We start from the raw sequence: 115,343 nt of genomic DNA, 5'->3' as shown, positions 1-115,343 counted from the left end.
CCGCGAGCAGGATCACCCCGCCGAGCAACCAGCGCGCGGCGTCGCCGCTCATGCGCGCGCCCCCGTCCGGAGTGCCGCGGCGTGCGCGGCGACGGTGTCGGCGTCGACGAGGCGGCCGTCGAGCACCGTCGGCGCGCCCAGGTGGAACGTGGCGACGACCCGGCCGGGCAGGGTCATGCCGAGGTACGGCGAGTTCTGCGACTGCCCGGCGAGGTCGGCGACCGCGAACTCGCGGCTGGCCGTCGGGTCGTAGAGCGTGATCTCGGCGGGCGCGCCCTCGGCGATGCGCTGACCGTGGCCCTCGACCTGGCCGATGCGTGCCGGCGCCTCGGACAGGACCCGGGCGACGTCGGCCCAGTCGAGCTGCCCCGACGCGACGACGGCGGACTGCACGACGCTCAGCGCCGACTCGAGGCCGACCATGCCGTTCGCCGCCGCCGGCCACTCGCAGCACTTCGCCTCGGCGGTGTGCGGTGCGTGGTCGGTCGCGACGATGTCGATGGTGCCGTCGGCGAGGGCTGCGCGCAGGGCGTCGACGTCCTCGCGTGCCCGGAGCGGCGGGTTCACCTTGTAGCGGGCGTCGTACCCGGGGGCGCCGTCGTGCCCGGCGATGAGGTCCTCGGTGAGCACGAGGTGGTGCGGGGTGACCTCGGCGGTGACGTCGATGCCGCGGGACTTGGCCCAGCGGATCACCTCGACACTGCCGGCGGTCGACACGTGGCAGACGTGCAGCCGCGCGCCCACGTGGTCGGCGAGCAGGACGTCGCGGGCGATGATCGCCTCTTCCGCCACGGCCGGCCAGCCCGCCAGCCCGAGCTCCGACGACAGGCAGCCCTCGTTCATCTGCGCGCCGATGGTGAGTCGGGGTTCCTGCGCGTGCTGCGCGAGCACCCCGCCGAAGCCCTTGATGTACTCGAGTGCGCGGCGCATGAGGAGCGGGTCGGACACGCACGAGCCGTCGTCCGAGAAGACCCGGACCTTCGCCCTGCTCGTCGCCATGGCACCGATCTCGGACAGGTGCGTGCCCTGCAGCCCCTGCGACACCGCGCCGATCGGGCGGACCGTGACGTAGCCGGCGTCGTCGCCGAGTGCCTGCACCTGCTCGACGACCCCGGCGGTGTCGGCGACCGGGCTCGAGTTCGCCATCGCGTTGACGGCGGTGAAGCCTCCGGCCGCGGCGGCGCGCGAGCCGGTGAGGACCGTCTCGGATTCCTCGTGACCGGGCTCGCGCAGGTGGGTGTGCAGGTCGACGAGACCCGGTAGGGCGATGAGCCCGTCGGCGTCGACGACCGTGGCACCGCTCGCGTCCACGCCGGAGCCGATCGCCGTGATGCGGCCGTCCTGCAGTCGGATGTCGGCGCGCGAGCCGTCGACCAGCTGCGCGCCGCGGATCAGGTGAGCGGTCATGCTGCGGACTCCTTCGGTTCGGTGCCGGTCAGGGCCAGGTAGAGGACCGCCATGCGGACCGAGACGCCGTTCTCGACCTGCTCGACCACGGTGGAACGGGGGTCGTCGGCAGCGACGCCGGCGATCTCCAGCCCGCGGTTCATCGGACCGGGGTGCATGATCAGTGTGCGCTCGGACAGCCGCGCGAACCGCGCAGCCGTCAGGCCCCAGTGCCGCGTGTACTCGCGCGGGTTCGGGAAGAACGCGTCGTCCATCCGCTCCTGCTGGATCCGGAGCGTCATGACGACGTCCGGGTCCTCGGCCAGGGCGGCGTCGAGGTCGTGGTGCACCGCGGCTCCGAACGGCGTCGTCGTCGCGGGCAGGAGCGTCGGCGGTGCGGCGAAGGTCACGCTCGCGCCGAGGGTCCGGAGCAGCCACGCGTTCGACCGGGCGACGCGGCTGTGCAGCACGTCGCCGACGATCAGGACCCGGACGCCGTCGAGGCCCTGTCCACGCGACCCGGCACCGTGCAGGCGACGGCGCATGGTGAAGGCGTCGAGCAGCGCCTGCGTCGGGTGCTCGTGCGTGCCGTCGCCGGCGTTCACCACGGGGACGTCGATCCAGTCGGCGTCGGCCAGCACGCGCGGCGCACCGGACGAGCCGTGCCGCATCACGATGCCGTCGATGCCCATCGCGCCGAGGGTCTGCACGGTGTCCTTGAGAGACTCGCCCTTGGAGACGCTCGAGCCCTTGGCCGCGAAGTTGATGACGTCGGCCGACAGGCGCTTCGCCGCGGCCTCGAACGAGATGCGCGTGCGGGTCGAGTCCTCGAAGAACAGGTTCACGACGGTCTTGCCGCGCAGGGCCGGGAGCTTCCGGACCTCGCGCGTGTTGACCTCGGCCATCTCCTCGGCGACGTCGAGGATGTGCACGGCCTGGTCGCGCGACAGGTCGGCGGTGGAGAGCAGGTGCCGCATCACGCCACCCCCTGCTCGATGAACACGGTGTCGTCGCCGTCGGTCTCGGACAGGTGCAGGGTGACCCGCTCGTCCGAGGCGGTCGGCAGGTTCTTGCCCACGTGGTCCGCGCGGATCGGCAGCTCGCGGTGGCCGCGGTCGACGAGCACGGCGAGCCGGACGGCGCGCGGCCGGCCGATCCCCTGCAGGGCGTCGAGCGCTGCCCGGACCGTGCGACCGGAGTACAGGACGTCGTCGACGAGCACGACGACCTTGCCGTCGATGCCGCCGGCGGGGATCACCGTGCGGTGCGGGGCACGACCGATGCCGTGCCCGAGGTCGTCCCGGTGCATGGTCACGTCGAGCGTGCCGACCCGTTCGGATCCGATGCCCGCCCGCGCGGACTGCCACTCGGGCTCGATGTCCGCCAGGACGCGGCCCAGCCGTTCGGCGAGCACGGCGCCCCTGGTCGGGATGCCCAGGAGGACGAGGTCCGAGCCGCCGTGGTTGGCCTCGAGGATCTCGTGTGCGATGCGCGTCAGAGCGCGCGTGATGTCGGGTTGCTGCAGGACCGTTCTGGTACCCACGTCGACCCCCTTCCCCGCCTCACTGGACGGCATTAAAGGATGCTGACGTGCACAAGCCTAGCGGGACTCCTGGTCCCCTGCGACCGTCCGACCGGACGGTGCACGACCGCCGGCGACGGCTCCGAGGACACCGTTCACGAAGCCCGCGGAGTCCTCGGTCGAGAGCGACTGGGCGAGCTCGACGGCCTCGGCGATCGCGACGGCGTCCGGCACCTCCGGGTTGAACCGGAGCTCCCAGACGGCCATCCGCAGGATGCAGCGGTCGAGCACCGGCATCCGGGCGATCGACCACCCCTGGGCGTGGTCGATGATGACGGAGTCGATCTCGTGGCGGGCGTCATCGACGCCCGTCACGATCTGCCGTGCGTAGTCCCAGCTCGAGGCACGCTCGGGCTGGTCCAGGTGACGGACGGTCTCGGTCGCCAGGACGTCCGTGATCGGGAGCTCACGCACCTCGGCCACGTACAGCATGTCGAGGGCGCGCTTGCGGGCCTTCGAACGAGCACTCATACGGACGTCGCCTAGGAGTTGACGCGGCCGAGGAAGCTGCCGTCGCGCGTGTCGATCTTCACCGTGGTGCCGCTCTCGAGGTACAGCGGGACCTGGATGCGGTGGCCGGTCGCGATGATGGTCGCGTCCTTGGTGCCACCGGAGGAGCGGTCGCCCTGCAGGCCCGGCTCGGTCTCGACCTCGGTCACGATCGACGTCGGGAGCTCGACGTAGAGCGGGTTGCCCTCGTTCATCGCGATGGTGACCATCGCGGACTCGAGCAGGTAGTTCTTCGCGTCGCCGACGACCGTCGCCGAGACCGGGATCTGGTCGTAGGTGTCGGTGTCCATGAACACGTACGAGTCGCCGTCCTCGTAGAGGAACTGGTAGTCGCGGCGGTCGACCACGGCGGTGTCGATCTTCGCACCGGCGTTGAAGGTGCGGTCGACGACCTTGCCGGAGACGACGTTCTTCAGCTTCGTGCGGACGAACGCGCCACCCTTGCCGGGCTTGACGTGCTGGAACTCCACGACCGACCACAGCTGGCCGTCGATGATGAGAACGGCGCCGTTCTTGATGTCAGTGGTACTGGCCATGAGTCTTCGGTGTCCCGTTCGGTCGTGTTGTGAAAGGTCTTCGGGCCGCGCTGGCCCCGGACGAGTGTAGCGGACGCCCGACCGTCGCCATCAGCGCCGTCGCCGGGCGCGCCAGGAGTCGATCGCGGCCCAGCCGAGCAACACCACGGCCGCTCCCCCGAGCAGTGCCCCGGCCACCGCGGTCGAGATCGCCGCGTCCGGTCGGGCGGGCAGTGCCAGGTAGACGATCGCCAGGATGCCGGCACCGGCGCCGAGCAGCACGAGCAGGATGCGCCGGATCATGCCGGACACGAGTTCGCGGTCGCGGCGGTCCGCGAAGAGCCGGATGTTGACGGTGAACTTGCCCGTCTCGATCGCCTCGCCGATCCGGTCGACCCGGCGCGGCAGTCGTCGGGCCGCGGAGACGACGCCGATCAGCTCCTTCGCCGCCAGGTCGCGCAGCTTGCCGGGGCGCAGCTGGTCGGTGATCTGCTCACGGGCGAGCCCGCGGGACTCCTCGAGCAGGTCGAACGAGGGCGCGAGCGTCCGGAGCGTGCCCTCGAAGATCGCCAGCGCCCGCGCGGCGGCGACGAAGTCCGGCGGCGCTTTGAGCCGGTACCGCCCGAACACCTCGACGGCGTCGTCGACGGTCTCGACGCCGATGCGCGCGCCCGGTCCGAGCTCGTCCGCGACGAAGCGCGCGATGTCCCGACGGAAGTCTGGCTCGTCGTGCGCGTCGCGCACCGGTGCCATCCGCAGGACCGCATCGGCGATCCGCGAGGTGTCGTCCTGCAGGTAGGCGACCAGCAGGTCCTGGACCGTGTCCCGGAGGGTCGGGTCGAGCCTCCCGACCGATCCGAAGTCGATCAACGCGGGCCGCCCGTCGGGCAGCACCAGGACGTTCCCGGGGTGCAGGTCGGCGTGGTACAGGCCGTCGAAGACGACCTGGCGCAGGAACGCGCGGAGGATCGCGCGCATCGGGCCGTCGAGGTCGCGGTCCGCGCGCTCGGCGCGGATCGCGCTGAGCGTGTCGCCCTCCAGGAACTCCATCACGAGCACGCGGCGCCCGGACAGGTCCGGGTACGGGTCCGGGAACCGGACCTCGTCCGGACGGGCACTGCGGGCCTGTGCGGCACGCAGGGCGGTGAGGTTCCGCAGCTCGGAGACGAAGTCGACCTGGCGGACCAGGTCGTCGGCGTACTGCGCGGCCACGTCCTGCACGCCGACCTGCCGGGCCTCGGTCGACCAGCGCGCCATGAAGCGGACGACACGGAGCGCGATGTCGACGTCGCGGCGGACGGCGGCGTCGATGCCGGGACGCTGCACCTTGACCGCGACCGCGGTGCCGTCGGGCAGGCGGGCGCGGTGGACCTGGGCGATCGAGGCCGCGGCGACGGGCACCGGGTCGAAGGACGCGAAGACCTGGTCGACCGGTGCGCCGAGTTCCTGTTCGAGCAGGGCGAGCACCTGGTCGGCGGGGGCGGCGGTGACGTTGCGCTGCAGGTGGGCGAGTCCCTCGGTCCACTCCTCGGGCAGCAGGTCGTCGCGGGTGGAGAGCAGCTGGCCCATCTTCACGAACCCGCCGCCCGCTTCCTCGAGCGCACGGCGCAGGTGCTCGGCCTGACTGCGGCGCAGGTCGGAGGTGGCCGGGTCGTGCGAGAAGTCGAGGCGACGGAACGGGACGAGGCGGTGGCGTCTCGCGATCGAAAGCAGTTCGGTGAACCGGCGGCCGCGGGACCGGAGGGTGCCGGTGTCGGCCTCCTGCGAGCCGGACAGGTCGCTCAGTCGGGGTGGGTTGGGCACGTCGTCAGTCTGCTCCCCGCTGCTGGGTCCGCCGGGTGCGCCCGTTGTCCTGCACAGGCCGGGAGGCGCGGTCCGACATCCACAGGTCGGCTCGCGTGTCGCGTCGGGTCGCGCGCACTGCCGCAGGCTTGCCCCGTGGAGACAGCACTGGTCGCGGCGTGCATCGCCGCCGGCGCGGCGATCGTGGCGGCGGTCGTCAGCTGGTTCGGGGCGTTCCAGAGCCGTCGCTCCGCGGACCGCGACCAGGCGTGGAAGCGGCTGACGTGGGCGATGCGCCCCAAGGACACGTCGGCGGAACACGACATTTCGAGGACTGTGCTCGAGCGCATGATGACCGTACGGTGGGCGTCGAAAGCCGACAAGAACCTCGCGCTGCGGGCACTCCGTCGACATCCACCGTTGCCCCCTGGCGAGAAGGAACCATGATGCACCTGTTCGCACCGCTCCCCGACCGGCCGTCGTTCAAGGTCGACGGAACGGACGACGACGACGCCGAACTCGCGGCGTGGTTGGAAGGCGCGACGGTCGCTGAGATGGCTGAGGCCGAACGGACCGGCGTGACCACCGTGTCGATGCACGTCAAGTGGTGGTGGCGACGGACGCGGCGGGTGTTGCGCTGACGCCGGGTCAGGCGCCGCTGCCGTTGTAGCGCGCGGTGGCACCGGACTCGACCAGGTCGCGGTAGCGCTCGAGCGCCGTCTCGGCACCGGTGCTGTGCTCCTGGTGCACGTCGATCCCCCGAGCAACGAGCTGCTCGCGCCAGTCACCCGGCACCGGGCCCTCGTCGAAGCCCGTGATCCGCTCGACCGTGGCTCCGTCGGCGGCGAACTCCAGCGCGGAGACCCCCGACCACAGCAGGGCCCCGAGGCACATCACGCACGGTTGGGCGTTCACGACGAGCACACGCCGGTGGCCCACGTCACGGCCGAGGTTCCAGGCCCCCGTCCGAGCCTGTGCGAGTCCGAGGGTGACGACCTCGGCGTGCATCGACGACAGGTTGGTGTGCAGCACCAGGTTCACCCCGAGGGCGACGACCGCGCCCGTGTCCTCGTCGACGACGGCCGCCGCGAACGGACCGCCGGTGCCCTCCTCGACGTTCCGTTCGGCGAGGGCGTTCACGAGCGCGAACCGCTCCGCACGGGTGCCGAGGTGTTCCGGAGCAGCGGCCTGCGCGTCGCGGAGCCAGTCGGGGACGCCGACACGGAGCTCGGTCGGGAACGGGGCGAGGGCTGCTGCAGACATGCGGCGACGCTAACGGCGCATCGTTTCGACGGTGTTTCCCGATCGAAACGATGCCGAAACACCGCGCCCGTAGCGTCGTCCACCACCGGCTCGAGCCGGTGGGAGAACGCGACACGAGCACGGGCGACAGGGGGGCGACGATGACGGCACACCACGCGACCGCCGCGTCCCGCTGCTGGCCCCGCGGCGCCATCGCGCATGGACACTGACGTCCGTCCGTCCGTCCGACCGACCGTTCGTCCGTCTGACCGCCGCGCGCCGATCCGCCGGGCGGTCCACGTGCTCTGGAGCGCGCCGTCCCACCGAGCCGCGCCGATCCGCGCACCCTGCTCCGTGCCTCCCGGCCGCCCGCCGGAGGCACCCACCCACCTGCTGCACCGTCCCACCTGCTGCACCGTCCCACCTGCTGCACCGTCCCCTCCGAGAGGACCCCCGTGACCACGATCCACCTCGCAATGTTCCTGTTCCCCGGATACCACCTCGGCGCCTGGCGCCTGCCGGACGCCGTCCCCGAGCTCGACCTCGGCATCGACCACTACGTCCGCGCCGCCGAACTCGCCGAGGCGGCGAAGCTCGATGCCCTGTTCTTCGAGGACCAGGCCGCAGTCCGGCGCAGCAACGACATCCTGGCCGGCGACACCTACGGTGCCGCGAACCCCCGCTCGATCCACTTCGACCCGACGATGCTCCTGCCCGCCCTGGCGATGCGGACCACGCACCTGGGTCTCGCGGCGACGTCGACCACGACCTTCAACGACCCCTACAACCTCGCGCGGCGGTTCTCGACCCTCGACCACATCAGCAAGGGCCGCGCGGGGTGGAACCTCGTGACGTCCTTCAACGAGGACGAAGCCCAGAACTTCGGACTCGACGCCCACGTGCAGCACGCCGCCCGGTACGAGCGGGCGAGCGAGTTCGTCGACGTCGTCACCGGGCTCTGGGACTCGTGGGACCCGGACGCGATCGTGCGCGACAAGGAGTCCGGCACCTACTTCGACATCGAGAAGATGCGGTTCCTGCAGCACGACGGCGAGCACTTCCGCGTGCGAGGACCGCTGACGACGGGTCGGAGTCCGCAGGGACGGCCCGTCGTGTTCCAGGCGGGTGCGTCGGAGCCGGGCCGCGCACTCGCGGCGCGCACCGCCGACGTCGTGTTCACCCTGCAGTCCGACCCGGACGAGAGCCGTGCGTTCCGCGACGACATCCGCGCGCGCGCCGAACGGTTCGGCCGCGACCCCGACCACGTCAAGGTGCTCGTCGGGATGACCCCGATCGTCGGCGACACCGACCAGGACGCACGCGACCTCGCCGACCGGATGATGGCGTTGATCCCGGACGACCTGGCACTGAGCAACCTGAAGCCCCTCGCCGGTGGCGTCGACTTCCGGCAGTTCGACCTCGACGCGCCCGTGCCGGAGCTGCCCGAGTCGAACGCCGGCAAGTCGCACCGTGCAGCGATCATGGCGGTGTCACGGCAACAGGGGCTGTCCGTCATCGAGACCGCCCGGTACTTCGCCGAGGGCAGCTACCGGAAGATGATCGGGTCACCGTCGACGATCGCCGACACCATGCAGGCGTGGTCCGAGGCCGGGGCGTGCGACGGGTTCCTGGCGGTGCCGACGCACTTCCCGGCCGGGGTCGAGGACTTCACCCAGAAGGTCGTGCCGGAGCTGCAGCGCCGCGGACTGCACCGCACCGAGTACACCGGACCGCACCTGCGCGACCACCTGGGCGTGCAGAAGTACTAGACGCCGACCTCTTGGTAGGCGGTGAACAGCAGGTGGTCCTCGGGGCCCTCGAGGATGACCGGCTTGCCGACACCGTCGAGGATGATGAACCGGAGCATGCCGGCACGGGCCTTCTTGTCGCGACGCATCGCGGCGAGAAGGCCCTGCCACCGTCCGAGACCGTACGACGTCGGCAGGTCCAGGGAGTCCAGGATCGCCCGGTGCCGGTCCACGGTCGCGTCGTCGAGGTGGCCCGTCAGGCGTGCGAGCTCGGCGGCGAACACCATGCCGACCGACACCGCAGCACCGTGCCGCCACTGGTACCGCTCCGCGTGCTCGATGGCGTGCCCGAGCGTGTGACCGTAGTTCAGGATCTCGCGTCGTCCCTGCTCGGTGAAATCGTCGGACACGACCTCGGCCTTCAGGGCGATGGCGAGCTCGACCACGCGGCGGAACTCCGGCGACGTCGGGTCGGTGACGCGGGCGACGTCGGCCTCGATGATGTCCAGGATCTCCGGCACGGCGATGAACCCGGCCTTCACGATCTCGGCGAAGCCGGTGAGGATCTCGTTGCGCGGCAGGGTGCGGACGAGGTCGAGGTCCGCGACCACCGCACGGGGGGCGGAGAAGGAACCGACGAGGTTCTTGCCCTCGTTCGTGTTGATGCCGGTCTTCCCGCCCACGCTGGCGTCCACCATGCCGAGCACGCTCGTCGGCACCGACACGTACGGCACGCCGCGCAGCCACGTCGCCGCGACGAAGCCCGCCAGGTCGGTGACGGCACCGCCGCCGAGGCCGATGACGGCGTCGGTGCGGGTGAAGTCGGACTGGCCCATGATCTGCCAGCAGAACGACGCGACCTCGATGCGCTTGGCGGCCTCGGCGTCGGGCACCTCGGCGATGAGGGCTTCGAGGCCGGCGTCGACGAGCAGGTCGCGCAGGTCGTTCGCCCGCGCACCGAGGGTCGGGGCGTGCACGATGAGGACCTTGGCGACGCGGGGGCCGAGGATCGCGGGCAGCGAGCCGAGCAGGCCCGAGCCGACCGCCACCACGTAGCCGTCGTCACCGCCGACGCGGATCTCGGTGGTGCCTGCGGGCAGGATCGGGTCGGTCACGGTGCTCCTTCGGTGGTGGTGCTGGTGTCGTCGCGTCGGCCGGCGCTGGTGTCGCCGCTGGCGTTGCTGTCGCTCCGCAGCCAGGTGACGACCTCGTCGACCACCCGGGACATCGGACGGCGCGAGGTGTCGACGACGACGTGCGCGAGCTCGGCGTAGGTCGCCGCACGCTCGTCCATGATCGTCTGCCAGGCGTCGATGCCGCCGTTCGCGAGCAGGGGCCGGTCCGAGCCGGCGATCCGCTCGGCGACGGCCTCGGGCGAGACGGTGAGCAGGACGATGCGGGCGCCGGACAGTGCCTCGCGGGTGGCGGCGTGCGTCACCGCTCCGCCGCCGACGGCGATGACGCCCCCGGTGCCGAGGGCGGTCCGGACGGCGTCGGCCTCGAGGGCACGGAAGGCGGGCTCACCACGGTCGGCGAAGATGCCGGGGATCGGTCCGTGCTCACGGACGATGACCCGGTCGGTGTCGGTGAACGGCACGCCCAGCGCCTTCGCGACGCGCTTGCCGACGCTGGACTTGCCGGCGCCCATCGGGCCGATCACGACGACGGGCGCAGCCAGACCTCGTGCGGCGCCGCCGGACGGGGCAGCGCCGCCGGACGGGACGTCGCCGGGCGCGGCGCCGCCGCCGTTCGCGCTCACGACGCGTCGGCCGGTGCCGCCGGCTCCGTCCGACGGGTGCGGAGCGTCTCCGGGATCGACGCGAGGTAGGCGTCGAGGTTGCGCTTGGTCTCGACGACGTTGTCGCCGCCGAACTTCTCGAGCACGGCGTCGGCGAGCACGAGCGCCACCATCGCCTCGGCCACGACGCCGGCGGCCGGGACCGCGCAGACGTCGGACCGCTGGTGGTGCGCCGAGGCGTCCTCGCCCGAGACGACGTCGACGGTGTGCAGCGCGTGCGGCACGGTCGCGATCGGCTTCATGCCGGCACGGACGCGCAGGACGGTGCCCGTGGACATGCCGCCCTCGGTGCCACCGGCACGGTCGCTCGTGCGGTAGATCTCGCCGTCCTCACGGTAGAGCTCGTCGTGGGCCGCGGAGCCGCGACGGCCAGCGGTCGCGAAGCCGTCGCCGACCTCGACGCCCTTGATCGCCTGGATGCCCATGATCGCCGCGGCCAGACGGGCGTCGAGCCGACGGTCCCACTGCACGTGCGAGCCGAGCCCCGGCGGGACGCCGTAGAACAGCACCTCGACGACGCCACCAAGGGTGTCGCCGTCCTTCTTCGCGGCCTCGACCTCGGTCACCATGCGCGCCGAGGTGTCGGCGTCGAAGCAGCGCAGCTGGTCGTCGTCGAGACGGTCGACGTCGTCGGGGAGCGGCAGGTCGGTGCCGTCCGGCACGCGGACCGTGCCGACCTGCAGGGTGTGCGCGACCGACCGCATGCCGAGTTCGGCGAGGAAGGACTTCGCGACGGCGCCGAGCGCGACGCGGGCCGCGGTCTCACGGGCGCTCGCGCGCTCGAGGATCGGGCGGGCCTCGTCGAAGCCGTACTTCTGCATGCCGACCAGGTCGGCGTGGCCCGGACGCGGGCGGGTCAACGGGGCGCTGCGGCCACGCGACATCTCGGTGGACTCGACCGGCTCGGGGTTCATGACCTCGACCCACTTCGGCCACTCGGTGTTGCCGATCCGGATCGCGATCGGGCTGCCGAGCGAGAACCCGTGCCGGACACCGCCGGACACGTGCAGCTCGTCCTGTTCGAACTTCATGCGCGAGCCGCGACCGTAGCCGAGCTTGCGGCGCGCGAGATCGGTACGGATGGACTCGAACGACACCGGGACACCCGCGGGCAGGCCCTCGAGCATCGCGATCAGTTCGGGTCCGTGGGACTCACCAGCAGTCAACCAACGAAGCATGCTGCAATCCTCCCACAGCGCACCGCTGTGCGACGTCGTCGCCCTACTGGTAGTCGGGGTGCGCCCGGAGCCACGCCTGGAACTGCTTCACGGCGACGAGGTGCTCGTCGTAGGTGTTCGAGAACACCGTCTCGCCGGTCTCCAGGTTCACCGTCACGAAGTACAGCCACTTGCCCGGGGCCTCGTTCGTCACGGCCTTGATGGCGATGTCCCCGGGGTTCGAGATCGGTGCCGGCGGCAGCCCCTCGTGCACGTACGTGTTGTACGCGTTCGACTCGTCGGCGCGTTCTGCGTCGGTCGTCGTGACGGTGTGGGTGTTGCCGGTGCCGTAGGCGACGGTGGCGTCGGACTGCAGGCGCATGCCCTGGTCGAGCCGGTTCTGGAACACCCGCGCGACCTTCGGGTAGTCGGCGGCGAGGCCGGCTTCCTTCTGCACGAGCGATGCGAACACGATGACGTGCTCCTGGTCGGCCTCCTTGACGCCGGCGGAGGCCAGGTGCTCCTTCATCGTGTCGACCATCGACCCGAAGTACTGCTCCGCGGTCCACCCCGGGTTGATCGGGTACGTCGCGGGGAACAGCCAGCCCTCGAGCGTGGTGACGCCGGACGGCAGGTCGTACGCGGACAGGTCCTTCGCGGCCTTGGCGACCTCGGCCTTGGTGAGCCCGGCCTTGGAGACCATGCCGGCCTCGATGTCCGCCAGCGCGGTGCCCTCGGGGATCACGATCGAGGCCTGCACGCGGTTCTTCTCGTCCTGCAGCGCGGCCAGGGCCGACTTCGAGCTCATCTGCTTCTTCAGCGAGTACGAACCCGGCTGGAACTGCACGTCGGGCGACGCCAGCAGCAGCTTGTAGAAGACCTTCGAGTCCTTCACGACCCCGCTGCGCTGCAGCGTCGCGGCGACGTTCTCGCCGATGTCGCCCTGCTTGATCGTGATGGTGACCTTGGCCTTGCCGGAGCCGGTGTAGTCGTCCGGTTCGGTCGAGCCGCTGACCGCGGCGACGATCTGCTGGATCTTCGGGGCGGCGAACGCGTACGCGCTCACCCCGCCGGCCACGACCACGGCGACGATCACGATGCCGGCGATGAGCGGCCCGCGACGGCGCTTCGGGCGCGGTTCGCGCGGCGGCCTGGAGGCTCCCCCGCGTCCGCCACGGCCACCACGTCCGCCGCCTCCCGCGGCTCCACCGCCACCGGTGCGCCCGGCGTCGTCGGGCCCGTCGGGCCCGTCGGACTCGGCTCCGCCGGCGGCGGGCGCCGAGGGTACCTCGCCGGTCAGCAGCGCAGCGACCTCGGGATGGAGTTCAGGGGCCGCCTGCTGCGGTCGCACGGGCTCCGGTGCCGGCTGCTCGCGGGGAGCGGTCGAGTCGGGGTCCACGCGGTCGGCGGCGGCGAGCTCCTCGGGTGCCGGCTCGGAGTCGGGCCCGGGAACGGCGTCGCGACGAGCGCGTTCCGCTTCGAGCGCCCGAGCCTCGCGGCGGGACATCGGACGGTCCGGCTGCGGGGTCACCCGCGCGGCGTCGTCACGGTCATCGGTACCTGCTGCGCGGTCGGAAGTGGTCTTCCGCCGCTCGGCTTCGTTGCCGGGCGCGATGATCGCGTTCCAGTCCAGATCGTCTGCCAACGGTTCTCGGTCTCTCGGTCGGGAACTCCGCCTGGGCACCGTCGTCCTCGGGTGACGGAAGGGCAGCCGGGTCGCGGTGGGTTGCCCTGTCAGGGAAGCGTGGTGCCCGGAGGGGCACCGGCACTGCGTTCGTGGTCGAGCGCGTGTTGCAGAATGATAACAGCGGCCGCTTGGTCGATCACGGACCGCGACTTCTTCGTGTTCTTGCCGGCCTGGTGCAGTCCGCGTTGCGCGGTCACCGTGGACAGCCGTTCGTCGACCAGCCGGACCGGGCGGCGCTCGGCGATCCGGGCCGCGAACGCCCGGGCGTCCTCGGTCGACGCGGTGTCGCCGCCGGACATCGACAGGGGCAGTCCGACGACGAGCTCGAGCACGTCGTACTCGTCCGCGATCTCGAGGATCCGACGCAGGTCGGTCGAGTCGTCGCGGCGCACGGTCTCGACCGGCGTCGCCAGCAACCCGTCGCGGTCGCACACGGCGATCCCGATCCGGGCGCGGCCGACGTCCACGCCGAGCCGCCGCCCGGACCGGATCGCCACGATCAGCCCGCGATCCGAGCGGTCACGGCGCGGAGCGCAGCCGGGAGCGCAGCCGGGTCGGTGCCGCCGCCCTGGGCCAGGTCCGGCTTGCCGCCGCCGCCACCACCGAGCACACCGGCGGCCTCCTTGGCGAGCGGACCCGCCTGGACGCCCGCGGAGCGCGCCGCGTCGTTCGTCGCGACGATCACGATCGGCTTCCCGCTCACCACGGCACCGAGCACGACGACGGCAGCGCCGTCACCGAGCTGCGCACGGACACCGGTCGCCAGCGAGCGTAGGTCGTCGCCGGACTGCAGGCCGTCGACGGTCTCGGCCACGACGGTGGTCGTGCCGACGGTCGTCGCGGTCCGTGCGATCGACGGGACCCGTTGCTGCAGGTTCGCCGACTCGAACTCGGCGATCCGCTTCTGCGCGGTGCGGAGGTCCTCCATGAGCGACTGCACACGCGTGGGCAGGTCGGCACGGGGGGCCTTCAGCGCGCTGGAGAGCTGCGAGACGATCGTCCGCTCGACCGCGAGGTCACGGAAGCCCTCGAGCCCGACGAGCGCTTCGACACGACGGTTGGTCGACCCGACGCTCGACTCCCCCACCAGGTTGACGAGTCCGACCTGGGCACTCGACGCGACGTGCGTCCCACCGCAGAGCTCGCGCGACCACGGACCACCGATGTCGACCATGCGGACCTCGGCGCCGTACTTCTCACCGAAGAGCGCCTGCGCACCGAGCGCCTTGGCCTCGTCGATGGGCATGATGCGGGTCGAGACCTCGAGGTCGGTGCGGATCGCGGTGTTGACGACCTCCTCGATCTCGGAACGGGTCGCGAGCGAGATCGGCTGCGACCACGAGAAGTCGAGGCGCATGTAGCCGGACTTGTTGTACGAACCCGCCTGCAGCGCCTCGGGGCCGAGGATGTCGCGGAGCGCGGCGTTCACCAGGTGCGTCGCGGAGTGCGCCTGCGTGGCGCCGCGACGGTACTCGGCGTCGACCACGGTGCTCGCCGCGTCGCCCACGCCGACCTCGCCCGAGCGGACCTGGACGGTGTGGCTCCAGAGGCCGGCGACGGGACGCTGGACGTCGAGGACCTCGAGGTCGAAGCCGTTGCCGACGATCGATCCCTGGTCGGCGTCCTGGCCACCCGACTCGGCGTACAGCGACGTCTCGCCGAGGACGACCTCGGCGATGTCGCCCGCCACGGCCCGGTCGACGCTGACGCCGCCGACGATGATGCCGAGCACGTTCGTCTCGGCCTCGAGCGCGTCGTAGCCGAGGAAGACCGTCTCGCCCTTCGCCCGGAACGCGCTGTACACGCTCAGGTCGGCGATCGCGGTCTTCTTGCTCTTCGCGTCGGCCTTCGCCCGGGCACGCTGCTCGGACATCAGCGTCTCGAACGCGGTCCGGTCGACGTGGACCCCGGCCTCTTCGGCCATCTCCATCGTCAGGTCGATCGGGAACCCGAAGGTGTCGTGCAGCAGGAACGCGGTGTCCCCGCCGATGGACGGCGCACCGTCCTGCTTCGCGCGCTCGACGGCGACGTCGAGGATCGTCGTGCCCTGCGCGAGCGTGCGGAGGAACGTCTCCTCTTCCGCGTAGGCGATCCGCGCGATGCGGTCGTAGTCGGAAGCGACCTCGGGGTAGGCGTCGCGCATCGCGTCGCGGGACGCCGGGAACAGCTCCGGGAACGTCGCGGTCTCGACCCCGAGCAGGCGCATCGCACGGACCGTCCGGCGCAGCAACCGACGCAGGATGTACCCGCGGCCCTCGTTCGACGGGCTCACGCCGTCGGCGATGAGCATGAGCGCGGAGCGCACGTGGTCCGCGATGACCCGCATGCGGACGTCGTCCTCGTGCACGGCGCCGTAGCGGCGGCCGGAGATCTCGGACGCGCGGTCGAGGACCGGGCGGACCTGGTCGATCTCGTACATGTTGTCGACGCCCTGCTTGATGAAGGCGACGCGCTCGAGCCCCATGCCGGTGTCGATGTTCTTGTTCGGCAGCTCGCCGGTGATCTCGAAGTCGTACTTCGAGCGGACGTCGGCGATCTGGTACTGCATGAACACGAGGTTCCAGATCTCGACGTACCGGTCGTCGTCGGTGGCCGGGCCGCCGTCGATGCCGTACTCGGGACCCCGGTCGAAGAAGATCTCGGAGCAGGGACCCGCGGGTCCGGGCTGGCCGGTGGACCAGTAGTTCGTGTCCTTGCCGAGTCGCTGGATGCGCTCCTCGGGCAGCGAGGAGTGCTGCTTCCAGAACGCGATCGCCTCGTCGTCGTCCTCGTAGACCGTCACCCAGAGGTCGTCGGGCGAGAAGCCGAGCCCGCCGTCGGACTCCGGGTTCGTCAGGAACTCCCAGGCGAACTGGATCGCCTGCTCCTTGAAGTAGTCGCCGAACGAGAAGTTGCCGTTCATCTGGAAGAACGTGCCGTGGCGAGGGGTCTTGCCGACCTCTTCGATGTCGTTCGTGCGGATGCACTTCTGCACGCTCGTGGCACGGGGGTACGGCGCGGGGACGAGCCCGGTCAGGTACGGGATGAACGGCACCATGCCGGCGACCGTGAAGAGGAGCGACGGGTCGTCGGAGACGAGGGACGCGGACGGGACGACGGTGTGGCCGCGGTCACCGAAGTACTGGAGCCAACGGCGGCGGATCTCTGCGGTCTGCATGGTGCTTCCTGGGTTCAGGTCGGGGGTGGGAGGTGGAGGCGGGACGACGGTGCGGCCGGACCGCGGTGGAGCTCGATGACTCAGACGTCGGTGCGGAGCTCGGCCCCGCGGGACCGGTACCCGTCGGCGACCGCGCCCGTGAAGGCCTTCGTGCTCGCGTCGACGACGGCGAAGAGCCGTGCGCCTCCGGGGGTCCTGGCGACCTGGTGCGCCACGGCGAACCCGATGACGACGCCGACCGCGACGAAGAACAGCTGCTTCACGGTGCCTCTCCCTCTGTGCACCCTGGCGGTGCATGCCCGGACAAGCTTAGCCGCCGGGCACTTCGGGGCCGGAACGCCGAACGGCGGGCCGTCCTCGAGAGGACGACCCGCCGTTCGGGTGTGATCAGTGGATCAGCGAGCTGCGTAGTACTCGACGACGAGCTGCACTTCACAGGTCACGGGGACCTCGGCGCGCTTCGGGCGACGCACGAGGCGGGCCTGGAGCTTGTCGATCTCGACCTCGAGGTAACCCGGGACCTTCGGCAGGACTTCCTGGTGGCCACCGGCAGCGGCGACCTGGAAGGGCTCCATCGACTCGGACTTCGGCTTGACGTGGATCAGCTGGCCCTCCTTGACGCGGAAGGAGGGGCGGTCCACGAGCTTGCCGTCGACCAGCAGGTGACGGTGCACGATCAGCTGACGGGCCTGCGCGGTGGTGCGGGCGAAGCCGGCACGGACCACGAGGGCGTCGAGGCGCTGCTCGAGGAGCTCGACCAGGTTCTCACCGGTCAGGCCCTTCGTCTTGCGGGCCTCTTCGAAGACGATGCGGAGCTGCTTCTCGCGGATGCCGTACTGGGCGCGCAGACGCTGCTTCTCACGGAGGCGGACGGCGTAGTCGCTGTCCGCACGACGGCGCGTACGGCCGTGCTCACCGGGGCCGTAGGGGCGCTTCTCGAGGTAACGGGCCGCCTTCGGCGTCAGCGGGATGCCGAGTGCGCGCGACAGGCGGGTCTTGCTGCGGGTACGTGACTTGGTAGACACAGGGTCCTTTTCTCTGTTCGAACTGAATACTCACCGGAGGCCGGGCACGCGAGTGCCCGTGGCCCCGACGACGGGATCCAGAGGGATGAGCCTGTGGGATCGGACGGCTACAGTCCGAACCTCTGCCCCCGTACCACCGGAGTGGCACTCTGTCCTCAACGCAGCCGTGCTCGAGGACCAGGACGTAGGCCCGGCAATGCTAGCAGGAACTCGACGTGCCGTCCTACTGCCCGCGGGTGATCTTCCGGAGTCGTTCGAGCCGCGGACCGACCTCGCGCTCGTAGCCGTTCGCCGTCGGGGTGTAGTACTCGGTGCCCTCGAGCGCATCGGGCAGGTACTGCTGCTCGGCGACCCCGTGCTCGGCGTCGTGCGAGTAGACGTAGCCCTTGCCGTGGCCGAGTCGCTTCGCCCCGGCGTAGTGCGCGTCGCGCAGGTGCATCGGCACGGTGCCCATCCGGCCGGCCTTGACGTCCGCCATCGCCGCGTTCACACCGTTGTAGGCGGCGTTCGACTTCGGCGCGGTCGCCAGGTACACGACGGCCTCGGCCAAGGGGATGCGGCCCTCGGGCATGCCGATGAGCTGCACGGCCTGGGCCGCCGCGACGGCGATGGGCAGCGCCTGCGGGTCCGCCATGCCGATGTCCTCGGACGCCGAGATGATGATCCGGCGCGCGATGAACCGGGAGTCCTCGCCCGCTTCGATCATCCGCGCGAGGTAGTGCAGCGCGGCGTCGACGTCGCTCCCCCGCACCGACTTGATGAACGCGCTGATGACGTCGTAGTGCTCGTCGCCCTGCCGGTCGTACCGCAGGAGTGCACGGTCGACGGCCGCGGCGACGGTGTCCGCGTCGACCACCGGCACGGTGTCGTCGTCGTCGTCCTGGGCCGCGGTGGCCGAGGCCGCAGCGGCCTCGAGCGCCGTGAGGGCGCGTCGGGCGTCACCCGAGGCCAACCGGACGATGGCCCCACGTGCCTCGTCACCGAGGACGACCGCGCCACCGAGGCCGCGGGGGTCCTCCACCGCACGGTCGACGAGCATGCCGAGGTCGGCGTCGGTGAGCGGCTTGAGCGTCAGGAGCAGGGACCGGGACAGCAGCGGGGAGATGACCGAGAACGACGGGTTCTCGGTGGTGGCCGCGATGAGGATCACCCACCCGTTCTCGACACCGGGCAGCAGGGCGTCCTGCTGGGCCTTGCTGAACCGGTGGATCTCGTCGAGGAACAGCACGGTCGTGGACCCGTAGAGGTCGCGGTGGGTGAGGGCCTTCTCCATGACCTCGCGCACGTCCTTGACGCCGGCGGTGACCGCGGAGAGCTCGACGAACTCGCGCCCGGACTGCCGCGCGATGGCCTGCGCCAACGTGGTCTTGCCGGTGCCGGGAGGACCCCAGAGGATGACCGACACACCGCCCGGGTTGTCGCGGGTGCCGGTGGCGAGCTGCACGAGCGGCGACCCGCGGCCGAGCAGGTGCTGCTGGCCGGCGACCTCGTCGAGGCTGGTCGGGCGCATCCGGACCGCGAGCGGGACGGAGCCCTGCGCGAGACCGGCGCGACCGCCCGTCGTGGGCGCACGCATGCTCGAACGGTCCGCTGCCATGCACCAATCGTAGGCCGACCCACTGACAGCCCCGCGCCTCCCAGGCCGTTGATGGTGACGACTCGGATACGCTCGTTCCACACTGCGACGAGAGGGCAGAACAGCACCGTGGCACCGAAGAACCCAGCGCGCGACAACCGCGAGGCGCGCGAGCGCCTCCGTCTGTACCAGGCCCGCCAGGGACTCCACGACCGGCAGCGCCGCCGGCGGGTGCGCGACAACCTGGTCGGCGCCGGTGTCCTCGTGCTGGTCGCCGCCCTGGCCACCGGGTCACAGCTCGCCTTCGCGGGCTCGCAGGGCAACGGGTCGGCGGACGCCAGCGCGAGCGCCAACGCCACACCGACGCCCTCGGCGAGTGCCACGGCGGCGAACACGGGCGACGTGCCGAGCAAGGAGATCGCGAAGGGCGCGACCTGGACGGGCTCGCTGACGCTCAACAAGTCGATCGACCTCGGCATCGAACTGGACGGCGCGAAGGCCCCGCAGGCCGCGAGCGTCGAGATCTCGTTGATCAAGGAGCAGTTCTACAACGGCACCACCTGCCACCGGCTGGCCGACAGCGACGGGTTGAAGTTCCTGCAGTGCGGTTCGGCGAACGGCGACGGCACGGGCGACGCCGGGTTCGAGTACGGCCCGCTCGAGAACGTCCCGAGCGACGGCGTCTACGACGAGGGCACCATCGCGATCGCGCGGTCGACGTCGCCGTACTCGCAGTCGACCCAGTTCTTCATCGTCTACGGCGACACCACGCTCGACGGCTCCACGGGCGGCTACACGGTCGTCGGGAAGGTCACGAGCGGCCTGTCCGAACTCGAGTCGAAGATCGCCGCGAAGGGCATCTCGTCGCCCGGCCAGGACGGCACCGGTGAGCCGAAGGTGGCGACGACGATCACCGCCGCGACCATCGCCCAGGAGAAGTAGTCCACAAGCCGTTGCGTCCGGCGGGCCGCGGAGCCCGTCCGTGCAATAGGCTGACGACCTGACCGTGCCGACGGTGACGTCGGCGATGCACGACCACGATCGAGGCGAGACCTGTGGGATCTGACGAAGCAACGACCTGGGGGCGGGTCGACGAGAACGGGACCGTGTACGTCCGGTACGAAGAGACCGAACGTGCTGTCGGTGAGTACCCGGACGCCACCCCCGAAGAAGCCCTCGCCTACTTCGCGCGGAAGTACGCCGACCTCGAGGGGCAGGTGAAGATCGCCGAGCAGCGCGTCCAGCGTGGTGCGTCGGCGAACGACGTCGCCCGGACGGTCGAGCACCTGACGACCCTGGTGGCCGAAGCCCGCGTGGTCGGTGACATCAAGTCGCTCGAGACCCGCGTGGGTGCGCTCACCGAGCAGCTCGGCTCGCTCACCAAGGAGCAGGCGGAGCAGGCGCAGCAGGCCCTGAACGACGCCCTGGCGCACCGTGCGGCCCTGGTCGAAGAGGCCGAGGCACTCGCGGCGGTCGACCCGGCACGCGCGCAGTGGAAGCAGATCACCGCGCAGCTCGACGACGTGTTCGCCCGCTGGCAGCAGCACCAGCACGACGGCCCGCGCATCCCCAAGAACGAGGCCAACGAGCTCTGGAAGCGGTTCCGCGCAGCGCGGTCCACCGTCGACCAGCACCGTCGCGCGTTCTACTCCGAGCTCGACGCGCAGCACCGCGACGCCCGCACCCGCAAGCAGGAACTCGTGACCCAGGCCGAGGCACTCGCCTCGCGCGGGTCCGACGCGATCCCGGACTACCGCCAGCTGCTCGACGACTGGAAGAACGCCGGGCGCGCCGGCAAGCGCCACGACGACGCCCTCTGGGCGCGGTTCAAGGCCGCCGGTGACGTGCTGTTCGAGCAGCGCCACGCCGAGAGCGCAGCCGAGGACGAGGAGTTCTCAGGCAATCTCGAGGCCAAGCAGGCACTCCTGACCGAGGCCGAGCCCCTGCTCAAGGCGACCGACCGGGTCGCGGCGCGCAAGACCCTGACCGGCATCCAGCGCCGCTGGGACGAGGTCGGTAAGGTCCCCCGCGCGGATGTCCGTCGCATCGAGGACCGCCTGCGTGCGATCGAGGACCACGTGCGTGGCCTCGAGGACGCGCACTGGAAGGAGTCCAACCCGGAGCGCAAGGCCCGGCAGACCGGACTCGCCAGCCAGCTCGAGGACGCCATCGGCAAGCTCGAGTCCGAGCTCGCCGACGCGCAGGCCTCCGGCGACGCCCGCAAGATCAAGGACGCCCAGGAAGCGCTGGACGCCCGCAAGATCTGGCTCGACGCCCTCGGCAGCTAGTCACCGCACACGACGACGCCCCCGTGACCGATCGGTCGCGGGGGCGTCGTCGTGTGGTGCCGTGTGGGCACTGTCTGCTGGCGTCCGGTGTGGCGCCGCCGTTCAGACCGGCGTGGGCAGGCCCAGCAGCAACCGGATGTCGAGGTCGTCCTGCCGCATCTGCGTGGCGAGCTCGTCCATCGAGTCGAACTTCACCATGCCGCGGACGTACGAGACGAACAGCACCGAGATGCGGTCGCCGTACAGGTCGAGGTCGACGTCGAGCAGGTGCGCCTCGATCTGCTTGGCGGGCACGCCCTCGAACGTCGGGTTGTTGCCGACCGAGACGGCCGCCGGGTACACCGTGCCGTCGTGCAGCACGCGCGCGGCGTAGACGCCGTCGGCCGGTGCGAACCCCTCGAACGCCGGGTCGAGGTTCGCCGTCGGGTACCCCATGGCGCGCCCGCGCTGGTTGCCGTGCACGACCGTGCTGCGGACCGCGTGCTCACGGCCGAGCAGCCGGGCGGCCTCGGCCACCCGCCCGTCGCCGAGCAGTTCGCGGATCCAGGTCGACGAGACGCGTCGCTCGCCGTCGGGGCGGACGTCGTCCACCAGGTCGACGTCGTCGATGAGCTCGACCGTGAAGCCGTGCTGCTCCCCCAGGGTGCGGAGCAGGGCGACGTCGCCGGCACCCTTCGCCCCGAAGCGGAAGTCGCTGCCGACGAAGACGAGCCGGGCGTGCAGGGTGTCGACGAGGATCTCGGACACGAACGCCTCGGGCGACTTCGACTGCAGTTCCTCGTCGAAGCGGAGCAGCAGGGTGGCGTCGACCCCGGCGTCGTCGAGGAGCTCGCGCCGCTGCGCCGTGCTCGTGAGTGCCGGCGGGACGTGCTGCGGGTCGATGACGTTGAGGGGGTGCCGGTCGAACGTCACCACGGTGGCGACCAGGCCCTGTTCGTGGGCGGCGCGCTCCAGGTGCGCGATCACCGCGCGGTGTCCGACGTGCACGCCGTCGAACTTGCCGATCGTGACGGCGCTCGGACCGAAGCCCTCGGCCACGTCGGCGATGTCGTCGTAGAACTGCACGGCTGCTCCTACTCGCCCACGGGGGCGGTGGTCGATGCGGGCACCGGTTCGACCGTCGCGGTGCGGTGGTGCTTGCGGAGCCACCAGAGTCCGGCGATCGGCAGCACCAGCGGCGCGAAGGCGTACCCCATGCCGTAGTACGACCAGATCGTGTCGTCGGGGAAGAGCTGCCGGTCGAACAGCGAGAGCGTGCCGATGACGAGCACACCGGTCATCTCGAACACGATCGTGACGCACGCGACGCGGTACCAGAAGCGTCCGGGAACGATCAGGGCGATCATCGCCACGATGTACACGACGGCGGCGATGGCGCTCACCGTGTACGCGAACGGCGCGAAGGAGAACTTCTCGATGATCTGCACGACGCTCCGGCCCGTCGCCGCCAGGGCGAGGATGCCGTACACGGCGATGAGGACGCGGCCGATGCCGGTCGCGAGTGAGGATCTGGTCGCCATTGCACCGATTCTACCGACGTGCGCGGACCACCATGACGCTCGGCGTCAGTTCAGGGCGAACCAGATCTGGTACATCCGGTAGATCATGACCGCGACGGTGAAGGCGCCGGCGCCGAGGACGACGGTGCTCCACTTCGTGCGGTCCACGAGCGCCCAGACGATGGCCGCCGGCGGCACCAGGAGCACCGACACGGCGTAGACCCCGAACTCGAGGGCGTTGCCGTCCGGCGGGCTGCCCGTCGCGGGCAGCACGATGGAGATGACGCCCTGCACCAGGAGCAGGACCTCGATGAGCGCGAGGGACCCCACGGTGTAGTCGTTCGGCTTCCAGCCGATGAACCCGACCACGACGGCGAACAGCCCGGCCAGGACCGCGACGACGAGCTGGACCCACATGAACCACTCGATCACGCGTGCGCCCCGTTCTGCGACGCCGGAGCAGCCGGCGCCGGGAAGTTCGTGATGACCCGGAGCAGTCCGCGCCGGACCGAGACCAGTCCGACGAGGCGGTCGTCGTCGACGGCCACGGCAGCCACCGGCTCGTCCGAGTCGGGGTGGTCGGCTGCGACGCGCTTGCCGTCGGTCAGGTCCTTCGCCGCGGCCGCGTCGAGCGACACCGACGAGAACAACCGGCGTGCCACGTCGGCCGGACGAGCGAGCGCCGCGCGGACGTCGACGGCGTCGTCCTCGAGGTCGATCGCGTCGGCCACGTCGAACGGACCGACCTGGGTGCGGCGGAGCGCGGTGAGGTGCGCGCCGGTGCCGAGGGTGGCGCCGACGTCGCGTGCGAGGGCCCGGACGTACGTGCCGGACGAGCACGTCACGACGACGTCGAGGTCGACGACCGCCACCTCGGCACCGTCGACCGTGACGGTGCGGTCGTTCCGCCCGGTGACGTCGAACCGCGAGACGGTGACCGTGCGGGACTTCAGCTCGACGGTCTCGCCCTTGCGCGCCAGGTCGTACGCGCGGCGCCCGTCGACCTTGATCGCGCTGACGGTGGACGGGACCTGGTCGATCGTGCCGCGCTGCAGGGCGACGGCGCGTTCGACGGACTCGTCCGAGACGTCCGCTGCGGCGATGCCGGTCGCGGCGGTCGGGGTGCCGTCGGCGTCGTCGGAGTCCGTGGACACGCCGAGCCGGATGGTGGCGGTGTAGGTCTTGCCGAGGCCCACCAGGTGGGTGAGCAACCGGGTGGAGTGCCCGATCCCCAGGAGCAGCAGCCCGGTCGCCATCGGGTCGAGGGTCCCCGCGTGGCCGACCTTCTTCAGACCGAGGCGGCGGCGGGCGATCGACACGACGCGGTGGCTGGAGATCCCCTGCGGTTTGTCGACGAGGAGGATGCCGTCCGGCACGGTTTCGAGCACCAGAGGAGATTACCAGCGCCGGTCAGCAGGCGTCGTTCCACTCGCGACGAGGGTGCTCGGGATCGGTGACGTCGAGGACGGCGGAGGCGGCGATCTTGACGTCCGCCCGACGTTCGAGCCGGCCGGCTTCCTGCTCGACCCACAGCGACCAGCGCCAGAGCCCGCGGACACCCGGGGCCAGCAGCCCGTGCCCGTGCACGACCAGCACGCCGTCACCGGCGCCGGTGGTGCGGAACGGGGCGACCACCTCGTCGCGCAGCGTGTCGGGATCGGTGGACGGCGCCGTCGCGGCCATCGCGGACACCCCGTGGTGCTCGAAGCCGGCCACCAGCGTGGCGGCGACGTGTTCGAGATCGGTGCCGTCCTGCCCGTCGATGCCGATCACGGTCCGGTTCGTGCCGACCTGCGCGATCACCTCAGCAACGATCGCGGCCATCGTGTCGGTCTCTTCGGGTGCCCAGCGTGCCATGCGTCCACCGTAGGCTGTCGTGGTGAACGCGAGCAGGGCCTCCCAGCCGGATGTGGAGAACGCGAGCGTCCCCGACATCGCGACCCCGTTGACCACCTGGTTCCGACAGGAGGCCCGCGACCTGCCGTGGCGTCGCCCCGGCTTCCCCGCGTGGGGCACCCTGGTCAGCGAGATCATGCTGCAGCAGACGCAGGTCGCGCGCGTGATCCCCCGACTGGAGGCGTGGCTCACCCGGTGGCCGACGCCTGCGGACCTCGCGGCGTCGCCCCCGGCGGACGCGGTGCGTGCCTGGGACCGGCTCGGCTACCCGAGACGCGCGCTCGCGCTGCACGCGGCGGCCACGGTGATCGCCACCGAGCACGGCAACGTCGTCCCCCGGGACGTCGAGGCGCTGCTCGCGCTGCCGGGGATCGGCGACTACACGGCACGGGCCGTCGCCGTGTTCGCGTACGGCGACCGGCACCCGGTCGTCGACGTCAACGTGCGGCGGGTCCTGAAGCGCGCGCTCCTCGGCCAGGGCGAGCCCGGGCCGGCGAAGGCCAAGGACGACCTGCCCCTGATGGAGTCCGTGCTGCCAGCCGACCGCGACGACGCCGCTGCGACGAACGCGGCGGTGATGGAGCTCGGAGCGCTCGTGTGCGTCGCCCGCTCCCCCGCGTGCGACGCGTGCCCGATCGCGGACCGCTGCGCCTGGCGTGCGGCCGGGTACCCCGAACACGACGGGCCACGCGCCCCGAAGCAGGCGAAGTTCGCCGGCAGCGACCGGCAGGTGCGCGGGCTGATCATGGCCGAGCTGCGCGCGAGCGACGTGCCGGTCACCCGGTCGGAGATCGAACCGGTCTGGCCGGACGCCGAGCAGCGGGACCGAGCGCTCGCGTCGCTGCTGCGCGACGGACTGGCGGTCGGCGACGACGCCATCGGGTACCGGCTGCCGGACGCCTGACGTTTCCGCCGGGCACGACGAACGAGCGCCCCGCCGCACACGGTGCAGCGGGGCGCTCGGACGCTCGTCGGGCTACGCCCGCGCCACGTCCTGCTCGTCGTCGGACTCGTCGTCCTCGTCCTCGTCGTGCTTGTACGGGTCGGCGTCGCCGGCGAACGTCGCACCGACCGACGCAGCTCGCACCTGCTCGTCACGCACCTGGGCCTGCACGAGCAGGTCCTCCATGTGCGCCGAGGTCTCCGGCAGTGCGTCGGCGATGAACTCGAGCGACGGGGTGAGCCGCGCCGTGATGTTCTTGCCGACCTCGGAGCGGAGCATGCCGGTCGCGGCCTTGAGTGCCGCGGCGGAGTCGGCGCGCTCCTCGTCGGTGCCGTACACGGTGTAGAAGACCGATGCGTGCTGCAGGTCTCCGGTCACGCGGACGTCGGTGATCGTCACGAACCCGAGACGCGGGTCGCGCAGACCCTTGTCGAGACGGCGTGCGACGACTTCCTTGATGCGGTCCGCCATCTTGCGTGCGCGCTGCGGATCGGCCATGGGTGCCTCCTGAGGCAGTGGCGGGACGTTTCCCGCCGGTGGTTCTGCGTGGAAAGGGGTCGGGCCCCGACCTCCCGCGAAGGGAGGCCGGGGCCCAGGGTAGTCACACGATCAGTCGCGCGGCTTCTCGACGAGCTCGGTGGTCTCGATCTCGTCACCGATCTGGAGATCGTTGAACTTGCCGAGACCGATACCGGCCTCGAAGTCCGTGCGGACCTCGGTGACGTCGTCCTTGAAGCGACGGAGCGACTCGATCGCCAGTCCGTCGGCCAGGACCACACCGTCACGGATGACGCGCGCCTTGGCGTTGCGCGTGATCGTGCCGGAGCGGACGATGACACCCGCGATGTTGCCGAACTTCGAGGAGCTGAAGACCTCGCGGATCTCGGCGACACCGGACTGGACCTCTTCGTACTCGGGCTTGAGCATGCCCTTGAGGGACTGCTCGATGTCGTCGAGTGCGTTGTAGATGACCGAGTAGAAGCGCACGTCGATGCCTTCGCGCGCCGCACGCTCGCGGGCCTTGACGTCCGGACGGACGTTGAAGCCGACCACGATGGCGTTGTCGATCGTGGCGAGGTCGATGTCCGACTCCGTGATCGCACCGACACCGCGGTGGAGGATGCGGAGCTGGACGCTGTCGTCGACCTCGATGTCCAGGAGCGACTGCTCGAGTGCCTCGACGGCACCGGAGACGTCACCCTTGATGATGAGGTTGAGCGAGTCGACCTTGCCCTCTTCGAGTGCACGGGTGAAGTCCTCGAGCGAGATGCGCTTGCGGGCCTTGGCCAGCTGGGCGTTGCGCTCGGCGGCTTCACGCTTCTCGGCGATCTGACGTGCCGTGCGGTCCTCTTCGGTGACGAGGAACGTGTCACCGGCGCGGGGCACCGAGGACAGACCCTGCACCTGGACCGGGCGGCTCGGCGTGGCGGCCTTGACCGCGACACCGTTCTCGTCGGTCATCGCACGGACGCGGCCGTAGGCCGTGCCCGCCACGATGGCGTCGCCGACGTGCAGCGTTCCGGACTGGATGAGGACGGTCGCCACCGCACCACGGCCCTTGTCGAGCCGCGCTTCGATCGCGACGCCGCGGGCGTCCTTGTCGGGGTTCGCACGCAGGTCGAGCCCGGCGTCAGCGGTGAGCAGCACGGCGTCCAGGAGGTCCTGGATGCCGATGTTCTGCCGAGCCGAGACGTCGACGAACATGACGTCTCCGCCGTACTCCTCCGCCACCAGGTTGTACTCGGTGAGCTGCTGGCGGACCTTGGCCGGGTTCGCGCCTTCCTTGTCAATCTTGTTCACCGCGACCACGATCGGCACGTTGGCCGACTGCGCGTGGTTCAGCGCCTCGATCGTCTGGGGCATGATGCCGTCGTCCGCCGCGACCACGAGGATCGCGATGTCGGTGACCTGCGCACCACGAGCACGCATGGCCGTGAAGGCCTCGTGACCCGGGGTGTCGATGAACGTGATCGGACGCTCGATGCCCTCGTGCTCGGTGACGATCTGGTACGCACCGATGTGCTGGGTGATGCCACCGGCTTCACCCTCGACGACCTTCGAGTTCCGGATCGCGTCGAGCAGTCGCGTCTTACCGTGGTCGACGTGACCCATGACGGTCACGACGGGGGGACGGACCTGCAGGACGGAGTCGTCCTCGTCGGCGTACTCGGCATCGATGTCGATGTCGAAGCCCTCGAGGAGCTCCTTGTCCTCGTCCTCGGGCGAGACGATCTGGATCTTGTAGCCCAGCTCGTCACCGAGGACCTCGAACGTCGCCTCGTCCAGCGACTCGGTCGCGGTCGCCATCTCACCGAGGTGGAACAGCACCGTGACCAGGTTGCCGGGCATGGCGTCGATCTTGTCCGCGAAGTCCGAGATGCTCGCACCACGACGGAGTCGGACGACCGTGTTGCCGTCGCCACGAGGGACCTGCACACCGCCGAGCGACGGGGCCTGACGCATCTCGTACTCGGCGCGCTTCGTCCGCTTCGACTTGCGGGCACGGCTCTTGCCGCCACCGCGACCGAACGCACCGGCGGTACCACCACCGGGGCCACGACCACGGCCACCGCCACCGGCGGGACGCGGGCCGCTGAAGGCCGGACGCGGGAAGCCGCCACCGGCACCGCCGCCGGCACCCGGACGGGCGCCACCGGGGCCGCCACGACCGCCACCCTGGCCCGGGCGCTGCCCGAAGCCGTTGGGACGGTTCGCCTGACCGGGTCCACCCGGACGCGGTGCACCCGGACGCGGGACGCCGGGACGCGGGGGCTGCGGACGCGGGATGCCCGCTCCACCGGCACCAGCGGCGGGGCGCTGGCCCATGCCCTGGTTCGAGGCGAAGGGGTTGTTGCCGGGGCGCGGCGGGCGCGAGCCCATGCCCTGGTTCGACGCGTAGGGGTTGTTGCCCGGACGTGCGCCGGGCTTCGGGCCACCGGGCTTCGGGCCGGCAGCGGCGGGCTTGGCACTGGAGCCGGGCTTCACCGCGTCGGTCTTCGGCTCGTCACCGGTCGAGTCGGCCGGCTGCGTGGCAGCCTGCTGCTCGGCGGCGGCCTTCTCGGCACGGGCCTTCTGTGCGGCCTCGGCCTCGGCCTGTCGCTGGGCGACGGACTTCGGTGCGGCCGGGGTCGGGACGTCCTCGGCAGCAGGTGCTGCCTGGACCTCGGGCTCCGGTGCGGGTGCCGGACGGACCGGGCCGGGGCGCGGGCCACCGGGCTTCGGCGCGCCGGACGCGGGCGTGCTGCTCTTGGCCGGCGTGCTCGGCGCGGGGGCCGAGGCTGCGGGCTTGGATGCCGGGACACCGTCCGCCTGCAGGGCGGCACGGAGCTTCCGGGCAACGGGGGGCTCGATGCTCGAGCTGGCACCCCGGACGAACTCGCCGAGCTCCTTGAGCTTCTCGAGTGCGGTCTTGCTGTCGACGCCGAGTTCGCTTGCGATCTCGTGTACGCGTGGTTTAGCCACTGTTCTCCTTCACGGGTCCCACCCCGTAAAGGGCAGGACTCAATGGATGACGGGTCTCATTTCGAGCCGCTCATCAGTTGTCCATAAGCCGTTCAGCCTGTTCTGTCATGTCCGGGCGCTCGGTCGACGCTCGTGAGAGGCCGACGATGTGGTCGAGCACCGCGGACGTGTCGGGATCGCGATCCAACCGGAGCGCACGGCGGAAAGCCCTGCGCTTGACGGCCAGATCGTAGGCATCGACGGTCGGTGTGAGCCATGCTCCCCGGCCCGGCATGACTGCCTTCGGATCCGCCACGACGCGGCCATCGCTCAGGGCGACGACTCGGAGGAGTGAGGATCGGGAAGCGCGACGACGACTGCCGATGCACGTTCTGACGGGAACCACTCTACTCCTTGCCTCGGACGTCCGCGATCCGGCGCGCCCTTCTGGGCACGCCGGCGGCGAAATCGCCTAGTCGTCGCCGTCCAGGATGGAGTCCGGCTGGATGTCGATCCGGGCCCCCGTGAGCTTGGCAGCCAGGCGGGCGTTCTGCCCTTCCTTGCCGATCGCGAGCGACAGCTGGTAGTCCGGGACGAGTGCGCGGACGGCCTTGGTCGACGCGTCGAGCACGAAGGCGCTGGTCACCTTGGCCGGCGACAGGGCGCTCGCGACGAACGCCGACAGGTCCGGGGACCAGTCCACGATGTCGACCTTCTCGGCACCGAGCTCGTTGGTGACCGCACGCACGCGCGCACCGAGCTCGCCGATGCAGGCACCCTTCGCGTTGACGCCGGGCTCGTTCGCCTTGACCGCGATCTTCGTGCGGTGACCGGCTTCGCGCGCGAGCGACGTGATCTCGACGACGCCTGAGGCGATCTCCGGCACCTCGAGGGCGAAGAGCTTCCGGACCAGGCCCGGGTGCGTGCGCGACACCGTGATCTGCGGACCCTTGTTGCCGCGGGCGACGCTCGTCACGTACACGCGGATGCGCGAACCGTGCGCGTAGGACTCGCCCGGCACCTGCTCTTCGGGCGGCAGGATCGCCTCGACCGTGCCGAGGTCGACCATCACCATGCGCGGGTTCGGGCCCTGCTGGACCACCCCGGCGACGATGTCGCCTTCCTTGCCGCGGAACTCGCCGAGGATCTTGTCGTCACCGATGTCGCGCAGGCGCTGGTTGATGACCTGCTTCGCCGCGAAGGCCGCGATGCGACCGAAGTCGCTCGGCTGGTCGACGGCTTCACCGATGACGGTGCCCTCGTCGTCGAGCTCGGGGACGTAGACACTGACCTCGCCGGACTTGCGGTCGAGCTCGACACGCGACTGCGCGTGGGCCGGCTCGCCGTTCTCTTCGGCGTGCTTCTGGTAGGCGGTCAGGATGGCAGATTCGATGATCTGGACCAGTTCGTCGAACGGGATCTCCCGCTCGCGCTCCATGAGTCGCAGGACTGCGAGATCGATCTTCACCGAGGTGCCTCCGTATTCAGATGAGTCGCTCCTGCGGATGGAACCGTCGCAGAAGTCGGCCACAAGCGTACCGCACTGCGGCTCGCGGACCCGAGCACGGATGCACGGGAGGCCCGTGGCGGCGTCGCCACGGGCCTCCCGTCCGTCGGGTGGTCGCGTCCAGGACGCGACCCGCTAGATCGCGCGGACCGCGTCGAGCAGCTCGGCGACCGGCACGTCGCGGCGTTCGCCGCTGGCACGGTTCCACAGCTCGACGACGCCGTCGGCGGCGCCGCGGCCGGCGACGACCACGATCGGCATGCCGAGCAGCTCGGCGTCGCGGAGCTTGACGCCGGGCGACACCTTCGGACGGTCGTCGTAGAGCACGTCGAACCGCTCACCCTCGAGCTCGGCGACGATCGACGTCGCCAGCTCGTAGGCGACCTGGTCACGGCCGGTGGCGACGATGTGCACGTCGAACGGTGCGACGTTCTTCGGCCAGGCCAGGCCCTTGTCGTCGTTGTGCGCCTCGGCCAGGATCGCCAGGATACGCGTCACGCCGATGCCGTACGAGCCCATCGTGACGGTCGCGAGCTTGCCGTTCTCGTCCTGCACCTTGAGGCCCAGGGCCTCGGCGTACTTGCGGCCGAGCTGGAAGACGTGCCCGATCTCCATGCCGCGGGCGGTCTCGAGCGGACCCGAGCCGTCGGGCGATGGGTCCCCCGCGCGGACGTCCGAGACCTCGGCGACACCGTCGGCCACGAAGTCACGGCCGGCGACCAGGCCGGAGACGTGCACGCCGCGCTCGTTGGCGCCGGTGACCCAGGCGGTGCCGTCGACCACGCGCGGGTCGACGAAGTACCGGATGCCCGTGGCGCTCTCTGCGCCGAGGACCTGCGGGCCGATGTAGCCCTTGACCAGGCCCTTGTGCTTCTTGAAGTCGTCGTCGCCTGCGGCTTCGACCTCGGCCGGAGCGAACGCCACCTCGGCGCGCTTCAGGTCGACGTCGCGGTCACCGGGGAGCCCGACGATCACGACCTCGCGTGTGCCGTCCAGGTGGGTGAGGGCGAGGACGACGTTCTTCAGCGTGTCCGCAGCGGTCCACGGCGCGCCGTCGCGCGGGGCGACCTCGTTCGCGTGGGCGACGAGCGTGTCGATCGTCGGGGTGTCCGACGACGGCAGGAGCACCGCGTCGGGCTGGCCCTCGATCGGCAGCGACGCGGGCACGGGCGTGACGTAGGCCTCGACGTTCGCCGCGTAGCCGTTCGCACTGCGGACGAAGGTGTCCTCGCCCACGGCGATCGGGTGCAGGAACTCCTCCGACTTGGAGCCCCCCATCGCGCCGGCATCCGCCTTGACGATGACGTACTCGAGGCCGAGGCGCGCGAAGATCTTCTCGTACGCGTCGCGCATGACCTGGTAGCTGCGCTCGAGGCCCTCGTCGGTGAGGTCGAACGAGTACGCGTCCTTCATGGTGAACTCGCGACCGCGCAGCAGACCCGCGCGCGGGCGTGCTTCGTCGCGGTACTTGTCCTGGATCTGGAACAGCGTGACGGGGAGGTCCTTGTACGACGAGTACAGGTCCTTCACCAGCAGCGCGAACATCTCTTCGTGCGTGGGGGCGAGCAGGTAGTCGGACCCCTTGCGGTCCTGCAGGCGGAACATGCCGTCGCCGTACTCGGTCCAGCGGTTCGTCGCCTCGTACGGCTCGCGCGGCAGCAGCGCCGGCAGGAGCACTTCCTGCGCACCGGCAGCGACCATCTCGTCGCGGATGATCCCCTCGATCTTGGCGCGCACCCGGAGACCGAGCGGCAGCCAGGCGAAGATCCCCGGGGACTGGCGACGGACGTACCCGGCGCGGACGAGCAGCTTGTGGCTCGTCACCTCGGCGTCGGAGGGGTCGTCGCGGAGCGTACGGAGGAACAGATGCGAAAGCCGTGTGACCACGGGCCCAGCCTAGCGGCGTGCGCGCACCGCGGGCGCTCGCACCGTGCGAGGTCCGGGCGAACGGTGCGAGGTCCCTGGCGAACGGTGCGAGGTTGCGTACTCGGTGCGGGGCAGGGAGACTCGCACCGAGTACGGAACCTCGCACGGGAGCGCAGCGCGCCGAGACCGCCTCGCACGGTGCGAGGGGTGTACTCGCGCTACGGGATGGTGATGACCTCGGGGCTGCCGAGCGCGGCCTCCGGCCCCATCTCGTCGGCGATGCGGTTCGCCTCGGCGATGAGGGTCTGCACGATCTCGTGCTCCGGCACCGTCTTGACGACCTTGCCCTTCACGAAGATCTGGCCCTTGCCGTTGCCCGACGCCACGCCGAGGTCGGCCTCGCGCGCCTCGCCCGGGCCGTTCACGACGCAGCCCATGACGGCGACGCGCAGGGGGACGGACATGCCCTCGAGCCCCTTGGTGACGTCGTTCGCCAGCTGGTAGACGTCGACCTGGGCCCGGCCGCAGCTCGGGCACGAGACGATCTCGAGCTTGCGTTCGCGCAGGTTGAGCGACTGCAGGATCTGCAGGCCGACCTTGACCTCTTGCGCGGGCGGCGCGGACAGGGACACGCGGATGGTGTCGCCGATCCCCTCGGCCAGCAGGATGCCGAACGCGGTGGCGCTCTTGATGGTGCCCTGGAACTCGGGGCCGGCCTCGGTCACACCGAGGTGCAGCGGCCAGTCACCGGCGGCGGCGAGCTGTCGGTAGGCCTTGACCATGACGATCGGGTCGTTGTGCTTGACCGAGATCTTGAAGTCGTGGAAGTCGTGCTCCTCGAACAGGCTGGCTTCCCACACGGCGGACTCGACGAGCGCCTCGGGTGTGGCCTTGCCGTACTTCTGCAGCAGGCTCGGCTCGAGCGACCCGGCGTTGACGCCGATGCGGAGCGACACGCCTGCGGCCTTCGCCGCGGCGGCGATCGCACCGACCTGGTCGTCGAACTTGCGGATGTTGCCCGGGTTCACGCGGACCGCGGCACAGCCGGCGTCGATCGCCTGGAACACGTACTTCGGCTGGAAGTGGATGTCGGCGATGACCGGGATCTGCGACTTCTTCGCGATGATCGGCAGCGCGTCGGCGTCTTCCTGCGTCGGCACGGCGACCCGGACGATGTCGCAGCCCGAGGCCGTGAGCTCGGCGATCTGCTGCAGCGTCGCGTTGATGTTCGTCGTCGGGGTCGTGGTCATCGACTGGACGGACACCGGAGCATCGCCGCCCACGAGCACCTTGCCGACCCGGATCTGGCGCGACTTGCGTCGGGGGGCGAGGGTTTCGGGCGACTTGGGCATACCGAGGTTCACAGCGGGCACGTGAGCACTCTACGCGCTCGCTCCGAGCGTCCCGGCCCGGTCACACCGGACGCTCAGAGCCGGGTGGCGCTGTCCACCACGGTGATGAGCGGCGCGTACAGCCGCATCGCGTCGAGCGCCCGCTCGTGGTCCGCGTCGCTCGCCCCGGCGCAGGCGTCCGCGACGACCGTCACGGTCGCTCCGGCGTCCGCCGCCGCCAGGGCGGTCGACAGCACGCAGCAGTCGGTCGACACCCCCGTGAGCACCAGGTGCGGGTGGTCGCCGACGACTGCCTGGAGGCCCGTCCCCCACTTGCCGAACGTCGGCTCGGTCACGACGGGGTCGTTCCGGTCCCCTGCCGCACTCGCGAAGGGCTCGGTCAGCGCGTACAGCGCGTCGGCGTCCGGCACGAGGGCGAAGGGCCACTCGCGGTAGTACGGCACCCAGGCGCCCTGCGGGCGCTGGGGCGCGACGAACCGGGTGAACACCGTGCGTCCGGTGAACCGGGGCAGCAGACGCTCGATGCCCACTCCGGCGTGGTCGTACCGCGGCGCGGCCCACGGTGACTCCCCCGTGAAGACCTGCTGCATGTCGATGACGACGAGCCAGGCGTCGTCGGGGACGCCCGTGCTCACCGCTGTGCTTCCTGGCGCCGGACGGAGCCCCGGGCGAACAACAGGGTGCCGAGGAACCCGACGACGAGCGCGACCAGCACACCGAGGTTCGCGTAGGCCCAGGCGCCGTCGCGTCCGCCGAGCCCGAACGGCCCGAGCAGGTAGCCCTGCCACGACAGCCACGCCGGTGACGCCAGCGTGACGAGGCCCCACCCGAGCGCCGTGCCGACCGCGACCAGGGCGATCGCACCCCACCGGACGTCGCCGTAGCGGCCGCGACGGTCGTCGAGCTCGCCTTCGGCGTAGGCCGTGCGCCGCAGCAGGACGTCGGCGACGAAGATGCCGGCCCAGGCAGCGATCGGGACGCCGAGGGTGATGAGGAACGCCTGGAACGGGCCGACGAAGTCCGTCGCGAAGAAGGCGATGTAGATCGCCCCCGCCACCATGAACACGCCGTCCACCCCGGCGGCGACCGGCCGTGGGATCTTCACGCCGACGCTCAGCAGCGCGAGGCCCGACGAGTAGATGTCGAGCACCGCGCCGCCGACGAGCCCGAGGATCGCGACGAGGGCGAACGGGATGAGGAACCACACCGGCAGGATCGTGGTGAGCGCGCCGATCGGGTCGGCACCGATCGCCGCGCTCAGGTCCGGCGAGGACCCGGCGAGCAGGACACCGAAGACCACGAGGATCGCCGGTGCGAGGGCACCGCCGAAGGTCGTCCACCCGACGACTCCCCCGGTGGACGACGACCGCGGCAGGTACCGCGAGTAGTCGGCAGCGGCGTTCACCCAGCCGAGGCCGAACCCGGTCATCACGAGCACGAGCGCACCGATGAACTGCTGGGCACTGCCCGTCGGCATCGCGGCGATCGCGGCGAAGTCGATGGACGGCACCGCGAGCACGACGTAGACGACCGTGAGCACAGCGGTGATGACCGTGATCCAGGTCTGCAGGCGCATGATGACGTCGAAGCCCGCGACGCCGGCCCCGACCACGAGCGCGGCGACCACGACGAGGGCGACGACCTTCGTCAGCACCCCGCCGTCCCAGCCGAGCTCGGTGAACACCGTCGAGGTCGCGAGGACCGCCAGTGCGGCGAGGGCGGTCTCCCACCCGACGGTGAGGATCCAGCTCAGGAACGAGGGCACCCGGTTGCCGCGGACCCCGAAGGCCGCGCGGCTCAGCACCATCGTCGGCGCCGACCCCCGCTTGCCGGCGATCGCGACGACGCCGCACAGCAGGAACGAGAACACCACCCCGATGACCGAGACGACGGTGGCCTGCCAGAACGAGATGCCGAAGCCGACCACGAACGACCCGTAGGCGATGCCGAGGACGGAGATGTTCGCCGCGAACCACGGCCAGAAGAGTCCCCGCGGGGTGCCCTTGCGGTCAGACTCGGCGATGACGTCGAGGCCCTGCCGTTCAACGGTGCGGACCTCGGGCGCGGCAGTGGTGAGCCCGGAGTTCGTGGGCGCTGTGCTCATCCGCTGAGCGTAGCGCCGCAGCGACTACCCGAACAGGTTCACGGGCCGCACGATGTCGGCGTAGATCAGCAGCGCGCTCATCCCCGCCAGCAGCACCACGACGACCATCGTGAGCGGCATCGTCTTCGCCAGGTCGATGGGGCCCGGGTCCGCCTTGCCGACGAGTTTGAAGGACCGTCGCTTGATCGCCTCCCACAAGGCGCCGGCGATGTGCCCGCCGTCGAGCGGCAGCAGCGGCACCATGTTCAGCACGAACAGGCCGATGTTCAGCGAGGCCAGCAGCCCGAGGATCGTGTACGCCTTGTCGACCACCGGCACGCCGCTCATCGACGAGACCTCGCCGATCGCGCGGCCGACACCGACGACCGACACGGGGCTGTCCTGCGACCGCTCCTGCGCGCCGAACGCCGCGTTCCAGACGGCGACCAGGCGCTGCGGCAGGTCGATGATGAGGTGCGCCGACGCGGCGATCTGCGCACCCGTCGCGGGCAGGACCTCGGCCGGCGACTGCCGCACGAGCGACTGCCCGATGCTGACGCCGACGACACCGACCCGCTGGGTCTTCGTCGTGCCGTCGTCGTTCGTGACGACCTTGCCCTCGGCGTCGTAGACGTCGCGGGTGGCGGTCGTCGGGGTGATCTCGAGCGTCTTCCGGGCACCGTCACGCTCGACGACGACCGTCACCTGCTCGCCGGCCGACTTCTGGAAGACCTCGGAGACGCGCGCGATGGTCGGGTCCTGCTCACCGTTCACCGAGAGCACGACGTCGCCCGACGCGATGCCGGCCTGCTTCGCCGGCGACTCCGCATCGCCCGAGGTGCACTCGGTCGTCTGGCTGGTCGGCAGGACACAGTCGACGCTCGAGGTGAACGTCGTGGTCGGCGACCCGAAGCCGCACAGCAGCACGCCGAACAGCACGATCCCGATCACCAGGTTCATCGCGGGTCCAGCGACCATCACGATGATGCGCTTCCACGGGGTGAGTCGGTAGAAGGCGCGGGAGTCGTCGCCGCCGGAGCCCGCGATCTGCTCCGCGCTGGCCTGGCGGGCGTCCTGCACGAACGCGCCGTACATGCCGGTGTTCGTGATCGCACTCGGGCGGCCGGAGGCACGCGGCTTGAGCATGCCGACCATCGAGATGTATCCGCCGAGCAGGATCGGGCGGATACCGTACTCGGTCTCACCCCGCTTGAACGACCACATGGCCTTGCCGAAGCCCAGCGAGTACTGCGTCACCTTGACGTTGAACAGCTTCGCGAAGGACAGGTGCCCCAGCTCGTGGAGTCCGATCGAGACCAGCAGGCCGATGATGAAGACGACCACGCCGAGGACGAAGAGCAGGACGGATTCGACGGTCACCGGGAAAGGGTACGGGACGCTTGCCATGACGGAGCCGAGCGCCGTCTGAGAGGTGATCTGAGCCTCTCCCCACCGGCACGGCCGTCCCGCCGCTGGCGCGTCGCGCCGGAACCGGCGGTGTGGGCCCAGTCCGTCACGTGGTGACCAGGCGACGGACGGGAGGCGCGGATCGCGTCAGCGGGTCAGCGCGCGGTCCGCCGCGGCGCGGGCCCAGTGCTCCGCAGCGAGCACGCCGTCGAGTGACGACTCCCCCGCGGTGTGCTCCTCGACGACGCGCTCGACCGTGTCGACGATGTCGAGGAAGCCGATGGCGCCCGCGTGGAACGCGGCCACGGCCTGCTCGTTCGCCGCGTTGAACACGGCCGGGAAGGTCCCGCCGAGTTCACCGACATGCTTCGCGAGGGCGACGGCGCCGAACGCGTCGGCGTCGAGCGGCTCGAAGGTCCAGGTGCTCGCCGTCGTCCAGTCGAGCGGCACACCGACCCCGGGCACGCGGTCCGGCCACGCCAGGCCGAGCGCGATCGGCAGACGCATGTCCGGCGGCGAGGCCTGCGCGATGGTGGAGCCGTCGACGAACTCGACCATCGAGTGCACGATCGACTGCGCGTGCACCGTGACCTCGATGCGGTCGTACGGCACGCCGAAGAGCAGGTGCGCCTCGATGACCTCGAGCCCCTTGTTGACGAGCGTGGCGGAGTTCGTCGTGACGACGAGTCCCATGTCCCACGTGGGGTGCGCCAGCGCCTGCGCCGGGGTGACGTCGCGGAGCTGCTCGCGGGTGCGGCCGCGGAACGGACCGCCGCTCGCCGTCAGGACGAGCCGCTGCACCTCGGTGTCGGCACCGGAGCGGAGCGCCTGCGCGATCGCCGAGTGCTCACTGTCCACGGGGACGATCTGGCCCGGCGCTGCAGCCTGCTGCACCAGGGAACCGCCCACGATGAGGCTCTCCTTGTTGGCGAGCGCCAGGGTCGCACCGGTCTCGAGCACCGCGAGCGTCGGCCCGAGGCCGACCGACCCCGTGATGCCGTTCAGGACGACGTCGGCCTCGACGCTGCGGACGAGCCGCTCGGAGTCCTCCGCCCCGAACGCCGTGTCGCGCACGCCGAACCGCTCGGCCTGCTCGGCGACCAAGGTGCGGTTGCTGCCGGCGGTCAGACCGACGACCTCGAACCGGTCGGGGTTGCGGGCGACGACGTCGAGCGCCTGCGTGCCGATCGAGCCGGTGCTGCCGAGGACGACGATGCGTCGCCTTTCAAGGGTGTCCACGGCGCCAACCCTATCTGCGGGCTCGACGCGTGCAGTATGTTGCACACCGCACTTCACGGCCACTATGGTGACGACGCAACCTCAGGAGGGGATGAACGATGTCGATGAAGAACACAGTTGCCGCTGCCGTGATCGTGGTGTTGGGGATCGGAGCGCTGCCGACGGCAGCGAACGCAACAACTCCCGCGCCGACCACACTCGCGGTACTGACCGATCTGCGGGGGGCCCAGTCGCATGCGGAGATCGATGCCGTGATGCAGGGCGCAGCTCCCGTCGAGGCCCTGGCCGATCCAGACACCGGAGACATCCTCGCGGCAATGAGCGTTCGATCACGTGCGCTCACGCCGGTGGGACCCGGATGCACCAGCACCAGCGCATGCATGCTCCGTTCGTCGGGCGGGCCGTACGGTTTGACCGGTACCGGAACGAAGACCGGCACGTGGAGAGGGGTCACCGGCGTGAAGTCCGGAGATCGACGGACGAGTTTCTGGGCATCGAACGGGATGGCCTACGAGTATCGAGCAGGTGCCTCGGTGACGTGGACGAAAGCTGTCACGGTCACCAAGGTGAGCCGCTGACTGCTGTCGTAGGACGGAAGAGGCCGACCACTGTTGTCAGTGGTCGGCCTCTTCAGGTCGTGTCGACTTCGGCGCTCAGCCCTTCGCGAGGATGTCGACGACGAAGACGAGCGTGGCGTTCTTCGGGATGCCCGAGCCTTCGCGAGGAGTCGCGCCGTAGGCGTCCTCCGGCGTGGCGACGATCAGCACCTGCGAGCCGACCTTCTGGCCGACGAGCCCCGTGACGAAGCCCTTGATGAGTGCGCTCTCGGAGACCGTGAAGGTCGTCGGGGCGCCCTTCGACCACGAGGAGTCGAACTCCTTGCCGGTGTCGTAGACGACGCCCTTGTACTGCACGAGGGCGGTGTCGCCGTCGGCGATGGACGCGCCGTCGCCCTGCTTGAGGACCTCGACGGTCGTCTTGGTCGGGGCCTTCACACCGTCGGGGATCGTGATCTCCGGCTCGCCGGACGCCTTGTCCTTGACCGTCGGCAGGCCGGGGTCCTGGTCCTGCGGGGTGCCGTTCGCCTTGGTGGGGGTCTGCGCGACGACGTCCGCGACCACGACGATCTCGCCGCCGGTGTTGAAGCCGAGTGCCGCGGACTGACCGACCGCTGCCACCCGGTCGCCGACCTTCGAGCAGGCGAGGAGGGCACCGAAGCCCGAGCCGCCGACGGACAGGACCTGCGGGTTGCCCTCGTCGAAGCCGACCGTGCCGAGCTTCTTGGCGTCCTTGGCCTCGTAGACCGTGTACGACACCTGGGCGTAGTCGCCCTCGTCCAACGACGCGCCCTTGCCCGAGACGAGCTTGGTGGCCTGCGGCGTCTTCGCCGACAGACCGGCCGCGAACTTGACCGTCGGGGCCTTCGCGCCGCCGAACGAGCCGGTCGCCCGGATCGAGTCAGAGGACTTGCCGGGGTCCGGGCAGGACGTGATCGCCGAGGCGGTCGCACTGGCGGTCGGGGTCGGCGAGGCCGTGGACCCGTCCGAACCGGAGCCGGAGCATGCGGCGAGGCCCAGCACGACGGCGGGGATGAGGGCAATCGGGAGCAGGCGCAGACGCTTCACGGGACCCTAGTCTGCCCCACCTGCTGAAGAGTCCCCTGCCAATGTCGCAGCACGGACGACGGTCTGGGCCTCGTGGTGCACCGGGAACGACACCGACCGGGCGATGAAGCAGAGCTGGTTCGCCGTGGCGTGCGCGGCTTCGGCATCGGCCACCCGGTCTGCCTCGAGGATCGTCACGACCGGGTGCAGCGTCGCACCGGTGAGCTCGCCCGAGCCGTCGCGGTTCAGGTTCAGCGACGCAGTGGCCGTGTCGCGGTAGTCGACGACGGTGAAGCCCTGGGTCACCGCGACGTGCAGGTAGCTGAGCATGTGGCACTGGGCCAACGCGGCGACGACGAGTTCCTCCGGGTTCCAGCGGTCGCGGTCACCGCGGAACGTGGGGTCGGCCGAGCCGGCCACGTCGGGCTTGCCGACCGCCGAGACGACGTGGTCGCGCCCGTAGTCGCGGTAGCCGGACGTGCCGGTGCCGCGGTCTCCCGTCCAGCTGACGGAGACCTCGTAGGTGTGGTCCTGCACGGGTGCTGCCCCTTCGTCGGCGTCACTGGCGGTCGTCCGCCCTGGCTAGCATGGCGGCATGACGGTGAGCCACGAAGTCCGCACTGATCGCCATCCTCTCACCGCCGACGGGTCGGTCGAACTCGCGGTCCTCGACCGGTCGGGGTTCGACGAGAGCCGGCACATCGGCGCCGGGGTCGTGGTCGACTCCTCGGGTGCCGTCGTCGACTCTGTCGGCGACGTCACCGCCAGCATCTACCCGCGCTCGACGATGAAGCCGTTCCAGGCCCTCGCCGTCCGCGGCGCCGGTGCCCGGTTCTCCGACGAGGAACTCGTCCTCACCACCGCGAGCCACGCCGGTACCGTCGCACACCAGGCCCTCGCGCTGCACATGCTCGAGTCGTTCGACCACGTCGAGGCCGACCTCGGGTGCCCGCCGGACATGCCCTTCGACCGAGCGACCGGCCGGACGATGGACGGCCCCCGGCGCCTGGCGATGAACTGTTCGGGCAAGCACGCTGGCATGCTCGCCGCCTGCCGCGTCAACGGGTGGGACGAGGCGACGTACCTGGACATCGAGCACCCGATGCAGCAGCGCGTCCGCTCGGTGGTCGAGGAGTACACGCACGAGACGGTCGACCTGGTCGGCACCGACGGCTGCGGCGCTCCCGTCTTCCCGCTCACGATGACCGGACTGGCACGCGGGTTCGCCGGCGTCGTCGCCCGGGCCGACGACGACTCCGCGGCGCTGACCGACGCCGTCCTGGCGCACCCGTGGGCGATCGACGGGGTCGGGCGGGCCAACACCGTCACGATCGAGCGGCTGCAGGTCCTGGCGAAGCTCGGGGCCGAGGGCGTCATGGTGATGGGGCTGCCCGGTGGTGCCGCGGTCGCGGTGAAGGTGCTGGACGGGTCACAGCGCGCGGGCACCCTCGCAGCGCTCGCCCTGCTGCAGCGGAACGGGCTGGTGGGCGCCGACGGCGTGGCCGATGTCCTGGCGGCGACGGGTGAACAGGTGCTCGGCGGTGGTGTGCCGGTCGGCGCGGTCCGGGTCGGCGCCGGCCTGCGCTGAGGCCGTCATCCGACGAGCTCCGGCAGTATCGGGAGCACCGGGAGCACCGGGAGCACCGGGAGCACCGGGAGCACCGGTTTGAGCGTCACACCGCGTCGGTCGGGTGGGCGACGGACGGTGCAGCCGTAGCGGGTGACCTCGACCGCGGCGTCCCACAGCCGTGGCATCGCGCCGAGTCCCGGGACGAGCACGACCGTGCCGCTCGGACGTCCGGAGCGGTCGAGGCGAGCGAGCACCGCCGTGCCGTCGGGCAGCGTCGTACCGTCGGGCAGGGTCGCGCCGTCGGGCAGCGCCGGACCGTCGCCAGCGGGGCTTCCGGGTCTGCCGGCTGCGCGGAGGTCGTCCCACGGATCGGCGGTGGCGCGGAGCTGTTCGGCGATCGCCCGGAACACCGCGGCGGCGAGTGCCCCGGTGCCGACGACCACGACGTGACCGGTCGTGTCGGTCTCCCACGGGTCACCGTCCGGGCCGTGGCCGAGCAGGAGCCGTCCGGGCGCGCTCGGACAGTGGGACTCGATCGCCGCGGCGGAGTCGTCGCCGGCCAGCGACTCCGGTTCGCGGGGCCCGCCTGCGCCGGACCGGTGCAGCAGGACGTCGAGCACCGCGCAGCACCCGGCGGCTGCGAACACCACCGCACGGGAAGCGCCGTCGAGGGGCGCGAACACCCCGGCGAGGACGAGCACGACGGCGGTCCCGACCAGGACGCACCGAGCAGCGAACGGGGTCATGCCTCCATCGCAGCAGGACGGCGGCGTCTCCGGGGCGCCGAGGACCGATCTGTGGAGAACTCCGAGCGCTACTGCACGAGGAAGAACTGCTCGCCGATGTCCACCCGAGCCCCGCGCTCCACGCGGTACCGACGGCCGGGCTCGCAGCGACGGATCGAACCGTCGATGTGGCGGACGACGGTGCCGTTGCCGGAGAACCGGTCGGACACCCACAGGTCGTCACCGTCGCGGCCGAGCTCGAGGTGGGTCTTCGACACCGACTTGCCCGGATCGTGGACGGTCAGCAGGTCGTCGTAGCGCTCCCCCGGCTGCGGACGAGGCAGACGACCGAGCAGGCCCGTGCCGTGCACCCCGAACCGCTCGCCCGTGCTGAAGTGCAGCAGGAACGGCGCGCGCGTCGGGGTCTTCGAGACGATGCGGGTCTCGTCGACGTCCTCGTCGAGCTCGTCGGCATCCGCACTGGCCTCGGGACGGTCCGACGGCGGGAGCGGGAGCTCGGGTGCCGTCGCCCCGGGGAGCGGAGGCAGCGGCGCGGCGAGCGGGGCCTGCGCCGGCGGGGCCCAGGACCGTTCGGAGTCCTGCGGTTCTCCGTGCGGTGCCGCGTCCCCGGGCTCGGTCGGCTCGGTCACCGGCGCCGCGTGTGCGCCGCGGGGACGGCCACCCGGGCGCGAGGCCTCGCTGTCCGGCAGGGCAGACTCGTCGTCGGCGGCGGTCTCGTCGGCCACGTCCTCGACGGACCCGTTCTCGTCGGACCTGGTCTCACCGGACCCGGTCTCGTCGCTCGAGGCCTGATCGTCCGCAGGCGCATCGACCGGGATCTCGTCGTCCGGCACGTCGGTCGACGACGACCCGCCGGCTCCGGCCGACTCCACGCCGGAGTGCTCGGTCGCCCAGTCCGGACGCGCCATCGGCAACGGTACGACCGGTCCGGTGAACGCGGCGGTCACGGCGGGGCGGACTGCTCCGCACTCGCCGCAGAAGATGTCGTCGGGCTCGAGGCGGTTGCCGCAGACGTGGCAGATGGTCGTGGCGTGCATGCCCGGCGTCACGAGCGGCGCGGGCCGCGGCGGTCGGCGGTCGATCAGGGGCTCGACGACGGCGGTGTCCCCCGGCTGCGGCGGCGAGACGACGGGGACGGCTGCGGTCGGTTGTCCGAGCGCACCGTCCTGCACGGGCTCGCCGGAGCGGGTGGACGTCGTGTCGTCAGCACCGTCGGTGTCGGCGTGCACGGCTGCGTCATCCGTCGCGTGCGGGGACGCCGCGGTGTCGTCTGGCGTGTCGTGGGACGTGTCACGGGGCGTGTCGTCAGCGACGGTCGGTGCACTCGGGACCGGCGGCACGACGGGAGCCGGATCAGCTCCGGACGCGGGCTGCGCGGCATCGGTGGTGGCGCCGCGACCGACCCACCAGGACGGGCCTGCCGGAGCCGCGGACGGGGCCGGAGCGACCGGCGGCGCCCACACGGGTGCCGGCGCCTCGTCAGCGGCCGGCGGGGTCACGGGACGGTCCTCGACGGGAGCCAACCGGGTCCGCTCGGGGTCGTCGGCGAGGGCGTCGGCGGGCTCGGAGCGGTAGGCGTCCGGGTCCAGTGGCGGTTCGTCCTGGGCGGGGACGGCGTCGGGCTGCGCGGCCGCGGTCGACCAGCCGCCGAGGCCGGAGCCCGCTCCGTGCACGTGCGACGGTGCCTCGCGCGGGGCGAGGTCGCCGGGGCGTTGTACGGGCACCGCGGTCGGGGGTTCGGTGCTGCGGCGGTCGGCACCGGTCAGCCAGGCGCGGGTGGCGGGGTCGAGGGTCGACTCGGGCAACCACGCGTCGGCCGCAGGGTCGGAGCGACGTCCGTGGGAGTCGGGCTGCTGGAGGGGCGGTGGTGGCGCCTGCTCGACGGGGGTCGGAGCGACCGGCCGGCGGCTCGCTCCGGCGGTCACCGCGCGTCCGCACTCACCGCAGAAGATCGCCCCCTCCGGGAGCATCGATCCACAGTGTTCGCATCTGATCACGGTCTGCCTCTGTCCTCACTCGGCCGTCCACGACGCTCGTCAGGCCTCCGGCCATCGTAGTCACCGCGTCTCGCCGAGCCCTGACCGGTGGTGGCGCGCGGCCGTCCGGGTCCGCGCAGGGACCGGAGCGACACGGCGGTGCGGAACCGCTCACGGCGCGTCCGACCGGCGCGCAGGGTCCCCACCGCGTCGTCCGTCGCCGACCACATCCGGTCGGCGGCGGCCTGGTCGACATCGCTCGGTCCGAACACCGCCCGGTCGGCGAGGGCGGCCAGTCCGGTCCCGCCCTCACCCGGAGCACCGGTCACGGTCTCGCGTCGTGTGGCCGATCCGGCCACGTCGTGCCCACGGTCGAGGAGCGCATCGCGGTACTCGTCCCAGGCCCCGACGATGCGACCGCGCGGCGTCGGAGCACGACGGCGCCGTCGGCGCCGGACCCGCTTCAGCAGGACGACCACCCCGAACGGCAGGAGCACGAGGGCGATCAGCCCCAGTGCGCCGAGCACCCACGGCAGCGCTGCGAGCAGGATCTGCAACCACAGCGGCTGCACGGGCGGCGTGCTCCGGTCGCTCTGCGGCGGCGCCTGCTGGTCCTGGTCCTGCTGGTCGACCGGAGGCGGCGGCACGACGGTCTCGGGACGGGTCACCGGCTGCGGCGTCTGCTGCTGCTCGTTCGGGATCTCGCGGACACTCGGGTTGGGGTTGAGCATCACCCACCCCCACTGCGCGGTGTCGACCTCGATGCGCGCGGTGACGTCCGAGCCGCGGAACGTCGTGGTGCCGCCGCTCGCCGACGCCCCGCCGGACCCCGAGTCGCCGCCTGCGGTGAAGCCCATGACCACCCGTGCCGGGAACCCGAGCTCGTCGGCCATCAGCGCTGCTGCGGCGGCGTACTGCTCCTGGTCGCCGATCATCAGCGGCGACGTCAGGAGCTCCTGGATGCGGTCGGCGCCGTGCCCCGAACGGCTCATCCGGTCGTCACCGACGCCGTGGCTGACGTACCCGTTGCGCTTGAGCGCCTGGATCACCGCGACGAGCTTCGCACCAGAAGTCGCATCGGCGTCGGTCGTCGCCTCGACCGTCTCGCGGACGGCGTCCGGCACGTCGCGCGCCGTCGGGACCGCGGCACTGCCAGGGCGGGCGGCCGCGAGCTGCTCGTCCGTCGGCTGGTCGGGGACCACGGCGGTCAGGTCGTAGGAAGTGCCTTCGCGGACACCGCCGACCACGGCGCCCGTCTGCGTCGAGCCGTTGTAGAAGAAGGAACCGCGCTCGTCGTCGGCGTCGGTCCCGGTGAAGTCGACGCGCTCCAGGTCCCCCACCGTCGGCAGCCAGACCCCGCTGTAGCCGTCGACGGTCACCCCGACGCGCACCGTGGTGCCGTCCACGCCACGGACGTCGACCGACGTCGGCACGCGCTCGAACGTGCCCGACGACGAGGAGCCGTCCGACCCGCCGACGCGGTAGACCACGCCGTCGTAGGTGTCGAGCGTCGCGATGCGCACGAACCCGTTCTCCGGCAGTCCGGTGACCCGGAGCTGTGCGGTGTCCGCCGCGCTCTGTTCCTCGTACGCGCGGAAGCCGCTCAGCGGGCTGACGTAGTCGCGGGGGTCGAACGGCTTCACGACGTCCGTGCGGGCGACGGTGCGCTCGTTGGCCGGTGGCGCGACCAGCCCGAGACCCGTGGCGACGACGGCCGCCGCGACGATCGTCCCCGTGCCGACGAGCGCGGGGCGCACGACGGACCGAGCGATCGGCACCGGCGACCCGATCGTGGTCGCCACGGCGACCGCGCGACGTGCGTGCCGCACCGTCAGCACCCACACGAGCGCGACGGCGACGAGCACGACGGCCGTCACGATCGACGTGTCCAGCCGGCTCGGTCCGACGACCACCCCGATCGCGAACAGCACCAGTGCCGGGATGCTCGCGAGTTCCTGCCTGGAGGCACGGGTCGCCACGCTCACGGCCGTCACCGTGGCGACGAGGAGCGTCACGAAGTACGGCACGAGGAGCGCCTCGTACGAGCCGACCGGCAGGCTGATGGTCACCAGCTGCTTCCACCCAAGCGCGACGCCGGCGAACAGCGCGAGCAGGCCCGGGCCCGTCGGCAGGACCCCGTTGGCCTGACCGGGCACGGCGGCGGGTACACCGGCGAGCGTGAACGCCGCCACCGTCGCGATCGCCACCACGACCAGCGGCAGCCGCAGGACCGCGCCGACGAGGGCGACGAGGGTGCCGAACGCGATCGCGGTCACCGCCGCGACGATCATCGAGTCGTCGCGGTAGACCGGCCACCACGACACACTCGCGATCGCGAGCAGGAGCCACACGACGAGGGTCCCGCCGGCAAGACGGAACGGCACGAGCCGCCGGGCATCGCGTCGATCGGAACGCCGGGTCGACCGACGGGCACGCTCCGCGGGCGGCGTCGGCGTGGCCACCGGAGGGGCGCTCACGCGGCGGCCGATCGGTGCAGGGCGTGCCGGAGGTCGTCCAGGTAGCCGATGGTCATCACGGTCAGGCCCGCGACCCGCAGGAACCGTGGCTGTGCTTCGGGCTCACAGATCACCGCGACGACCTCGACCCCGACGGGGAAGCGCGTCGCCGCGAGCCGGAGCGCCGGCAGTCCGATCGTCGAACCGACGACCAGGAACGCCACCGAGATGCCCTCGGTGTCGCTGCCGACGATCCGGGAGACCTCGGCGATGGGCAGGCAGGCATCGGCGAGTCCGACCGAGGCGAAGTCGTCGAGCAGTCGCGTCGGGGTGACCGTCGGCAGGGTCCGCACCGCGTAGACGGCACGCTTCGCGAACTCCGGGGTGCGTTCCGACACCACGACCGAGACCTCTCGGCCGTCGCGGATCGCACGGGCACCGAGCGAGGCCGCAGCGCTCACCGCGAGCTCGAACTCCTCGTCGTCCCCGAACTCCGACCGGGCGATGCCGAGTGCCACTACCAGGTGCGAGCGGCGCGTGTCCTCGAACTGGCGCACCATCAGCGCGCCCGACTTCGCCGTCGACTTCCAGTGGATGGTGCGGGGGTCGTCACCCGGCATGTACTCGCGGATGGCGTGGAACGCGATGTCGGCCGGCGACAGGTCGGTGGTCGCCTGCCCCTCGAGGTCGCGCACCAGCCCGGTGCTCGTCGACGGGATCGCGATCGTGCGCGGGTGCACGATGACCTGTTCGCGTGCGGTCCAGACGACCTCGCGGCGGACGAGACCGACGGGGTCGGCGCGGACACCGGTGACCGGCCCCACGTCGAGCACGCCGCGGCGCACGGTCGGCACGGGCACCAGCTGCTCGAACGTGCCGTGCGCGCCGATCGCCGGGATCGCGACGTCGACGAGACCCGGGCCGACCGGCACCTCGACCGTCGTCGGCACCGAGGGCAGACGTGTCGGGTTCTCCGCCGTGACCACCACACCGGCCTCGTCGCCGACCGCCACACGGTGCTGCGGCAGGCGCATCCGGATCACCAGCCGCGTGCGGCCGATGAGCGCGATGGCGGCGACGACGACGAGCACCGCTCCCGCGAACCCGACGACGACGATCTCGCGCAGGCCGAACCGGTAGCCGGCCACGAACGCGACGAGCGTGAGGGCCGCGACCGTCCACCCGAGCCCGGTGACGACGGAGGAGACCTCGCCCCAGGAACGCTTGACGAGCCTCCAGGCCGTTGCCCAGACCCGGACGATCCCGACGACCGCATCCGCTGCAACGCCGTCGCGGTCACCGACGATCCGTGAGCGGACGTTGGTCAGGCCGGCGACCGTCCCCGTGCGCTCGTACGCCGTCGTCCCGCGACGCGACCGCGTCGAGGACGGACGGCGTGAGCGCGTGGAGACGGGCCGGCGGTCCGTCACGTCGTGACTCGGTCGGCCGGCGGCGGCGTCTCCACCAGCAGCTGCGCGATGACGCTCGGCGCACTGACACCGTCGAACTCCGCCTCGGCGTCGAGCACCAGGCGGTGCGCGAGCACCGGGACGGCGAGGGCCTTGACGTCGTCCGGCGTGACGTAGTGGCGGCCGCTCAGCGCCGCGAGCACGCGTGCCGAACGGATGAGGCCCATCGCGCCGCGGACGCTGACGCCCAGGCGGACCTCGCTGGCCGAACGTGTCGCGTCGACCAACCGTGCGACGTAGTCGGCGATCACGGCGTCGACGTGCACCGTGCGGGCCAGCGCGGCCATCTCGGTGATCGTCGCCGCGGGCACGACACTCGCGAGCGGAACCGATGCCGACGGAGCCGACGAGGTCTCGAGGATCTTCACGGTGGCGGCGTGGTCGGGGTAGCCGATCGAGGTCTTCATGAGGAACCGGTCGAGCTGCGCCTCGGGCAGACGGTACGTGCCGGCCTGCTCGATGGGGTTCTGCGTCGCGATGACCATGAACGGAGCCGCCAGACGGTGGTTCACGCCGTCGACCGTGATCGCCGACTCCTCCATCGCCTCGAGCAGGGCCGACTGCGTCTTCGGGCTCGCACGGTTGATCTCGTCGGCGAGCACGATGTTCGCGAAGACCGGGCCGCGGTGGAAGTCGAACTCCTGCGTGCGCTGGTCGTAGACACTGATGCCGGTGATGTCGCCGGGCAGCAGGTCGGGGGTGAACTGGATGCGGTTCGTCGTCCCCTGCACGCTCTGCGCCATCGCCCGCGCCAGGCTCGTCTTGCCCGTGCCGGGGACGTCCTCGAGGAGCAGGTGCCCCTCACTGAGCATCGCCGTCACCGCGAGGCGGATCACGAACGTCTTCCCGAGGAGCACCTGCTCGACGTTGGTCACGATGCGGCCTGCGACGTCGGCGAACCAGGTGGCCTGCTCCGGGGTCATGCTCATGCGTGGTCGTTCCTCGTTCTCGGGGATGGCGGTGTGTGCAGCGTACGGTCAGCGGGCGGCGGAACCGGGTCAGCCGGGCGCGGGTTCCGGATCGGGCTCGCCCGGATCGGACGGCTCCGGCTCGGGGTCCGGCACCGGCGCTGCTGCGATCGGGAACGCATCGGTCGTGGCGTCGGACTTCTGCGAGCTCGAGCCGTCCGTCGCGGTGACCGTCGCTCGGACCTTGACGGAGCTCGCGCCGAGTGGCGGAGTCGGCGCGGGTTCCCCGGCGTTCCAGCTGTCGGTCCCGCGGAAGATGTTGCCGTCCTCGTCGAAGTACCAGTACGCGGTGTAGCGCACCGAGATCCCGGAGCCGCTCGGCCCCGTCACCGCGATCGGCTGTCCCTGCTGGGCGGCGGTCACCGAGAGGTTCGAGTCGAGGGCCGTGGCGTTGCCCGTCCACGATTGGTCGTCGGACGTGCAGAACGTGCTGCCCGGTCCGCCGCAGGCACGCAGGAGCATCTGCGCGGACACGTTGCGCGCTCCGGACCCCGGCACGCCTGTCCAGGTCTGGCCCGGCTGCAGCGTGATCGGCTGCCCGCCGGTCTCGAGCTGGTAGTGGTGCGCGTTCCGCGAGGGAGCCGTGACGCTGACGTTCCAGAGGTTCGTCCCGACCTGCACGACGTCGACGGAGGGTCGTCCGGTCCCCGTGGGACGTTCGTACGTCACCGCGTCCGTGTACTCGACGTTGCAGAAGTAGCCGTTCGACACGGTCACGGCGTACCGCGTCGACCCGCCGCCGACGCCGTCGTCGCGCGTCGGGCTCGACGAACCGATCGAGCCGGACGGGGTGGCAGCGCAGTCGACGTTGCCCGAGCGGAACACCCCGTACCGCAGTCCGGACCCGCCTGCCGCGTCGGGAGCACCCCAGGTCACGGTCACGGTCGACTTCCCCGAAGAGTCCGCCTGCTCACCGGCGACGGCTCGGACGTTCGTCGGCTTGCCGGGCGTCCCGACGGCCGTGCCCGTGGCCGATGCCGAGTTCCACTGCACGACCGTGCCGTTGCGGTCCGCGTCGTTCCGGGCCGAGATCGTCACCTTGTACTGCGCGGCGCTCTGGGCTCCGGTGAACGAGGTGCTCGTCGCCGTGCCGGTGTGCCGGGTACCGGACAGCCCCGGTCCCTCGATGGTGACGATGTAGTCGTCGACCGCGCTGCCGCGGTTCGGAGCGGGCACGGCCTTCCACGCGACGTCGAGCTGGTTCGGGGTCGACCCGTTCGGTGTGACGGTGATGCCCTTCGGCGGCGCCGGCACGTAGTCGGCGCTGATCGGGGCCGAGCTGCCCGACGGCTTCGAGTCGCCGATCGCGTTGGTGGCGGTGACCTGGAAGCGGTACGACGCCTTCGGGTCGAGGCCCGTCAGGGTGCAGACCGTGGCGGTGCCGCAGTTCTTCGCGACGCCGTTCGTGCCGGTGACGCGGTACCCGGTGATCGGCGAGTTGTTGCCCTGCGGGGTCGACCAGGTCAGCGTGGCCTGGCCACCGTCGTAGGACCCGGTCCGGGTGGGCGTGCCGGGGGCGTCGGGGACGTCCTGCACCGAGATCGTCACGTCGCCCCACACGTAGCGGTCCGGGTCGTTCGTGGCGTCGGCGACCTGGTACTGCAGGTGGGCGTCCACCGGCTTGGCGCTGTCGGAGACGCGGACCTGCAGACGGGTGCGGTCGCCGCTCGGGGTCACGGAGACGCCGCTCGGCAGCCCGCCGGACAGACCACGGATGTTCACGACGCGCAGCCGCTGTCCGGGGAACGGGTTCGTCGGCTGGTCGTTCGTCAGGACGTCGATGGTGGTCGTCGCACCGCGCTTGGTGATCGACCGGTCGGCGCCGGGTTGCACGAGCGGACGCGTCGAGGCCACGATGCCCACGGTCACGGTGCCGGCACGTCCGGCGTTCGCGTCGTCCTGCACACCGATGCCGATCGACGCCGTGGTGTTCTTCTTCGCGGTGTCGGCGACCGCGATGGTCAGTTGCTGCCTGGAGATCGTGGCGGTGGTGCCGGCCGCTGGACGGCCGACGACGGAGTAGCGCAGCTCCGGCAGGTCCTTCGGGTACGGGTAGTCGGTGAGCTTCGTCAGGTCGACGGTGCGCGTCTCACCAGGCTGCATCTCGACCGCCGAGCCGGTGAACGCCGGCGGCTGGTTCGACCGCGGCGTCACGGTGACCGGGAGCACGAGCGTCGCGACCCGACCCTTCCCGCCGTTGGCCGCAGAACCGTCCGTGACCTCGAACGAGATGGACGCGTTGCCGTAGTACAGCTTCGACGAGGTGAACTGCAGCGTCGACGAGTCCACGACCAGGCTCTGGCCGTTCGCGTGCGTCGCCTTCACCGTGCCGCGGTCCGTGATCGTCGCCGTCTGGCCGTTCGCGGTCACGACGTAGTCCTCGAGCGGGATCCGGACCGTCGCCTCGCTCTTCACGGTGACGGCACCGGCCGAGCGGTTGATCTGCGGCAGGGCGTCGTCGAACCCGGGGACGTTGATGAAGCCGTAGGACACGATGTCGGGGTGGTCGACCCGTGCGACCGAGAACGGGATGACCTGGGACTCGTCGGTGAGCCGGACCGTGATCCGTCCGTCGTCGGTGAGCCGTGCGGTGTCGCCGTAGCCGTCGACGATCCCGACCTGCAGGTCGGCAGCGGTGCCCTCGGCGAAGAAGACGTTCTCGAGCACGTCGACGGTCACGCTCTCGCGCCGCAGGATGTCCTGCAGGTCGAGGGTCGTGTCGTCGACCTCGGGGCGGAGGGGTTGCGCGTCCGGGTCGACCGTGACGGTGAGGAACGCGGTGCTCGATCCCCCGCTGGCGTTCGCCACCGTGTAGAGCACGGCGTAGTCGCCCGACTTCGCGGTCTTCGGGGGTGTGACCCGGATCTGCTGCTTCCGCAGGATCTTCGCCGACACGTCGTCCGCGGTGGGCTCGGCCGCCGACACGGTGAGCTGGCCGCCCTCGGGGTCGGAGTCGTTCTGCAGCACCCGCACGGTCACCGAACCGCCGGGCCGGATGGTCACGTGGTCGGCCTCGGCGACGGGGTTCGACGCCTGTTCGGCACGGGGGGCGATGCCCACGCGGACGGTGCCGGTGGCACGTGCGCCCAGGGCGTCGACCACCGTGTAGGTGAACTCGTCGGTGCCGGCCGAGTAGTCGCCGGCCTCGTAGGTCAGCGCGTCGGACGCGACGTCGGTGACGGAGCCCTTGTCCGGGTTCGACCCGACGCCGACGAGCTGCACCGAGTCGCCGTCCGGGTCGATCCCGTTCAACGGCACCGAGATCCGCACCGACGAACCGGCCACGACCCGGGCGGTCACGGTCTGCGGAACCGGCGGGTTGTTCGTCGCCGCGTCCCGTTCGCGCACCGAGATCGAGACGGCGGCGTCGGCGTACTGGCCGTCCGGACCGGCGACCCGGTAGACGGCGGTGTAGTTGCCGGGGGTCTTCGGCGCGAGGTAGCGCAGGTGGTCGCCCGAGGCGAACAGCAGACCGCCGTCGCCGGGCACGTTCTGCACGAGCTCGGGCTCGAGGATCAGGGGCTCGCCCTCGGGCTGGGTGTCGTTGTCGAGCACGTCGATGTTCGCGACGTCGCCGACCCGGACGGTCGCGCTGTCGGGCTGGGCGACGGGCGGCTGGATCCGGTCGGGCTTGGGGATCTCGACGACGGTGATCGTGCCGGTGGACGACGCCAGGCCGTTCGTCTCGGTGTACCCGAACGACACCGGCCCGTCGAGCGGTGCGGTCAGCGTGACGCGAACGGTGTGCTGGTCGAGGATGCTCGCCTGGACTCCGCTGCCCCGCACCGGTCCGTCGAGGGCGGTGACGAGCAACACCCCGCCCGCCGGGTCGATGTCGGTCGCGGTGACGTCGGTGTCCTTGCTCGACAGCGTGTTGACGAAGACCGTCTTCGGGGTCGTGATGGGCGCGGTCGAGGCGTCCGGCGGCGCGAGGATCGTGACCCGGACGATGCCGCTCGACGTCTTCACACCGTCGGTCACGGTGTACTCGAGCTGGTGGTCGCCGGCACTCGCCCCCTGCACCCGGAACGTGCCCGCGTCGTAGCTCGGGGTGACCGTCAGCCCCGCCGACGACGACACGCTCGTGAGGGTCACGGTGCCGTTGCCGCCGCGGACGTGGTCGAGCGGCTCCACCGTGAAGGCCTTGCCGGCGTAGCCCTGCACCGGGAACGGGTCGGCACGCAGCGGCACACTCCCCTGCTTCGCCACGCGCACGGTCACCGAGCCACGGCCGTCGGCGCGTCCGTCGCTCACGACGAGCTGGACGGCACGGTCGCCCGTGCGGCCGCTGTCCGCACGGAAGTCGAGCAGGCCGTCCGGGGTGGTCGACACCCGGTCGCCGTCCGAGGCGGTCGCGGACTTCAGGTACACCGGGTCGCCGTCGGGGTCGACCCAGTCGCCGAGCACGCTGCTGACGACGTGTCCGTTCTGCACCACGTCCGCCGAGGTGTCGCGCACCTGCCGCGGGGCCTCGTTCTGCGAGTCCGGCCGCACCGTGACGCGGACGGTCGCGGTGTCGGATCCGCCGTTGCCGTCGGTGATCGTGTACGGGAAGGTCACGGTGCCGGTTGCGCGCGACGACAGCGTGACCTGCAGCCGTTGGCCGTCGGCGACGATGGCGACGCGGCCGGCGGACTCCGAGATGGACCCGACCTCGCTCACGATGATCGGGTCACCGTTCGGGTCGTAGTCGTTGAGCAGGACCGGGAGGCTCGTGGTGCGTCCCGGACGAGCGCCCAGGTCGTCGTCCACCGCCACCGGCGGCTTCTGGTCCTTGTCGACCTCGGGGTCGTCGTCGGAGACCTGCTCCTGCTGCTGCTCGTCGTCCTGCTTGATGAGGTCGGCCCAGTTGTCGATGAGCTGGCCGCTGCGGTCGATCGCCCAGGAACGACCGCTCGACGGGTCGTTGGCGACGACGGTCTGCCCGTTGTGCAGGATCTGCATCGTGCTGGTCCCGCCGGTGCTCGCGAGCCGCTGGAGCGCGTTGCCGTCGCAGGTGTCGATCGCCTGGCCACCGGCCCACGCCGCGTAGGTGCAGGACCCGTCGACGTAGGGGCGCGCCGCACGTCCGGACACCTGGAGCGCGGTGGCGTCGACGGACCCCGAGGCGCTGACCCGAACGAGTCCGGCGGTACCCGCGACGGTGACGTCGGACGAGGTGTCCGACGATCGCTGGAGCGCGGGTGACGCGCCGACCCGGTCGCCGAGCTCCACGGTGCGGCTGTCGATCGACAGGGCGCCGCTGGTGCGGTCGAGCACGGCCAGGTGGCCGTCGAAGGTCGCGACCTGGAAGTCGTCGGTGCGGTCCATGTCGACCTTCCACCGCTGGTCGACGGACAACGTCGACCCGACGTCGACGAGCGATGCCGTGCCGGTCTTCGCCGAGTACACCGCGACGTGTCCGCCCGAGGCGTCGAAGACGGTGTCCGCCCCGAGCGTCAGGTCGGCCTTGGTCGAGGCGTCGAACTCGGCGAGGTCGGCAGCGGGCGTCGCCCACAGCTCGCCGGTGTCCTGGTTGCCGATCACCGCGGTGTCCCCCGCGAAGAAGACCTGGGGTGTCCCCGCGGGCAGGGTCACGGCGTCGCCGACGGTGGCGTCGGCGACGTCGACCTTGGCCACGGTCCCCTTGGTCTGGTCGACGCTGTAGACCATGGACCCGCGCTGCAGCACGGCCAGGTCGTCGCTCGCGGTCTCGACGGCGGTGTTCAGCTGGAGGACCCCGGTGTTGGCCCGGCCGACCGCTCCGTACTCGGCGGAGGGCACCCAGACGGTGCCGTCCCCGAGGTCGACTCGTTGCGTGTGGTACCCGGTCGAGACGATCGCGGTCGTCGCGACGACCGCGGCGACCAGGACGGAGACCCCGGTGGTGACGGCGGCGGATCGGTGCTTCGCGAGGAGCGCGCGGATCACCCGGCGCTCCCGACGGTCGCGCACTTCTGCGCGCTCGCTGCACCGGTCTTGCCGTCGCGGTTGACGGCGACCGCGATGCACTCCTCGTCGCCGCGCTGCCCGGAGACGACGAACGTGGTGCCGGTCTGCTGGCTGGACGCGCCGTTCGACGAGATGACGTAGGTGTCGCCGCTCTTCAGGCCCGGGTCCGCCCACGAGAACGACACCGACTGCGCCGAAGGCTGTGCGCGGACGTCCGCCACCACGGGGATCGCCCCGGCGCCGAGCCGCCCGACGACGACCACGGTCGCGATGGCGAGGGCAGCGACCACGACGACGGCGAGGGACGTCGCCCAGACGAGCGTCGACCGGGTGCGTCGACGAGCACGTGTGACCGATCCGGTGCGATGGACGGTGCCGACGCTCTGCGAACCGCCGGCGACGACGCCGCCCTGGACCGCGCGACGGGTGCGGCGGCGGGCGCCGACCCGCGACGGCGGCTGGAGCTCGCGGATCATGGTCCGGTCGCCCTCCGGGGTCGGGGTCGCGATGGCCCACGCCTCGACCGCGACGTCGGCCGCGGTCTGCGCGATCCCGAGCTCGGCCTCGACCTGCTGGAACCCGCGCACGAGTTCGAGCACGGTCGTCGGGCGCGACGGCACCTTGCGGGACAGCGCGGTGGCGAGCAGGCGCTCGAGCGACGGTGGGACGTCGGTCCGACCGGTGGGCTTGACGCCCCCCTTGTCGATCCGGCTCATCAGGTCGCTCGCACCGTTCTTGCCGCCCCGGACCTCGAACGGGCTGCGACCGGCGAGCAGGGAGTACACGGTGGCGGCGAGCGAGTACACCTCGGACTGGATCGTGCCCCGGGACTCGTCGATCAGGACCTCGGGCGCCGACCACGGGATCGACATGCCGATGGGCTCGTCCGGGTCGGTCCCGCCGATGGTGGCCGCGATGCCGAAGTCGGACAGCACGGGGTTGCCGTACGCCGTGAGCAGGATGTTCGACGGCTTGATGTCACGGTGGAGCACGCCTTCGCGGTGGGCGGTCTCGAGGGCGGACCCGATCCGCACGCCGATCGAGAGCACCTCGGACACCGGGATCGGCTCCCGCCGGTACCGCTCGCTGAGCGATGAGGAGCACAGCTCCATCACCAAGTACGGACGTCCGTCGGCCGCGACGCTCGCCTGGAACACCGTCAGGATCGACGGGTGGGTGCTGAGCCGCGCCATCAGGTTGGCCTCGGCCTGGAACATCTGCCGGACGCGGTCGTCGACGACCTCGTCGAGCAGGACCTTCACCGCGACCTGACGACGCGGCATGTCCTGCTCGTAGAGGAAGACATCGGCGAAGCCACCGGAACCGAGGACGTGCACGGGGCTGAAGCCGCCGATCACGGGCGGGTTGGACGGCAGGCGACGCGCCATCGACATCTCCTCCCCGGCCGAGCGGCCAACTCTCTCGTCGTGGCACAGTCATTGTACGAAGCGCCGGTGACCGTCGATCCGCACACCGACCACCTGTGGACGGGCGCACTCCCCCAGTTCGGGGGGTCCTGTGCCGACGGTCAGTGCCGCGGCAGGGTGTCCTCGAGGTCGCCGTCGTCCGGGGCGGCGTCGACCTGGAGCACCACGACGGTGACGTTGTCGCGGCCCCCGGCGACGACCGCGTCGCCGACGAGGCGTTCGGCGAGTCCCTGCGCACCGGCTTCCCGTGCCGCGATGCGCGCGATGCCGGCGTCGCCGAGCTCCTTCGTCAGGCCGTCGGAGCAGACGATGTACCGGTCGCCCGCGCGGAGCGGCAGGGTCCACCAGTCGGGCGCCGGCGGTTCGCCGAACCCGACCGCGCGGGTGATGACGTTGCTGTCCGGGTGCTGTTCGGCGTCCTCGGCCCGCAGCAGCCCGGCGTCGACCATCTCCTGCACCACGGAGTGGTCCACGGTGACGCGGCGAAGCACGCCGTCCTCGATCCGGTAGGTCCGCGAGTCGCCGACGTTGAACACGAGGGCCGCCGGCTGCCCGAGCGACGCGACCAGGGCGATGCCGGTCACGGTCGTGCCCGCTCCGATCGCGTTGCCGCCGGCTGCGCGCTCGATGTCGGCCGTGGCGAGGAGCAGCGCCCGCTGGATGCCCTGCCGCGTGGTGAAGGGCTCCTGCGTCACCTGCTCGAGTCGACGCACGACGGCGTCGCTCGCGCGGTCGCCGGCGAGGTGTCCGCCCATGCCGTCGGCGACGACGAAGAACGGCGCCCCGACGATGTAGCTGTCCTCGTTGTGGTCACGGCGACGACCGACGTCGGTCGCGGCTCCCCACGAGAGCGTCAGGGTGGCGCCGTCGGCACCGGGGACGTCGATGGCGTGCGCAGTCGCTGCTCGGCCGAGTTCGGTCACGTTTCAGGATCGCTCTCTGGGGGGTCGGGGCGTGCCGTGTGCTGTCTGGTCGGTGGGCCACGGGGGAACCGGTGGGAACCCGTCCGCCGTCGGTGCGACCCGGAGGTACGGCGAGAGGACCTCGATGGCGTTGCCGTCACCGACCTCGACTACCGTACCCGTCAGCGCGACGATCGACGCACCCGATGCCATGCGGTACACCGGCGCGCCGGCCGGTCGGACGACGGTTCCGTTCGTGGACCGCAGGTCCTGCACCACGACGGCTTCGCCCTCGGCGTGGATGCGGACGTGCGAGGACGACACCTGCCCGTTGGCGGACCGCACCGTCACGAGCTCCGGTTCGGGGCCACTGGTGATCCGCGGCAGCGACGGACGCCGTCCGATGACGACCGGGTGGTCCAGTCGGAAGGTGCGGTCGCCGATGCGGATCGACGGCACGCGCGCCGCGGGCGCGGCAGGGACGGACGGGAGGCCCGTGGCGGCTCCGGCGGGCACGCTCGGTCCGGCGGCGCTCCGGACACGGGCGCGGACGACCGTGTCCTCCGGGTCGGCTCCGTCGTCGGCAGGGTCGTCGGCTCCGTCGTCGGTACGGCCACCGACCGGTTCGGACGGTTCCGTGCGCGGCCGGATGACGGTGTCACCGAGCACGTCGTCGAAGCGATCGCCGTCACCGGCACCGCGGGGTCGCCGGATGACGGTGTCCTCGATGTCGTCGTCGCGCAACCGGAGCCCTTCGGATGTGGTGTCCTCCACCGTAGACGATCCGGTCGACCCGTCGCACCGTACCGACGGCCGCCCGCACCGGTCACGATCGGTGCCGGTCTCGACGGGGTCCGGCCCACGTCGGCGCGCTGCCGGCCAGGACCGACCGCAGGACCAGCCCGGCGAGCGGGTCGTCGGCACGGGTCTCGAGGGCGTAGCGCGCCCGTGTCTCGGCGCGGGCCGACGACCCGAGCGCCCACGCACACCAGGCCCCGAGTGCGAGCGCACCGGCGGCTCCGGCCGTACTGTCCGCCTGACCACCCTCGGCGCGCCAGACCCGCCAAGCCTCGGCACACCGGTCGCCGGCCGTACGCAGACGAGCACGGTCCGGTTCCGGCCCGAGGCCGTGCAACGCCGGCGGCGTCGGGTCGTCGAACGGGTCGAACCCCCGGATGGCCCGCGGATCCGGCTGGTCCCGGGCGGCCAGGAACGGGATGAGCGCCATGCGGGTCGACAGCGCACCGCAGGCGGTGACGATCGCGATCGCGCCGACGCGGGAGCCAGCGCCGACGCCGGACGTGACCAGCGCTGCGGCCGCTGCCGGGAGGGTGACCGCCGCCGCGATCTCGCGAGGGAACCGGACTGCGGTGTGGTCGGGGGTGTGTGCCGTCAAGGGGATCATGCACGCCATCGAAGCGTGATCCGGGCCTCCAGTCAGGCACGAACCGACCACCTGTGGACAGCAGCGCCCCGGCCCGACCTGTGGAGGACGGACCGGGGCGATGGTCAGACGGTGACGGGCTCCAGGCTCTCGGCGACCAGGTCCCAGCCGGAGTCGCTGCGTTCGACCACGACGCCGTTCGCGGCGGCCCAGTCGACCAGGTCGTCCATGGTCGCGACGACCGCTCCGGTGCGCGCGAGCAGCGCGACGAGTCGGCCCTTCGCCGTCTTGTTCCAGTGGTTCAACGCCCGCCGCCGACCGGAGCCGTCGATGCTCACGACGCGCGGGGCGACCGCCTCCGGGACGGGACCGAGCTGGCGGTAGCCCTCGGACCGGAGGTCGAGCACCAGGCCGTCCGCCCGATCGGCCAGGACCCGGGACGAGGCCGCAGGCCAGTGCGACGCCAATCGGACCGTCCCGAGCCGGGAGTCGTGCGACAGGCGGTACGCCGGGATCGGGTCACCAGCACCGATCGGTCCGAACATGGCCGACTGCACGACCACGTGGTCGTGCCACCACGCCCGCGTCGACGCGTCGGCGGTCTGCGCGCCGAGGGGGTCGTAGAGCACCCCCGTGTAGCGCTCGATCGCCGGCATCGTGCCCGACGTGTCGAGTTCGAGATTGCGGAACCGTTCGGCGATCGACTTCGGGCCGAGCTTCAGAGCCGTCCTGGCCGAGGACTCCCCGGAACTGACAGAGCGGGCCGCGGTGATCACCGCGGCCCGCTCTTCGGCCAGTTCCGGGAACGAGAGTGCACGCAGATCGAGCGTGCGGCTCGTGTCCCCACCCTCCCGCTTCGTCTCCGAAGGCGGGAGGAGGACGGTCAGTCCGGTCAGGACGCCAGCGCGGCCTGCCGCGCGACGATCGTCACCGTGTCGTGCTCCACCGACAGGAAGCCGTCTTCGGCATCGACCGCGACGGTCGACCCATCGGCCCGCGTGATGCGGACCTGACCCTGCGCGAGGATCGCGAGCATCGGCTCGTGTCCCGCGAGGATGCCGATCTGGCCCTCTGTCGTGCGTGCGACGACCATGGTGGTGTCGCCCGACCAGACCTCACGGTCGGCCGAGACGACGCTCACGTTGAGACCCGCCATGTCAGCGGTTCTCCTTCTGGATCTGTGCCCACTTCTCTTCCACGTCGTTGATGCCACCGACGTTGAAGAACGCCTGCGTCGCAACGTGGTCGAACTCGCCGTCGGCGATGGCGCGGAAGGACTCGATGGTGTCCTTGAGCGGCACCGTGGAGCCCTCGACGCCCGTGAACTTCTTCGCCATGTACGTGTTCTGCGAGAGGAACTGCTGGATACGACGAGCGCGCTCGACCGTGATCTTGTCCTCTTCGGAGAGCTCGTCGACACCGAGGATGGCGATGATCTCCTGCAGTTCCTTGTTCTTCTGGAGGATCTGCTTGACGCGCGTGGCCGTCTCGTAGTGGTCGGCGCCCAGGTACCGCGGGTCCATGATCCGCGACGTCGAGGTCAGCGGGTCGATCGCGGGGTACAGACCCTGCGACGCGATCTCACGCGAGAGCTCGGTGGTCGCGTCGAGGTGCGCGAACGTGGTGGCCGGAGCCGGGTCGGTGTAGTCGTCAGCCGGCACGTAGATCGCCTGCAGCGAGGTGATCGAGTGACCACGCGTCGAGGTGATGCGCTCCTGGAGCACACCCATCTCGTCGGCGAGGTTGGGCTGGTAGCCCACGGCGGACGGCATGCGACCGAGCAGCGTCGAGACCTCGGAGCCGGCCTGCGTGAAGCGGAAGATGTTGTCGATGAAGAGGAGCACGTCCTGCTTCTGGACGTCGCGGAAGTACTCCGCCATCGTCAGCGCCGACAGGGCCACGCGGAGACGCGTTCCCGGCGGCTCGTCCATCTGGCCGAACACGAGGGCCGTCTTGTCGAAGACCCCCGCCTCTTCCATCTCACCGATGAGGTCGTTGCCCTCACGGGTGCGCTCACCGACACCGGCGAACACCGACACACCGCCGTGGTCCTGCGCAACGCGCTGGATCATCTCCTGGATGAGGACCGTCTTGCCGACGCCCGCACCACCGAAGAGGCCGATCTTGCCACCCTGCACGTACGGGGTGAGGAGGTCGATGGACTTGATGCCGGTCTCGAACATCGAGGTCTTCGACTCGAGCTGGTCGAAGGCCGGGGCCTTGCGGTGGATCGGCCAGCGCTCGGTGATCTCGAGCTTCTCGTCCGTGTTGAGCACGTTCCCGAGGACGTCGAAGACCTTGCCCTTGGTGACGTCGCCGACGGGGACCGAGATCGGAGCGCCCGAGTCACGGACCTCCTGGCCACGGACCAGGCCGTCGGTCGGCTTCAGGGAGATGGCACGGACCAGGTCGTCGCCCAGGTGCTGGGCGACCTCGAGGCCGATCTCCTGCGACGAGTCACCGATGGTGATGGTCGTGAACAGGAGGTTGTACATCTCCGGGATTGCGTCGTGGGGGAACTCGATGTCGACGACGGGACCCGTGACACGGGCGATCCGGCCGACACCGGGCGCCGACGACGTCTCGACCGCGGTGGTTGCGGTGTCGGTCATGGCTGGTGCCTTCCTGAGGGTGGGTATCTGTCCGCGAACGACGCGGACTACTTCTTCTTCGACGAGAGGGCGTCGGCGCCGCCGACGATCTCGGAGATCTGCTGCGTGATCTCCGCCTGACGCGCGTTGTTCGCGAGTCGGGTGAAGTCACGGATCAGCGAGTCCGCGTTGTCGCTGGCCGCCTTCATCGCCTTCTGACGCGCGGCGTGCTCGGAAGCAGCCGACTGCAGCATGGCGTTGAAGATGCGGCTCTCGATGTAGACCGGGAGCAGCGAGTCGAGCACCGCATCGGCGTCCGGCTCGAACTCGTAGAGCGGCAGGGGCTCGTTGCCCTCGGGCTCCTCGACCCCTTCGACGACCTCGAGGGGCAGCAGGCGAACGACCTGCGGCTCCTGCGTCGCCATGCTGAGGAACCGGTTGAACACGATGTGGATCTCGTCCACGCCGCCCTCTGCGGTGTCCTGGAGGAACTTCGCCACGACGGCGTCGCCGATCTCCTTGGCCGTCGAGAACTCGGGCTGGTCGGTGTTGCCGACCCACTGCTGCTCCGACGCGCGCTCACGGAACGCGAAGTACCCGACGGACTTGCGGCCGACCAGGTAGTAGACGACGTCCTTGCCCTCGCTGCGGAGCAGGGAGGCGAGCTCCTCGCCCTGCTTGAGGACGTTCGTGCTGAACGCGCCGTTCAGGCCGCGGTCCGAGGTGAAGAGCACCACGGCCGCACGGGTCGAGGACTCCGGCTCGGTGGTCAGCACGTGGTCGACGTTCGAGAACGTCGCCACGGCCGACACCGCACGCGTCACGGCTCGCGAGTACGGGCCGGACGCAGCCATGCGGGCCTGCGCCTTCTGGATCCGCGACGCCGAGATCAGTTCCATCGCGCGAGTGACCTTCTTCGTGGTCTTCGCGGACTTGATTCGCTGTCGGTAGACCCGGACCTGCGCTGCCATCTAGCGACGACCCTTGACGATCTGCTCCTGGTCGACGTCCTCGGAGTCTGCCGCGTCGAACTGCTCGGAGCCGAGGGTCTTGCCGTCGCTCGTCTGGAAGCTCTTCGTGAACTCGTCGATCTGCTTCGACATCTCGGCGACGGTCTCGTCGCTGAGCTGGTTCGTCTCGCGCAGGGTCGTGAGGACCTCGGAGTTGCGACGCAGGTGGTCGAGCAGTTCGGACTCGAAGCGCAGCACGTCGGGCACCGGGACGGTGTCGAGCTTGCCGTTGGTGCCGGCCCAGATCGAGACGACCTGCTCCTCGACCGGGTACGGCGAGTACTGCGGCTGCTTGAGGAGCTCGGTCAGGCGGGCACCGCGGTCCAGCTGACGACGCGACGCCTGGTCGAGGTCGGACGCGAACATCGCGAACGCCTCGAGGGAGCGGTACTGCGCCAGCTCGAGCTTCAGCGTGCCGGAGACCTTCTTGATCGACTTCACCTGGGCGTCACCACCGACGCGGGACACCGAGATGCCCACGTCGACGGCCGGACGCTGGTTCGCGTTGAAGAGGTCCGACTGCAGGAAGATCTGGCCGTCGGTGATGGAGATGACGTTGGTCGGGATGTACGCCGAGACGTCGTTCGCCTTGGTCTCGATGATCGGGAGACCCGTCATCGAACCGGCGCCGAGCTCGTCGGACAGCTTCGCGCAACGCTCCAGCAGACGGGAGTGCAGGTAGAAGACGTCACCCGGGTACGCCTCGCGCCCCGGCGGACGACGCAGGAGGAGCGACACGGCACGGTAGGCCTCGGCCTGCTTCGACAGGTCGTCGAAGATGATGAGGACGTGCTTGCCGGAGTACATCCAGTGCTGGCCGATGGCCGAGCCGGTGTACGGGGCGAGGTACTTGAAGCCGGCCGGGTCGGACGCGGGGGCGGCGACGATGGTGGTGTACTCCATCGCGCCGGCGTCCTCGAGCGCTCCCTTGACGGAGGCGATCGTGGAACCCTTCTGACCGATGGCGACGTAGATGCAGCGGACCTGCTTGTCCTCGTCGCCGGACTCCCAGTTGGCCTTCTGGTTGATGATCGTGTCGATCGCGATGGCCGTCTTGCCGGTCTGGCGGTCGCCGATGATCAGCTGACGCTGACCACGGCCGACGGGGATCATCGCGTCGATGGCCTTGATGCCGGTCTGCAGCGGCTGGTGGACCGACTTGCGGGCCATGACGCCGGGAGCCTGGAGCTCGAGGGCGCGACGGCCCTCGGCAGCGATCTCGCCGAGACCGTCGATCGGGGCGCCGAGCGGGTCGACGACGCGACCGAGGAAGGCGTCGCCGACGGGGGCGGAGAGGACCTCACCCGTGCGGGTGACCTCCATGCCCTCTTCGATGCCGGCGAACTCGCCGAGCACGATGGCGCCGATCGAGTCTTCATCGAGGTTCTGCGCGAGGCCGAGCGTGCCGTCCGCGAAGCGGATGAGCTCGTTGGCCATGACGCCGGGGAGGCCCTCGACGTGCGCGATGCCGTCGCCGGCGTCGGTGACGTGCCCGACCTCGGCCGTGGAGGCCTTCGTCGGCTCGTAGTTCGAGACGAAGTCCTTCAGGGCATCACGGATCTCATCGGGGCTGATGGTGATGTCTGCCATGGGATTTTCCTTGTGGTTTTCCGGGGCCCTTCGGCTCCGAGAGGGTGACGCTGCCGGACTCGGCAGTTCCCGTTGTGGACTTGGGAGGAGCGGCTTCGACCGTACGCCTAGCCGGCGAGCTGGAGCCGGAGCTCCGAGAGCCGCGTGGACACGGTGCCGTCGATGACGTCGCCGCCGATCTGCACCCGGACCCCGCCGACGACCGTGGGGTCGACGACCTGGTTGATGCTGATGTCCTTGCCGTAACGCTCGGCCAGCCCGCGTGCAACGCGTGCCGACTGGGCGGTCGTGAGTGCCGTGGCGGTGACCACGGTCGCGACGAGCTTGCCGTCCTGTTCGGCCACGATGCGCGAGGCATCGCGGACGAGTTCACCGATGCGGCGGCCGCGAGGCTGCTGCACGAGCGCGGAGACGATCGTCACGGTCTGCTGCGACGCCTTGGGGCCGAGGAGCCGCTCGACGAGCGCGCCCTTCTGCGCCGCGCTGCCGAGCTTCGTGCCGAGTGCCAGCTCGAGGCCGGCGTCCGAACGGACAGCGGTCTCGAAGGCGAACAGCTCGGACTCGATCGGCGAGTCGGTACCCGCGGTGGCGGCGACGGCGCGGATGCCCGCGTCCTCGATGCCGGCGAGCAGGTCCTGGTGCGAGGACCAGCGCGAGCCGGCCACCGCGGTCAGGACCGCACGAGTCGCGTGCGACTGACCGGCGAAGACGCGGTCGATGAGGACCTTCTTGCCGGCCGGGTCGGCGGTCGGGTCGGACAGCAGCCCGAGCAGCTGCGGCGCACCGGCGATCGCACGCCCGGAGGCGAGGATCTCGGCACCCACGGCCAGGTCGGCGCTCGAACCGAGGTCCGAGAGCACCGCCCTGGTGGACGCGAGTGCTTCTCTGGTAGCGCTGCGCATGCTCAGTGCTCCCCCGTCTTCGTGGCCTGCGAGGCCTCGAGGTCGGCGAGGAAGCGGTCGACGACTGCCGACGACTTGGCGTCGTCCTTGAGCGATTCGCCGATCACACCGGACGCGAGGTCGAGGGCAAGGGTGCCCACCTCGGACCGGAGCGACTGGACGGCGCTCTGACGCTCGGCTTCGATCTGCGCCTGGGCGTTGGCCGTGATGCGTGCTGCATCGGCCGCTGCCTGCTCGCGGACCTCGTTGCCGATCGCCGTGGCGTCGGCGCGGGCCTGCTCACGGATGCGGGACGCCTCGGAGCGGGCGTCGGCGAGCTGCTTGTTGTACTCGTCGAGCGCAGCAGCGGCCTGCTCCTGAGCAGCCTCTGCCTTCTTGATGCCACCCTCGATGGCCTCAGTGCGCTCATCGAGCATCTTCGTGATGCGCGGCGTGACGACACGCCACATCACCACGAGGATGATGAGGAAGGCCACCGCGGACCACACGATGTCGTACACCGGCGGAATGAGGGGGTTGTGCGTCTCCTCCGCCGCGATGATGAGTGCGTTGTGCATCGAGGAACCTTAGTTGGTGAAGATGAAGTACGTGGCGATGCCGATGAAGGCCAGGGCCTCGGTGAAGGCGATACCGATGTACATGAGGGTCGTCAGGCGGCCCTGGAGCTCGGGCTGGCGGGCGACGGACTCGATCGTCTTGCCGACGACGATGCCGACACCGATGGCCGGGCCGATCGCAGCGAGGCCGTAGCCAACCGTCGCGATGTTGCCGTTGATCTCCGCGAGAACGGTCGTTGCGTCCACGTGTTTTCCTTTCGAGGTGCGGGTCCGACGGTTGCCGGTCCCGTAGGGGGTCAGTGAGGAATCAGTGCTCGTCAGCCAGCGCCAGCTGGATGTAGACGGCGGTGAGGAGCATGAAGACGTAGGCCTGCAGCAGCGCGACGAGGATCTCGAAGAAGCTGAACGCGATGCCGAACGCGAGGGTCCCGACACCGAAGGCCTTGAAGCCGAGCGAAGCGTCGAAGAAGAAGAACTGCGTCGCCGAGAAGAACAGGACGAGCAGCAGGTGCCCGACGACCATGTTCATCAGGAGTCGCAGGGTGAGCGTCACCGGACGGAGCACGAAGGTCGAGACGAGCTCGATCGGCGTCACGATGATGTAGAGGAACCACGGCACCCCGGGCGGGAAGAGCGAGTTCCGGAGGAACGTGCCCGGGTGCTTGCGGAGGCCGGCGTAGATGAACGCGACGTAGGCGACGATCGCGAGGATCATCGGCATCGCGATGCGACTGGTGCCGGCGAGGTTCATGCCCGGGATCAGACCGGTCAGGTTCATGAACAGCACGCCGAAGAAGATCGTCGCCAGGAGCGGCAGGAATCGCTTGCCGTCCTTCTCTCCGAGGTTGTCGAAGGTGTTGCGACGAACGACGTCGAACGCGTACTCGATGAACGCCTGACCGCGGTTCGGGACGAGCTTCAGCGCGCGGGTTCCCACGAAGGCGAACACCAGGAGCACGGCGACGGCGAAGAAGCGGATGAGGACGACCCGATCGATCTCGAACGGCGTCCCTGCGAAGAAGATCGCATCCGGGAAGAACTCGTTGATCGACGGACCATGGAACTCGGCGGCCTTGCTGCTCCCCGCCGCAACGGTGTCAACCGCAGCAGAGAGGGACAGGGGAAGAGCGTGGGATAGCAGCGCTGTCTCCTGTGTCGGCGCGCGCACATCATGGCACGCGATGGTGGACGTTGTGGAGGCTTGCCCGCTCCGAGCGAAAGGCTCCGGTGGCGGACTCCGAGAAGCCTATCAGGTGCGAGAGGCTTCCCGGCTTCTCAGTTGCGGGGGGTCGGGTTCTCAGCGTCCGCGGAGCCACCGGACCCGTCGCCGGGCAGCTGCACGCCGATCGGGATGCGCGCTTTCGCCACCGCGACGACGTCGATGACCAGGGACCCGACGACCCCCGCGATGATCACGATCGCGAGCACCGGGAAGTCCACCCAGGTGCGGTCCTTCAGCGCCACCAGCAGCACGATGAACACGATGAACTTGAGCAGCCAGGTGCCCATCACGATGCCGAAGAAGGCCCCGGAGATCATCTGCCCCTTGGACACGCGCAGCGCGACGAGGACACTGACCGCGGTGAGGCCGAGGAACACCACGCTGAGCACGGCTCCGAGCAGGCCGCCGACGAGCCCGGGAGTGTCGGCGACGAGCAGCCCCACGACTCCCCCGACGATCGCCAGGGCGACCGCGAGCACGGCGCCCCACGTGATGATGCGGCGGAACACCGGCCGGACGTGGTCGAGCGCGTTCGGTGCGGTCACGTGATGTCTCCTGGGATCGTGCGGTCGTTGGCGGCCCGGTCGAGCGGGTCGAGGCTGGCGTCCACCACGGCGGCGGAACGGTTGGCGGTCTGGGCGGCGATCTCGGTGCGCTTCCGGCCGAGCGGCGCGAACGTGGCGACGGCGCACACGGTGAAGCCGACCGCGACGAAGGCGACCACCCAGTACCAGTCCACGAACAGGAACAGCAGGCACCCGACCGCGACGGTGGCGGTCCACGCGTAGAAGATCAGGACGGCGTGGAAGTGCGAGTGCCCCATGTCGAGCAGACGGTGGTGCAGGTGCTTGCGGTCGGCCGAGAACGGTGACTTGCCAGCGCTGAGCCGCCGGGTGACCGCCAGGCCGAAGTCCAGGATCGGCACGATCAGGATCGCGAAGGGCAGCAGGATCGGGATGAACGCCGGCAGCAGCGCCTGGCGTGTCTGCACCGCTGCGGGGTCGATGTTGCCCGTGACCGACACGGCGCTGGTGGCCATCAGGAAGCCGACGAGCAGCGCTCCTGCGTCGCCCATGAACAGCTTCGCGGGGTGCCAGTTCAGGATGAGGAACCCGAAGCAGGAGCCGACGAGCACCGCGGTCAGCAGTGATGGCAGGTTGAAGAAGAACTCGGTCTGCACGACCACGCGGTTGATGAAGAACGTGTAGAGGAAGAACACCCCGCCGGCGATGATCGCGACCCCGGCGACCAGGCCGTCGAGTCCGTCGATGAAGTTCACCGCGTTCATCACGAGCACCACCGCCAGCACCGTGAAGATCAGGCTCATGTAGGACGAGCCGACCCCCAGCGTGTTGCCGATCGGCAGCGACACGATCGCGACGCCCTGCCAGGCGAGGATGCCCGCGGCGATGATCTGCCCCGCGAGCTTCGTCATCCAGTCGAGGTCCCAGATGTCGTCCGCGACGCCCAGGACCACGATGATCGTCGCGCCCCCGAGCACCGCCAGCACGCGCCCGGGTTCGGAGAACACGAGCCGGAAGTAGTCGGTCCCCGCGATCGACGGGAACAGGAACCACGCCGCCAACAGCGACACGATGACGCCGATGTACATCGCGATCCCGCCGAGGCGCGGAGTCGGCGTGCGGTGCACGTCGCGCTCGCGGACCTGGGGGTACCACTTGTACTTCAGCCCGAGTTTCCACACCAGCACGCTGACCAGGAAGCTCACGACCGCGGCGATCGCCCCCGCCAGCAGGTAGTACTTCATCCGACGAGGTCGGCTCCGACGACCCGGGTGATCTCGTCGTCGGAGATCACCCCGTGCCGGACGATGCGGAGCTTCCCGCCGTCCGACAGCCCCGTCGCGTCGACGATCGTCGACCCGGTGGAGGCCTCGAAGCCCTCGTGCTCCCCGATCGCGCCGCCGTCCAGGTACACGGCGACGCTGTCGCCGAGCATCCGCTCCGCGGCGTCGACGTCCATCGCGGCCGGGTCGCCGGTCGAGTTCGCGGACGAGACCGCGAGCGGACCGACCTCTTGCAGGAGCTCGAGCGCGATCCGCGAGTCCGGCATCCGCAGGGCGACCGTGCCCCGCGTCTCGCCGAGGTCCCAGTCGAGCGACGGCTGCGCGCGCAGGATCACGGTCAGGCCGCCGGGCCAGAACTCGGCGACGAGGTCGCGCACCTGCTGCGGCACGTCGCTCGCGAGCGCGTCGAGCGTCGGCGGGCCGGGGATCAACACCGGCGGCGGCGACTGCCGCGTCCGGCCCTTCGCGTCGAGCAGCCGCTGGACGGCGGCCGCGTTGAAGGCGTCCGCGGCGAGGCCGTAGACGGTGTCGGTGGGGACGACGACGAGGTCTCCGCGCCCGAGGGCGGCACGTGCGAGCCGCATCCCGGTCAGGAGCCCGTCGGAGTCGGTGCAGTCGTATCGGGATGCCATGACTCGACGATGATAGTGCGACACAATGGAGGACATCGTGAACGAGACCCCTGCGCCCCACCTCCTGTTCCTCTTCGACATGGACGACGTCCTGGTCCGGTACGACTGGCAGGTGCGGATGGCCGCACTCTCCGAGTTCACCGGACACGAGTTCGAGGAGCTCCGACGCCGCTGGTGGGACTGCGGCCACGAGATGCGTGCCGAGGCCGGCGACTTCGCAGACGGCGACGAGTACCTCGCCGCGTTCGAGCGGGCGATGGAGTGCGATGTCCCCGAGTCCGAGTGGGCGCGCATCCGCGGTTCCGCGATGACCGAGCTGCCGGAACGCATCGAGGCCGTCCGGATCGCGAGCGAGCACGGGCGTGTCGGCCTGCTCACCAACAACGGGCCGCTCGCGGGGCGGTGGATCCACCAGTGGGCGCCGTCACTGCCGGGGCTGTTCGGCGAGCACCTGGACACGTCGAGCAACTTCGGCGCCCGCAAGCCCGAGCCCGAGGTCTTCCTCCGCGCGATGGAGCACCACGGCGTGCCCGCCGAACGCACGTTCTTCGCCGACGACATGCCGGAGAACATCGCGGGTGCCCGGAGCGTCGGCATCCACGCGGTCCTGGTCGAGCGCGACACCGACCTGCGCGAGCACGTCCGCGCCTTCGTCGCGCAGCAGCGCGAGGCCTCCCCCGTCGCCTGATCCTTCCCATCACGTTCGCGATGGCAACAAGCAACAGGCGTACCTGGTCGTTCTGAACGGCCAGGTACGCCCGTTTCCGCTCGTTACGGCAACGCACGGCACGACAGACAGCTCGGTAACGCCAAGCACGCCACACGACCGGGAGGCCCGGGGTGCGTCCGCCTACCGGGTCGCGGTGGTCGTGCGGTCGCGACCCGTCAGGTCGACGTGCGTCTCCGGGGTCCGGAACCCCCGACGCGCCAGGACCTCGCGGACGCCGGCGCCCTGCGGCTCGGCGTGCTCGATGACGAGCACCCCGCCGGGCACGAGCAACCGCCACGCCGTCTCGGCCAGGGCGCGCACGGCGTCGAGGCCGTCCGGTCCGCCGTACAGCGCCATCGCGGGGTCGTGGTCGCGGACCTCGGGGTCGATCGGGATCGCGTCGTCCGGCACGTACGGCGGGTTCGACACCACGACGGACACGGTGCCGTCGAGTTCGGGCAGCGCGTCGGCGAGGTCGCCCTCGACGAGTCGCACCGTGCCGCCGTGGGCGTCGGTGTTCCGGCGGGTCCAGGGCAGGGCCTCGGGCGACCGTTCGACGGCGTACACGACGGCGTTCGGCACCTCGGTGTCCATGGCGATGGCGATCGCACCGCTGCCGGAGCCGAGGTCGACAGCGATCGGCGCCGGCACCGCGACGGCTCGGAGCGCGTCGATGCCGAACTGCACGACGCCCTCGGTCTCGGGACGGGGCACGAACACGCCGGGTCCGACCGCCAGGGTCAGCGCTCGGAAGTACGCCTGCCCGGTGATGTGCTGCAGCGGCTCGCGGGTGCTCCGTCGGGCGATCGCGTGCCGGAAGCGCTCGACGTGCTCCGGAGCGATCGCGCCGCCGGTCATCGCGCGGGCCTGTACCGCACCGCGCGAGGTGTCGGTCGCCCACGCGAGCAGCAGCTCGGCGTCGACCTGGGGCGTCGGGACGCCGGACGCGACGAGCGCCGCGGCCGCCTGCTCGAGCAGGCGATCCGCGGCGAACGTGAGGGGCGTGTCGGACACGAGCCGGGCCTCCAGGCGGGGTGAGCGGTTACGCGTCCTGGTCGCCGATGGCGGCCAGACGTGCCTCTTCGTCCGCCTGGATGGCGGATTGGACGACGGGCTCGAGCGCACCGTTCATGACGCGGTCCAGGTCGTACGCCTTGTAGCCGGTGCGGTGGTCCGCGATCCGGTTCTCCGGGAAGTTGTACGTCCGGATGCGCTCCGAACGGTCCATCCCGCGGATCTGCGACTTGCGCGCGTCCGAGGCGATCGCGTCGAGCTCCTCCTGCTGCCGCGCGAGGATGCGTGCGCGGAGCACGCGCATGCCGGCCTCACGGTTCTGCAGCTGCGACTTCTCGTTCTGCATCGCCACCGTGATGCCCGTGGGCAGGTGGGTGATGCGGACCGCGGAGTCCGTCGTGTTGACGGACTGCCCGCCGGGACCGGAGGACCGGTACACGTCGATCTTCAGGTCGTTCTGGTTGATCGCGACCTCTTCGGGCTCGTCGACCTCGGGGAACACCAGCACGCCGGTCGTCGAGGTGTGGATGCGCCCCTGCGACTCGGTCTGCGGCACGCGCTGCACACGGTGCACGCCGCCCTCGTACTTCAGGTGCGCCCAGACGCCCTGCGACGGGTCGGTCGTGTTCGACTTGATCGCGACCTGGACGTCCTTGTAGCCACCCAGGTCGGACTCGGTGCGCTCGAGGAGTTCGACCTTCCAGCCCTTGGTCTCGGCGTAGTGCGAGTACATGCGCAGGAGGTCGGCCGCGAACAGCGCCGATTCCTCGCCGCCCTCGCCGCCCTTGATCTCCATGATCACGTCGCGCCCGTCGTCGGGGTCGCGCGGGATGAGCAGCCGGCGGAGACGCTCCTGGCGCTCCGCCAACTGCTCCTCGAGCCCGGGGACCTCGTCCGCGAACGCCGAGTCCTCACGCGCGAGCTCCTGGGCGGCGGCGAGGTCGTCCCCCGCCGCCTGCCAGGACTCGTACGCGGACTTGATCTGGTTGAGCTCGGCGTAGCGCCGGTTCACCTTCTTCGCCCGGGCCGCATCGGCGTGGAGCGCGGGGTCCGACAGCTGCTGCGTCAGGTCCTCGTGTTCCGCCAGCAGCCCTGCCACCGACTCGAACACGCGTTACTCCTGGTGACCGTTGTGGTGAGCGCCGCCGGTCGTCGGGACCGACTTCTGCACCTGCACCAGGAACTCGACGTTCGACTGCGTCTCCTTGAGGTTCCGCAGCACGATCTCGAGGGCCTGCTGCGGGTCGAGCCCGGCGAGGGCTCGGCGCAGACGCCAGGTGATCTTGACCTCGTCGGCGGAGAGCAGCTGCTCCTCGCGACGGGTACCGGAGGCGTTGACATCGACGGCCGGGAAGATCCGCTTGTCCGCCAGGTGACGGTTCAGGCGGAGCTCCATGTTGCCGGTGCCCTTGAACTCCTCGAAGATGACCTCGTCCATCTTGGAACCGGTCTCGACGAGCGCGGTGGCGAGGATGGTCAGCGAGCCGCCGTCCTCGATGTTGCGCGCCGCACCGAAGAAGCGCTTCGGCGGGTAGAGCGCCGCCGAGTCGACGCCACCGGAGAGCACGCGGCCCGACGCCGGGGTCGACAGGTTGTAGGCACGGCCCAGACGGGTGATCGAGTCGAGCAGCAGCACGACGTCGTGGCCCAGCTCCACCAGGCGCTTCGCACGCTCGATGGCGAGCTCGGCGACCGTGGTGTGGTCCTCGGCCGGACGGTCGAAGGTCGAGGCGATGACCTCACCCTTCACCGTGCGCTGCATGTCGGTGACCTCTTCGGGCCGCTCGTCGACGAGGACGACCATGAGGTGCGCCTCGGGGTTGTTCTTCGCGACGGCGTTCGCGATGGCCTGCAGCACGACGGTCTTGCCGGCCTTGGGCGGCGAGACGATGAGGCCGCGCTGGCCCTTGCCGATCGGCGACACGAGGTCGATGATGCGGGTGCTCAGCTTGCCCGGCTCCGTCTCGAGACGCAGGCGCTCGTTCGGGTACAGCGGGGTGAGGTCCGAGAAGTCGACACGGGCCGCTGCTTCTTCGGCGGTCTGGCCGTTGACCGAGTCGACGGTCACGAGCGCGTTGTACTTCTGACGGCTCTGCTGCTCGTTGTCACGGGGCTGCTTGATCGAACCGACGACGGCGTCGCCCTTGCGCAGGTGGTACTTCTTCACCTGGCCGAGGGAGACGTAGACGTCGTTCGGTCCGGGCAGGTAGCCGGTGGTGCGGACGAACGCGTAGTTGTCGAGGACGTCGAGGATGCCCGCGATCGGGATCAGGACGTCGTCCTCGGTGACCTCGGGCTCGAAGTCGTCGTTCTGGCCGCCACGGCCGCGCTTGCGGTCACGCTGGCGACGGCTGCGGCCGCCCTCGGTGTCGTCGGCGTTCTGCTGGGCCTGCTGGCCCTGCTTCTGCTGACCGTTCTGCTTCTGCTGGTTCGCCGCCTGCTGCTTCTGCTCGGCGCGGTCGTCCTGCTTCTGGTCGCGCTGCTTGGCGTCGCCCTGCTTCGCGTCGGCCTGCTTGGCGTCGGCCTGCTTCTGCTGGTCGCCGCCGTTCTGCTTCTGCTGGCCGCCCTGCTGGTGCTGCTGGCCGTCCTGCTGCTCGCCGTTCTGCTCGCCGTTCTCGGCGTTCTGCCCACGGCCACGACCGCGACCACGGCTGCGACGGCCGCGACGCGAACCGCCCTCGCCGTTCTGGTCGTTCTGGTCGTGCTGCTCGCCGGAGTCGGCGGCACCGGACTGGTCCTGCGACTCGCCGTCGGTGCTCTGCTGCTCGGTCCGCGCCTGCTGCTCGGTGCGGGCCTGCTGGTCGGTCTGGGCAGGTGCCGAGGTCGGCGTCTGCTGGTCGGCCGACTCGTTCGGCTGCTGGGCCTGCTGGTCGGCACCGCGCTGGCCGCGGCCGCGACGCTGCCCACCGGTCTGCGTCTGGGCGGCTTCCTGGGCGTCCTTCTCGGCACGCACCTGGTCGAGGCCCGCGAGCAGGTCCTCGGTGCCGGTGTGGCCGGCGTTGGTGTGCTCGGCGGCCGAGGTCGGGCCGGCGTTCACGGTGCCACCGGACGACGCGCGGCGCGAACGGCGGGCACGCGACGGCGCGGCCGGCTCGGACTCGACGGCGGGTGCCTCGGGGTCGGCGACCGGAGCGGTCGGTGCCTCGGCTGCGGGCTCCGGCAGCGTCGGCTGCTCGGTCACCGGCGCCGCGGCGGGGGTCGTGGCGGGCGCTGCCGCGGCGGGGACGTCGTCCGTGACGGGGCGCTTGTCCTCGATGGAGGCGATGAGGTCGCCCTTGCGGAGCTTGGAGAGCCCGGTGATGCCGAGCGAGGAGGCGATGCGCTGGAGTTCCGGCAGGCGGAGGGCGCGCAGGTCGCTGGGGATCTCCACCGGGGTGGAGTTGTTGTCGGTCAAGGTCGGTGTTTCCTTTCGAACCGCAGAACGCGGAGAGTTTCCACCGTCCCGGATGCACGGGTATGCATCGACCGCCGTTCAGACGACGGACCGGGATTCGGTGATCAGAAAGAGATGCACACCCGCGCGCCGGACCCTGCGACGTCGCAGGCGCTGTCCTTGAGGACGGGCATACCGTGCGGTTACGCGGGTTCGGCTTCGAGCGCCGAGTGCGCCACCACTGTAGCACCACCGAGATCGACGGCCAGCATGAGCGCGCGCCAGTCGGATTCCCCGTGTCGGGCGACGAGATCCGCGGCTGTGAGCCGTTGTGCCGGGTCGCTGCCGAGCACGAGCAGGCTCGGTCCCGCCCCCGACACGACGGCCGCGAGGCCGTGCTGCCGGAGCAGTCCGATCAGCGCGTCGGTCTCCGGCATCGCGCTGGCCCGGTACGCCTGGTGCAGGCGGTCCTCGGTCGCGGCGAGCAGGAGCTCGGGGCTCTGGATGAGCGCGGCGACGAGCAGCGCGGAACGGGAGACGTTGAACGCGGCGTCGGCGTGCGGGACGTTCTCGGGCTGCAGGGAGCGGGCGAGCTTCGTCGACAGCGTGGACGTCGGCACGAACACGACCGGGGCGACGCCGCGGTGCACCAGGAGCCGCTTGTACGCGGGTCCCTCGGCCGTCATCCACGCGATGGTGAGCCCACCGAAGAGTGCGGGGGCGACGTTGTCCGGGTGCCCCTCCATCTCGGTGGCCAGGCTGAGCAGGGTCGAGGCGTCCAGGTCGACGATGCCCTCGAGCAGCCCGCGGGCCGCCATCAGGCCGGCGACGATCGCGGCCGCCGAGGAACCGAGCCCGCGGCCGTGCGGGATCGCGTTCGTGGCGTGCAGCTCGAGGCCGGGCTGGTCGACGCCGGCGTGCTCGAGGCCGCGGCGGACGGCGCGCACGACCAGGTTCGTGTCGTCGGTGGCGACCTCGCCGGCACCGACGCCCTGCACCGTGACGGTGGCGCCGGCTTCCGGGCGGATCCGGACGACGACCTCGTCGTACAGCGAGAGCGCGAGACCGAGCGAGTCGAACCCCGGGCCGAGGTTCGCGGACGTCGCCGGCACGCGGACGCGCACGGCCCGTCCGGCGGGCAACACGTGGGCCGCCCGCCCGGCGGGCACAGCGTGGACCGCCCGTCCGGCCGGTACAGCACTGCGGGCGGTGACGCCCTCCCCCGGTCCGGACGAGCGGTCGGGGCTCACTGCGCCGCGACCAGTCCGAGCACGTCCGCGATCGACTTGGTGTCGACCGGCACGCTCGTCGGGGTGACCTCGCTGCCGTCCTCGGTGCGCAGGGCCCACTGCGGGTCCTTCAGGCCGTGGCCGGTGACGGTGATGACGACCTTCGCGCCCTTCGGCACGACGCCGGCGTCGGCACGCTCGAGCAGCCCGGCGACACCGATGGCCGAAGCGGGCTCGACGAAGACGCCGACCTCGGCCGACAGGATGTGGTGCGCGGCGAGGATCGCCTCGTCCGAGATCGCGCCGAAGTAGCCGTCGGTCTCGTCGCGGGCCTCGAGGGCGAACTGCCACGAGGCCGGGTTGCCGATGCGGATCGCGGAGGCGATGGTGTCGGGGTTCTTGACGACCTCGCCACGGACGATCGGTGCGGAACCGGCGGCCTGGAACCCGAACATGCGCGGGAGCTTCGTCGTGCGACCGGCGGCCACGTCCTCGCGGTAGCCACGGGAGTACGCGGTGTAGTTGCCCGCGTTGCCGACCGGCAGGAAGTGGAAGTCCGGGGCGTCGCCGAGGACGTCGACGACCTCGAACGCAGCGGTCTTCTGGCCCTCGATGCGGTCGTTGTTGACCGAGTTGACGAGGTGCACCGGGTAGTTCGCCGCCAGGTCGCGGGCGATGTCGAGGCAGTCGTCGAAGTTGCCCTGGACCTGCAGCAGCTGGGCGTCGTGCGCGACGGCCTGGCTGAGCTTGCCCATGGCGATCTTGCCCTCCGGCACGAGCACCGCGGCGGTGATGCCGGCGTGCGTGGCGTACGCGGCGGCCGAGGCGCTGGTGTTGCCGGTCGAGGCACAGATGACGGCCTTCGCGCCGTGCTCGACGGCCTTCGAGATCGCCATCGTCATGCCGCGGTCCTTGAAGGACCCGGTCGGGTTCATGCCCTCGAACTTGACGTAGACCTCGGCGCCGGTGCGCTCGGAGAGCCGACGAGCCGGGATGAGGGGCGTGCCGCCCTCGCCGAGCGTGACGATCGGCGTCGCCTCGGTCACGTCGAGTCGGTCGGCGTACTCGCGCAGGACTCCCTGCCACTGGTGGGCCATCAGGCTTCTCTCTCTGTCCGGTGGGTCGGTCTGGTGGTGGTTCGCGGTCGGCCTGGAGGCCCGTGGTGCGTCAGGCGCCGACGAAGCGCAGGACGCTGGTCACATCCAGGACCACGTCTTCGCCGCGGAGCGTGCGGACGGTGTCCGCCAGGTCGGCTTCGCGCGCCAGGTGCGTGCCGATGACGAGCGCTGCCGTCCCCTCGGAGGCACCCGTGGTGGTCTGCTCGACGGTCTCGACGCTCACGCCGTGCTTCGCGAGCACGCCGGCGACCGTCGACAGCACGCCGGGGGCGTCCGTGACGTGCAGGGTGATCTGGTAGCGCGTGCGCACGGTGCCGATCGGGAAGACGGGCAGGTCCGACTGGGTCGACTCCGCGACACCCGGGCCGCCGATGACGTGCCGACGTGCGGCGGACACCAGGTCGCCGAGGACGGCGGACGCGGTCTCGACACCACCGGCACCGGCGCCGTAGAACATGAGGTCGCCGGCAGCCTCGGCCTCGACGAACACGGCGTTCTTCGCGCCGTGCACGCTCGCCAGGGGGTGCGACTCCGGCACGAGGGCCGGGTAGACGCGGGCGCTGACGCCCTCGCGGCCGTCCGCGTCGGTCAGTCGCTCGGCGGTCGCCAGGATCTTCACGACGTAGCCGGCCTTGCGCGCGGCGCGGACCTGCTCGATGGTGACCGAGGTGATGCCCTCGCGGTGCACGGCAGCGAGCGGCACTGAGGTGTGGAACGCCAGCGAGGCCAGGATCGCGGCCTTCTGCGCGGCGTCGTAGCCCTCGATGTCGGCGGTCGGGTCGGCCTCGGCGTACCCGAGCTCGGTCGCGGTCGCCAGGGCGTCCTCGAACGTCGCGCCCTCGCGGTCCATCAGGTCGAGGATGAAGTTCGTGGTGCCGTTGACGATGCCCATGATCCGCTCGATGCGGTCACCCGCGAGCGAGTCGTGCAGCGGTCGGATGATCGGGATCGCACCGGCGACGGCGGCCTCGTAGTACAGCTGCGCACCGACCTGCTCGGCCACCGCGAAGAGCTCCGGACCATGGGTCGCGAGGAGCGCCTTGTTGCCCGTCACGACGTCCGCGCCGGACTGCAGCGCCTGCAGCACGAGCGTGCGCGCGGGCTCGATGCCGCCGATCAGCTCGACGACGATGTCGGCACCGAGGATGAGCGACTCGGCGTCGGTGGTGTAGAGGTCCTTCGGCAGGTCGACGTCACGCGCGGCGTCGACGTCGCGCACGGCGATCCCGACGAGTTCGAGGCCGGCACCGGCGCGCGAGGCGAGTTCGTCGGCGTGCTCGAGCAGGAGCCGCGCGACCTGGGACCCGACCGAGCCGGCCCCGAGCAGCGCGACGCGGACGTTGCGGTATTCGATCATCTGGAGTTGGTTCCTGTTCGTCGGGTCAGCGACCGGTGCCGGCGTGGGGCACGGGGCGGACCCCGGTGTCGCGGGCGAGGAGGTCGTCGATCGACTCGCCCCGCACGAGGATACGGGTTGTGCCGTCCGCCACGGCGACGACCGGCGGGCGGCCCACGTGGTTGTAGTTGCTCGACAGCGCCCAGCAGTACGCCCCGGTGGCTGCGACGGCGAGCAGGTCCCCCCGCTGGACGTCACCCGGCAGGTACTCGTCGTTGACCACGATGTCCCCGCTCTCGCAGTGCTTCCCGACGACGCGGGTGAGGACGGCCGGCGCCTCGGACGTCCGGGCGAGGCGCGCGGTGTAGTCGGCGCCGTACAGGGCAGGACGGGCGTTGTCGCTCATCCCGCCGTCGACGGACACGTAGGTGCGGGTGGCGTGGCCGGTGTCCGCGTCGCCGGTCTCGAGCGTGACGGGCTTGATCGTGCCGACGCGGTAGAGCGTGATGCCCGCCGGCCCGACGATGTAGCGACCGGGCTCGACCGCGACCTCGGGCACCGGGATGTCCCGCTCGGCGCAGGCCTCGGCGATGATCGCGGCGAGGGCGTCGGCGACGTCCTCGGGTGCGAACGCGGAGTCGGCCTCGGTGTAGTCGATGCCCCAGCCGCCGCCGAGGTTCAGCTCGGGCACCGGGCCCGACTCGACGAGGGTGGCGTGCACGTCCATCAGGCGTCGAGCGGCTTCGCGGAACCCGGACTCGTCGAAGATCTGCGATCCGATGTGCGAGTGCAGCCCGACGAACACGAGCGACGACTCGGCGCGCACCGCCTCGGCCGCGGCGACGGCCTCGGTGAGCGGGATGCCGAACTTCTGGTCCTCGCGCGCGGTCGCCAGGTACTCGTGGGTGGACGCGTGGACGCCGCTGTTGATGCGGATCCGGACGCGCTGCACGACCCCGGCGTCGGCAGCGGCGCGAGCGACGCGCTGGACCTCCTCGTGGCTGTCGAGCACGATCGTGCCCACGCCGACCTCGACCGCGCGGGCGATCTCGGCGTCGGACTTGTCGTTGCCGTGGAAGCCGAGCATCGCCGGGTCGATCCCGGCGGCCAGGGCGACCGCGAGCTCCCCGCCGGTGCAGACGTCCACGCGCAGGTCGGCCTCGGCCATCCACGCCACGACCTGGGTCGTCAGGAACGCCTTGCCGGCGTAGTAGACGTGCGCCCGGGTGCCGATGCCCTCGAACGCCTCGGTGAACGCGTTCCGCACCCGGACCGCACGGGACTGCACGTCACGCTCGTCGACGACGTACAGCGGGGTGCCGTACTGCCGGACGAGGTCCGTCGCGGTGACACCGCCGACCGCCAGGTCGCCGTCGTCGGTCCGCGTCGCGGACGCGGGCCAGATCCGGTCCACCAGCTCGGAGGCGTCCGTCGGGAACCGCAGTCGCGGCGGTGCAAGGGGGTTCTCGCTCACGGGACCCGATCCTACCGACGCGGGGCGGGCCTCCCGTCCGTGTGACGCAGCCACGGGATCAGCCGCAGCTGCCGACCGTCTGCAGGCCCTGCTCGTTGAGCGGCAGCGCGTCCGCGGTGACGCGGACCGTCGCGTCGGCCTTCGAGACGTCGAGCGAGCGCACGCGGAGCGCCTCGGGCAGGAACTGCGCCGTGCACACCTGCACCGGCACGTTCGTGACGCCGGGGATCGAGTCCACCTTGAGGCCGAGGTCGGAGTTCGTGATCCGCACGCTCTTCGGGGTGATCGTGATGCCGCGGCCGTCGTCCTGCGCGACCACGTCGCCCTTCGCCGCGTAGGTGATGTCGTAGCCGAGCACCGCCGTGGAACCGGACAGCTCGACGCCGCCGTCCACCAGGGTCAGCCGGTCGAACAGCGGGCTGTACTTCGACAGGTCCTTCACGCTCGACGACGCCAGCGTGACCGTGCCGTCGACGTCGTGCACGTCGCCCTTGCCGTCCACGGGGACGTCCTTCGCGGTGACGTCGGCGGCGAGCGGGATGCCGTCGACGGTGAGCTTCTCGGACGTGATCTCGACCTGGTCGAGGGTGCCGCCGATCAGCTGCGGGATGACGATGCCGTCGGCGTGCGCCTCGACCTGGCCCGTGGTGCCGTCGGGCAGCGACTGCTCGACCTGCTGGGCGATGATGCGGTCGACGACCCCGCGGAGCACGAACTCGGCGATCACGACGAGGGCGGCGAGCACGACGACGACCACGATCAGGACGACGGGCCAGCGGCGGCGCTTGCGGGGGCGTTCGGTGGCGGCGGACATGCGTCCCACCCTGCCAGGTGGTCCCGTCAGCCTGCCTGGAGGCGCGGGGTGCGTCCGGTGGGCGGGCGCGGCGGGGCGATGGGTTTCTTCCACACCGTGGAACGGACACAGCACCGCGGGATTCCGCGGTGCTGTGTCCGGAACCTGGTTCCGGGGGGGCGCCGCTCCGCTACATCCGGGACGGAGCGCTCACGCCGAGCAGGCCGAGGCCGTTGCGGACGACCTGGCCGGTGGCGTCGTTCAGCCACAGGCGCGTGCGGTGCAGGTCGGTGACCGGCTCGTCGCCGAGCGGGGTCACGCGGCAGGCGTCGTACCAGCGGTGGTACAGGCCCGCGAGCTGCTCGATGTACCGGGCGATGCGGTGCGGCTCGCGGAGCTCTGCGGCGTGGCGCACCACGCGCGGGTACTCGGCGAGGGCGCCGAGCAGCGCACCCTCGGAGTCGTGCGTCAACAGCGAGGCGTCGAACACGGAGCGGTCGACCCCGGCGGCCTCGGCGTTGCGGGCCACCGACTGGGTGCGTGCGTGGGCGTACTGCACGTAGAAGACCGGGTTGTCGTTGGTGCGCTTGACGAGCAGGTCGAGGTCGATGTCGATCGCGGTGTCGCTGGCGAACCGGACGAGCGAGTACCGGCCGGCGTCGACGCCCACCGCGTCGACGAGGTCCTCCATCGTGACGATCGTGCCGGCGCGCTTGGACATGCGCATGGGCTCGCCGTCCTTGAGCAGGTTGACCATCTGCCCGATCAGGATCTCGAGGTTCGTGCCCGGCTCGTCGCCGAACGCGGCGCACATCGCCATCATCCGGCCGACGTAGCCGTGGTGGTCCGCGCCGAGCATGATCAGGTTGCGCTCGAAGCCGCGCTCGCGCTTGTCGAGGTAGTACGCCAGGTCGCCGGCGATGTACGCGGGCTCGCCGTCGGACTTGATGACCACGCGGTCGCGGTCGTCGCCGAAGTCGGTCGTGCGGAGCCACTCGGCGCCCTCGGCCTCGTACATCACGCCCGCCGAACGCAGCCGGGCGATGGCGCGCTCGACGGCCTTCGACTCGTGCAGGGCGTTCTCGTGGAAGTAGACGTCGAAGTCCACGCCGAAGTCGTGCAGCGACGACTTGATGTCCGCGAACATGAAGTCGACGCCCTCGCGCCGGAAGAGTTCCTGCGCCTCGTCGCGCGGCAGGTCCTTCACGTCGACCGAGGGGTCGAGTGTCGCGATGACGCGGGCCGCGATCTCGGCGATGTACGCACCGCCGTAGCCGTCCTCCGGCGTGGGCTCACCGAGCGCCGACGCGACGAGCGAGCGGGCGAAGCGGTCGATCTGCGCGCCGTGGTCGTTGAAGTAGTACTCGCGGGTGACGAGGCCGCCCTGCGCCTGGAACACGCGGGCCAGGCTGTCGCCGACCGCCGCCCAGCGCACGCCGCCCATGTGGATCGGGCCGGTCGGGTTCGCCGAGACGAACTCCAGGTTGATCCGGACGCCGTCGTACAGGTCGCCGTGCCCGAAGGCGTCACCGCCCTCGACGATCGTGCGGGCGATCTCACCGGCTGCTGCGGCCTCGAGCGTGATGTTGATGAACCCCGGGCCGGCGACGTCGACCGAGGCCACGCCGTCGAGCTCGGTCAGCTCGCCGGCGATCTCCGTGGCGAGCTCGCGCGGGTTCGTGCCGATGCGCTTCGCGAGCTGCATGGCGGCGTTCGAGGCCCAGTCGCCGTGCGCACGGTTCTTCGGACGCTCGAGCACCACGTGGGAGTCCCCGATCGTCACGGTCTCGGACGCGCCTCGTCGCTCGACGATCCCGGTCAGGATCGACAGGTACGCGGCGGAGAGTTCGGCAGGAGTCACGGCGGACGAGTCTACCGGGACACCCAGGTGCACGCCGGACGATGGGCCATCATGTCGGGATGACCACCCGAAGCCGTGCCCGGGCGTGCTCCGTCGCCGTCGTCACCGCCGCAGCAGCACTCGCCCTGTCGGCCTGCTCGGGCGGCGGGGACAGCGACCCGACGCCCAGCCCGACCCCGGTCGGCAAGACGGTGTCGCAGACCTGCGCCGAGCTCCTGCCGACCGAGGCCCTGTCCGTGTACGGGACGACCTTCGCGCTCGACGACTCCTTCACGCCGGCGAAGGGCTCCCCCGCCGCCACGATCGCGAAGCAGCGGGGCCGCGTCTGCCAGTTCGTCGCCACCGACGACGACACCGAGACGATCACCCTGGCCGTCGCCGACCTGCCTGAGAAGTCGCTCACGAACCTGAAGGACGCCCTGTACGACCGGGGCGGATCGGTCCCCACCTACCGCGTCGAGGGCTACTTCGCGCTGAACGACGGCATCGGCCGCGCGGACGCCTTCGCCGACCCGTACTGGATCACCACGCAGTCGACGCTGTTCACGGAGCCCGGCGGCGCACAGCCCGTCGTCGACGCGGTGCGCGCAGCGCTGCAGCCGTCGGCGTCGGCGTCGGCGTCGGCGACGCCCGCGGGCTGACGCACCCGCGCCGGCACGGTGCGGGGTCCGCCATCCGGTGCGAGGTTGCACGCCTGGTGCGCGCTTGCAGCGCCGCACGGAGCGCGCAACGCCGCACGGGCCCGAAACGGACGCACCGTGCGGACGGGAGGCCCGTGGCGGGCCGGCACCGCGCCTCCCGTCCAGCGGCGACCACGCACGGCGCCGGGTCCGCCGCCCGGTGCGAGGTTGCACGCCTGGTGCGCGCTTGCAGCGCCGCACGGAACACGGAACCTCGCACCGGCCCGCGACGCACGCACCGTGCAGACGGGAGGCCCGAGGCGGGCCCGCACCGCGCCTCCCGTCCAGCGGCGACCGCGCACGGTGCCGGGTCCGCCGCCCGGTGCGAGGTTGCACGCACGGTGCGGACGGGAGGCCCGTGGCGGCCCCGCACCGTGCCTCCCGTCCGACGGCCACCACGCACAGTGCCGGGCCCGCCGCGTGGTGCGAGGTTGCACGCTTGGTGCGCGCTTGCAGCGCCGCACGGAGCGCGCAAGCCCGCACGGGCCCGCGACGCGCGCACGGTGCGGACGGGAGGCCCGTGGCGGCCCCGCACCGCGCCTCCCGTCCAGCGGTGACCACGCACGGCGCCGGGCCCGCCGCCCGGTGCGAGGTTGCGCGCCTGGTGCGCGCTTGCAGCGCCGCACGGAGCGCGCAACCTCGCACGGGCCCGAAACGCACGCACGGTGCGGACGGGAGGCCCGTGGCGGGCCCGCACCGTGCCTCCCGTCCGCCCTGCGGCCGCGCCTCGTGCGCGACACGCGCTGTCCAGGAGCCCGCGCCGGACCTGCTACGGTTATTCCACCCCTTGGCCCCCATAGCTCAGGGGATAGAGCACTGCCCTCCGGAGGCAGGGGCGGAGGTTCGAATCCTCCTGGGGGCACTGGAAATTGCCGGCCAAGCTGCGGCGACCTTCCCCCGTTGAGACTTCTCCGGTCCGTCGCCAGTCTCATGGCGGATGTCGGCGTTCGCGCGGATGATGAGCAGGAATGGTCGGGTCGGGGGAAGCGACTCGACAGTTTCTGCTCACGAAGCGCCCGCGCGCACCGCGCTACCCCGTGTTTCCGAGCGCGACACCTCGGTCCCCTAGGATCACGGGCCGGTCGTCCTGCACGCGACCGGGAAGAGGGAACCGATGACCACCGGCACCGGGGACGCGCAGCTCGAACTCGCCCGCGGCGGGCACGCCCCCGCACCACGGACCCTGTTCGACGTCCTCGCGGCGACCGCGGCCACCCACCCGACCGCCACCGCGCTCGAGGACCCCGCCGGCACCGTCGACTACGCCGCCCTGCTCGACCTGGTGCGCGCGCAGGCCGACGACCTCGCCCGTCGCGGCGTCCGCCGGGGCGACCGGGTCGGGGTGCGGATCCCCTCCGGCGGGCGTGACCTGTACTTGTCGATCCTCGCGGTCCTCGCCGCCGGAGCCGCGTACGTGCCCGTCGACGCCGACGACCCCGAGGAACGCGCGACCCTCGTGTTCGGTGAGGCCGGAGTCGTCGGCGTGATCGGGGCCGGCGGCGTCCTGCGCGACCGCGACGGCGGCGAGCTGCCCGTGACCGATCCCACGGCGAGCGCCGAACTCCCCCACCTGGACGACGACGCGTGGATCATCTTCACCTCGGGGTCGACCGGGGTGCCGAAGGGCGTGGCCGTGACGCACCGTTCTGCGGCGGCGTTCGTGGACGCCGAGGCGCGGATGTTCCTGCAGGCGGCGCCGATCGGACCCGGTGACCGGGTGCTCGCGGGGCTGAGTGTCGCGTTCGATGCTTCGTGCGAGGAGATGTGGCTGGCGTGGGGGCACGGTGCCGCGTTGGTGCCGGCGCCGCGGTCGTTGGTGCGGACGGGGGTGGACCTCGGGCCGTGGTTGATCGCGCACACGATCACGGTGGTGTCGACGGTGCCGACGCTCGCGGCGCTGTGGCCGGACGATGCGTTGGAGCAGGTGCGGCTGGTCATCTTCGGTGGTGAGGCGTGCCCGCCGGAGCTGGCGGCGCGCATCGCGAGCCGGGACCGTGAGGTGTGGAACACGTACGGTCCGACGGAGGCGACGGTGGTGGCGTGCGGGTCGCTGCTCGACGGGAGCCAGCCGATCCGGATCGGGCTGCCGCTGGACGGGTGGGACCTGGCGGTCGTGGACGGTGCCGGGCAGCGGGTGGAGCCGGGCGGGGTCGGTGAGCTCGTGATCGGTGGTGTCGGGTTGGGGCGGTACCTGGACCCGGCGAAGGACGCGGAGAAGTACGCGCCGTTCCCGGAGCTCGGGTGGGAGCGGGCGTACCGGAGTGGTGACCTGGTGCGCTACGACCCCGAGGGGCTCGTGTTCCAGGGGCGTGCGGACGACCAGGTGAAGCTCGGTGGTCGGCGCATCGAGCTCGGGGAGATCGACGCGGCGCTGCAGGCGCTCGACGACGTGGCCGGTGGTGCGGCCGTGGTGCAGCGGACGCCGGCGGGCAACCAGGTGCTGGTGGGGTACGTGGCGCCGGTGGCGGGTGCCACGGTGGACGTCGCGGCTGCGAACGCCCGGTTGCGGCAGGAGCTGCCCGCGGCGCTCGTCCCGCTCGTCGCCGTGGTGGACTCGTTGCCGACGCGGACGTCGGGCAAGGTCGACCGTGCCGCGCTGCCGTGGCCGTTGCCCGGGGCGACGGACGCCGCGATGCTGCCGGACACGGTGGCGTGGATCGCGGAGCGTTGGGCGGCGATCCTCGGGGTGCCGGTGTCGAGCGTCGACGACGACTTCTTCGCGCACGGTGGCGGGTCGCTGACGGCGGCGCAGCTGGTGTCCGCGATCCGGGAGCGGTTCCCGACGACGACCGTCGCCGACGTCTACGACCACCCGCGCATCGGCGCGCTGGCGGCCGCGTTGGACGAGTCCGGTCCGGTGGCGGCCGCATCACGCGACGTGACGCCGGTCCCGCCGACGACGGGCCTCGCGATGACGCTGCTGGGCTTGCCGGTGCAGGTGCTGCGCGGGTTGCGGGTCCTGACGTGGACGGCGCTGGTCGCGGCGGTGCTGCACGCGACGACGCTGCCGTTCCTGCCGGTGCTCCCCTGGCCGGCGCTCGTGGTCGCGCTGCTGGTGTTCGTGACGCCGATCGGCAAGATGGCACTCACGGTCGTGCTGGCTCGGCTGCTGCTCGTCGGGGTCCGGCCGGGCGACCACCCCCGGGGTGGCTCGGTGCACCTGCGGGTCTGGCTGGCGGAGCGGATCGCCGAGGCGGTCGACGGTCCCTCGACCGCCGGGGCGCCGTGGATCAGCTACTACGCCCGTGCGCTCGGGGCGCGGATCGGCACGGACGTCGACCTGCACACGCTCCCGCCGGTCACCGGGATGCTCACGATCGGCAAGCGTGCGTCGATCGAGCCCGAGGTGGACCTCGCGGGGCACTGGGTGGACGGTGACGTGTTCCGGCTCGGCCGGGTCCGTGTCGACGACGACGCCGTCGTGCACAGCCGCACCACGCTGCTGCCCGGTGCGCACGTGGGCGCGGGTGCCGAGGTCGAGGCCGGCTCCGCCGTCGCCGGCCGGGTGCCCGCCGGTCAGCGCTGGGCGGGTTCGCCCGCTGAACGCGTCGGGTCGGCCAGGCACGGCCGGGAGGCCCGTCCCCCGTCGCGTCGACGCTGGCTGCTGGCGTACGGGGCCGGCTCCGTGGCCGTGGCCGGGTTGCCGGTGATCGGTGTCGCGGTCGGGCTGCTGGTCGCCGTCGCCCTGGTCGGGCGCGCGTCGACGCTCGGCGACGCGCTGCTGCGCGCCCTCGCGACCGTGCCGCTCGTGACCGTCGTCGCCGGGGCCGTGTACGCGCTGCTCGTGGTGGGGTCGGTGCGGTTGCTCGGCATCGGGCTGCACGAGGGGCGTCACCCCGTGCGTTCGCGGATCGGCTGGCAGGCGTGGTCGACGGAGCGGGTGCTGGACGCGGCGCGGACGCTGCTGTTCCCGCTGTACGCCTCGCTCGTGACGCCCGTGTGGTTGCGGCTGCTCGGGGCGAAGGTCGGCCGGAACACGGAGATCTCGACGGTCCTGCTCATCCCCGCGCTGACGCAGATCGCGTCCGGTGCCTTCCTGGCCGACGACACCATGGTCGCCACGTACGAGCTCGGTGGTGGCCGGGTGCGGATCGGCCGGTCGAAGGTCGGTCGGCGGGCGTTCCTCGGCAACAGCGGGATGACGGGCGCCGGACGCTCGGTCCCCCGCGAGGCGCTGGTGGCGGTGCTGTCCGCCGTGCCGAAGAAGGCCAAGCGCGGGTCGTCGTGGCTCGGCTCGCCCCCGGTGCGGCTGCGCCGTGCGGCGACGCAGTTCGACGAGGAGCGCACCTTCCGCCCGCCCGTCCGGCTCAAGGTCGCCCGCGGCTGCTGGGAGCTGCTGCGGCTCGTGGCCCCGATGGTGTCCGCCGCGATCGCCCTCGGGGTGGCGGGCACCCTGCTCGCCCTGTGGTCGGCGGTCGGCGTCGGGTGGACGGTGCTGCTCGCCGGACCGGTGCTCATCGTCGCCGGGGCCGTCGCCGCGGTGGTGTCGACGATCGCGAAGTGGGCGTTCGTCGGCCGGATCATCGCCCGGGAGCACCCGCTGTGGTCGTCGTTCGTGTGGCGCAACGAGGTGCAGGACACCTTCGTCGAGACGGTCGCCCGGCCCTGGTTCGCCGAGCAGGCCACCGGCACCCCGGCCCTGGCGGCGTGGCTGCGGAGCCTCGGCGCGACGATCGGCCGCGGCACCTGGCTCGAGACCTACTGGCTGCCCGAGGCCGACCTCGTCACCATCGGGGCCGGCGCCTCGGTGGCGCGCGGGACCGTCGTGCAGACCCACCTGTTCCACGACCGGGTGATGCAGCTCGACACCGTGCGCCTCGACGCCGGCGCGACCCTCGGGCCGCACAGCGTCGTCCTGCCCGCAGCCGGCATCGGCACGGGCGCCACGGTGGGTCCGGCCTCGCTCGTGATGCGCGGCGAGCAGGTGCCCACCGGGTCTCGCTGGTCCGGCAACCCCATCGCTCCGTGGACAGCCGAACCGGCCACCGTGGTGGACTGACCGGCGCCATGGGGTTGACTGGGACCGTGCCGAACACCCCCGCTGCCGACCCGTACACCCCGCACAGCGGCGACCGACGCTGGAGCGCCGAGCACTACGACCTCCGCCTCGACTACCGCGTGGCCACGAACCGTCTCGACGGCACGGCGACGATCACCGCCCGAGCCCACGAACCCCTCGACCGGATCGTCATCGACCTACACGGCCTGAGCGTCGAGCGCGCCGACGTCGACGGCACCCGCGCGAAGAAGGTGTCGAAGGCGGTGCACAAGGTCACCGTGACCCCGGCGTCGCCGATCGCGGCCGACACCACGTTCACCGTGCACCTGCGGTACCGCGGCAACCCGCGCCCCGTCCGCAGCGCCTGGGGCCAGGTCGGGTGGGAGGAACTCACCGACGGCGTCATCGTCGCGGCCCAGCCGACGGGGGCGCCCTCGTGGTTCCCCTGCAACGACCGACCGGACGACAAGGCGACCTACCGGTTCGAGATCGCCGCCGAGGCCGCGTACGACGTCCTGGCGAACGGTGAACTGCTCGGCAAGGAACGCGACCGCATCGGCACCCGCTGGACCTACGCCACCACCGAGCCGATGGCGACGTACCTGGCGACGGTGCAGATCGGGCGGTACCGCACGACGAGGCTCCGCGGCGCCGTCGTCCCCGTGACCCTGCACCACCCCGCCGACCTGGCTGCCGCCGCGAAGACCGACTTCGGGCAGGTACCGGAGATGCTCGCGCTGTTCTCGGACCGCTTCGGCCCGTACCCGTTCGCGGCGTACGGCGTCGTGGTCACCGACGACGAGCTCGAGATCCCCCTCGAGGCCCACGGGCTGGCGGTGTTCGGCCGGAACCACGTCGACGGCGAGCACGGCACCGACCGGCTCATCGCGCACGAGCTCGCGCACCAGTGGTTCGGCAACTCGGTGACGGTCACCCGGTGGCAGGACATCTGGCTGCACGAGGGGTTCGCCTGCTACGCCGAGTGGTTGTGGTCCGAGCACCACGGCGGCGACACCGCCGACACGCTCGCGGCGCAGTACCGGCAGGGGCTCCTCGACCAGCCCGAGGACCTCGTCGTCGGTGACCCCGGCGCGAAGGACATGTTCGACGACCGGGTCTACAAGCGCGGGGCCCTCGCCCTGCACGCCGTCCGCCGCACGTTCGGCGACGACGCGTTCACCGCCGGACTGCGCAGCATCACCGAACGGCACCGGCACGGTTCGGTGACGGTGCCCGACGTGCTCAGTGCGTTCGCCGACGCCGCCGACCGTTCCGTCGCGGACGTCCGGGCGGTGACCGGGCCCTGGATCGACGAGGCGTCGGTACCGGCGCTGCCCGCGCCGCGCGTCGACTAGCCAGCCAGCTCGCCGTCGGCCGGGTCGCAGCTGACCTCGGACCAGACCGCGTCGAGCGACAGCCCGACCACGCCGGCGACGGACGCGATGGTCGAGAACGCCGGGGTCGCGATCCGCCCGGTCTCGATCTTGCGGAGGGTCTCGGGCGAGATCCCGGCGGCGAGGGCGGTGTCGACGATCGACCGTGGGCCACGTGCGCGGCGGAGCAGGGCACCGAGACGGCGGCCGCGCGCGACCTCGTCGGGGCGGAGCGGGAGACGGACCATCCCCACATAGTAATACCGGTATGATCATTCGCGTGATCGAGATCCTGACGCCCGCCGAGGTCGAGAAGGCCCGTGCCACCGGAGCCCTCGTCGGCACCATCCTGCAGACCCTGCGCGAACGCACCCGCGTGGGCACCAACCTGCTCGAGATCGACCGGTGGGCGAAGCAGATGATCGAGGCCGCCGGCGCGGACTCCTGCTACGTCGACTACGCACCCTCGTTCGGTCGCGGCCCGTTCGGACACCACATCTGCACCGCCGTGAACGACGCCGTGCTGCACGGGCTGCCGCACGACCGGGTCCTGGCGGACGGCGACCTGCTCACCCTCGACCTGGCGGTGTCGCTGGACGGCATCGCCGCCGACGCCGCCGTGAGCTTCGTCGTCGGCACCCCGCGCGACGAGGACCTCGCCCTCATCGACGCGACCGAGCGCGCCCTGGCCGCCGGGATCGCCGCCGCCGGCCCCGGCGCCCGCATCGGCGACCTGTCGCACGCCATCGGGACCGTGCTCGAGGGTGCGGGCTACCCGGTCAACGTCGAGTTCGGCGGCCACGGCATCGGCTCGACCATGCACCAGGACCCGCACGTGTCGAACACGGGCCGCGCGGGCCGCGGCTACACGCTCCGGCCCGGCCTCCTGCTCGCGCTCGAGCCGTGGGTGATGGCGGACACCGACGTGCTCGTCACCGATGCCGACGGCTGGACGCTCCGCAGTGCCACGGGAGCCCGGACGGCCCACACCGAGCACACCATCGCGATCACCGAGGACGGCGTCGAGGTGCTCACACTCCCCCGCTGAGCGTCCCCTCGACCACGACGGGCAGCCCGCCGGCCGCGACGACGAGCACCAGGTCGGGTGCCGGACGGTGGACCGACACCGGGTGGTCTCGCCCCTCGAACCGCGCGGCGCCGGCAGCGAGGTCCACGTCGACCGACAGTGGATCGACGCGCAGGCCCCGACCGTCGCGCTTCAGCACGGCCTCCTTCGCCGCCCAGCAGGCCGCGAGCAAGCCGGCACCACCGGCCGAGCGCTCGCGTTCGCCGGGCGTGAAGACGTCGAGGGGCGCTGCGCCGACGCGGGACACCCGCTCGAGGTCGACGCCGATCGTGCCCGGCGCGACCGCGAGCGCGAGCACGCCGGTCGTGCGCGACAGACTGACGCCGAACGCGGTGCCGCACACCGTGGCCCAGGGACGACCGTGGTCGGTCCCGGCACAGTGTGGGCAGACGCGCCCCGCGCGCACGGCGGACGTCTCGACTGCCGCAGCCGACGCGACGGCGGCGACCAGGGCCTCCCGGTCGGCCGCGCGGTCCGGACCCGTCGCGCACAGCGTCACCACGACGGCCTGGAGGCTCGACTCACCCACGCACGCAGCCTACGGTGCGCGGATGGCCGGCCCAGGGCCGTGGTCGCTACGCGTGCGTGAGTGCGATCAGTGCGACGTTCATCGTGCTGTAGAGACCCTCGGATCGGGTCGCCTGGCGGACGCGTCCGCGCAGCACTTCGTAGCGGCCGTCGTGCTCGCGCACGAAGCCGATCACGCCGGTCGCCGGCGTCGAGACGCGGTGGTAGCCGTCCTCGAGCGGGACGACCTCGGTACTCGTGGTTCGCTCCATTGCTGTTCCCTTCCGTTCGTCGTCGAACAGTGGCGTCAGCCTACCCCGGTCCGGGGGACAAGACACCCATGGATCGGCTTGTCCACAGTGTTCGCCGAGAGTCCGTCCGTCGCCCCGCGCGCCGTGGATAGACTCCGGGCGACGGCGCTCTCAGGGTGCCGTTCGGGACGGCGTCGACGGCGCCGACCGGTGACGGACGGAGGACGGATGCGAACGGTCCAGCGCGGATCGGGCACAGGCGGGTCGAGGACGGAACGGGGGACAGCGCGGCTCTGGGGTCGCGTCACGGCAGCGGCCGTGGCGATGCTGATCGTCCTGGCTCCGGCGGCGACCGCGCAGGCCACGGCACCCGTCGACCTGGGTGGGGCGTACGTCCTCGACGAAGCCGACGCCCTCAGCTCCTCGCAGCAGGCGCAGGTCGAACAGGCGGTGCAGGACCTGTACGCCGAGACCCAGACGCAGCTGTACGTCGTGTTCGTGCCCACGTTCACCGATCCGACGGACCACACCGCGTGGGGCTCCGCGGTCATGGAGCAGAACCAGATCGACACCGACGGCATCCTGCTGTCGGTCGCCGTCGACGACCGCAACTACGACGTGCAGCAGACGAACGAGACCGCCATCTCCGAGTCCGACGTGCAGAGCGCCGTGAACGACTCGCTGCTCCCCGCGCTGAAGCAGGGCGACTGGTCCGGCGCGGCCGTGGCGTTCGCGAACGGCCTGACGGACACCCAGGCGCCGCCGAACCTGACCTGGCTCTGGATCCTGTTGCTCGTCATCGTCGTCGGCCTGATCGTCGTCGTGCTCGTCATCCGCACCCGCAACAAGCGGAAGACCGCCGCGGCCACCCAGGCACAGCAGGAGTCCCTCGCCGACCTCGAGCGCACCGCCGGCGGCGCGCTCGTGACGATCGACGACGAGCTCCGCACCGCCGAGCAAGAGGTCGGGTTCGCCACGGCCCAGTTCGGTCCCGACGCCGCGAAGCCCTTCGCCGACGCCGTCGCCGCTGCGCAGCAGGCCGTGCGCAAGGCCTTCACGTTCCGGCAGCAGCTCGACGACGAGATCCCGGACTCCCCCCAGCAGCGTGCGGACTGGGCGAACCAGATCATCGCGATCTGCCAGCAGGCGCACGCCTCGATCGAGGAACAGACCGAGTCGTTCGACAAGCTCCGGTCGCTCGAGGACGGCGTCGAGGAAGCAGCCGCCGCACTGGCCCAGGCCGTCGCGGAAGCACCGGCGTCGGTCGGCGCTGCAGCAGCCGCGCTCGACCGCGTGCGAGCCAACTACACCGGCCGTACCCTCGCGACCGTCGCCGACAACGTCGACCAGGCACATCAGGTGCTCGCCTACGCCACCGAGCGCTCGAACGCGGCCACCGCGGCGATCGCGGCCGGCGACAAGGGCGAAGCGGTGGTCGCCGTGCGCGACGCCCAGCACGCCCTGGCCCAGGTGCAGCAACTCACGAACAGCGCGGTCGCGGCCGAGGGCACCTTCACCGAGGCCACCGCACGCGCCGAGGCGATGCGCATCGACATCGAGGGCGACGTCGCCGCGGCCCGGACCCTCACCGTGGGCGGGCCCGACCTCGCCGCGGCCGTGACCCGGGCGCAGACCGTGCTGCGGCAGGGGTTCGACCCGAAGGACCCGATCACCGCGGTCGACGCCCTCACGAAGGCGAACACCGAGATCGACCAGGCCATCGCGGCCGCCCGGGGTGCCGAAGAGCAGCAGCGCCGGGCGTCCCGCGCCCTCGACGACGCCCTGCGCGACGCCCGGAACCGGATCAGCCAGGCGCGCGAGTACATCTCGCTGCACCGTGGCGGCATCGGACCGACCGCTCGCACCCGCCTGTCCGAGGCCGAACGCGCCCTCGACGACGCCGTGCAGCTCGCCACCACCGACCCCGGACAGGCACTGCAGGCAGCACGGGCGGCCGAGCAGTACGCCGCCGCGGCGATGGACTCGGCGAACGACGACATGGGCGGCTGGGGCGGCGGTGGCGGCGGCTTCGGTGGTGGCGGCGGCAACGGCGCCCAGCTCGGCGGCCTCGTCACCGGCATCGTGCTCGGCGGCCTGCTCGGCGGTCGCGGTGGCAGCTTCGGCGGCGGCTCCTTCGGGGGCGGCGGAGGCGGCGGCTTCGGCGGCGGGGGCGGCGGCTTCGGCGGCGGGGGCGGTTTCGGCGGTGGCGGAGGCGGCGGCGGAGGCGGGTTCTCCGGCGGCGGCCGCTTCTGACCCCGACCCACCCGACGACCAGACCACACACCCGACAGACCAGTACCCGACAGACCAGACACACCACGTCAGACCTTCCAGGAAAGGGAACAGCAATGGCAAAGCAGACGATCTTCGGCCGCATCTCCACCCTCGTGCGGGCGAACATCAACCAGCTCATCGACAACGCCGAGGACCCGCAGAAGATGCTGGACCAGCTCGTGCGTGACTACACGAACAACATCGCCGACGCGAAGACGGCGATCGCGCAGACGATCGGCAACGTGCGGCTGCTCGAGCAGGACCACGAAGAGGACAAGCGCGCCTCGTCCGAGTGGGGCCAGAAGGCCGCCAACGCCTCCACCGCCGCGGACAAGTACCGCGCCGAGGGCAAGACGGCCGAGGCGGACAAGTTCGACAACCTCGCCAAGATCGCGATCGGCAAGCAGATCGCGGCCGAGCAGGAGGTCAAGGACGCCGAGCCGAACCTCGCCTCGCAGAACGAAGCGGTCGAGAAGCTCAAGACCGGGCTCGCCGGCATGGAGCAGAAGCTCGAGGAGCTCCGTGCGAAGCGCGACAACCTCGTCGCCCGCTCGAAGACGGCCGAGGCGCAGTCCAAGGTCAACGACGCCCTCGGCAACATCGACGTGCTCGACCCGACGAGCGACCTCGGTCGCTTCGAGGAGAAGGTCCGTCGTGAAGAGGCCAAGGTCCTCGGGCAGCAGGAACTGCAGTCGTCGAGCCTCGACGCGCAGTTCGAGAGCCTCGAGGACGTCGGCAAGGACGCCGAGGTCGAGGCACGACTCGCCGCGCTGAAGTCCGGCGGCTCGTCGAGCCTCTGACGTTCCCGGACGACCTTCCCGGACGACGCCGGACCCCAGCTGACAGACTGAGACGATGCAGTTCCTCGTGGTCGGTCAGTGGCAGGGTTCGGCGTCGTCGCGCGCGATGCGCCTCGGGGACGGAGCGACCGCGATCGCGGCCGACCTCCCCCGTGCGTCCACCACCGTGGTCGACGTCCCCGCCGGCGCGGGCGACCGGCTCGAGACGGCCGTCGCCCGCTACACCTCCGTGCTCGCCGTCGCCGACCGCGTGGCCGAGGAGACCGGCGTCGCGAGCGAACCCGTCCTCGTCGTCGGCGGGGACGGTGCGAGCGTCCTCGGTGCGACCGTCGGCCTCGGCCCGGACACCGCGTTCGTCCGCATCGCCGGGTCCAGCGGGTACCGCGCACTCAACCGCGCCCAGCCCGTCGCCGCCGAGACCGCGGCCCTGCGGATCCTGGTCGACCGCGCCGACGAGCTGTTCCCCGCGCTGCCGGTGCTCCCCGCCTCGTCGGTCGTGGTCGCGGGCGTCCGTGGGCTCGACGACGCCGAGGACGCCGCACTCGACCGTGCCGGGATCACCCGACTCGACGTCGACGCCGCCACCCCGGACGCCCTCGCCGCCGCCGTCGACGCCACCGGAGCGACCTCGGTGTTCGTGCACGTCGACCTCGACGTCCTCGACCCGTCCGAGGTCGACGGCCTGCTCGAGCCGGTGCCGTTCGGACTCGACGGCGCGGGACTGGTCGAGCGGATCCAGGCCGCGACCCGCGGCCGCCGCCTTGCCGGCGCCGCGCTCACCGGCTTCGCTCCCGTCGACCCGGAGCGTGCAGTGGACGACCTCGGCGTGATCCTGCGCGTCGTCGGGGCGTTGACCAGCGCCTCCCGGGTGGCCTGAGAACCGACCCGGCGCGCCGGGCGCACCCCATGCCGGTCCGCGTACGCTCGGCCTCATGACGGACTACGACCTCATCGTGATCGGCGCCGGCGCAGTCGGCGAGAACGTGGCGGACTACGCCCACAAGCGCGGCCTGGCGGTCGCGATCGTGGAGTCCGAACTGGTCGGCGGCGAGTGCTCCTACTGGGCGTGCATGCCGTCGAAGGCACTGCTGCGCAGCGGCCACGCCCTGGCAGCGGCCAAGCGGCTCGACGGCGCGAAGCAGGCCGTCACCGGCGAACTCGACGCCGCCCACGTGCTCGCGCGCCGCAACTCGTTCACCTCGGACTGGAAGGACGACGGCCAGGTGTCCTGGCTCGAGTCCGCCGACATCGCCCTGATCCGCGGCCACGCCCGCATCACCGGCGAGAAGACGATCGAGGTCGGCGGCGAGACGCACACCGCCCGTGCCGCCGTCGCCGTCGTGACCGGTTCGCTGCACGCGCTGCCCGACGTGCCGGGACTCGCCGAGGCGAAGCCGTGGGGCACCCGCGAGGGCACCAGCGCCCAGCAGGTGCCGGAGAGCCTGCTCGTGATCGGCGGCGGTGTCGCCGGCTCCGAGCTCGCCACCGCCTGGGCATCGCTCGGCGCGAAGGTCACCCTCGTCGCCCGGCACGGACTACTCGGCGGCATGGAGCCGTTCGCCGGCGAACTCGTCACCGATGCCCTCCGCGAGCTCGGCGTCGACGTCCGCACCGGCGTGAACCCCGTGCGGGTCGACCGCGACGAGCACGGGCTCGTCACCACCACACTCGACGACGACACCACCGTCATCACGAGCGAGGTGCTGGCCGCCACCGGCCGCACCCCGCACACCGCCGACCTCGGCCTCGAGTCCGTCGGGCTCACCGCCGGCGACTGGCTCGAGGTCGACGACACGATGCTCGTGCACGGCACCGACTGGCTGTACGCCGTCGGCGACGCCAACCACCGCGCCCTCCTCACCCACCAGGGCAAGTACCAGGCCCGCGCGGCCGGCGAGGCGATCGCCGCCCGGCACCAGGGCACGCCGCTGCACACCGAACCGTGGGGCGCACACGTCGCGACCGCCGACCACGCCGCGGTCCCCCAGGTCACGTTCACCGACCCCGAGGTCGCGAGCGTCGGCCTGACCGAGAAGGCCGCACGAGAGCAGGGGCTGAACGTCCGTGCCGTGGAGTACGACCTCGGCGGCGTCGCGGGTTCCGCCCTGCAGGCCGACGGCTACACCGGCCGCGCCAAGATGGTCGTCGACGAGGACCGCGGGGTCGTCGTGGGCGTCACCTTCGTCGGCCAGGACGTCGCCGAGATGCTGCACGCGGCAACGATCGCCGTCGTCGGCGAGGTACCCGTCGACCGCCTCTGGCACGCGGTGCCGGCCTACCCGACGATGAACGAGATCTGGCTCCGGCTGCTCGAGACCTACGGTCGCCCGGCCTGAGCATGCGCGGACTGGCACGCCGGGCGCTGCTCGACTCCCCCGTGTCGCGGGTGGGCTGGCTGTTCGCCACGGCGGTGGGCCTGGCGATCGGCGTGCCGCTGTCGACCGGCCGCGTCCGCGTGGTCGATGGGCTCGTCGTCTGCTCGGGGCTGCCGCGGTGGGTGTTCCGTCGTGGTGGCACCTGCGTGGGTTCGGTGTACCTGACCCGGGACAACGACGGGCCCCGGGTGCTGCGGCACGAGCGGGTGCACGTCGAGCAGTGGCGGAGGTACGGCATGCTCATGCCCGTGCTGTACGCCGTCGCCGGCCGAGACCCGCTCCGCAACCGCTTCGAGGTCGAGGCGGGGCTGGAGGACGGCGGCTACCGCTGACGGGTGCCCGTGCGCGGCGCTTTTCCCCTGTGCTGCGCCGCCGTGTGCCGATCGGTCACGACACCCCGTCGGGTCGGCGCCGAGTGGTCGCAGACCGTCGGCGGCTCCGGCCGCATCCGACTGTCTGCGACCACTCGGCGCGGAACGCTCGGCGCGGCGTGACTTCGGTGGGGGCCGGCGGGCGACGAGACGTGACCGAACGGCGGACGGGAGGCACGGATCACGGCCGCCACGGGCCTCCCGTCCGCCGTGGTCCGGCCTACCTGCCCGGCTGAGGAGCGCTGATCGGTCGCGACACTCCGCCGGGGCGGCGCCGAGCGGTCGCTGACCGTCGGTCGCACCGGCCGTGGCCGACGGCACGCGCCCGCTCAGACGCCCTCCACCCCTGCCGCCGAGGTTCCACGACATGCCGCGTGCGTTGCGCCGAGGTTCCACGGACGGCCCGGATGCGGCGCGAGATGCCGAGATCTCGGAACCTCGGGGTGCGCGGGCGCGGGCGCGGGCGGGCGGGTCAGGCGGCGGGACGACGGGGGACGATGAGGGGCGTGCCGGTCTCGGGGTCGGGGACGACCACGCACGGCAGGCCGAAGACGTCCTCGACGAGGTCGGCCGTCAGCACCGCGGCCGGGGGTCCGGCAGCGACGATCGACCCGCTGCGCATCGCGATGACGTGGGTGGCGTACCGCGCCGCCTGGTTCAGGTCGTGCAGCACCGCGACGACCGTCCGACCCGCGGCGTGCAGGGCGGAGGCCAGCTCGAGCACGTCGTACTGGTGTGCGATGTCGAGGAACGTCGTCGGCTCGTCGAGCAGCACGATGTCGGTCTCCTGTGCCAGGACCATCGCGATCCACACCCGCTGCCGCTGCCCGCCGGAGAGCTCGTCGACGCTCCGGTCCGCCAGCTCCACCGTCGACGTCTGCTCGAGCGCTGCCTGCACCGCGCGCCGGTCGGACCCGGACGACGGGTGCAGCAGGTCCTGGTGCGGGAACCGCCCGCGGGAGACCAGGTCGCGCACGGTGATGCCGTCCGGTGCGATCGGCGTCTGGGGCAGCATGCCGACCCGCCGGGCCACGGCCTTCGGGCGGTAGGAGTCGATCGGCGCCCCGTCGAGGTACACCGTGCCGGCTCGGGGCTTGAGGGTGCGCGCGAAGGACTTCAGCAGCGTCGACTTGCCGCACGCGTTCGGGCCGACGATGACGGTCAGTTCACCGTCGGGGACGTCCACGTCGAGCCCGTCCACCACGATGCGGTCGTCGTAGGCGAGCGTCAGCCCACGCACGCCGAGCGCGGTCGTCGGGACCCCGACCGCGCTGGTCGGCAGTCCGGCTGCGGCGTTCAGTTCTCGGCCTTGCCGTGCCGCCAGTACCCCATGAACGCGACCTGCTTGCGGTCGATGCCGACCCCGCGCACCAGGTGCCGTCGGAGCTCCTTGACGCAGCCGGCCTCGCCCGCGATCCAGGCGTAGACGGGGCGCGACTCCTCGGTGGCCGGCACGTCCCAGAGGACCTGCTCGTCGACGTCGACGTCCGCCAGCTCGACGGCGTCGCCACAGGCGGGACCCGCGGCGACAGGTGCAGCACCGGCGACGACCGTCGACGCCCACGCGTGCACCTGGTCGGTCATGCGGACGCCGTGGGTCGCACCGTTCCGGGCGATCCAGCGGACCTCGACCCCGGCGGGCGCGCTCACGGGCAGCCGGTCGGCGTCGGTCGGCACCTCGATGAAGACGTGTCCGACGGTCGAGACGTCGAGCGCCTCGAGGATGGCGCAGATGGCCGGGGCGGCGGTCTCGTCCCCGGCGAGCAGGATGCGGTTCGCGTGCCCGGGTGCGAACTCGGCGGCACCGGTCGGCAGGTCCTCGGGCGACTCCGGCACGCGGGGTCCGACGATCCGGAGTTCGTCGCCGACACGGCAGGACGACACCCACCGGGATGCGGGTCCGGCGTCACCGTGTGCGACGAAGTCGATGTCGAGCTCACGGGCGTCTGGCCGGAACGAGCGGACGGTGTAGGTGCGCAGCGGGTTGCGTTCCGCGTCCGGCAGCGCACGCCAGGCGGCGTACCAGTCGTCGTCCTCGGGCAGTTCGGAGAACCCCACACCGTCGAGCGGCAGGACGACCTTGATCCGCTGGTCGAGCCCGACCGAGGAGAAGTCCGCCAGGGCATCGCCCGTCAGCGTCACCCGGACGAAGTGCGGGGTGAGCGACGTGACCGCTGCCACACGGACGGAGAAGACGCGGTACCGGGTTGCCACGGATCCGAGTATGGCATGCCTTACCTAACGTCTCCAGACTCCCGGACGGTGCGAAGATCGCTTCCGTGCCCGATGCCCCCGACGACGAATTCGCAGACCTGGCCGCCCTCGCCCGTGCGAGCGGCGTGACGGAGCCGCTCCGCGCCTCCAGGCAGGTGGTCCGCACCGATGACGGGCAGGAGACGTCCGCCATCCGGTGGGGCGACCGGGAGGCCCGGATCACCTACCTGCACGGGCTCGGCATCGACGCCCACAGCTTCGACCAGACCGCGCTCGCCGTCGGCGAGCCGGCGGTCGCCCTCGACCTGCCCGGCCACGGGCGGTCGTCGTGGCGGGACGACGCGGACTACGGGGCGTCCGTGACGGCGCCGACCGTGCTCGCGGCGCTCGACGCCCTGGAGGTCCCGCCGGGGATCGTCGTCGGGCACTCGCTCGGCGCGATCCTGTCGGCACGACTCGCGGCCACGGCACCGGAGCGGGTGACCGGGCTCGTGCTCGTCGACATGTCGCCGGACTTCGCGCAGCGGGCGGTCGACCGGATCGCCCGCGCGCTCGAGGCCGAGGAGCCGTTCGCCACCCTGGACCAGGTCGTCGACCGGGCGATCGAGGCACGCGTCGGCGACGACCGGCACGTGCTGCTGCGTGAGGCGCGCCACACCACGCGGCTCGGTGACGACGGAGCGCTCGTGCGGCGCCACCACTTCCCGCACCTGCCCGCCGGCCGCACGTCGTCGGTGGGGCGCTTCGCCGATGCGTGGCCCGACCTCGAGGCCCTGCGCGTACCGATCCTGCTCGTCCGGGGCGACCGCGGGTACGTGTCCCCGAAGCTGCACGCCGCGTTCGCCGAGCGGCTGCCGGACGCCGAGATCGTGACGGTCACCGCACGGCACGCGGTGCAGAACCAGGCGCCCCTCGAACTGGCTTCGGCGATCCGGGCATGGGCCGCACGTCACGGATTGTTGCACCGGATCGATGAACCGTCGCGGGACCGTACCGGCCCCCGGTAACCTCGTGCGAGCGCGAGCTGTGACCATCGCCCTCGCGTCCGGAAGGAACCCACACCCCATGAGTCCGCTCCTGTCCCGCCGTACCGCCCGGGCTGCGCGCACCACGCGCCTCGGACGAGCTGCCCTCGCCGCCACCGCGGTCGCCGTCGTCTCCGCCCTCGCGCTGACCGGCTGCTCCGGCTCGTCGAACGAGGACGGCGGCGCCGACGCCACCGTCCGCGTCGGCCTGGTGCTCGAACCGACCAGCCTCGACATCCGCACGCAGTCCGGTGCAGCGCTCGACCAGGTGCTCATCGACAACGTGTACCAGGGGCTCGTCGGCCGGACCGCCGACGGCGACATCCGCGACGTGCTGGCCTCCGAGCACGAGGTCTCCGACGACGGCCTGACGTACACGTTCACGTTGCGCGACGGCATCACCTTCCAGGACGGCAAGGACGTCACCGCGGCCGACGTCGTCTGGTCGCTCGAGCAGGTCAAGTCGAACGAGACCTACGTCGACTCCGCCAAGCTCGCGGGCGTCACCTCGATCACGTCCCCGTCGACCGGCGTGGTCGAGCTCAAGCTGGCGAAGCCCGACTCGGACCTGCTCTGGAACCTGACCGGCCGCTCCGGCCTGGTGCTCGAGAAGGCCGCGACGAACGACCTGTCGGACACCGCGAACGGCACCGGCCCGTACGAGGTCGCGAGCTGGAAGCAGGGCGACTCGCTCACCTTCGACCGCAACGACGACTACTGGGGCACGAAGGCGAAGGTCGCGAAGATCGTCTTCCGGTACATCACCGACCCGTCGACGGCAGTCAACGCCATGGCGAACGGCGACCTCGACGTCCTCAACCCGGTCGACGGAACACTCAAGAGCCAGCTCGACGGCAACTCGGACATCGCGCTGCACTCCGGCAAGACGACCGACAAGTACACGCTCGCGTTCAACGACCAGAAGGCGCCGTTCACCGACAAGAAGGTGCGCCAGGCGATCCGTCAGGCGATCGACCCGAAGGCGCTCATCAAGGCCATCGGTGGCACGGGCGTCGAGCAGGGCGGCCCGATCCCGGAGCTCGACCCCGGGTACGAGGACCTGACCGACATCGACGCGTACGACCCCGACAACGCGAAGCAGCTCCTCGCCGCCGCCGGTCAGGAGAACCTCAAGCTCACGCTGACGTACGCGAACATCTACCCGGCGACCATCGGCGACGTGCTCAAGTCGCAGCTCGCCGACGTCGGGATCACCCTGACCGTCAAGCGCGTCGACTTCGCGACCTGGCTGTCGACGGTGTTCCAGGCGCCGAAGTCGGGTGAGCGCGACTTCGACCTGTCGATGGTGGACCACGTCGAGGCCCGGGACTTCGGCAACTGGGCGAACCCCGACTACTACTTCGGGTACGACAACGCCGAGGTGCAGTCGCTGTACGCCGAGTCGATCGCGGCCACCGACGAGGACGCCAAGGTCGACGCCCTGCGGAAGGCCGCGAAGATCGTGAGCGAGGACGCCGCCGGCGAGTGGCTCTACACGGCCACCGAGATCACCGCCGTGCGCACCGGCGTGACGGGCTTCCCGGTCGACGGCGGCAACTCACGACTCGACCTGTCGAAGCTCGCCGTCAAGTGAGACGACCCGCGCCCGGAGCTCCGAGCACGTGACCCGGTTCCTGGTCGGCAGGCTGCTGCTGTTCGTCGTCGGGCTGCTCGTCGCGAGCGTCATCATCTTCGCGACCCTGCGGGTGCTGCCCGGCGACGTCGCACAGGTCGTCGCCGGCACCCAGTCGACCCCGGCGCAGGTCGAGCAGCTCCGGCAGCAGCTCGGCCTCGACCGGCCCGTCGTGGTGCAGTACCTCGACTGGATCGGCGGGGTGTTCCGCGGCGACCTCGGCCGGTCCCTGGTGACCAACGGGCAGGTCGCGCCGGAGATCGCGCAGAAGCTGGCGATCACGCTGCCGCTCGCGGGCATGTCACTCGTCACCGCGCTCGTGGTCGGCGTCCCCCTCGGGGTCGTCGCCGCGGTGCTCCGCCGTCGACCGGGCGGCGCCGTGATCGGGTTCGTGGCGCAGGCCGTCGCCGCGATCCCGGTCGTCTGGGCCGGCATGCTGCTCGTCGCGCTGTTCGCCGTCACGCTGCACTGGCTGCCGACGCAGGGCTTCCCGCTCGACGGCTGGTCCGAGCCGGGGCGTGCGTTCGCGTCGCTCGTGCTGCCCGCCCTGACCATCGGCGCGGTCGAGGGTGCCGTCATCCTGCGCTTCACCCGGTCCGCGACGCTGTCGGTGCTCGACGCCGACCACGTCCGCACCGCGGCCGCGATCGGGCTGACGCGCACGCAGGCGTTGCTCCGGCACGGGCTGCCCTCGGTCGCGCTCACCGTGCTCGCCGTGCTCGGGGTGCAGATCGCCGGGCTGCTGGTCGGGGCCGTCGTCGTCGAGCAGCTGTTCTCGCTGCCCGGGGTCGGTCGCATGCTCGTGACCGACGTCGGTCGCCGCGACGTCACCAAGGTGCAGTCCGAGCTGCTCGTGCTCACCGGGCTCGTGCTGCTGGTCGGCTTCGCCGTCGACGTCGTGCACCGCGCCCTCGACCCACGCCAACGCGAGGTGTCCGGATGATCCACCGCCTGCTCTCCCGCCCCACCGGGGTCTTCGCCGTCGTCGTGCTCGGCCTGCTCGTGGTGCTCGCCGCGGTGTCGCTCGTGTGGACGCCGCAGGACCCGTTCCGCGCCGATCCGTTCCAGCAGTGGGAGGGCCCGAGCGCCGCGCACTGGTTCGGCACCGACGCCGCCGGTCGCGACATCGCGAGCTACCTGCTCGCCGGCACCCGCACCACCGTGCTCGTCGCCGTCGGGGCCGGGGTGATCGCCAGCGTCGTCGGCATCGTCCTGACCGCGATCGGGTCGCTCACCGCCCGCTGGGTGCGCGAGGGCACGGCCGTCCTGCTCGACATCCTGGTGGCGTTCCCGACCCTGCTGACCGCGATGCTGCTGACCGCGGTGTTCGGCGGGTCGCTCGGGGTCGTCATCGTGAGCGTCGGACTGTCCTTCGGCGTCACGATCGCTCGGGTCGCCCGCGGCGAGATTCGCCGAATCGCCCGCAGCGACTACGTCACCGCGGCCCGGGCCTCCGGTGTCGGTGGTGTCGGGGTGCTGTTCCGCCACCTGGTGCCGAACGCCGCGCCGCTGTTCACCGTGCAGCTCTCGCTCGCGATGGCCACCGCGGTCCTCGCCGAGGCCGGTCTGTCGTACCTGGGCTACGGCGCCGGGTCGGACACGGCGTCGTGGGGCAACCTGCTCTCCGACCTGCAGACCTACATCGGCGTGCACCCGTGGAGCGCCACCTGGCCGGGAGCCGCGATCGCGCTGGTCGTCGCGGCGCTCTCCCTGCTCGGTGACGCGATCCGCGACGCCACCGACCCACGGCTGACGACGAACGACCGCGCAGCGGGCGGCGACCGCCGCACCGACCCGGCCCCGACCACCCCGGGGGTGACCGCATGACCGACCGCAGCCACAGCCGCAGCGACACCGACGGGCTCGCGGTGGTGGGGCTCTCCGTCCGCATCGCGGGGCGGACGATCCTCGACGACGTGACGTTCACCGTGCCTCCCGGCGAACGCGTGGGCGTGATCGGCGCATCCGGATCCGGCAAGTCCATGACCTCGCTCGCCCTGATGGGCCTGGAGCCCGCCGGCGCGACCGTCACCGGCAGCATCCGCCTGGACGGCACCGAACTCGTCGGCCTGCCCGATCGGGAGCGTGCGAAGCACCGCGGATCCGGCATCGGCATGGTGTTCCAGGAGCCCGGCACCGCCCTCGACCCGCTGCGCCGCGTCGGCGCGCAGATCGCGGAGCCGCTGCGCCTGCACCGCGGACTCGACCGGCGGGCGGCACGCGTCGCGGCGACCACCCTGGCGGCGGACGTCGGACTGCCGGACCCGGAGTCGCTGCTGCGGCAGTACCCGCACCAGCTGTCCGGCGGGCAGCGACAGCGGATCTGCATCGCGATGGCGATGGCCGGGCAGCCCGCGTACCTCGTCGCCGACGAGCCGACCACGGCGCTCGACGTCACGACCGAGGCACGGATCCTCGACCTCTTCGAAGGGCTACCGGCGGGCATGGTCTTCGTCACGCACGACCTCGCCGTGCTCGCGCGGATCGCCGACACCGCCGTCGTGCTCGACGGCGGACGGGTCGTCGAGCAGGGCTCGGTCGCGTCCCTGCTCGCCGCGCCGCAGCACCCTGCGACCGTCGCGCTCGTCGACGCCGCGCGCGCCACCGCCCGTCGTGCCCGTCCGTCCGGAGGCTCCGCATGACCGCCATCCTCGACGGGGTCGGGCTGCACCGCACCTACCGGCTCCCCCGCCGCGGGCCCTTCGAACCGGGCCCCGTCCGCACCGCCGTCGACGGCGTCGACCTGACGGTCGCCCCCGGCCAGCGACTCGGGATCGTCGGCGAATCGGGATCCGGCAAGTCCACCCTGGTGCGGCTGCTCGCCGGCCTGGAGGCACCTTCCGCCGGTTCCGTGACCGCCTCCGGTCGTCCGGTGGTGGCGTCCGGTTCCGCGGCCGCGATGCGCTGGTTCCGTCGCGAGACCGGGGTGGTGTTCCAGGACCCGTACGCGTCCCTCGACCCGCGGATGCGCGTCGGCGCGATCGTCGGTGAACCGCTGCGGGCGCTCCGGATCGACGGGGACCACCGGGTGCTGGTGCGCGACGTGCTGGATCGGGTCGACCTGCCGGCGGATGCTGTCGACCGGTACCCGCACGAGTTCTCCGGTGGGCAGCGGCAGCGCATCGCGATCGCCCGGGCCGTGGTGCACGGGCCGCGGATCCTGTTCGGCGACGAGCCGATGAGCGCCCTCGACGTGGTGGTGCGGGCACGGGTCATCGAGCTGTTCCGCTCGCTCGCCGACGACCTCGGGCTGACCATGGTCCTGGTGTCGCACGACATCGGTGTGGTCCAGCGGCTGTGCGACACCGTGGCCGTGATGTCGGCGGGACGCATCGTGGAACACGGGCCGGTGTCGCTGCTCGATGCGCCGGAGCACCCGGTGACGCGGGCGCTGGTGGAGGCTGCGCCGACGCTGCCGTAGCGGCGGGGCGGGGCGGGGCGGGCGGCTCTGACTCGGAACGACAACATCGCCGTCGTACGACATCGAGTGTGTCGTTCCAGGTCGCCCGCAACAGTTGCACGCGCGCACCGACGACAACATCGACGTCGTACGACATCGTGCGTGTCGTTCCGCGTCGCCAGGGGTGTGCGACTCCTGTTCGACTGGGCGGGACTCCTTGCCCACTGAGCGGGACGCCGGGACGATCGACCTGCACCGATCGCTTCTCGAAGGGGAGAACGCATGAGCAAGTCGCACGACATCACCAGGCGCACGGCACTCGGACTCGGCATCGTCGCCACCGCATCGGCAGCGAGCGGGGTGCTCGGCAGCACACCGGCGAGCGCCCACGGCCGCGCCCACCCCGGCACAGGCCCCGCCGGCCCCGGCCACCCCGGTCGCCCGCACCTCGCCGCAGCGGTCGAGCGGGAGTTCGCCGCCGACACCACCACGGTCCTGCGGAACCCGCTCAACGGCTGGGCGCTGTACGGCTCGTCGGCACCGCCCGCGAACTACTGGACGCAGTACGACGACGTCCCACTGCCCGACGGCACCACGGTCACGGTGTCCGACCACGCCTCGGTCATGTACATGCGGGTCTCGTGGACGATCCTCGAGCCGTCCGAGGGCGTGTACGGCTGGGACACGAACGCGGCGTTCGCGGGCATCCTCGCCGAGGCCCGTCGCCGTGGGCTGCGGCTGGCCTTCCGCGTCGTGGTGGACAGTCGCGACAAGTCGTCGGACTTCACGCCCGCGTGGGTGCGTGCCGCCGGGGCCGCCGGGTACGAGACGCAGACCGGCAGCAAGACCGTGTGGAGTCCGTACCCGGACGACCCGGTGTTCCAGGCGAAGTACGCCGCGTTCGTCGCGGCCTTCGGCAAGCAGTACGACGACCCGGCCACGACGGACTTCATCGACGGGTACGGGCTCGGCAAGTGGGGTGAGGGCCACTCGATGCTCTACCAGGACGCCGCGAACCGCGAGCCGGTGTTCGACTGGATCATCGACCTGTACCAGGAGCACTTCACCCGGGTGCCGCTGGCGTTGAACTACCACCGGATGATCGGGGGTCCGAAGGACTGGGGCACCCCGGACCCCGAGAGCGAGCGGATGCTCGACGGTGCGTACGAGAAGGGCTACGTCCTGCGCCACGACGCCTTCGGCATGACCACGTACTACGCGGACTGGGAGAAGTCGATGGCCGCGAAGTGGCGGTACCGGCGGCCGATCATCATGGAGGGCGGGTGGGTCACCGCCCAGCACGACGTCACGCAGGACCCGCGCGGGTACGTGACGACCGCCGACGTCCGTCAGGGCGAGTTCGACGACTCGGTCGAGGCGCACGTGAACATGATGGACCTGCGGAACGGCGAGGCCCTGTCGTGGTTCGCGGCGCAGACCTTCCCGTTGACGCAGCGGTTCGACGCCGAGGGCGGCTACCGCCTGCACCCGTCGCGCGTGGTCGTGCCCGGTTCGGCGTCCGCCGGCGCGACGGTCGACGTCACGCACGAGTGGACGAACACGGGTTGGGGCTACCTGCCCGACAACCTGCCGGTGTGGAACGGCAAGTACAAGGCGGCGGTCGCGTTGCTCCATGCGGACGGCAGCGTGGCCGGGACGTTCGTGGACACCGCGTCCGACCCGTCGACGTGGTTGAAGGGCTCCCCGACGTCGTACGCGTTCCGTCCGTCGCTGGCCGGCGTCGCGGCGGGTGCGTACCGGTGGGGCATCGCGATCGTCGACACCACCGCGGGCAACGCCCCCGGCATCGAGCTCGGTGCGCAGGGCACGCAGCAGGCGGGCTGGCTGGTCGTCGGCGACGTCACCATCGCCTGAGACGCGCCTGCCTGGAGGCCCGGTGCCGGTCCACGAGACCGGCACCGGGCCTCCAGGCGGTCGCCCCCACCCCGTCAGCGCAAGTGGAACGTCAGCGCAGGAGGAACGCGAGGGCGCGCGTCAGGAACGCGCGGTGCCCCGGCGACGCGAACGACGCGGCGGAGTGGCCGAGCGCGTCGTAGACGGTGGTGCCGCCGCCGGGTCGTTCGTGCACCCAGGCGAGCGGGTGCCGCTCCCCCTCGTGCTCGTGGTCGAGCAGGACCCGCACCGAGGGCGAGACCCGGAGGTGCGAGTAGCGCTCGTCTTCCAGGGTGAAGTCCGGCAGGCCGGCGGTGATCGGGTGCGCCGCGTCGACCACCCGGACGGCCGCGGGCCCGAACGGCGGGTGCATCGTCGTGCCGCGCTCCCACACCCCGCCGAGGGCACGCTCCCAGTGCGGGTCGTCGGCGAACGACGTCGCGGCGACGTGCAGCACGAGCAGCGGCACGTCGCTTGCGAGCAGGCAGTGGAAGCCGGCCCGGGCGTCGGTGAGCGGGACGGGGCGGTCGTCCCGGGGCAGCCCGACGTCGACGACGACGAGCGACGGCAGGGGTCCGGTCGCGAGGGCGGCCAGGGCGGTGTCGACGTCCTCCGGTTGCTCGAGCTCGACGCCTGCCGACGCGGCGAGCGCCGTGACCGCGGCGTTCGTCTCGGCGAAGGGGTGCCACGGGTCGGTCCAGCGTCCGGAGCCGCCGAGCAGGACCGCGCTCACGGTGTCGCCCGGGTCACGGTGAGCGCGTGCTCGCCGTCGGTGGACGCCTGCCGGGCGACGAGCCGCACACGGTGCACCGCCGGGCCCCAGACACGCTCGAGCTTCGCGTCGTCGACGTCCCGCCGCTCGACGTGCACCGCGAACCGATCGGTGTCGACGGACAGGTGGGCGGGGCCGACGCGCAGCCCGCCCTCGACGGGCACGGGTTCGTCGCGGGTCATGAGCACCAGGGTCATCGTGCCGGGCTCCGCGAACGTCCAGGTGTCGCGGACGACCACGCGCTCGGTGGCGCGGTCACGGGGCACCGCCCGGTCGAGCGTCGCGGTGCGGTGGAGCGATCGCAGTCCGCTGGACGCCGGGTACGCGGCGGTCAGGTCGGCGGACCACGACGCGACGTCGCTGTCGTCCTCGAACACGGTGCCGGTCGCGCGGAACGCGGCACCCTCGTGCTGTTCGACGCCGTTCGGCAGCGGGACGGTGTGCCAGGCACTCCGCATCGTCCAGATGCCGTAGCGGTGCTCCGGCATGAACGTCTCGCGGCGGTACACGCCCACCCCGACGTCGATGAGCACCGGTTCGCCGTCGAGCGAGACGATCACCCCGCCGGCGTCGTTGTGGTTGTGGCTGACGTCGTTGTGCCCGCCCTTGACCGCGAGGACGAACCCGTCGGTCGCGCCGTCGTGGGCACGGGCGACGGCGACCTCGGTGCCGGGCAGCCACAGCGACGCGGGCATCCCGGGCTCGGCCGGCCCGTCGGTCCACGAGGGGTCCCGCAGTTCGGCGAGCGTCCGACGGAACAGCGCGGCGAGCTGCCCGTCGAACCGCAACGCGTGCTGCCGGCCCATCCACCGGGCGTGCCGCACGACCCGGTCGTCGTCGACGCGCTCCCCGAAACGGGCGAGCAGGTTCCAGTTCGCGTTCTCGGCCAGCGCCGGGGAGCCGTCGGAGTGGTTGACCTGCGTCGCGGCACCGATCTGCATGCCCATCGGGAACCGGGCCATGGCGGCGACCGGCTCGACCGAGAAGCCGTCGAACGCGCCGCCGGTGAGGTCTTCGACCAGGTCCAGGGCCTCGAACAGGGTCGCGCCGGCCCACCACCAGTACGTGGCACCCTCGTCGCAGCTGCCGTCGGCGTCGTAGCCGGCGCGGAACCGGTCGAGGATCACGAGCGCGCGGTCGATCGTCGCGGCGAGGCGATCGCGGTCGGGCTCGACCACGGCGGCGCACACGAGCACGTTCGACACGATCCACGGCGCCCAGTTGTTCGGCGGCCCGTCGACCCCGTGCCAGAAGTACACCTCCTGCTCCCACGGGTCGAGCACGCGGCGGCGGATCTCGTGGTGGACGTGCGCGCGGATGCCGGGGCGGTCCTGCTCGAGGCGCTCCCCCGCGATCGCGTCGATCGCCGCGAGCATGCCGCCGACGTAGGCGTCCGACAGGTCGAGCACGTCCCGACCGGGCACGGGCAGGAACGGCCGGCTGCCGTCCTCGGGCAGCGCGTAGTGCGACGGCAGGCACCAGGCGCGCAGCTCCAGGATCCGCCAGACCTGGTCGCCGAGCACGTCCGCCCACTCGGCGTCGCCGGTCACACCGAGTGCCAGGGCCGCGGTCGCGGCGGACTCGAGCAGGTTCCGCTGGGCTCGCTCGTACGGCTGGCGGTTCCCGTCGCGACTGTACGTCGCCCACAGGGCGAGGGTCGGGAAGGTGACCGCCGCGGCGGCGCGACGGTCGTGCGCGACCGCGAGCAGGGCCTCCCGGTCGGCGTCCGCGACGTGCTCCCACGCCGGGCGGTCGCTGGCGGGAGGCGCGGGTCGCCACGAGCGCGGACGGAGCGCCGCGCGCGCTGCCGGGGTGAACCGGTCGGTGAAGGACGGGGCGTCGACGGTGACGGTCATGGGGTGGGTCTCCGGGTGGTGACGGTGGTGGACGGGTGGTGGCGGCTGGTCGCGGCGGCTGGTGGCGGGCCTCAGGCCTGGACGGCGAAGCCGTCGGGGACGATGGGGTCGGTGAACGCGCCGGTGGCCGCGAACGCGATGGTCTCGCGCACCGCGTTGTCGGCGAGCCGACGCAGCTCGTTGCCCAGGGACCCGGCGATGTGCGGCGTGATGAAGGTGTTCGGCGTCGACCGCAGTCGGGCGTCCGGTGGCAGGCGTTCCGGCTCGGTGACGTCGAGGACGGCGGCCAGGTCGCCGCGGTCCAGGCGGTCGGCGAGGGCGTCCTGGTCGACGATCGCCCCGCGCGCGGTGTTCACGAGCGTGGTACCCGGCCGCATCCGACCGATCACGGCACGGTCGACGAGCCCCCGCGTCGACGGCAGCAGCGGCGCGTGCAGGGTGACGACGTCGCTCGAGGCGGCGAGGGTGCCGAGGTCGACGGCGGTGACGCCGAGCAGCGCGGCCTCGGCGTCGTCCAGGTACGGGTCGCTCACGAGCACGCGGACGTCGTAGTCGCGGAGCCGTTCGATGACGGCCCGCCCGACACGCGAGGCGCCGACGACACCGACGGTCACGCCGTGCATGCCGACGACCGGCCACGAGCCCTCGACGTCGACCGGGGTCTCGTCCGAACGCAGCGCGGCGGCGCTGGCGAAGGCCCGCTTCGCGGCGAGCACGATCACCGCGACCGTGAACTCGGCGACCGGGACGGCGTTCGCGGCGGCGCTCGACGCCACGGCGATCCGTCGCGCCCACACGTCGGTGTCGACGACGGGCTTGACCGACCCGGCGGAGTGCACGACAGCGCGGAGCCGCGGCACCCGGTCCAGACGGTCCGCGGACAGCACGGGGCTGCCCCACCCGGTGACGAGCAGCTCGGCGTCGGCGAGCAGCGGGAGGTCGCACGGGTCGTCCGGGTCGAGCGGACGGTCGGCGATCAGCCGGACGGCCTCGGAGGCGTGCAGGGCGGCGAGGTCGCCGGGGTCGAACACCCGGGTGAAGGTCGCCTCGGGCATCACGAAGGCGACGGGGACGGGCGAGCGGTGCGCGTGGCCGCGTGGGGCGGGGGGCACAGGCACCGCCGGGGGCGCGGGCTGCGCTCGGGGCGCGGGCTGCGCTCGGGGCGCGGGCTGCGCTCGGGGCGTGACGGGGCGTGACGTCATCGTCGGACGGTTCCTCTCCGGGGTACGGCGTCCCCATGCCAGCGTTCGGCGGTGTGCGGAGTCAAGCCGCGGGGCGCAAACGCTCACGAAGTGAACACGACGGGCGCGCGGATCGCGCGGATCGTGCGCCGTCCGCTCATCGACCGGGGACGACCGCCGCCGTCGACGCCCGCACGCTCAACGTGGGCGCCAGGGTCATGTGCCGACGGGCGAAGCCGACCTGCGCCGTCGCCGAGATGCGCTCGAAGCACATCGTGGCCGCGAACCGGCCGACGTCGTTCTTCGGGGGCGCGACCGCGGTGAGCGGCACCCCGGCGAGCGCCGCGACCTCGTCGTCGTAGGCGACCACGGACAGGTCGTCCGGGATCGACAGGCCCATCTCGGTGACGGTCTCGACGAACTCGACGGCGTACTGGTCGGAGTGCACGAAGACTGCGGTGGTGCCGGTGGCGAGGCAGCGCTCGATGAAGGCCCTGGTCGTGGCACCCACACCCCGGTCGTCCGGGATGACCTGGACCGGGGCGTCGGGGTCGAGGCCGAGTTGCCGGACGGCGCGGTCGTACCCGGTGCGGAGCTGCGGGGTGGTCGGGGTGTCGAACACGGCCATGCCGATGCGGCGGTGCCCGAGTTCGGCGAGGTGGCGGACCGCGATGCCGGCACCGGACTCGTGGTCGCTGCGGACGGACTCGAGCGCGGAGCCGACGGGGGCCTCGACCACGGAGCGTTCGACCACGACGACGGGCATCGGTGCGTGGTCGAGGAGCTCGAGGGTGGTGAAGGCGTCGGCGACGGTGGTGGTGACGAGCAGCCCGTCGACGCCGGCGGCGATGAGGCGTTCGACCTGCTGGCGTTCGCGGGCGGGTTCGTAGCGGGAGACGCCGAGCACGACGCGGCCGCCCAGGGCCTCGGTGCGTTCGGCGACGCCGGCGACGATCTTCGGGAAGTAGTAGCCGGGGTCGGGGACGACGAGCCCCAGGGTGAAGAGCGCGCCGCTGCCGTCGGTGGTGTCCCGGTCGGGGCGGGGTGCGGGTCGGTGCGGTGCGCCGGCGGTGGGCAGGGTCTCGACGGAGACGGCGCCGCCGTGCACGCGCCGGAGCACGCCGCGGTCGGCGAGTTCGGACAGGTCGCGGCGGACCGTCATGGCCGAGATCCCCTCGCGCTCGGCGAAGTCCGAGGCGGACAGGGTCCCGTGCACGCGGAGCTCGGCGAGGATCCGTTCGTGGCGTCTGGTCGGGTGCATCGTCGCTCCCAGTGTTCGATTCGTGTGCGGGTGAATACCGCGGCTTGACCGTCATCATACGGACGCCACAGGATGACGAAACCCCCAGCCACGTGAGCAAAGGAGCCACATGAGCGCGACGCTGGTCGATCCGACCACCGAGCCACGGACCACCCGGTCCGGTGGCGCCCCGGCCCCGCGGAAGGTCCCGTTCCTCGCTCGGCTGCGGCGCGACTACCCGCTGCTGCTCATGGTGGCGCCGGCGGTGGTCCTGCTGCTGCTGTTCGTGTACGTGCCGATGATCGGCAACGTCATCGCGTTCATGGACTACCAGCCGTACATCCCGATCGCCCAGAGCCCGTGGGTCGGGTTCACGAACTTCCAGCTGATGTTCGCCGACCCGGAGTTCTGGCGGGCGACGGTGAACACGCTGGAGATCACGTTCCTGCAGCTCATCCTGTTCTTCCCGGTGCCGATCGCGTTGGCCATCCTCATCCACTCGCTGGTGTGGCAGTGGCTCCGGGCGACCGTGCAGTCGGTGCTCTACCTGCCGCACTTCCTGTCGTGGGTGATCGTCGTGGGCTTCTTCCAGCAGTCGCTGGGGTCCGGCGGTGTGGTCAACCACACGCTGCGGCAGCTCGACATGGGGACGATCGGGATCATGAGCGACCCGGAGACGTTCAAGCTGCTGCTGACGTCACAGGTGATCTGGAAGGACGCCGGCTGGGGCACGATCATCTTCCTGGCGGCGCTCGCGGCGATCGACGACAACCTGTACGAGGCGGCGGCGATCGACGGGTCGGGAGCGTGGAGCCGGTTCTGGCACGTCACGCTGCCAGGCATCCGTCCCATCATCGTGCTCCTGCTGATCCTGCGGCTCGGCGAGGCCCTGTCCGTCGGGTTCGAGCAGATCATCCTGCAACGAAACGCCGTGGGGGCCGATGCCGCCGAGGTCCTCGACACCTACGTCTACTACCACGGCGTCGTCGACGGGAACTGGTCCACGGGCATCGCGGTCGGTCTGGTCAAGGGCCTGGTCGGGTTCGTCCTCATCATGGCGGCGAACAAGGCCGCCCACATGCTCGGTGAGCAGGGAGTGTATTCACGGTCATGAGCACCATCGCCCGTCCGGTCTGGGCCGGAAAACCCACACCCGTCGTCCTCGCACTCAAGGCCGTCGCGATCGTCCTGATCCTCGCCGTCGTGCTGTTCCCGTTCCTCATCGTCTTCTCGACGAGCGTGTCGAGCCAGGCGGACGTCACCGCTGCCGGCGGCTACGTCGTGTGGCCGCGGTCGTTCGACCTGTCCGCGTACGTGCAGATCCTGTCCGGCGGGGTCGTCACCCGCGCCGTGGTGGTCACGCTGCTCGTCACGGTCGTGGGCACCGTCATCAGCCTGGCGTCGACGGTGCTCGCCGCGTGGGCGCTCAGCCGACAGGGCTCGCTGTTCCAGCGGCCGCTGCTGACCTTCGTGCTCATCACGTTCCTGTTCGCGCCGGGGATGATCCCGCTGTACCTGATGGTGAAGCAGCTCGGACTCCTCGACAACTACTGGGCGCTGATCCTGCCGAGCGCGTTCAGCGTGTTCAACATGGTGGTCGTCCGCGGCTTCATGATGAGCATCCCGCAGGAGCTCATCGACAGCGCGAAGATCGACGGCGCCGGCGAGTTCCGCATCCTGTGGCAGCTCGTCCTGCCGCTGTCCCGCGCGGTGATCGCCGTCGTCGGCCTGTTCTACGCCGTCGGCTACTGGAACGCGTTCTTCAACGCACTGCTCTACCTGTCGGACTCGACGAAGTGGACGCTGCAGCTGGTGCTGCGCACCTACGTCCTGCAGGGCTCCAGCCTGGTGTCCGGTGCCGGGTCCGACGCCTCGATGCAGCCGCCGGCGGAGTCGATCCAGATGGCCGTCGTGATGATCGCGATCATCCCGATCCTCGCCGCCTACCCCCTGGTGCAGCGCCACCTCACCAAGGGCGTCCTGACGGGCGCCGTCAAGGGCTGACACGGCCCCACCACCTCACTGCCACCCGACGCTTCAAGGGAGAAGCCATGACCGACACCACGACCGGCGGCCTCAGCCGCCGGACCCTCATCTCCGGCGCCGCCTTCGGCCTCGTCGCCCTCGGCGCTGCCGGCAGCCTGACCGGGTGCTCCACCGGCGGCAACGCCGCGACCATCTCGGACCAGGTGGCCGCGCTGCCGACCTACGTCCCCATCACCAAGGGGCCGAAGCCCGACCTGCCCGGCAACGGCGTCGTCCAGCCCGTGTACTACTCGTACCCGCAGGACAGCGAGCTCTTCACCTCGGTCACCGGCAAGGTCGGCGACGGCGAGAAGACCACCGGGTTCGTCGTGACCTACGCGGCGCCGCCGCCGGCGCAGAACTCGTTCCTCGACTACGTCGGCGGCCTGACGGACACCGAGTACGACCTGACGTTCGTGCCCGGCGACTCGTTCGCCGCGAAGTTCGCGACGATGACCGCCGGCAACGACATCCCGGGCATCGTCGAGTTCCTGACGTTCGCGATGCCACCACGGTTCCCGCAGCTGCTCGACGCGAAGTTCGCGGACCTGTCGGAGCACCTCTCCGGCGACGCCGTCACGGACTACCCGAACCTGGCGAACATCCCCACCGCGTCGTGGCGGAGCGCCCGCATCAACGGGAAGATCTACGGCGTCCCCGAGCACCGGCCGCCGTTCGGGTCGGTGATGATCTGCCGCCCCGACCTCATCGAGCAGCTGACGGGCGCAGCACCGGCCCCGAAGGACAAGGACGAGTTCACCGAGCTGTGCACGGCCGTCACCGACGCCAAGGCCGGCCGGTACGCGATCGCCGGCCAGGGCGGGGCGAGCGGCGTCGACTGGGCGTACGACTTCATCGGTGCCACCTTCGGCGTGCCGAACCAGTGGGCGATGTCGAAGGGCGGCGAACTCACCCACAAGAACGAGACCGACGCGTGGCTCGAGACCCTCGCCTACATCAAGAAGCTCTGGAACCTCGGCGTCTTCCACCCGGACACCCCGAGCCTCGAGAGCGCGAAGGCGAAGACGTACATCAACAACGGCACCGTGC

Annotated in this window: 102 protein-coding genes and 1 tRNA gene (2 of these 103 only partly in view); 29 read left to right on the top strand and 74 right to left on the bottom strand. The window is 71.5% G+C overall.

The annotated features are described in order from the left end of the window. From M4960_RS01030 to M4960_RS01000, 7 genes are all read right to left on the bottom strand, one after another. Positions 1-52, bottom strand: the 5' portion of a protein-coding gene (locus M4960_RS01030) for a hypothetical protein (RefSeq protein WP_123294318.1). The gene continues 512 nt to the left of window position 1, outside the view; 52 of the gene's 564 nt are visible here — the first part of the coding sequence; its start codon is at positions 50-52; its stop codon lies off the left edge, out of view. After that, positions 49-1,407 (bottom strand): dihydroorotase, encoded by a 1,359-nt coding sequence (locus M4960_RS01025; RefSeq protein ID WP_248703260.1) that lies wholly within the window; start codon positions 1,405-1,407, stop codon positions 49-51. Before M4960_RS01025 ends, M4960_RS01030 begins: the two co-directional genes overlap by 4 nt. Further along, entirely contained in the window at positions 1,404-2,363 is a 960-nt protein-coding gene (locus M4960_RS01020; RefSeq protein WP_123294316.1) for an aspartate carbamoyltransferase catalytic subunit, read from the bottom strand. The genes M4960_RS01025 and M4960_RS01020 overlap by 4 nt, the downstream gene beginning before the upstream one ends. Then, on the bottom strand, positions 2,363-2,962 hold the full coding sequence (gene pyrR, locus M4960_RS01015; RefSeq protein ID WP_111083911.1) for a bifunctional pyr operon transcriptional regulator/uracil phosphoribosyltransferase PyrR: 600 nt from the start codon (positions 2,960-2,962) through the stop codon (positions 2,363-2,365). Before pyrR ends, M4960_RS01020 begins: the two co-directional genes overlap by 1 nt. 24 nt (positions 2,963-2,986) lie before the next feature. After that, a complete protein-coding gene (gene nusB / locus M4960_RS01010; RefSeq protein WP_123294314.1) occupies positions 2,987-3,439 on the bottom strand; it encodes a transcription antitermination factor NusB in 453 nt (150 codons plus the stop codon). An 11-nt stretch (positions 3,440-3,450) separates the two neighbouring features. Then, entirely contained in the window at positions 3,451-4,014 is a 564-nt protein-coding gene (gene efp, locus M4960_RS01005; protein WP_111083909.1) for an elongation factor P, read from the bottom strand. Positions 4,015-4,104: 90 nt separating this feature from the next. Beyond that, positions 4,105-5,796, bottom strand: a complete 1,692-nt coding sequence (locus M4960_RS01000; RefSeq protein ID WP_131920073.1) for an AarF/ABC1/UbiB kinase family protein — start codon at positions 5,794-5,796, stop codon at positions 4,105-4,107. 135 nt (positions 5,797-5,931) lie between these two features. Here M4960_RS01000 and M4960_RS00995 point away from each other — a divergent pair, with 135 nt between their 5' ends. Next, positions 5,932-6,222, top strand: coding sequence for a hypothetical protein (locus M4960_RS00995; RefSeq protein WP_248703259.1), 291 nt, complete (start codon positions 5,932-5,934; stop codon positions 6,220-6,222). Beyond that, positions 6,219-6,416 (top strand): hypothetical protein, encoded by a 198-nt coding sequence (locus M4960_RS00990; RefSeq protein WP_248703258.1) that lies wholly within the window; start codon positions 6,219-6,221, stop codon positions 6,414-6,416. The genes M4960_RS00995 and M4960_RS00990 overlap by 4 nt, the downstream gene beginning before the upstream one ends. A gap of 7 nt (positions 6,417-6,423) precedes the next feature. Here the strand turns inward: M4960_RS00990 and M4960_RS00985 are convergent, their stop codons facing one another. Beyond that, a complete protein-coding gene (locus tag M4960_RS00985) occupies positions 6,424-7,038 on the bottom strand; it encodes a deaminase (RefSeq protein ID WP_131920070.1) in 615 nt (204 codons plus the stop codon). A 434-nt stretch (positions 7,039-7,472) separates the two neighbouring features. On the opposite strand from M4960_RS00985, the gene M4960_RS00980 reads away from it, so the two are divergent. Beyond that, positions 7,473-8,786 (top strand): LLM class flavin-dependent oxidoreductase, encoded by a 1,314-nt coding sequence (locus tag M4960_RS00980; RefSeq protein ID WP_207906699.1) that lies wholly within the window; start codon positions 7,473-7,475, stop codon positions 8,784-8,786. On the opposite strand, the gene aroB is transcribed toward M4960_RS00980, so the two are convergent. The 9 genes from aroB to M4960_RS00935 all read right to left on the bottom strand — a co-directional run bounded on the left by aroB (position 8,783) and on the right by M4960_RS00935 (position 19,165). Further along, positions 8,783-9,880, bottom strand: coding sequence for a 3-dehydroquinate synthase (aroB, locus tag M4960_RS00975; protein WP_173168631.1), 1,098 nt, complete (start codon positions 9,878-9,880; stop codon positions 8,783-8,785). The genes M4960_RS00980 and aroB overlap by 4 nt on opposite strands. Further along, the gene (locus M4960_RS00970) at positions 9,877-10,443 is read right to left on the bottom strand and encodes a shikimate kinase (protein WP_374202874.1); all 567 of its coding nucleotides are present in this window, start codon (positions 10,441-10,443) and stop codon (positions 9,877-9,879) included. Before M4960_RS00970 ends, aroB begins: the two co-directional genes overlap by 4 nt. A gap of 77 nt (positions 10,444-10,520) precedes the next feature. Continuing rightward, positions 10,521-11,741, bottom strand: a complete 1,221-nt coding sequence (gene aroC, locus M4960_RS00965) for a chorismate synthase (RefSeq protein ID WP_123294309.1) — start codon at positions 11,739-11,741, stop codon at positions 10,521-10,523. Positions 11,742-11,784: 43 nt separating this feature from the next. After that, a complete protein-coding gene (gene mltG / locus M4960_RS00960; protein WP_248703257.1) occupies positions 11,785-13,365 on the bottom strand; it encodes an endolytic transglycosylase MltG in 1,581 nt (526 codons plus the stop codon). Positions 13,366-13,454: 89 nt separating this feature from the next. After that, entirely contained in the window at positions 13,455-13,898 is a 444-nt protein-coding gene (gene ruvX, locus M4960_RS00955) for a Holliday junction resolvase RuvX (RefSeq protein WP_185021077.1), read from the bottom strand. An 8-nt stretch (positions 13,899-13,906) separates the two neighbouring features. Next, on the bottom strand, positions 13,907-16,564 hold the full coding sequence (alaS, locus tag M4960_RS00950; RefSeq protein WP_248703256.1) for an alanine--tRNA ligase: 2,658 nt from the start codon (positions 16,562-16,564) through the stop codon (positions 13,907-13,909). 80 nt (positions 16,565-16,644) lie between these two features. Beyond that, positions 16,645-16,827 (bottom strand): hypothetical protein, encoded by a 183-nt coding sequence (locus M4960_RS00945; RefSeq protein ID WP_111083901.1) that lies wholly within the window; start codon positions 16,825-16,827, stop codon positions 16,645-16,647. A 132-nt stretch (positions 16,828-16,959) separates the two neighbouring features. Then, complete coding sequence (gene rpsD, locus M4960_RS00940) at positions 16,960-17,589, bottom strand: 30S ribosomal protein S4 (RefSeq protein WP_111083900.1); 630 nt, start codon at positions 17,587-17,589, stop codon at positions 16,960-16,962. A gap of 223 nt (positions 17,590-17,812) precedes the next feature. Then, entirely contained in the window at positions 17,813-19,165 is a 1,353-nt protein-coding gene (locus tag M4960_RS00935) for a replication-associated recombination protein A (protein ID WP_111084157.1), read from the bottom strand. A 129-nt stretch (positions 19,166-19,294) separates the two neighbouring features. Here M4960_RS00935 and M4960_RS00930 point away from each other — a divergent pair, with 129 nt between their 5' ends. After that, positions 19,295-20,107: a peptidylprolyl isomerase gene (locus tag M4960_RS00930; RefSeq protein ID WP_248703255.1), complete on the top strand. Its 813-nt coding sequence runs from the start codon at positions 19,295-19,297 to the stop codon at positions 20,105-20,107. Positions 20,108-20,220: 113 nt separating this feature from the next. Next, positions 20,221-21,453, top strand: coding sequence for a DUF349 domain-containing protein (locus tag M4960_RS00925; RefSeq protein WP_173168634.1), 1,233 nt, complete (start codon positions 20,221-20,223; stop codon positions 21,451-21,453). Positions 21,454-21,555: 102 nt separating this feature from the next. Here M4960_RS00925 and M4960_RS00920 read toward each other — a convergent pair whose 3' ends face one another. The 5 genes from M4960_RS00920 to M4960_RS00900 are packed head-to-tail and all read right to left on the bottom strand — an operon-like array spanning position 21,556 to position 24,809. Further along, positions 21,556-22,518: a bifunctional riboflavin kinase/FAD synthetase gene (locus M4960_RS00920; protein ID WP_123937788.1), complete on the bottom strand. Its 963-nt coding sequence runs from the start codon at positions 22,516-22,518 to the stop codon at positions 21,556-21,558. 8 nt (positions 22,519-22,526) lie between these two features. Beyond that, a complete protein-coding gene (locus tag M4960_RS00915; RefSeq protein ID WP_123339724.1) occupies positions 22,527-22,973 on the bottom strand; it encodes a hypothetical protein in 447 nt (148 codons plus the stop codon). 45 nt (positions 22,974-23,018) lie between these two features. Next, on the bottom strand, positions 23,019-23,384 hold the full coding sequence (locus M4960_RS00910; RefSeq protein ID WP_111083896.1) for a hypothetical protein: 366 nt from the start codon (positions 23,382-23,384) through the stop codon (positions 23,019-23,021). Continuing rightward, a complete protein-coding gene (gene truB, locus M4960_RS00905) occupies positions 23,381-24,340 on the bottom strand; it encodes a tRNA pseudouridine(55) synthase TruB (protein ID WP_132100295.1) in 960 nt (319 codons plus the stop codon). The genes M4960_RS00910 and truB overlap by 4 nt, the downstream gene beginning before the upstream one ends. 22 nt (positions 24,341-24,362) lie before the next feature. Next, positions 24,363-24,809, bottom strand: coding sequence for a hypothetical protein (locus M4960_RS00900; RefSeq protein ID WP_248703254.1), 447 nt, complete (start codon positions 24,807-24,809; stop codon positions 24,363-24,365). A gap of 22 nt (positions 24,810-24,831) precedes the next feature. Here M4960_RS00900 and M4960_RS00895 point away from each other — a divergent pair, with 22 nt between their 5' ends. Continuing rightward, positions 24,832-25,752: an A/G-specific adenine glycosylase gene (locus tag M4960_RS00895; protein WP_374202840.1), complete on the top strand. Its 921-nt coding sequence runs from the start codon at positions 24,832-24,834 to the stop codon at positions 25,750-25,752. A 72-nt stretch (positions 25,753-25,824) separates the two neighbouring features. Here M4960_RS00895 and rbfA read toward each other — a convergent pair whose 3' ends face one another. The 10 genes from rbfA to dxr form a co-directional block, all read right to left on the bottom strand. Continuing rightward, complete coding sequence (gene rbfA / locus M4960_RS00890) at positions 25,825-26,289, bottom strand: 30S ribosome-binding factor RbfA (protein WP_123294301.1); 465 nt, start codon at positions 26,287-26,289, stop codon at positions 25,825-25,827. Between the two features lie 111 nt (positions 26,290-26,400). Further along, positions 26,401-29,253, bottom strand: coding sequence for a translation initiation factor IF-2 (gene infB, locus M4960_RS00885; RefSeq protein ID WP_123294300.1), 2,853 nt, complete (start codon positions 29,251-29,253; stop codon positions 26,401-26,403). 73 nt (positions 29,254-29,326) lie between these two features. After that, entirely contained in the window at positions 29,327-29,638 is a 312-nt protein-coding gene (locus tag M4960_RS00880; protein WP_111083891.1) for a YlxR family protein, read from the bottom strand. A 66-nt stretch (positions 29,639-29,704) separates the two neighbouring features. Continuing rightward, positions 29,705-30,700, bottom strand: coding sequence for a transcription termination factor NusA (gene nusA, locus M4960_RS00875; protein ID WP_111083890.1), 996 nt, complete (start codon positions 30,698-30,700; stop codon positions 29,705-29,707). A 174-nt stretch (positions 30,701-30,874) separates the two neighbouring features. Continuing rightward, entirely contained in the window at positions 30,875-32,626 is a 1,752-nt protein-coding gene (locus M4960_RS00870) for a proline--tRNA ligase (protein ID WP_248703253.1), read from the bottom strand. A gap of 197 nt (positions 32,627-32,823) precedes the next feature. Further along, positions 32,824-33,957 carry a flavodoxin-dependent (E)-4-hydroxy-3-methylbut-2-enyl-diphosphate synthase gene (gene ispG, locus M4960_RS00865; protein WP_248703580.1) on the bottom strand — a complete coding sequence of 378 codons (1,134 nt, stop codon included), beginning with the start codon at positions 33,955-33,957 and terminating at the stop codon, positions 32,824-32,826. A gap of 74 nt (positions 33,958-34,031) precedes the next feature. Then, on the bottom strand, positions 34,032-34,592 hold the full coding sequence (locus M4960_RS00860) for a cysteine hydrolase family protein (protein WP_248703252.1): 561 nt from the start codon (positions 34,590-34,592) through the stop codon (positions 34,032-34,034). Further along, complete coding sequence (locus tag M4960_RS00855) at positions 34,589-36,061, bottom strand: cytosine permease (RefSeq protein ID WP_248703251.1); 1,473 nt, start codon at positions 36,059-36,061, stop codon at positions 34,589-34,591. The genes M4960_RS00860 and M4960_RS00855 overlap by 4 nt, the downstream gene beginning before the upstream one ends. 24 nt (positions 36,062-36,085) lie before the next feature. Continuing rightward, complete coding sequence (locus tag M4960_RS00850) at positions 36,086-37,420, bottom strand: RIP metalloprotease (protein ID WP_248703250.1); 1,335 nt, start codon at positions 37,418-37,420, stop codon at positions 36,086-36,088. Positions 37,421-37,594: 174 nt separating this feature from the next. After that, the gene (gene dxr / locus M4960_RS00845; protein ID WP_248703249.1) at positions 37,595-38,686 is read right to left on the bottom strand and encodes a 1-deoxy-D-xylulose-5-phosphate reductoisomerase; all 1,092 of its coding nucleotides are present in this window, start codon (positions 38,684-38,686) and stop codon (positions 37,595-37,597) included. 98 nt (positions 38,687-38,784) lie between these two features. On the opposite strand from dxr, the gene M4960_RS00840 reads away from it, so the two are divergent. Then, positions 38,785-39,264, top strand: a complete 480-nt coding sequence (locus tag M4960_RS00840; protein ID WP_248703248.1) for a hypothetical protein — start codon at positions 38,785-38,787, stop codon at positions 39,262-39,264. Positions 39,265-39,339: 75 nt separating this feature from the next. Here the strand turns inward: M4960_RS00840 and M4960_RS00835 are convergent, their stop codons facing one another. Together M4960_RS00835 and M4960_RS00830 are read right to left on the bottom strand one after the other, a co-directional pair. Continuing rightward, positions 39,340-40,311 (bottom strand): FKBP-type peptidyl-prolyl cis-trans isomerase, encoded by a 972-nt coding sequence (locus M4960_RS00835; protein ID WP_248703247.1) that lies wholly within the window; start codon positions 40,309-40,311, stop codon positions 39,340-39,342. A 6-nt stretch (positions 40,312-40,317) separates the two neighbouring features. Next, positions 40,318-40,827, bottom strand: a complete 510-nt coding sequence (locus M4960_RS00830; RefSeq protein ID WP_123294293.1) for an OsmC family protein — start codon at positions 40,825-40,827, stop codon at positions 40,318-40,320. Between the two features lie 58 nt (positions 40,828-40,885). On the opposite strand from M4960_RS00830, the gene M4960_RS00825 reads away from it, so the two are divergent. Next, complete coding sequence (locus M4960_RS00825) at positions 40,886-41,878, top strand: asparaginase (protein WP_248703246.1); 993 nt, start codon at positions 40,886-40,888, stop codon at positions 41,876-41,878. A 5-nt stretch (positions 41,879-41,883) separates the two neighbouring features. Here M4960_RS00825 and M4960_RS00820 read toward each other — a convergent pair whose 3' ends face one another. From M4960_RS00820 to M4960_RS00715, 22 genes are all read right to left on the bottom strand, one after another. Beyond that, positions 41,884-42,606, bottom strand: a complete 723-nt coding sequence (locus tag M4960_RS00820; RefSeq protein ID WP_248703245.1) for a hypothetical protein — start codon at positions 42,604-42,606, stop codon at positions 41,884-41,886. A gap of 68 nt (positions 42,607-42,674) precedes the next feature. After that, positions 42,675-44,411, bottom strand: a complete 1,737-nt coding sequence (locus M4960_RS00815; RefSeq protein ID WP_248703244.1) for an FHA domain-containing protein — start codon at positions 44,409-44,411, stop codon at positions 42,675-42,677. A gap of 188 nt (positions 44,412-44,599) precedes the next feature. After that, positions 44,600-46,966 carry a transglutaminaseTgpA domain-containing protein gene (locus tag M4960_RS00810; RefSeq protein WP_248703243.1) on the bottom strand — a complete coding sequence of 789 codons (2,367 nt, stop codon included), beginning with the start codon at positions 46,964-46,966 and terminating at the stop codon, positions 44,600-44,602. Between the two features lie 89 nt (positions 46,967-47,055). Then, positions 47,056-48,468 carry a DUF58 domain-containing protein gene (locus tag M4960_RS00805; RefSeq protein ID WP_248703242.1) on the bottom strand — a complete coding sequence of 471 codons (1,413 nt, stop codon included), beginning with the start codon at positions 48,466-48,468 and terminating at the stop codon, positions 47,056-47,058. Beyond that, positions 48,465-49,436: a MoxR family ATPase gene (locus M4960_RS00800; protein ID WP_123294288.1), complete on the bottom strand. Its 972-nt coding sequence runs from the start codon at positions 49,434-49,436 to the stop codon at positions 48,465-48,467. The genes M4960_RS00805 and M4960_RS00800 overlap by 4 nt, the downstream gene beginning before the upstream one ends. Positions 49,437-49,505: 69 nt before the next feature. After that, complete coding sequence (locus tag M4960_RS00795; protein WP_248703241.1) at positions 49,506-55,385, bottom strand: Ig-like domain-containing protein; 5,880 nt, start codon at positions 55,383-55,385, stop codon at positions 49,506-49,508. Beyond that, the gene (locus tag M4960_RS00790; protein WP_248703240.1) at positions 55,382-56,794 is read right to left on the bottom strand and encodes a serine/threonine-protein kinase; all 1,413 of its coding nucleotides are present in this window, start codon (positions 56,792-56,794) and stop codon (positions 55,382-55,384) included. The genes M4960_RS00795 and M4960_RS00790 overlap by 4 nt, the downstream gene beginning before the upstream one ends. Before the next feature lie 140 nt (positions 56,795-56,934). Further along, positions 56,935-57,756 carry a PP2C family serine/threonine-protein phosphatase gene (locus M4960_RS00785; RefSeq protein WP_123294286.1) on the bottom strand — a complete coding sequence of 274 codons (822 nt, stop codon included), beginning with the start codon at positions 57,754-57,756 and terminating at the stop codon, positions 56,935-56,937. A 3-nt stretch (positions 57,757-57,759) separates the two neighbouring features. Continuing rightward, positions 57,760-58,509 carry an FHA domain-containing protein gene (locus M4960_RS00780; protein WP_248703239.1) on the bottom strand — a complete coding sequence of 250 codons (750 nt, stop codon included), beginning with the start codon at positions 58,507-58,509 and terminating at the stop codon, positions 57,760-57,762. Between the two features lie 52 nt (positions 58,510-58,561). Beyond that, entirely contained in the window at positions 58,562-59,140 is a 579-nt protein-coding gene (locus M4960_RS00775; RefSeq protein ID WP_248703238.1) for a hypothetical protein, read from the bottom strand. A 104-nt stretch (positions 59,141-59,244) separates the two neighbouring features. Continuing rightward, positions 59,245-60,006, bottom strand: coding sequence for a YaaA family protein (locus M4960_RS00770; RefSeq protein ID WP_173168795.1), 762 nt, complete (start codon positions 60,004-60,006; stop codon positions 59,245-59,247). Positions 60,007-60,011: 5 nt separating this feature from the next. After that, on the bottom strand, positions 60,012-60,275 hold the full coding sequence (locus M4960_RS00765; RefSeq protein WP_017885743.1) for a F0F1 ATP synthase subunit epsilon: 264 nt from the start codon (positions 60,273-60,275) through the stop codon (positions 60,012-60,014). A 1-nt stretch (position 60,276) separates the two neighbouring features. Further along, complete coding sequence (gene atpD / locus M4960_RS00760; protein WP_065959250.1) at positions 60,277-61,731, bottom strand: F0F1 ATP synthase subunit beta; 1,455 nt, start codon at positions 61,729-61,731, stop codon at positions 60,277-60,279. A gap of 47 nt (positions 61,732-61,778) precedes the next feature. Continuing rightward, on the bottom strand, positions 61,779-62,681 hold the full coding sequence (locus M4960_RS00755) for a F0F1 ATP synthase subunit gamma (protein ID WP_123339744.1): 903 nt from the start codon (positions 62,679-62,681) through the stop codon (positions 61,779-61,781). After that, a complete protein-coding gene (gene atpA / locus M4960_RS00750) occupies positions 62,682-64,310 on the bottom strand; it encodes a F0F1 ATP synthase subunit alpha (protein WP_123339745.1) in 1,629 nt (542 codons plus the stop codon). A 107-nt stretch (positions 64,311-64,417) separates the two neighbouring features. Further along, entirely contained in the window at positions 64,418-65,212 is a 795-nt protein-coding gene (locus M4960_RS00745; RefSeq protein WP_123294281.1) for a F0F1 ATP synthase subunit delta, read from the bottom strand. Between the two features lie 2 nt (positions 65,213-65,214). Further along, positions 65,215-65,769 carry a F0F1 ATP synthase subunit B gene (locus tag M4960_RS00740; protein ID WP_123312395.1) on the bottom strand — a complete coding sequence of 185 codons (555 nt, stop codon included), beginning with the start codon at positions 65,767-65,769 and terminating at the stop codon, positions 65,215-65,217. A 9-nt stretch (positions 65,770-65,778) separates the two neighbouring features. Beyond that, positions 65,779-66,015, bottom strand: a complete 237-nt coding sequence (gene atpE / locus M4960_RS00735; RefSeq protein WP_027465781.1) for an ATP synthase F0 subunit C — start codon at positions 66,013-66,015, stop codon at positions 65,779-65,781. Positions 66,016-66,076: 61 nt separating this feature from the next. Continuing rightward, positions 66,077-66,937, bottom strand: a complete 861-nt coding sequence (atpB, locus tag M4960_RS00730) for a F0F1 ATP synthase subunit A (protein WP_333925860.1) — start codon at positions 66,935-66,937, stop codon at positions 66,077-66,079. Positions 66,938-67,044: 107 nt separating this feature from the next. After that, positions 67,045-67,536: a hypothetical protein gene (locus M4960_RS00725; RefSeq protein WP_123294279.1), complete on the bottom strand. Its 492-nt coding sequence runs from the start codon at positions 67,534-67,536 to the stop codon at positions 67,045-67,047. After that, positions 67,533-68,759 carry an MraY family glycosyltransferase gene (locus M4960_RS00720; RefSeq protein ID WP_111083866.1) on the bottom strand — a complete coding sequence of 409 codons (1,227 nt, stop codon included), beginning with the start codon at positions 68,757-68,759 and terminating at the stop codon, positions 67,533-67,535. Before M4960_RS00720 ends, M4960_RS00725 begins: the two co-directional genes overlap by 4 nt. Further along, entirely contained in the window at positions 68,756-69,430 is a 675-nt protein-coding gene (locus M4960_RS00715; RefSeq protein ID WP_123312393.1) for an L-threonylcarbamoyladenylate synthase, read from the bottom strand. Before M4960_RS00715 ends, M4960_RS00720 begins: the two co-directional genes overlap by 4 nt. A gap of 37 nt (positions 69,431-69,467) precedes the next feature. Between M4960_RS00715 and M4960_RS19545 the strand changes: the two genes are divergently transcribed. Next, positions 69,468-70,118, top strand: a complete 651-nt coding sequence (locus M4960_RS19545; RefSeq protein ID WP_173168653.1) for an HAD family phosphatase — start codon at positions 69,468-69,470, stop codon at positions 70,116-70,118. A 162-nt stretch (positions 70,119-70,280) separates the two neighbouring features. Here the strand turns inward: M4960_RS19545 and prmC are convergent, their stop codons facing one another. The 9 genes from prmC to argS form a co-directional block, all read right to left on the bottom strand. After that, complete coding sequence (prmC, locus tag M4960_RS00705) at positions 70,281-71,153, bottom strand: peptide chain release factor N(5)-glutamine methyltransferase (RefSeq protein ID WP_132100274.1); 873 nt, start codon at positions 71,151-71,153, stop codon at positions 70,281-70,283. A 28-nt stretch (positions 71,154-71,181) separates the two neighbouring features. After that, on the bottom strand, positions 71,182-72,264 hold the full coding sequence (gene prfA / locus M4960_RS00700; protein WP_111083862.1) for a peptide chain release factor 1: 1,083 nt from the start codon (positions 72,262-72,264) through the stop codon (positions 71,182-71,184). Positions 72,265-72,267: 3 nt separating this feature from the next. Next, complete coding sequence (gene rho, locus M4960_RS00695; protein WP_248703237.1) at positions 72,268-74,547, bottom strand: transcription termination factor Rho; 2,280 nt, start codon at positions 74,545-74,547, stop codon at positions 72,268-72,270. A 182-nt stretch (positions 74,548-74,729) separates the two neighbouring features. Continuing rightward, positions 74,730-75,671, bottom strand: coding sequence for a homoserine kinase (gene thrB, locus M4960_RS00690; RefSeq protein WP_173168655.1), 942 nt, complete (start codon positions 75,669-75,671; stop codon positions 74,730-74,732). A gap of 101 nt (positions 75,672-75,772) precedes the next feature. Then, complete coding sequence (gene thrC / locus M4960_RS00685; protein ID WP_123294272.1) at positions 75,773-76,852, bottom strand: threonine synthase; 1,080 nt, start codon at positions 76,850-76,852, stop codon at positions 75,773-75,775. A 70-nt stretch (positions 76,853-76,922) separates the two neighbouring features. Beyond that, a complete protein-coding gene (locus M4960_RS00680) occupies positions 76,923-78,230 on the bottom strand; it encodes a homoserine dehydrogenase (RefSeq protein WP_194647875.1) in 1,308 nt (435 codons plus the stop codon). Between the two features lie 25 nt (positions 78,231-78,255). Further along, entirely contained in the window at positions 78,256-79,683 is a 1,428-nt protein-coding gene (gene lysA, locus M4960_RS00675; RefSeq protein WP_248703236.1) for a diaminopimelate decarboxylase, read from the bottom strand. Between the two features lie 58 nt (positions 79,684-79,741). Continuing rightward, positions 79,742-80,497 carry an LmeA family phospholipid-binding protein gene (locus M4960_RS00670; RefSeq protein WP_111083857.1) on the bottom strand — a complete coding sequence of 252 codons (756 nt, stop codon included), beginning with the start codon at positions 80,495-80,497 and terminating at the stop codon, positions 79,742-79,744. Positions 80,498-80,666: 169 nt separating this feature from the next. Next, on the bottom strand, positions 80,667-82,337 hold the full coding sequence (gene argS, locus M4960_RS00665; protein ID WP_248703235.1) for an arginine--tRNA ligase: 1,671 nt from the start codon (positions 82,335-82,337) through the stop codon (positions 80,667-80,669). A gap of 59 nt (positions 82,338-82,396) precedes the next feature. On the opposite strand from argS, the gene M4960_RS00660 reads away from it, so the two are divergent. The 4 genes from M4960_RS00660 (at position 82,397) to M4960_RS00645 (ending at position 89,371) form a co-directional block, all read left to right on the top strand. Beyond that, positions 82,397-82,978, top strand: coding sequence for a hypothetical protein (locus tag M4960_RS00660; RefSeq protein WP_248703234.1), 582 nt, complete (start codon positions 82,397-82,399; stop codon positions 82,976-82,978). A gap of 829 nt (positions 82,979-83,807) precedes the next feature. Beyond that, a tRNA-Arg gene (locus tag M4960_RS00655) sits at positions 83,808-83,879 on the top strand. Between the two features lie 252 nt (positions 83,880-84,131). Continuing rightward, positions 84,132-88,016, top strand: coding sequence for a Pls/PosA family non-ribosomal peptide synthetase (locus M4960_RS00650; protein ID WP_248703233.1), 3,885 nt, complete (start codon positions 84,132-84,134; stop codon positions 88,014-88,016). A gap of 26 nt (positions 88,017-88,042) precedes the next feature. Then, positions 88,043-89,371, top strand: a complete 1,329-nt coding sequence (locus M4960_RS00645) for a M1 family metallopeptidase (protein WP_248703232.1) — start codon at positions 88,043-88,045, stop codon at positions 89,369-89,371. On the opposite strand, the gene M4960_RS00640 is transcribed toward M4960_RS00645, so the two are convergent. Then, positions 89,368-89,637: a helix-turn-helix domain-containing protein gene (locus M4960_RS00640; RefSeq protein ID WP_027465796.1), complete on the bottom strand. Its 270-nt coding sequence runs from the start codon at positions 89,635-89,637 to the stop codon at positions 89,368-89,370. The two genes, M4960_RS00645 and M4960_RS00640, sit on opposite strands and share 4 nt — an antisense overlap. A gap of 32 nt (positions 89,638-89,669) precedes the next feature. Between M4960_RS00640 and map the strand changes: the two genes are divergently transcribed. Next, a complete protein-coding gene (gene map / locus M4960_RS00635) occupies positions 89,670-90,437 on the top strand; it encodes a type I methionyl aminopeptidase (RefSeq protein ID WP_173168660.1) in 768 nt (255 codons plus the stop codon). Here the strand turns inward: map and M4960_RS19540 are convergent. Both M4960_RS19540 and M4960_RS00625 read right to left on the bottom strand, forming a co-directional pair. Beyond that, positions 90,421-91,005: a 4'-phosphopantetheinyl transferase superfamily protein gene (locus M4960_RS19540; RefSeq protein WP_248703231.1), complete on the bottom strand. Its 585-nt coding sequence runs from the start codon at positions 91,003-91,005 to the stop codon at positions 90,421-90,423. The genes map and M4960_RS19540 overlap by 17 nt on opposite strands. Before the next feature lie 46 nt (positions 91,006-91,051). Beyond that, positions 91,052-91,255: a hypothetical protein gene (locus M4960_RS00625; protein ID WP_071255966.1), complete on the bottom strand. Its 204-nt coding sequence runs from the start codon at positions 91,253-91,255 to the stop codon at positions 91,052-91,054. A 303-nt stretch (positions 91,256-91,558) separates the two neighbouring features. Between M4960_RS00625 and M4960_RS19535 the strand changes: the two genes are divergently transcribed. The 5 genes from M4960_RS19535 to M4960_RS00600 all read left to right on the top strand — a co-directional run bounded on the left by M4960_RS19535 (position 91,559) and on the right by M4960_RS00600 (position 97,015). Then, positions 91,559-93,487 (top strand): YgcG family protein, encoded by a 1,929-nt coding sequence (locus M4960_RS19535; protein ID WP_301952667.1) that lies wholly within the window; start codon positions 91,559-91,561, stop codon positions 93,485-93,487. Between the two features lie 95 nt (positions 93,488-93,582). Further along, positions 93,583-94,308, top strand: a complete 726-nt coding sequence (locus M4960_RS00615; RefSeq protein ID WP_123294264.1) for a PspA/IM30 family protein — start codon at positions 93,583-93,585, stop codon at positions 94,306-94,308. 55 nt (positions 94,309-94,363) lie between these two features. Beyond that, positions 94,364-95,185 (top strand): arginase family protein, encoded by an 822-nt coding sequence (locus tag M4960_RS00610; protein ID WP_123339765.1) that lies wholly within the window; start codon positions 94,364-94,366, stop codon positions 95,183-95,185. Positions 95,186-95,240: 55 nt separating this feature from the next. After that, positions 95,241-96,644: an NAD(P)/FAD-dependent oxidoreductase gene (locus M4960_RS00605; protein WP_123671673.1), complete on the top strand. Its 1,404-nt coding sequence runs from the start codon at positions 95,241-95,243 to the stop codon at positions 96,642-96,644. Positions 96,645-96,646: 2 nt separating this feature from the next. Further along, positions 96,647-97,015: a Fe-S oxidoreductase gene (locus M4960_RS00600; RefSeq protein WP_123294261.1), complete on the top strand. Its 369-nt coding sequence runs from the start codon at positions 96,647-96,649 to the stop codon at positions 97,013-97,015. A gap of 511 nt (positions 97,016-97,526) precedes the next feature. On the opposite strand, the gene M4960_RS00595 is transcribed toward M4960_RS00600, so the two are convergent. Beyond that, positions 97,527-98,294: an ABC transporter ATP-binding protein gene (locus tag M4960_RS00595; protein ID WP_248703230.1), complete on the bottom strand. Its 768-nt coding sequence runs from the start codon at positions 98,292-98,294 to the stop codon at positions 97,527-97,529. A 56-nt stretch (positions 98,295-98,350) separates the two neighbouring features. Continuing rightward, positions 98,351-99,268 carry a siderophore-interacting protein gene (locus M4960_RS00590; protein WP_248703229.1) on the bottom strand — a complete coding sequence of 306 codons (918 nt, stop codon included), beginning with the start codon at positions 99,266-99,268 and terminating at the stop codon, positions 98,351-98,353. Between the two features lie 65 nt (positions 99,269-99,333). On the opposite strand from M4960_RS00590, the gene M4960_RS00585 reads away from it, so the two are divergent. The 7 genes from M4960_RS00585 (at position 99,334) to M4960_RS00555 (ending at position 107,201) form a co-directional block, all read left to right on the top strand. Beyond that, the gene (locus tag M4960_RS00585) at positions 99,334-100,275 is read left to right on the top strand and encodes an alpha/beta fold hydrolase (protein ID WP_194672582.1); all 942 of its coding nucleotides are present in this window, start codon (positions 99,334-99,336) and stop codon (positions 100,273-100,275) included. Positions 100,276-100,333: 58 nt separating this feature from the next. Beyond that, positions 100,334-101,887 (top strand): ABC transporter substrate-binding protein, encoded by a 1,554-nt coding sequence (locus M4960_RS00580; RefSeq protein ID WP_133937063.1) that lies wholly within the window; start codon positions 100,334-100,336, stop codon positions 101,885-101,887. 28 nt (positions 101,888-101,915) lie between these two features. After that, complete coding sequence (locus M4960_RS00575) at positions 101,916-102,869, top strand: ABC transporter permease (protein ID WP_123294257.1); 954 nt, start codon at positions 101,916-101,918, stop codon at positions 102,867-102,869. After that, entirely contained in the window at positions 102,866-103,753 is an 888-nt protein-coding gene (locus tag M4960_RS00570) for an ABC transporter permease (RefSeq protein WP_131920004.1), read from the top strand. The genes M4960_RS00575 and M4960_RS00570 overlap by 4 nt, the downstream gene beginning before the upstream one ends. Then, positions 103,750-104,568: an ABC transporter ATP-binding protein gene (locus tag M4960_RS00565; protein ID WP_248703228.1), complete on the top strand. Its 819-nt coding sequence runs from the start codon at positions 103,750-103,752 to the stop codon at positions 104,566-104,568. Before M4960_RS00570 ends, M4960_RS00565 begins: the two co-directional genes overlap by 4 nt. Then, positions 104,565-105,347, top strand: coding sequence for an ABC transporter ATP-binding protein (locus M4960_RS00560; RefSeq protein ID WP_248703227.1), 783 nt, complete (start codon positions 104,565-104,567; stop codon positions 105,345-105,347). The genes M4960_RS00565 and M4960_RS00560 overlap by 4 nt, the downstream gene beginning before the upstream one ends. A gap of 261 nt (positions 105,348-105,608) precedes the next feature. Then, on the top strand, positions 105,609-107,201 hold the full coding sequence (locus tag M4960_RS00555) for a DUF4832 domain-containing protein (RefSeq protein ID WP_248703226.1): 1,593 nt from the start codon (positions 105,609-105,611) through the stop codon (positions 107,199-107,201). Between the two features lie 91 nt (positions 107,202-107,292). Here the strand turns inward: M4960_RS00555 and M4960_RS00550 are convergent, their stop codons facing one another. From M4960_RS00550 to M4960_RS00535, 4 genes are all read right to left on the bottom strand, one after another. Beyond that, complete coding sequence (locus M4960_RS00550; protein WP_248703225.1) at positions 107,293-107,952, bottom strand: ThuA domain-containing protein; 660 nt, start codon at positions 107,950-107,952, stop codon at positions 107,293-107,295. Next, entirely contained in the window at positions 107,949-109,847 is a 1,899-nt protein-coding gene (locus M4960_RS00545) for a heparinase II/III family protein (RefSeq protein ID WP_248703224.1), read from the bottom strand. The genes M4960_RS00550 and M4960_RS00545 overlap by 4 nt, the downstream gene beginning before the upstream one ends. Positions 109,848-109,918: 71 nt before the next feature. Next, entirely contained in the window at positions 109,919-110,959 is a 1,041-nt protein-coding gene (locus M4960_RS00540; protein ID WP_248703223.1) for a hydroxyacid dehydrogenase, read from the bottom strand. Positions 110,960-111,185: 226 nt separating this feature from the next. Then, entirely contained in the window at positions 111,186-112,289 is a 1,104-nt protein-coding gene (locus M4960_RS00535) for a substrate-binding domain-containing protein (protein WP_248703222.1), read from the bottom strand. A 109-nt stretch (positions 112,290-112,398) separates the two neighbouring features. Between M4960_RS00535 and M4960_RS00530 the strand changes: the two genes are divergently transcribed. The 3 genes in view from M4960_RS00530 to M4960_RS00520 are tightly spaced (at most 47 nt apart) and all read left to right on the top strand, a layout consistent with a single transcriptional unit that may run on beyond the window. Next, positions 112,399-113,382: a sugar ABC transporter permease gene (locus M4960_RS00530; RefSeq protein WP_248703221.1), complete on the top strand. Its 984-nt coding sequence runs from the start codon at positions 112,399-112,401 to the stop codon at positions 113,380-113,382. After that, positions 113,379-114,272: a carbohydrate ABC transporter permease gene (locus M4960_RS00525; RefSeq protein ID WP_123294247.1), complete on the top strand. Its 894-nt coding sequence runs from the start codon at positions 113,379-113,381 to the stop codon at positions 114,270-114,272. Before M4960_RS00530 ends, M4960_RS00525 begins: the two co-directional genes overlap by 4 nt. Positions 114,273-114,319: 47 nt before the next feature. Further along, positions 114,320-115,343, top strand: the 5' portion of a protein-coding gene (locus tag M4960_RS00520; RefSeq protein WP_248703220.1) for an extracellular solute-binding protein. The gene runs 632 nt beyond the window's last position; only the first 1,024 of its 1,656 coding nucleotides appear in the window; the start codon lies at positions 114,320-114,322; the stop codon falls past the right edge of the window.

This window comes from Curtobacterium sp. MWU13-2055 (genome assembly GCF_023242305.1).
Classification (GTDB): Bacteria; Actinomycetota; Actinomycetes; order Actinomycetales; family Microbacteriaceae; genus Curtobacterium.
The sequence above is the reverse complement of the archived record's forward strand: the minus strand, read 5'-3'. Positions and strand labels throughout refer to the sequence as shown.

Coding starts and splice junctions, on each gene's coding strand:
- M4960_RS01025 (WP_248703260.1), bottom strand. CDS start 1,407: ATGACCGCTCACCTGATCCGCGGCGCGCAGCTGGTCGACGGCTCGCGC.
- M4960_RS01020 (WP_123294316.1), bottom strand. CDS start 2,363: ATGCGGCACCTGCTCTCCACCGCCGACCTGTCGCGCGACCAGGCCGTG.
- pyrR (WP_111083911.1), bottom strand. CDS start 2,962: ATGCCGTCCAGTGAGGCGGGGAAGGGGGTCGACGTGGGTACCAGAACG.
- nusB (WP_123294314.1), bottom strand. CDS start 3,439: ATGAGTGCTCGTTCGAAGGCCCGCAAGCGCGCCCTCGACATGCTGTAC.
- efp (WP_111083909.1), bottom strand. CDS start 4,014: ATGGCCAGTACCACTGACATCAAGAACGGCGCCGTTCTCATCATCGAC.
- M4960_RS00990 (WP_248703258.1), top strand. CDS start 6,219: ATGATGCACCTGTTCGCACCGCTCCCCGACCGGCCGTCGTTCAAGGTC.
- M4960_RS00985 (WP_131920070.1), bottom strand. CDS start 7,038: ATGTCTGCAGCAGCCCTCGCCCCGTTCCCGACCGAGCTCCGTGTCGGC.
- aroC (WP_123294309.1), bottom strand. CDS start 11,741: ATGCTTCGTTGGTTGACTGCTGGTGAGTCCCACGGACCCGAACTGATC.
- alaS (WP_248703256.1), bottom strand. CDS start 16,564: ATGCAGACCGCAGAGATCCGCCGCCGTTGGCTCCAGTACTTCGGTGAC.
- M4960_RS00935 (WP_111084157.1), bottom strand. CDS start 19,165: ATGCGTGCGCCCACGACGGGCGGTCGCGCCGGTCTCGCGCAGGGCTCC.
- M4960_RS00915 (WP_123339724.1), bottom strand. CDS start 22,973: ATGGCGACCAGATCCTCACTCGCGACCGGCATCGGCCGCGTCCTCATC.
- M4960_RS00900 (WP_248703254.1), bottom strand. CDS start 24,809: ATGGCACGCTGGGCACCCGAAGAGACCGACACGATGGCCGCGATCGTT.
- rbfA (WP_123294301.1), bottom strand. CDS start 26,289: ATGGCCGATCCGCAGCGCGCACGCAAGATGGCGGACCGCATCAAGGAA.
- ispG (WP_248703580.1), bottom strand. CDS start 33,957: ATGCCCAAGTCGCCCGAAACCCTCGCCCCCCGACGCAAGTCGCGCCAG.
- M4960_RS00855 (WP_248703251.1), bottom strand. CDS start 36,061: ATGAGCACAGCGCCCACGAACTCCGGGCTCACCACTGCCGCGCCCGAG.
- M4960_RS00840 (WP_248703248.1), top strand. CDS start 38,785: ATGTCGATGAAGAACACAGTTGCCGCTGCCGTGATCGTGGTGTTGGGG.
- M4960_RS00825 (WP_248703246.1), top strand. CDS start 40,886: ATGACGGTGAGCCACGAAGTCCGCACTGATCGCCATCCTCTCACCGCC.
- M4960_RS00820 (WP_248703245.1), bottom strand. CDS start 42,606: ATGACCCCGTTCGCTGCTCGGTGCGTCCTGGTCGGGACCGCCGTCGTG.
- M4960_RS00800 (WP_123294288.1), bottom strand. CDS start 49,436: ATGAGCATGACCCCGGAGCAGGCCACCTGGTTCGCCGACGTCGCAGGC.
- M4960_RS00790 (WP_248703240.1), bottom strand. CDS start 56,794: ATGGCGCGTCGCCTGCCGTCCAACCCGCCCGTGATCGGCGGCTTCAGC.
- M4960_RS00775 (WP_248703238.1), bottom strand. CDS start 59,140: ATGATCCCCTTGACGGCACACACCCCCGACCACACCGCAGTCCGGTTC.
- M4960_RS00765 (WP_017885743.1), bottom strand. CDS start 60,275: ATGGCGGGTCTCAACGTGAGCGTCGTCTCGGCCGACCGTGAGGTCTGG.
- atpD (WP_065959250.1), bottom strand. CDS start 61,731: ATGACCGACACCGCAACCACCGCGGTCGAGACGTCGTCGGCGCCCGGT.
- M4960_RS00755 (WP_123339744.1), bottom strand. CDS start 62,681: ATGGCAGCGCAGGTCCGGGTCTACCGACAGCGAATCAAGTCCGCGAAG.
- atpA (WP_123339745.1), bottom strand. CDS start 64,310: ATGGCAGACATCACCATCAGCCCCGATGAGATCCGTGATGCCCTGAAG.
- M4960_RS00745 (WP_123294281.1), bottom strand. CDS start 65,212: ATGCGCAGCGCTACCAGAGAAGCACTCGCGTCCACCAGGGCGGTGCTC.
- M4960_RS00740 (WP_123312395.1), bottom strand. CDS start 65,769: ATGCACAACGCACTCATCATCGCGGCGGAGGAGACGCACAACCCCCTC.
- M4960_RS00720 (WP_111083866.1), bottom strand. CDS start 68,759: ATGAAGTACTACCTGCTGGCGGGGGCGATCGCCGCGGTCGTGAGCTTC.
- M4960_RS00715 (WP_123312393.1), bottom strand. CDS start 69,430: ATGGCATCCCGATACGACTGCACCGACTCCGACGGGCTCCTGACCGGG.
- thrC (WP_123294272.1), bottom strand. CDS start 76,852: ATGGCCCACCAGTGGCAGGGAGTCCTGCGCGAGTACGCCGACCGACTC.
- M4960_RS00680 (WP_194647875.1), bottom strand. CDS start 78,230: ATGATCGAATACCGCAACGTCCGCGTCGCGCTGCTCGGGGCCGGCTCG.
- M4960_RS00670 (WP_111083857.1), bottom strand. CDS start 80,497: ATGTCCGCCGCCACCGAACGCCCCCGCAAGCGCCGCCGCTGGCCCGTC.
- M4960_RS00660 (WP_248703234.1), top strand. CDS start 82,397: ATGACCACCCGAAGCCGTGCCCGGGCGTGCTCCGTCGCCGTCGTCACC.
- M4960_RS00650 (WP_248703233.1), top strand. CDS start 84,132: ATGACCACCGGCACCGGGGACGCGCAGCTCGAACTCGCCCGCGGCGGG.
- M4960_RS00640 (WP_027465796.1), bottom strand. CDS start 89,637: ATGGTCCGTCTCCCGCTCCGCCCCGACGAGGTCGCGCGCGGCCGCCGT.
- M4960_RS00625 (WP_071255966.1), bottom strand. CDS start 91,255: ATGGAGCGAACCACGAGTACCGAGGTCGTCCCGCTCGAGGACGGCTAC.
- M4960_RS19535 (WP_301952667.1), top strand. CDS start 91,559: ATGCTGATCGTCCTGGCTCCGGCGGCGACCGCGCAGGCCACGGCACCC.
- M4960_RS00615 (WP_123294264.1), top strand. CDS start 93,583: ATGGCAAAGCAGACGATCTTCGGCCGCATCTCCACCCTCGTGCGGGCG.
- M4960_RS00610 (WP_123339765.1), top strand. CDS start 94,364: ATGCAGTTCCTCGTGGTCGGTCAGTGGCAGGGTTCGGCGTCGTCGCGC.
- M4960_RS00605 (WP_123671673.1), top strand. CDS start 95,241: ATGACGGACTACGACCTCATCGTGATCGGCGCCGGCGCAGTCGGCGAG.
- M4960_RS00600 (WP_123294261.1), top strand. CDS start 96,647: ATGCGCGGACTGGCACGCCGGGCGCTGCTCGACTCCCCCGTGTCGCGG.
- M4960_RS00580 (WP_133937063.1), top strand. CDS start 100,334: ATGAGTCCGCTCCTGTCCCGCCGTACCGCCCGGGCTGCGCGCACCACG.
- M4960_RS00570 (WP_131920004.1), top strand. CDS start 102,866: ATGATCCACCGCCTGCTCTCCCGCCCCACCGGGGTCTTCGCCGTCGTC.
- M4960_RS00565 (WP_248703228.1), top strand. CDS start 103,750: ATGACCGACCGCAGCCACAGCCGCAGCGACACCGACGGGCTCGCGGTG.
- M4960_RS00560 (WP_248703227.1), top strand. CDS start 104,565: ATGACCGCCATCCTCGACGGGGTCGGGCTGCACCGCACCTACCGGCTC.
- M4960_RS00555 (WP_248703226.1), top strand. CDS start 105,609: ATGAGCAAGTCGCACGACATCACCAGGCGCACGGCACTCGGACTCGGC.
- M4960_RS00545 (WP_248703224.1), bottom strand. CDS start 109,847: ATGACCGTCACCGTCGACGCCCCGTCCTTCACCGACCGGTTCACCCCG.
- M4960_RS00535 (WP_248703222.1), bottom strand. CDS start 112,289: ATGCACCCGACCAGACGCCACGAACGGATCCTCGCCGAGCTCCGCGTG.
- M4960_RS00530 (WP_248703221.1), top strand. CDS start 112,399: ATGAGCGCGACGCTGGTCGATCCGACCACCGAGCCACGGACCACCCGG.
- M4960_RS00525 (WP_123294247.1), top strand. CDS start 113,379: ATGAGCACCATCGCCCGTCCGGTCTGGGCCGGAAAACCCACACCCGTC.